Raw genomic sequence first — 112,136 nt, forward strand, 5'->3', positions numbered from 1 at the left:
TGATCGCCGAGATCCGGCGGCTCGATCCGAAGCCGGGCCTGAAGTTCGGCGCGGCGCGGGTGCAGACCGTGGTTCCCGATGTCTATGTGAGGCCGGGGCCGGACGGCGGCTGGCTGGTCGAGCTCAACAGCGACACGCTGCCGCGTGTGCTGGTCAACCAGACCTACTACACGCAGCTGTCGAAGACGATCCGCAAGGCCGACGACAAGTCGTACTTCTCCGACTGCCTGCAGAACGCGACCTGGCTGGTACGCGCGCTCGATCAGCGCGCGCGCACCATCCTGAAGGTCGCGACCGAGATCGTGCGCCAGCAGGACGGCTTCTTCACCCATGGCGTGGCGCATCTGCGGCCGCTGAATCTCAAGACGGTCGCCGATGCGATCCAGATGCACGAATCGACGGTGTCGCGCGTCACCGCCAACAAGTACATGTCGACCAGTCGCGGGCTGTTTGAGCTCAAGTACTTCTTTACCGCGTCGATCGCGGCCTCCGACGGCGGCGAGGCGCATTCCGCCGAGGCGGTGCGCCATCGCATCAAGCTGCTGATCGATGCGGAAAGTCCCGATGCCATCCTGTCCGACGATACCATCGTCGTGCAGCTGCGCGCCGACGGCATCGACATCGCGCGCCGCACCGTGGCGAAATACCGCGAGGCGATGCGCATTCCCTCGTCGGTGCAGCGCCGCCGCGAGAAGCAGTCGGTGCTCGGCGCGCGCGGTCGCAACGCGCTCGACGCCGCGGCGTCATCCTGACACGGCAGGCAGATCCGATCGGCGGTTGCAGTTGCAACGCGTTCGGCTGCGCGCGCACACGCAGCGCATCGCTCGCGAATTTCAGCCGTTGATGAAATGGACTTCAGGAGCGCGGCTCACGCCTCCGCGAGTCGCAACCGTCTTGCAACCACGGCAGACGGCAAATGATGCGCCGCCTTCATGAGCGTGACATTGCACCCGCTTGACGGCGACATCAACTGTCGAAATGCTACATTTGTGCGAAGCCTGCGCGTGGCCGGTCGCCGCGGACAAGGACGACGCACGGATGTTGTCGTAGTGATCTGCGAGGCGAACCATGACGATCAGAGTCTCGGGCAAGAGCATCAGTGTTGGCGAGGCCCTGCGTGGCCGCGTCGGCGATCGCACCGAGGAGGTTCTGAGAAAATATTTCGACGGCAACTATTCGGGTCATATCACGCTGAGCAAGGATGGCTTCGGCTTTCGCACCGACTGCTCGCTGCATCTTGATTCCGGGATCACGCTCGAAGCCGAGTCGGTGGCCGCCGATGCCTATGCCAGCGCCGACCAGGCGTTGCTCCAGATCGAGAAGCGCCTGCGGCGCTACAAGAGCCGCCTGAAGGATCGCTCCGTCCGCAAGGCCCATGCCAGCGCGGCGGTGCTGTCCGGATTCGACGCGCCGAGCTATGTGATCGAGGCGCCGGCGGAGAATGAAGACGAGATCACCGCCTTCAATCCGGTGATCATCGCCGAGAGCACGACCTCGCTGAAATCGCTGTCGGTGAGCGAGGCGGTGATGGAGCTGGACCTCACCGGCGCCCCGGTGATCGTGTTCCAGCACGGCTCCAGCGGTCGGATCAATGTGATTTACCGCCGCGCGGACGGCAATGTCGGATGGATCGATCCGCCGACGGTCAGCGCGCCACCGGCGCGCTGAAGATTATTGATTCCGCTGCTGATTTCGGTTCCCGCCGGGAACGGGAGGAGGGTCTGTACGATGACCGGAACTTCCACACCACCTCATGAGGAACGCCATTGACGCCCCGCCGGACCGTCCCTATGGTCCGGCGCCTTTGAGGGCCCAGGCACGCCCTGCACATCCCCGCACCGGGGGTGCAGCCTGCCTGGGACGAATTGCAACCCGCTGCTCAGACTAACCTGGCATAGCGTTATCCTCGGAACGTCCCATGATGATCACTGATCTGGTCGCGCCCGAGGCGATTCTCCCGGCGTTGAAGGTCAACGGCAAGAAGCAGGCCCTCCAGGAGCTCGCGGCACGCGCCGCGGCGCTCACCGGACAGAACGAACGGGCGATCTTCGAGGTGCTGTTGCAACGGGAGAAGCTCGGAACGACCGCTGTCGGCTACGGCGTCGCCATTCCACATGGCAAGCTGCCGAAGCTGGAGAAGCTGTTTGGACTGTTCGCCCGGCTGGAGCGCCCGATCGATTTCGAGGCGATGGATGGCCAGCCGGTCGACCTGATGTTTCTGCTGCTCGCGCCGGAAGGCGCCGGCGCGGATCATCTCAAGGCGCTGGCGCGCATCGCGCGGCTGCTGCGGGATCAGGAGATCGCCAAGAAGCTGCGGGCATCGAGCGATGCCCAGGCGCTGTACTCGGTGCTGGCCCTGCCGCCGGCGACCGCGGCCTGAAACCGCAGCGACGCCGTCACGCGACATCAAGTCAACCTGCCGGATCCTGCACCGGTTCCGGCCGCGCCAAGGGCGCGGCGAAACGGGCATGCGGTCGTCAGTGCACGCTGACGGCTTCGAGCTCATTGCTCCATGCATTGGCGATGGCCGCCTCGCGGCTGTCGGTCAGCATGATCGGCGTGCCGTCCGCGGAATGCAGGGTGAAGAGCTTCAGCCCCGGGGCGATGTGGGGCGCCTGCGGGAACAGGCTCGGCACATCCTCGGAGCGGATCTGCTTGACGTAGGCGATGTGGCCCGCGCCCATGGTGGCGAGCGCTTCCGGCGACACGTCTACAAGGCTGACGTTCACATTGAGTTCGGTCATGGTCTCGACTCCTTACTGATACAAGCGGTCGAGTCCGCTATCGTTCATTATTCGTGTTCATTGATAGCTATTGTCTTAACGACCCGTTCAGGTTCCGGCCTGGCGAGGTCGACCGACAGCAGCCCGTTCTTCAGATCCGCCCCCAGCACCTGCATCCCGTCCGCCAGCACGAAGGTGCGCTGGAACAGCCGCGCGGCGATGCCGCGATGGATGTATTGCCGGGTCTTGTCGTCCTGCTGGCGACCGCGGATGACGAGCTGCTTCTCCTCGACGGTGACATCGAGCTGGTCGCGGGTGAAACCCGCCACCGCCAGCGTGATGCGCAGGCGTTCAGGCTGACCGCTTTCGCGCTCGAGCCGCTCGATGTTGTAGGGAGGGTAGCCGTCCGCGCCCTTCACGACGCGATCAAGCGCACGCTCGATTTCGTCGAATCCCAGAAGGAACGGACTGGACAACGATGGAACACGAGACATCTCGCAAAGTCCTCTCGAAGCGACTTTGACGGGGCCCTGGATTGGCACCCCTGCCGGGCGGCGACCGCCGTCCGGTGAGTATCATATGTGCATCGCCAAATATCGTTCAAGGACCTGGAACCCGTCCCCACGGTCCTGAAAATATTAAGAGATTGTCATTCGCCGCCGGCCGTCGGCGCTGAACAGGTGCAGCTTGCCGCGCGGCACCACCACCCGCAGCCGGTTCCCGATGTCCGGCGCCGACTGTCCGGGAATGCGGACGATCAGCTCGCCGGTCGGCCCGGTTCCGCCGTCGGTCCGGCGGCCGTAGACGAAGATTTCCGGGCCGACCAGTTCCACGGCCTCCACCGTCAGTTCCAGCGCCAGGCCGCCGGGCGGGGTGGCGTCGCTCGACACCGCGAAATCCTCTGGCCGGACGCCGAGGATGGCGCCGCCGTCGCCTGCGCCCGCGCCGGCCAGTGCCGCGGCTTCCGCCGCCGACAGCGGCCACAGGTTCATCGGCGGGGCACCGATGAACGCAGCGACGAACGTGGTCGCCGGCGCCTTGTAGACGTCAAGCGGATGGCCGATCTGCTCGACCGCGCCGCCGTTCATCACCACCAGCATGTCGGCCAGCGTCATCGCCTCCAACTGGTCATGGGTGACGTAGATCGAGGTGGTCTTGAGCCGCCGCTGCAGCTTGCTGATCTCCACCCGCATCGCGATGCGCAGCTTGGCGTCGAGGTTGGACAGCGGCTCGTCGAACAGGAACACCTTGGGGTGGCGCACGATCGCCCGTCCCATCGCAACGCGCTGGCGCTGGCCGCCGGACAGCTGCTTGGGCTTGCGGTCGAGCATCGGCCCGATTTCGAGGATTTGCGCCGCCTCGCGTACCCGCGCGTCGATCTCGGTCTTGGTCGCGCCGCGGTTGCGCAGGCCGTAGGCCATGTTGTCGTAGACGCTCATGTGCGGATAGAGCGCGTAGTTCTGGAACACCATGGCGATGTCGCGGTCGGCGGGCTCGACGTCGTTGACCACGCGGCCGCCGATGTCGATGGTGCCGCCGGTAATGGTCTCGAGCCCGGCCACCATGCGCAGCAGGGTCGACTTGCCGCAGCCGGACGGGCCGACCAGCACGCACAGCGCGCCATCGGCGACTTCAAAGCTCACCCCCTTGATGGCGTCGACGCCACCCGGATAGGTCTTTCGCACATCACGCAGAACGACGTTGGCCATCCCCACTCCCGGTCATTTCTCGGTTTCCACGAGGCCGCGCACGAATAGCTTCTGCATCGCGACCACGATCGCGACCGGCGGCAGCATCGCCAGCACCGCGGTCGCCATCACCAGCGGCCATTCGGTCAGCGCGTCTTGGGTGGTGATCATCTTGCGGATGCCGATCACCACGGTCTGCATGTCGTCGCGCGTGGTGACCAGCAGCGGCCACAGATACTGATTCCAGCCATAGATGAACAGGATCACGAACAGCGCCGCCATGTTGGTGCGCGACAGCGGCAGCAGCGTATCCCAGAAGAAGCGCAGCGGCCCGGCGCCGTCGATGCGCGAGGCTTCCAGCAGTTCGTCCGGCACGGTCATGAAGAACTGGCGGAACAGCAGCGTCGCGGTGGCCGAGGCGATCAGCGGCAGCGTCAGGCCGGCATAGCTGTCGAGCAGCGACAGGTCGGCGGCGATCTTGTAGGTCGGATAGATGCGTACCTCGACCGGCAGCATCAAGGTGATGAAGATCACCCAGAACACGGTCTTGCGTAACGGGAAGCGGAAATACACGATGGCGTAGGCCGACAGAATCGAGATCGCGATCTTCCCGAGCGCGATCGCCATCGCCATGATGAACGAATTGATCAGCATGGTGCCGACCGGCTCGCGGGTCGAGCCGTGGGTGCCGATGAAGAGGGTGCGGTAGTAGTTCTCGAGAAAATGGCCGCCGGGCCACAGCGCGATCTGGCCATTGGCGATCGCGGTGTTGTCCTGGGTCGAGGCGACAATGGCGAGATAGACCGGAAACGCGACAATGGCGATGCCGATCCACAGGATCGCATGCGCCACCAGCCAGCGAATACCCTTGCGTTCGACCATCGCGGCCTCTCAGTAAGTGACCTTGCGCTCGACATAGCGGAACTGGACCGCCGTGAGCGCAATGACGATGAACATCAGGATGACTGACTGCGCCGCCGAGCTGCCGAGATTGCTGCCGAGCAGGCCATCGAGATAGACCTTGTAGACCAGCGTCTCGGTGGCTTTCGCCGGACCGCCGCCGGTCATGGTGTCGATGATGCCGAAGGTCTCGAAGAAGGCATAGACGGTGTTGATGACGATCAGGAAGAAGATGGTCGGCATCAGCAGCGGAAAGGTCACGGTCCAGAACCGCCGCATCGGCCGCGCGCCGTCGATCGCGGCCGCTTCCATCACGCTCTTGGGGATCGCCTGCAGTCCGGCCAGGAAGAACAGGAAGTTGTAGGAAATCTGCTTCCAGGCAGCCGCCAGCACCACCAGCAGGATCGCCTGGTTGCCATTGAGCAGCGGATTCCAGTCGACGCCGAGGGCGCGCAACGGCCTGGAGAGCACGCCGAGCGCCGGATGCAGCATGAACAGCCACAGCACGCCGGCGACCGCGGGCGCCACCGCATAGGGCCAGATCAGCAGCGTGCGATAGACGGTCACTCCGGTAAGCGGCTTGTCGGCCATCACCGCCAGCAGCAGCGCCGCCGACAGCGAGGCGGCGGCGATCGCGGCGGAGAACAGCAGCGTGCGCAGGATGGCGTTGAGATATTCGGGCTGTGTGAGGATGTCGGCGTAGTTCTCGAACGCCACGAAGGTGGTGGAGAGGCCGAAGGCGTCCTGCAGCAGGAACGATTGCCACACCGCCTGCGCCGCCGGCCAGTAGAAGAACAGCAGCACCACCGCGACCTGCGGCACCAGCAGGACGTAAGGCAGCAGGCGCGACCGGAAGACCGACTGCTTTTCCATGACGACGACTGCCCCAACCTTGATCTTGCCGTGCGGTTTATTCCTCATGGTGAGGAGCGGCCCTCTGGGCTGCGTCTCGAACCATGAGAGCCACGCGCTCGTCTTATGGCCTCATCCTTCGAGACGCCCGCTGCGCAGGCTCCTCAGGATGAGGGGTAAGCTCTTGTAACGACGTCGTCAGTCGTCGGAAGAGCTTGCCCCTCGGATCGCGCCGAAGGACAAGCTCGGTCGAACATGCCTCAGCGCGATACGGTGCGCTCGAACTGGCGCAGCATCTGGTTGCCGCGCTGCACGGCGGTGTCAAGCGCGTCCTTGGCGCTCTTCTTGCCGGCGAGCGCCGCCTCGATCTCCTCGGCCCAGACGTCGCGCAGCTGCACCATGTTGCCAAGGCGCAGGCCGCGCGAGTTCTCGGTCGGCTCCTTGTTGGTCAGCTCCTGCAGCGGGGTCTCGAGATAGGGCGCGTCCTTGTAGAAGCCGAGCTCCTTGGCCTTGGCATAGGCCGCCTTGGTGATCGGCAGGTAGCCCGACGCCTTGTGGATCGCGACCTGGCGGTCGGTGTCGGACAGGAAGGCGAGGAACTTGGCGACGCCCTTGTATTCGTCCGGCTTCTTGCCGCCCATCACCCACAGCGAGGCGCCGCCGATGATCGAGTTCTGCGGTGCGCCGGCGACGTCCGGATAGTAGGGCATCGGCGCGTTGGTCCAGTCGAACTTGGCATTGGCGCGAACCTGGCCGAAGAATGCCGACGACGTCAGGAAGATCGGGCACTCACCGGATGTGAAACGGCCCTCGGCGTTGTTGGTGCGGCCGGAATAGTCGTAGGTCTTGTCCTTCTGCAGCTCCACCAGGGTTTCCAGGTGCTTGATCTGCGCCGGTCCGTTGAACTTCAGCTCGGTGTCGAAGCCGTCGAGGCCGTTGGCCTTGGTCGCGAGCGGCAGGTTGTGCCAGGCGGACAGCTGCTCGATGTTGGCCCAGGTCACCCATGCCGTGGAGAAGCCGCAGGTGGCGAAGCCGGCCGCATGCAATTTCTTGGCGTCCTCGAACACCTCGGGCCAGGTCTTGGGAATGTCGGCGATGCCGGCCTTCTTCAGCGCGTCCTTGTTGATCCACATCACCATGGACGAGGAGTTGAACGGGAACGACAGCATCTCGCCCTTGGAGGTCGAGTAGTAGCCGGTGATCGCCGGCAGGTAGGCGCTCGGATCGAACTTTTCGCCGGATTCCTGCATCAGCTTGTAGACCGGCTTGATCGCACCGGTGGCGGCCATCATGGTGGCGGTGCCGACTTCGAACACCTGCAGGATGTGCGGCGCGGTGCCGGCGCGGAAGGCGGCAATGCCGGCGTTCATGGTGTCGGGGTAGCTGCCCTTGTAGACCGGCACCACCTTGTAGTCGCTCTGCGAGGCGTTGAATTCCTCGGCGAGCTTCACCACCACGTCGTTGTTGGCGCCGGTCAGCGCGTGCCACCACTGGATTTCCGTCGCCGCCTGCGCGGGCGACGCCAGCGCGGCAAAGGCGGAAGCAACCAAGCCGAAACCCATCCGGCGAACCGTCATCAGCCATCTCCCTGGAGCTGTCGTCATTGAAAAGAAGCGCGTTAAAGGCGCCGGACGACATGCATATGACGGCGATGGTAAAGGCGGGGTGCGCGGAAAGGAAAGTGGAAAATCGGGCATGGCGCCGCCCGCACCGGCGCGGCCGGTGAGGGGCGGTCCGTCGTGTCGGGACGCCGCCGGCCGGTGCGTGCGCTCAGCGCTTCTTCTCGCCGGGGGTGGAAACGATGCCCTGGGCCATCAGCTCGGTGATCTCGGCCGGGGAGAAGCCGAACTCGCCGAGCACCTCCGCGGCATGCTCGCCGAATTTCGGCGGTGTGCGGCGCAGCGAGGCCTTGCTGCGGTCGAAGCGGATCGGGGACGCCACGCCCTTGTACCAGTCCTTGCTGACGACGTCGCCGCGGTGGGCGACATGGGCGCCTTCCAGGGCCTTGTCGATCGACTGCACCGGGCCGGCGGGCAGGCCGGCCGACAGCAGGCGGTCGCACAGCGGCTCGGTGTCGTGCTGCCTGAACACCGCCTCGAGCTCGGCGCGCAGCGCCTCGCGGTTGGTGACGCGGTCGCGGTTGCGCGCGAAGCGCGGGTCGGTGCCGAGCTCGGGCTTGCCGATCTCCTTGCACAGCTTGCGGAAGGTGCCGTCGTTGCCGACGCCGGTGAAGATCTGGCCGTCGCGGGTGGGGAAGATCGCGTAAGGCGCGAGATTGGGATGCTCGTTGCCGGTCAGTGACGGCGGCTTGCCGTGCAGGAAATAATTCGCGGTGTGCGGGTGCATGATGGCAAGGCCGGTCTCGAACAGCGTGGTTTCGAGGAATTGGCCAAGCCCCGAGCGCTGCCGCTCCGCCAAGGCCATCAGGATGCCGACGGTGGCGAACAGCCCGGTCGAGATGTCGACCAGCGGCACGCCGATTCGCATCGGGCCGCTCTCCGGCGAGCCGGTGGCGGCGATCATGCCGGTCATGGCCTGGATGATGGCGTCATAGCCGGGGTTGCCGCCACGCGGGCCGTCGCCGCCGAAGCCGGAGATGCGGCAATGGATCAGGCGCGGAAATTTATCCCGGAGCACGTCGTTGCCGATACCCCACTTGTCGAGGGTGCCGGGCTTGAAGTTCTCGATCAGGACGTCGGCGTCCTTGAGCATGGTCATCAGCACCGCGCGGCCGCCCTCCGAGGCGAGGTCGAGGCCGATCGAGCGCTTGTTGCGGTTGATGCCGAGGAAGTAGGCGGCGTCGCCGTCGTGGAACGGAGGGCCCCATTCCCGGACCTCGTCGCCGGCAGGCGGCTCGACCTTGACGACGTCGGCGCCGTGGTCGGCGAGGACCTGGGTGCAGTAGGGGCCCCCCAGCACGCGCGTGAGATCGATCACGCGCAGTCCCGTCATTGCACCGGCAGCCTGAGACGTCATGAGCCTAATCCTTGGTGGATGAAGAACGTTTCCCGTTGGCAAGCCTTATCGTCGGCGGCCTGGGCGAGCCAGCCGCATTCCGTCATGGCCTGTTGCAAAAGTGGATACCGCCGCGGTGCCGCAATCAAGCGCTCAGGGGGCGCGAAAGGACCGCAATGGGGCCGTCAGGCGGAACGCCTGCAAATCGGCGGCTTCTGAGTGGGCGGGCGTGGAAAACGGGGGAGATCGCGCCTCAGGCGGATCGCCGGGGAATTGGTGGAGCCAGGCGGGATCGAACCGCCGACCTCTTGCATGCCATGCAAGCGCTCTCCCAGCTGAGCTATGGCCCCGGATTGTCGCGTCACCGTCAAATCAGCGGCGCGCGGCGAACCCTTTTTCACATATTTGAGATTATCTCAAGTCTCTTCATCACCAGAAACGTCACCAATGATGTCCGTGACGTCTTCATCCCCTTCTTCTTCGTCGGCGATGAAGGTCGAATCGTCGTCATCGTCGTCGTCGAGGCTGTCGTCGATCTCGATATCGTCCTCGGATTCCGGCAGAACGGCGTTGACCTTGCCGGTATTTTCCTCGGCATCGGCCTCCTCGAGCGACACCGTCTCCATTTCGGCCGCTTCCGGCGCTGCGTCGTCGGTCGTATGGACGCGGCCGGCGTCGCCGCGGGTGCGGACCGGCGCCACCGGAGCGATCGGCACGACCTCACCGGTATACGGCGAAATCACCGGGTTCTTGTTCAGATCGTAGAACTTCTTGCCTGTCGTCGGACAGATGCGTTTCGTTCCAAGCTCGGGTTTGGCCACGTCGGTGTCCTGAGGATGTCTGAGAGTCGGTGCTTCACTTGGCTAGTTGCCGCGCCGCTGTCAATAGCGGGTTTGACCTATCGGCAGGGCATGACGCGGCGGGCGGCGCGTGTTAGGAGCCGATGCAGTGAGGTTTGGCGGGGCCAACGGGTGCCGCAGCCCGGCTGCGATTCGGCCAGCGCCGCAAAACCCCACGGAAATCATGGATTTCCAGTGCCCTCCCGGTCGCGGGAGGCTTGTGCCGGCGCCTCCTCGGGCCGGCGCGGCCGCGATCGCCGGGGTGCTGGCGCAGGGACACGGGAACCACGGTCGTGACACATTCTGGCGAGCTTCGTCCGCTGCAGGCGCGCAGCAGTTCCGCCCTCTCCGGCGAGGTGCGCGTGCCCGGCGACAAGTCGATTTCGCATCGGGCGCTGATCCTCGGTGCCCTGGCGGTCGGCGAAACCCGGATCACCGGCCTGCTGGAAGGCGAGGACGTGCTCAACACCGCGAAGGCGATGCAGGCGCTCGGCGCCAGCGTCACGCGCACCGGCGAGGGCGCCTGGACGGTGCGCGGCGTCGGGGTGGGCGGCTTTGCCGCACCGGCCGCGGCGCTCGATTTCGGCAATTCCGGCACCGGTTGCCGCCTGGTGATGGGCGCGGTTGCCGGCTGCCCGATCACCGCGACGTTCGATGGTGACGCCTCCTTACGCAAGCGGCCGATGCGCCGCATCTTAGATCCCTTGGAACTGATGGGCGCGAAGGTGACGGTGGCCACCGAGGGCGGCCGGCTGCCGGTGACGCTCGCCGGCGCGCGCGATCCCCTGCCGATCGTCTATCGCTCGCCGGTGGCGTCCGCCCAGATCAAGTCGGCGGTGCTGCTGGCGGGGCTCGCCGCGCCCGGCGCGACCACGGTGATCGAGCCGGAGGCGAGCCGCGACCACACCGAGCTGATGCTGGCGCATTTCGGCGCGGCCATCGTCTCGGAAGCGGACGGCGTTCATGGCCGCAAGATCACGCTGCAGGGCCAGCCGGAGCTGACCGGCGCGCCGGTCGTGGTGCCGGCTGATCCGTCCTCGGCGGCCTTCCCGCTGGTGGCGGCGCTGGTGGTCGAGGGCTCCGACATCGTGCTCACCGACGTGATGACCAATCCCTTGCGCACTGGCCTGTTCACGACGCTGCGCGAGATGGGCGCCTCGATCGAGGAGAGCCATGTTCGCGGCGATGCCGGCGAGCCGATGGCGCGGCTGCGCGTGCGCGGCTCGAAGCTGCGCGGCGTCACCGTGCCGCCGGAGCGCGCGCCGTCGATGATCGACGAGTATCTCGTGCTGGCGGTGGCCGCGGCCTATGCCGAAGGCACCACCATCATGCGCGGCCTGCATGAGCTGCGGGTCAAGGAATCCGACCGCCTCGAAGCCACCGCCGACATGCTCAGGGTCAACGGCGTCAAGGTCGAGATCAGCGGCGACGATCTGATCGTCGAGGGGCGCGGCCATGTGCCCGGCGGCGGCCTCGTCGCCACCCACATGGACCATCGCATCGCCATGTCGGCGCTGGTGATGGGGCTCGCCGCCGACACGGCGGTCCGCATCGACGATGCCAGCTTCATTGCCACCAGCTTCCCGGACTTCGTCCCCATGATGCAGCGGCTCGGCGCGGACATCGCATGATCATCGCCATCGACGGCCCCGCAGCCTCCGGCAAGGGCACGCTCGCCCGGCTGCTCGCCGAGCACTATGGCCTGCGCCACCTCGATACCGGGGTAATCTACCGCGCCGTCGCCAAGGCCGTGCTCGACGCCGGTCTCGACCTCACCGACGAGGCCGCCGCGGTCCAGGCGGCGCGCGGGCTCGATCCGGCGACCTTCGGCGACGTGGCCCTCAAGAGCCAGGCCATGGGCAGCGCGGCATCGGTGGTTTCGGCGATCCCCAGCGTCCGTCGGGCGCTGGTCGAGTTCCAGCGGCAGTTTGCCGCCGCTCCTCCCGGCGCGGTGCTGGACGGCCGTGACATTGGAACCGTGATCTGTCCGGACGCCGAGGTGAAGATCTTTGTGGTCGCCGATCCGGTTGTCCGGGCCCGGCGGCGCACCCTCGAGGCGAGGAGCCGGGGCGAGGCCGCCGACGAGGCCGTCATCCTGGCGGACATCCTGGCGCGCGACGCGCGCGACCAGAGCCGCACTGTCGCCCCCCTGAAACCGGCCGATGATGCGCACTTGCTGGATAATTCCCAGTTGGATATAGAAGGCGGCGTCCGGGCAGCCATCGCAATCGTCGAGGCCGTCCGAGCGGGCCGGTCGCGGAGCTAGTTTTTTTGAAGCTCCCACCGTCTTTGGAGGAACGCCCGCTCCCGGTGTCGTTTATGCGATCGGGGCCCGATTGGCCCCGCAGGACAGTCCCGTCGGGCTTGTCCTGAAGGAACCGGACATCAGCTCATCGCATCGTTCGTGCAGGCCTTCTGCCGGCCCGTTTCTGCGTTTTGCAGGGCGGTCGCTGGGGCTGCGGACCCCAGCCCTTCACGGTCGGTGCGCCATCAACCCGAACGCCGGCAAGATTCCGCATCTGGAGATCAAATGGTTTCAGCTGCCGCTACCTCCTACTCCCCGTCCCGCGAGGACTTCGCCGCGATGCTCGAAGAGAGCTTCGGCGGGGGCAACCTGCAGGAAAGCTCCGTCGTCAAGGGCAAGGTCGTTGCCATTGAGAAGGACATGGCCGTCATCGACGTCGGCCTGAAGACCGAAGGCCGCGTGGCTCTTCGTGAGTTCGCCGGCCCCGGCCGCGAAAGCACCCTGAAGGTGGGTGACGAGGTCGAAGTGTTCCTCGACCGTATCGAGAACGCCCTCGGCGAAGCCGTGCTGTCGCGCGACAAGGCGCGCCGCGAAGAGAGCTGGGGCAAGCTCGAGAAGGCGTTCCAGAACAACGAGAAGGTCTCGGGCGTCATCTTCAACCAGGTCAAGGGTGGCTTCACCGTCGACCTCGACGGCGCCGTGGCCTTCCTGCCGCGCTCGCAGGTCGACATCCGTCCGATCCGCGACGTCGCTCCGCTGATGAACAACCCGCAGCCGTTCCAGATCCTCAAGATGGACCGTCGCCGCGGCAACATCGTGGTGTCGCGCCGCACCGTGCTGGAAGAGACCCGCGCCGAGCAGCGCCAGGAGCTGGTGCAGAACCTCGAAGAGGGGCAGGTCATCGACGGCGTCGTCAAGAACATCACCGATTACGGTGCGTTCGTCGACCTCGGCGGCATCGACGGCCTGCTGCACGTCACCGACATCGCGTGGCGCCGTGTCAACCACCCGACCGAGGTGCTGTCGATCGGCCAGACCGTCAAGGTCAAGATCATCAAGATCAACCACGAGACCCACCGCATCTCGCTCGGCATGAAGCAGCTGCTGGACGATCCGTGGCAGGGCATCGAGGCCAAGTACCCGCTGCAGGCGCGCTTCACCGGCCGCGTGACCAACATCACCGACTACGGTGCGTTCGTCGAGCTCGAGCCGGGCATCGAAGGCCTGATCCACGTCTCCGAGATGTCGTGGACCAAGAAGAACATGCACCCCGGCAAGATCGTGTCGACCTCCCAGGAGGTCGAGGTGCAGGTGCTCGAGGTCGATTCCTCCAAGCGCCGCATTTCGCTCGGTCTCAAGCAGACCATGCGCAACCCCTGGGAGACCTTCGTCGAGAAGTATCCGGTGGGTTCGGTGGTCGAGGGCGAGGTCAAGAACAAGACCGAGTTCGGTCTGTTCCTGGGTCTCGACGGCGACGTCGACGGCATGGTCCACCTCTCCGACCTCGACTGGAAGCTTCCGGGCGAGCAGGTCATCGACAACTTCAAGAAGGGCGACATGGTCAAGGCCGTGGTGCTCGACGTCGATGTGGAGAAGGAGCGCATCTCGCTCGGCATCAAGCAGCTCGAAGGCGACCCCTTCGCCGAGCCGGGCGATGTCAAGAAGGGCGCCGTCGTCACCTGTGAGGTGCTCGACGTCAAGGAAGGCGGCATCGACGTTCAGATCGTCGGCACCGACTTCAACACCTTCATCAAGCGCTCGGAGCTCGCGCGCGAGCGTTCGGAGCAGCGCCCCGAGCGCTTCGCCGTCGGCGAGAAGGTCGACGCCCGCGTCATCCAGTTCGACAAGAAGGCCCGCAAGGTCCAGGTGTCGATCAAGGCGCTGGAAGTCGCCGAGGAGAAGGAAGCCATCGCGCAGTACGGTTCGTCCGATTCGGGCGCCACGCTGGGCGACATCCTCGGCACCGCGCTCAAGCAGCGCGCCGACAAGTAAGCCGTATCGGCATTGCCGTACGGAAGGGGGCTCCGGCGTCGCCGGGGCCCCTTTTGTTTGTCACAGCCTGTCCGATGGCGCGGCGCGGCCGGGCGGGCCGTATCCGCCGGCCCGAAAATGCTCTAGTGAACGAGCTGGCAGGCCATGATCGTGGATACGATCATGTTTTTTTCATATTGCGTTGCAATTGAACAAATCAGGTTACGCCATCTCAAGGTCGCACGGACATGACGTGCGGCGCAGATTTCCCGGAGAGTTCCGATGACCTACGACCCCGATGTGATCGTCGACCGCCGGCGCATCCGCCGCAAGCTGACGTTCTGGCGTGTCGCGGCGACCATCGCCGCGATCGTTGCCATCGTCGCCGTGGCGGTGGTGGCGACGCCGTCCGGCCGCGATGCGCTGACCGGCGGCCACACGATCGCACGGGTCACCATCGAGGGCCTGATCCAGAGCAACCGCGACCGCATCGAGGCGCTGGAGCGGCTGGAGAAGTCGCAGGCCGCCGCGGTGATCGTGCACCTCAACTCGCCGGGCGGCACCACCTCCGGCTCCGAGCAGCTCTATGACGCGCTGGTCCGCCTCAAGGCCAAGAAGCCTGTGGTGGTGGTGGTCGATGGTCTCTGCGCGTCGGGCGCCTACATCACCGCGCTGGCGTCGGACCACATCATTGCCCAGCAGACCTCGCTGGTCGGCTCGATCGGCGTGCTATTCCAGTTCCCCAACGTTTCCGACCTGCTGAAGACCGTCGGGGTCAAGGTCGAGGAGGTGAAGTCCTCACCGCTGAAGGCTGCTCCCAACGGCTTCGAGCCGACCAGTCCCGAGGCGCGCGCCGCCCTCGACATGCTGGTCAAGGATTCCTACGCTTGGTTCCGCAACCTGGTGAAGGAGCGGCGCAAGATGGACGACGATACGCTGCAGACCGTTGCCGACGGCCGTGTCTTCACCGGCCACCAGGCGGTGGGGCTGAAGCTGGTCGACCAGCTCGGCGACGAGAAGACCGCCATCGCTTGGCTGATCGCGGAAAAGAAAATCTCCTCCGAGCTGCCGGTGCGCGATTTCAAGCTGACGCCGGGCCTCAGCGACATGACGTTCCTGCGCGCGGCGGCGGTGGTGACCCTCGACGCCGTCGGCCTCACCTCGTTCTCGCGGCGGCTCGATCAGTCGGGCGTAATCCAGGCGGTCGACCGTGCCGGGCTCGATGGCATGCTCGCGATCTGGCAACCGGGGAGTGCGCAGTGACCCCCGTGCAGGCCGGTTTGGGCGCGATGCAGCAATCACGCGGATGGCCGCGGACAGGTCATTTTCAGCGTTTGTCACGCGGTTTCATGCTGTTATGGCAGCAATTAACGTCTTGACAGCTCCGCGCATTTTCACGGAAATGGTAAATCGCACGATCCACGGATACCGGTGTCGATGATTAAATCCGAACTTGTTCAGCGTATCGCCGAGCACAATCCGCACCTTTACCAGCGGGACGTCGAGAACATCGTGAATGCGATCCTCGATGAAATCGTTGCCGCGCTGGCGCGCGGCGATCGGGTCGAGCTGCGTGGCTTCGGTGCTTTTTCGGTCAAGCACCGACCGGCGCGTGCGGGCCGCAACCCACGCACCGGCGAGCATGTGCCGGTCGACCAGAAGAGCGTACCGTTCTTCAAGACCGGCAAGGAAATGCGTGAGCGTCTCAATCGCGACATGCCGGGCGGTGCCGCGGCGGCCGCCGATGATGAAGACGAAACGGCCGATCAGGAGGACTGATCGCTCCTCTGGTGGACGGTCGGCCGTCTGCGGTGCGGACGCAACGACGGCCCGCCAGCTTCAAGAGTTCTTTCAAGAGTTCTTCCAAAAGTTCTTGCAGGACTTCCACGACGCCCAAGCTGTCTCCGAGCGGCGCCTCCGTACTCCGGCGCTACGCAACGGCACTCTCCCTTCCGCCTGCTGTTTGGTGCTACCCTCTCGCGGCACGGCGGCGAACTCAGCCTAGTGAGGGATCATGCTCCGAAAGATCGTCAACGCCCTGGTGCTGATCCCGCTCGCGGTGGTGTTCGTGGTGTTCGCCGTCGCCAACCGGCATCTGGTCACGGTGTCGTTCAATCCCTTCGATACCGCCGATCCGTCCGGAGCGATCACGCTGCCGCTGTTCGTCATCTTGATCCTGGTGGCGATCCTCGGCGTGGTCGCGGGCGGGATGGCCACCTGGTACGGCCAGCGCCATTGGCGTCGTGCGGCGCGCCGGCTCGAGGCCGATGCCCGGGCGGTTCGTCAGCAGCTTGACGACCTGCGGGCCGAGCGGGTGCAGGCGGCCCGGGCCCAGGTTCCCCAGCTCCGGGCGAACTGATCGCAGTCGGCCAAACGCCGGACATCCGGCCGTCCCAGGGGGCTGGGCCGCCGGTCATTGGGGCGAGACAAGCCCCTCGCAACGTTGTAGAACCCGCCCCGTCCACATCAAACCGTCACAGGCCTGACCGGCCCTTTCGGAACCCGTTTCCAGCGATGTCCCTGCTCGTCAAGATCTGCGGCCTGTCGACGCCCGAGACGCTCGAAGCGTCGCTCGCGGCCGGCGCGGACATGGTGGGTTTCGTGTTCTTTCCGCCGTCCCCGCGCCATGTCGGCCTTGGCCTCGCGCGCGAGCTCGGCCAGGCGGTGCGGCGGCGGGCCGTCAAGGTCGCGCTCACGGTCGATGCCGACGACGCCACGCTCGCCAATATCATCGACGCGCTCGAGCCGCAGGTACTGCAGCTCCACGGCAAGGAGAGCGTGGCGCGACTGCGCGACATCAAGCAGCGGTTCGGCCTGCCGGTGATGAAGGCGATTGCAGTCGAGACCGCGGCCGATCTCGCCGTGCTGCCGGGCTATGCTACCGCCGCCGAGCGCATCCTGTTCGACGCCCGCGCCCCGAAGGACGCCACCCGTCCCGGTGGACTCGGTCGTCCGTTCGACTGGCATCTGCTCGAGCATCTCAAGCTTGCTGTCCCATTCATGGTGTCCGGCGGCCTCGATGCCGGTAATGTCGCGGAGGCGCTGCGTGTCACCGGCGCCGGTGGCGTCGACGTGTCGTCGGGCGTCGAGCGCGCGCCGGGTGTCAAAGATATCGAGAAGATCCGGGCCTTCGTCGCTGCCGCGCGCGCCGCGGCCGGCGCTGCGCCGTCCCCTCTCACCGCGAGCCGCGCATGAACCAGCCGTTACCGAACTCCTTCCGCAGCGGGCCCGACGAGCACGGCCATTTCGGCCAGTTCGGCGGCCGCTTCGTCGCCGAAACGCTGATGCCGCTGATCCTCGACCTGGAAAAGGCCTATGCCGACGCCAAGGCCGACCCGGCGTTCCAGCGCGAGATGGACGGCTATCTCAAGGACTATGTCGGCCGGCCGTCGCCGCTGTATTTCGCCGAGCGGCTGACTGAGCATCTCGGCGGCGCGAAGATCTATTTCAAGCGCGAAGAGCTCAACCACACCGGCTCGCACAAGGTGAACAACGTGCTCGGCCAGATCATGGTCGCGCGGCGGATGGGCAAGAAGCGCATCATCGCAGAGACCGGCGCCGGCCAGCACGGCGTCGCCACCGCGACGCTGTGCGCGCGCTTCGGCCTCGAATGCGTCGTCTACATGGGCGCGGTCGATGTCGAGCGGCAGATGCCGAACGTCTTCCGCATGCAGATGCTTGGCGCCACGGTCGTTCCCGTGCAGTCCGGCTCGCGCACGCTCAAGGACGCCATGAACGAGGCGTTGCGTGACTGGGTCACCAACGTCCACGACACGTTCTATTGCATCGGCACGGTCGCCGGCCCGCACCCCTATCCGATGATGGTGCGCGACTTCCAGTCGATCATCGGCAACGAGACCAAGGCGCAGATGCGCGAGGTCGAGGGCCGTCTGCCGGATTCGCTGGTCGCCTGCATCGGCGGCGGCTCCAACGCGATGGGCCTGTTTCACCCGTTTCTCGACGATCCCTCGGTTGAGATCTTCGGCGTCGAGGCCGCCGGTCACGGCCTCACCCAGCTGCATGCGGCGTCGATCGCCGGTGGTCGCCCCGGCGTACTGCACGGCAACCGCACCTATCTGCTGATGGATGACGACGGCCAGATTCTCGAGGCACACTCGATTTCCGCCGGTCTCGACTATCCCGGCATCGGTCCCGAGCACTCCTGGCTGCATGAGACCGGCCGCGTCAACTACCTCTCCGCCACCGACGACGAGGCGCTCGCGGCCTTCCAGCTGCTGTCGAAGCTCGAAGGCATCATTCCGGCGCTCGAACCCGCCCATGCCATCGCCAAGGTGATCGAGCTCGCGCCCAAGCGCGGCAAGGATCACCTGATGGTGGTCAATCTCTCCGGCCGCGGCGACAAGGACATTCCGCAGGTCGCGGACATTCTGAAAGGCAGCAAGTGACCACCCGCATCGATCAGCGTTTCGCCGACCTGAAGCGCGAGGGTCGCGCCGCGTTCGTCACCTTCGTGATGGCGGGCGATCCCGACCTCGCCACCTCGCTCGCGATCATCAAGGCGCTGCCGAAGGCCGGCGCGGACGTGATCGAGATCGGCATGCCGTTCACCGATCCGATGGCCGACGGCCCCTCGATCCAGGCCGCAGGCCTGCGGGCGCTGAAGGCCGGCACCACGCTGAAGAAGACGCTCGATGTCGTGCGCGCGTTCCGCAAGGACGACAGCACGACGCCGCTGATCCTGATGGGCTACTACAATCCGATCTTCATCTACGGCGTTCCGGGGTTCCTGGCGGATGCCAACGCTGCCGGCGTCGACGGGTTGATCATCGTCGACCTGCCCGCCGAGGAAGACGACGAACTGTGCGTGCCGGCGCTGAATGCCGGGCTCAACTTCATCCGCCTGGCGACGCCGACCACCGACGACAAGCGCCTGCCGGCGGTGCTCGCGAACACCTCGGGCTTTGTCTATTACGTGTCGATCACCGGCATCACCGGCAGCGCCAGCGCCGACACCGCGGCGGTCAGCAAGGCCGTGGAACGGATCAAGCGCCACACCGCGCTGCCGGTCAGTGTCGGCTTCGGCATCAGGACGCCGGACGCCGCCCGTGCCATCGCACGGCATGCCGACGGCGTGGTTGTCGGTACGGCGCTGGTCGATGCGCTGCGGGGCACCCTCGACGCCGATGGCCGTGCGACGGCGAAAACCGTCGGTGCGGTCGCCGATCTGACCGCGGCGCTGGCTGCCGGCGTCCGGGACGCCCGGCAGGCGGCCGAGTAGGGCTTTTTTGCAGGTTTTGACCGGGGTCTGGCCCCTTGTGGCGCCGGTCCCGAGGCCGCACATAGACTGTGCGATGGAGTGTGCACCATGAACTGGATCACCAATGTCGTCCGCCCGAAGATCCGCAGCTTCCTGCGCCGGGAGACGCCGGAGAATCTCTGGATCAAGTGCCCGGATTCCGGGCAGCTGGTGTTCTACAAGGACGTCGAGAGCAACCAGTTCGTCATTCCCGGCTCCAACTACCACATGCGCATGGGCGCGGTGGCGCGGCTGAAGTCGGTGTTCGACAACGAGACCTGGTTCGATGTCGCGCTGCCCGAGGTCGTGGCCGATCCGCTCAAGTTCCGCGACGAGCGGCGGTATGTCGACAAGATCAAGGATGCCCGCGCCAAGACCGGGCTGAACGATTCGGTCAAGGTCGGCTTCGGCAAGCTCGAGGGCGCGCCCGCCGTGGTGGTGGTGCAGGACTTCGACTTCATGGGCGGCTCGCTCGGCATGGCGGCGGGCGAGGCCATCATCAAGGGCCTGGAGCTCGCGGTCGAGAAGCGCTCGCCCTGCATCGTGTTCGCGGCCTCCGGCGGCGCGCGCATGCAGGAAGGCATCCTGTCGCTGATGCAGCTGCCGCGCACCACGGTGGCGGTGCAGATGCTGCGCGAGGCGCGGCTGCCCTACATTGTCGTGCTCACCAATCCGACCACCGGCGGCGTCACCGCGTCCTACGCGATGCTGGGCGACGTGCACATCGCCGAGCCCGGCGCGCTGATCGGCTTCGCCGGCGCCCGCGTCATCGAGCAGACCATCCGCGAGAAACTGCCCGAGGGTTTCCAGCGCGCCGAATATCTCAAGGACCACGGCATGATCGACATGGTGGTGCATCGCCACGACATGCGCCCGACGCTGGCGCGGCTGTGCCGCCTGCTGATGAAGGCGCCGGCGGCTGGCGCCGAGCCGCCACGCCACCTGCAGGGCGCGGACACCGCCGCGGATCCCAACGCCACACCGCCGGTGTGAGCCGGCCGCCGCGGAAGGGGACCCGCGATGACTGACGGATTGCAGAGGCAGGGCGCGAATCCGCCGTCACCGCTCGACGATATTCTGGCGCGGTTGACGGCGCTCCACCCCAAGCGCATCGATCTGACGCTCGATCGCATCGCGCGGCTGCTGGCGCGGCTCGATCATCCGGAGCGCAAGCTGCCGCCGGTGATCCATGTCGCCGGCACCAACGGCAAGGGTTCGACCGTCGCCTACCTGCGCGCGATCCTGGAAGCGGCGGGCCTGCGCGTCCATGTCTATACCTCGCCGCATCTCGTGCGCATCAACGAGCGCTTCCGTCTTGGGCGCGTCGGCGGCGGCGTGCTGGTCGGGAACGACGAGCTGCGCGCCGCGCTGGCGCGGTGCGAGGAGGCCAATGACGGCGCGCCGATCACCGTGTTCGAGATGGAAACCGCGGCGGCGCTGACGCTGTTCGCGCAGCATCCGGCGGATGCGGTGGTGCTGGAGGTCGGGCTCGGCGGTCGTCTCGACGCCACCAATGTCATCGAGCGCCCGGCGGTCAGCGTCATCACCCCGGTCGGCATCGACCATCAGGATTTCCTCGGTGACACGCTGGACAAGATCGCGGCGGAGAAGGCCGGCATCATCAAGCGCGGGGTGCCGCTGGTGATCGCGGAGCAGGCGGCGGAGGCCGCAGGGGTGATCGAGGCCGTGGCCGCGCGCGCGCGCGCGCCGCTGCACGCCGCCGGCCAGCACTGGCATGTCGGCATCGAGCGCGGGCGCCTCGTCTATCAGGACGAGCGCGGCCTGCTCGATGTGTCGGCGCCGCGGCTGTTCGGCCGCCACCAGTTCGATAATGCGGGTCTTGCGATCGCCGCGCTGCGCGCCGCCGAGGTCTTCCAGATCGATCCGTCCGCGTTCGAGAGCGGCATCGCGCGCGCCGAATGGCCGGCGCGGATGCAGCGGCTCGGCACCGGGGCGCTGGTCGCCGCCGGTCCCGCCGGCGCCGAGATCTGGCTCGACGGCGGCCACAACATCGACGGCGGCCGCGTCGTCGCCGCGGCCCTCGGCGACCTCGAGGAGCGCGTGCCGCGGCCCCTCGTGGTGATCGCCGGCATGATGGGCAACAAGGACGCGCGCGGCTTCCTGTCCAATTTCGCCGGCCTCACCCGCCATATCATCGCGGTGCCGATTCCCGGCCAGTCCAACGCCATGCCGGTCGAGCGGCTGGTCGATGCGGCGCGCGACATCGGCATGCGGGTCGAGGTCGCCGGCGGCATCGAGGCGGCGCTGCGCGGTATCGCCCGCCTTGCCTATGAGGTGCCGCCGCGCATCCTCATCACCGGCTCGCTCTATCTCGCCGGCGAGGTGCTGGCGCGCAACGGCACGCCACCGAAATGATGCGCCTGTCGCCGCCGGTGTTGACGACAGGTACATGAGCATCCGGTTCGCCGCGATCGCGGACATCCATGGCAACTGCGCGGCGCTGGAGGCGGTGCTGGCGGACATCGCGGCGCAGGGCATTGCCGACATCGTCAATCTCGGCGACGTCGCCAGCGGGCCGCTGCACGCGCGTCGCACGATCGAGCTGCTGATGCAGCGAAACATCGTGACGGTGCGCGGCAATCACGACCGCTATCTCGTCGAGCAGCCGCCGGAGAAGATGGGCTCATGGGAGCGTCCGGCCTTCGCCGAGCTCGATGCCGGTCACCTCGACTGGCTGCGGGCGCTGCCGGCGTCGCTGGTGTTTCGCGATGACGTCTTCGCCTGCCACGCGACGCCCGACGACGACGAGATCTACTGGCTGGAGACAGTGCATGCCGACGGCGCCGTCGCCCTCGCGCCGCTCGACGTCGTCGTGCGCCGCGCCGGCGATGTCCCCCAGTCGTTGATGCTGTGCGGGCACAGCCATCTGCCGCGGGCGGTGCGGTTGCCCGATGGACGCATGATCGTCAATCCCGGCAGTGTCGGCTGTCCCGGCTATCGCGATATCACGCCTGTTCGGCATGTCGTTCAGACCGGCACGCCGGACGCCAGCTACGCGATCCTCGACCGGGGCGACGATGGCTGGCAGGTCACCTTCCGCCAGGTGCGCTACGATCATCGCGCCATGGCTGATCTCGCCCGACAACGTGGCCGGCCGGAATGGGCCGATGTGCTCGCCACGGGGTGGATGCCGCCTCCTCAGTCCTGATCGCAATCGGCTGCAGAACCGGTTCGGCTTGACGATATATAATATGTACGCTTATAATAAGCGCGCATATTTAGGAGGTGTCATGTTTGAAAACGGTGTCTGGCGCGTCGCGCACAGCAGAGAGACGGATGCATCGCCGGCTGCGGTGTGGCGCCTGATGAGCGATATCCTGAATTGGGGGCGCTGGAACGCCGGCATCGCGGCGATCGCCATCGACGGGTCGTTTGCGGCCGGCACCTGGTTCACCATGACGCCGCCCGGCGAAGCGCCATTGCGCTGCCGTCTCGTCGAGGTCCGCGACGGCGAAGGCTTCATCGACGAGACGCAGGTCGGCGATCTCGTCGTTGTGGTCGATCACCGCATCGTGCCGCACGGCAAGGGCGCGCGTATCACCTATGCGCTTGAAGCCCGCGGTCCCGAGGCCGCCGCGATCGGCGCCGCGGTCGCAGCCGATTTTCCCGATGTGCTCGCCAGCCTCGCGCGCCTCGCCGAGGAGGGCGCGGCATGAGCGCTTGGCTGGGGGTGGTCAGCCGCGCGCATGTCCGGCGCGGCGTCGCCGGCGGTTTCGCGCAGCTGTGCCACGGCAAGGCGCAGCCGCTGCGGCGCATGCGTGCCGGTGACTGGCTGGTGTACTACTCACCGTCCGTGGAGATGGGCGGCGCGTCCTTGCGCGCCTTCACCGCGCTCGGCCGTGTCGCCGACGACGAGGTGTTTGCCTTCGACATGGGCGGCGGCTTCGTTCCGTTCCGCCGCCGGATTCGTTATGTTGAGGCCATGGATGTGCCGATCGACACAATCAGGAATCAGCTCGCGCTCTGTGCCGCGCCGAACTGGGGCATGGCGCTGCGCCGTGGCCACCTGCCGCTCACGCCCGGCGACTTCGCGGTGATCGCCGCCGCGATGGGCGTCGATCAGCGAATGATGGAGGCGGCATGACGCGCAAGGCTGCGCCGCCGCTGCCGAGCAAGGTGTCCGGGCCGGCGGAAAGTCCCGGCTTCCTGCTGTGGAAGATCTCGAACGCCTGGCAGCGCAGGCAGCGCCAGGCGCTGCAGCCGTATGGCCTGACCCACTCGCAGTTCGTGGTGCTGGCGGCCGCCACCTGGTTCGGCGCCTCCGAGCCGCTGACCCAGGCGCGGGTTGCGCAGCTCACGGGGATCGATCCGATGACCACGTCCCAGGTGCTGCGGGCGCTCGAGACGGCCGGGCTGATCGCCCGCGGCGACCATCCCACCGATCCGCGCGCCAAGGCGATCGCAGTCACCCGCGTCGGCCGCGAGCTGGTGCGCAAGGCGGTCGTGGTGGTGGAGGCGTGCGATGCCGCGTTCTTCGCGCCGGTGGAGGCGGATACGGCGCGGCTGTTGAAATTGTTCCAGGCGCTGGCGAAGGGCGACGAAGCGGGCGGCGCCGACGACGCCTGATGATTCGCAAATCCTGAAACGTCAGCTCTTGAAACGTCAGCCCTGAAACGACAGCGGCCGGCTAAACGCCGGCCGCGGAAGCGATTGATGGTGTGACGTCCGGCTCAGACCGCGGTGTTGATCCACTGCTGCAGCTTGGCCTTCGGCGCCGCGCCGACCTGGCGCGAGGCGAGCTCGCCGCCCTTGAAGATCATCAGGGTCGGGATCGACATCACGCCGTACTTCGACGCGGTCTGCGGGTTCTCGTCGACGTTGAGCTTGACGATCTTGACCTTCTCGCCCATCGCGCCGGCGATCTCGTCGAGGGCAGGGGCGATCATGCGGCAGGGGCCGCACCACTCGGCCCAGAAATCGACCACCACCGGTCCCTGCGCCTTCAGGACCTCTGCTTCGAAATTGGCGTCCGATACCTTCCCGACCGACATGATGAGCCTCGTTGAGTGGGGGCGCGCGGGATGTCGCGCGCAACAAGAATGACTAGGGCGAACCTATGAACGCGCCCTTGCCGGGTCAAGGTCGCCAAGGATGCGGAGGAGCTCTGCGTCCAGGGCGGATGCGGGAACCTCCATGATTACAGCGACTTCCGTCCACAGCAGGGCGGCCCGGACCGGTTTGCCGGGGTGCAGGCGGGCGAGCACGGCGCGGTACAGGGCGAGCTGGCGGACATAGGCGGCCGGGATTTCGGCCAGTGTCGTGGGCGGGGCGTGATTCGTCTTGTAGTCGACGATCAGCACCTCGGCCGGCGTCACCACCAGGCGGTCGATCTGGCCGGACACCAGCGCCGGCGGCCGCCCCGGCCGGGGCAGGCGGCCGGCGATCGCGACCTCGGCCCGGCTGCCCGCGGCGAACACGGCCGCGAATCGGGCATCCTCGATCAGTGCGATCACCTGGCCGGCGAGGGCGTCGCGCTCGGGGCCGCTCCAGGCCTGCGCGTTGCGGGTGAGGTAGCGCTGTGCGGTGGCGTGCCGGTGCGCCGGCGCGATGTCCGGCAGCGATTGCAGCAGGCGATGCACCAGTGCGCCGCGCTGCAGTGCCAGCGCCCGCTCGGCGGCGGCTTCGCCGGGCACGGCGCCATGGCCGTCGGGCTCGTCGCCGCCGGACGGGCGCAGCAGCACCGAATCGATGGCGTCGCGCCCGGCACGGCCGCGCAGCCAGGACGGCAGCGCCTCGGCCGCGGACGGGCTCGCCGGAGCGGTGTCCGGCGCCGGCAGCGGCGCATCGTTGGCGCGGGTGTAGAGCCGCACCGGTCCATGCCGCGAGGCTCGCTCCGCCATCACCAGCGACGACCCGTCCAGTCCCTTGCGGATCAGGTCGTACCAGGAATGCTCGCGCACCTCGCTGCGGTTGCCCGGCATGCAGCCGCCGATGATCAATCGGTCGGCGGCGCGCGTCATCGCCACATAGAGCAGCCGCCGGTACTCGTCCTCGGTGTCGCCGGTCATCGCCGCGCGGGCGGTGGCGACGGTCTCCGGGTCGTCGGCCTTGCGGCCCGCCCACACCACCGGCGCCGCGATGCCGTCATGGGGGGACTGCAGCCGGATCAGGCTGAGGCGCTGGGTGTCGGTCGGCGACGAGGTGGTGTCGGCCAGGAACACCACCGGCGCTTCCAGGCCCTTGGCGCCGTGCACGGTCATCACCCGCACTTCGTCGCGCGAGATCTCCATGTCGCGCTTGATGTCGGTGTCGGCCGAGCGCAGCCACGCCACGAAGCCTTGCAGCGTTGCCGGCGCGCGCCGTTCATAGGTCAGCGCCAGTTCCAGAAACTCATCGAGCGCGTCGCTCGCCTCGGGGCCGAGGCGCTGCAGCATGCGGGCACGGCCGTCGTCGCCGCCGAGCAGCCAGGCATAGAACGCGAACGGGGTGTCGCTGAGCGCGCGCGCTTCATAGGCCTGCAGGCGGCGCAACGCGGTGGCGAGAATGAGGTCGCCGCCCGCCTGCCGCGTCAACGCCTCGCGCAGGCTGCCGTCGCGCTGCCAGGCGAGGCGGAACAGGTCGTCGTCGGTCAGCCCGAACAGCGGGCTCTTCAGCGCCACCGCGAGCGCGAGGTCGTCGCGCGGGAACAGCAGCGCGTCGGCGAGGTGCATCAGGTCGATGACGGCGATGTGCTCGGTCAGCTTCAGCCGGTCGGCGCCCGCCACCGGAATGCCGCCCTGCTTCAGCGCCTGGATCACCGCGCTGAAGGTCTTGCCGCGCCGCCGCACCAGGATGAGGATGTCGCCATAGCGCAGCAGCCGGCGCTTGGCGGCGATCCCAGTCGCGGTCTTCTCGGCGATCAACGCGGTGATGCGGTCGCGGATGCGCTGCGCCAGCCGCACCTCCGGGCTCGTCTCCGACACCGCGTCGAACGGCGCGCGCCAGCCTTCGAGATCCTCGCGGTCGGCGGCCTCCTGCAGTTCCCACAGTTCGATCATCGCGGGGGCCGCGTCGGCGAGCGCCATGTGCGGCGCCATGCCGTCATGGTCGGAGGTGATGCTGCGGAAGATCTCCGGCGCCTGGAAGGTGCTCTGCACCGCCTCCAGCACGCCGGCGCCGGAGCGGAACGAATAGTTGAACACCACCGGATCGAACGGCAGCTCCGCGGCCGTGAAGCGCGCGCCGAACCGGCGGCGGCGCAGGTCGAACTCGCGCGGCGCGGCGCCCTGGAACGAGAAGATCGACTGCTTCTCGTCACCCACCGCGAAGATGGTGCGGCGGATGCGGCCGCGCGCGCCGGCACCAGCGGTGAACTCGGACACGATGTGCTCGACAATGTCCCACTGCCGTGGGCTGGTGTCCTGCGCCTCGTCGATCAGCACATGGTCGACGCCCTGGTCGAGCTTGAAATGCACCCAGCCAGCCGCCGTGCGGTCGAGCATGGCGAGCGTCTTGTCGATGAGGTCGTCGTAGTCGAGGAGGCCACGCTCTTCCTTCTCGCGGCGGTAGTTCGCGGCGGCCGCGGTGGCGATCACCACCAGCGCCTGGGTCCGGTCGCGCACCGCCACGGCGCGGCGCTTCTGCAGCAACGCCTGCACCCGCGTCGCCTCGCGCTCGAGGGTCGCGGCGAGCCCGGGCAGCTCGCGACCCAGCGATTTCGTCACGAACGACTTGCGCAGGTCACCTTCGGCGGTGAAGAAAATCGCGAGATAGGTATCGGCCTGCTCAGCGCCGCCGAGCGTCAGCGCCTCGCGCAGCCGCGCCGCCTGATTTTGGTCGGTCTTGGAGCCGCCGTCGAACTGGCCGGCCACCGCTGCCCAGTCGGCGCTCGGCAGGTGCGGCCCGTCGACGATTTCGGCGTTCACTTGCGCCATGGTGTCGTCGGCGGACAGCCCCAGTGCCTGCAGCAGCTGCGCCATCGCCGCGTCCAGCGTGCCGGCCTGGTGGGTCCAGGCCTGGAAATGATCGCGGCTCAGCACCGCCTCGCGCACCACGTCGCGGAAGGTGACGTCGGCGGCGCTGGTCATCGCCGTGGCGAGGGCGCGGCCCGCAAGGCTGTCGGGGCTGGCGGCGGCGTCGAGCAGCACGCGCAGGCTGGCGCGCTCCATCAGGTCGTTCTGGTCACGGTCGTCGAGCACGCTGAAACGTGCCGGCACATTGGCCTCAAACGGAAACTGCTGCAGCAGCCGCGTGCACAGCGCGTGGATGGTCTGCACCTTGAGGCCGCCCGGCGTCTCCAGCGCGCAGGCGAACAGTTCGCGCGCGCGCTGGCGCATGGCGCGGCCCGGCTGCGCGCCGGTGCCGGCGATGGCGGCGTCGAGCGCGGCGTCGTCCAGCGTGATCCAGTGGCCGAGGGTGTCGAACACCCGTTCCGCCATGTTGGCGGCGGCGGCCTTGGTGAAGGTGATGCAGAGGATCTTTTCCGGCGCGACGTCCGCGAGCAGCAGGCGGATCACGCGCTGCACCAGCACATGGGTCTTGCCCGAGCCGGCATTCGCCGACACGAACACCGACGCCGCGGGATTGGAGGCGCGCGTCTGCTTCTCGCGCGCGTCGTTCGGAATGGTGCGGGGACCGCCGCTCACAGCTCGTCTCCCCCGTCACCCGCGGCGGACCATTCCTTGATGCGGGCGAGGTCGTCATAGTCGCCGTAGCGGTTCGCCCACATCGTCAGGTTCAGCGAGGTGTAGGCCTGCTGCTCGTCCTCGAAGGCGCGGATCAGGGCCTCCAGCTTGGTGCGTGCCTCGTTCGCGGCTTCGTCGGGCGAAATCGGCTCTTCCTTGCGCCGGTCGCGGGTCAGCTCCAGCGGCTCGGCGCGGCCCGGCGGCGTGTTGCCGCTCAGCCGCACATACATCAGTTCGCCGACCGAGGAGCCAGCGGGAATGCCCTCGAAGCCGCCCTCGCGCAGGATCGCCGATTCCAGCGTCAGCTGCGGCGACAGCCCCATGCGCACCTGCTTGCCGGTCGGTGGCGCGCCGGTCTTGTAGTCGAGCACGGCATAGTCGCCGTCATTGCGGCGGTCGATGCGGTCGGCGCGCGCCGACAGCGTAAAGGCGCGGTCGCGGCTGATGGGAATGATGATCTCGCCGCGGATTTCCGCCTTGATCGCGTCGATCAGCGTGCGTCGCTCGCGCTCCCAGCCGGCGAACCAGCTGGCGATGCGCAGGAAGCGCGGCCACCACAGCGCCCGCGCCTCGGGGCGGTCCATCAGCGGCGCGAAATGGCCCTCGCCGATCGCGCGCAAGGCCCGCACCGGATCGTCCGGCAGGCGCTCGCTGAAGGCCAGCGTGAAGTCGCCGATGGCGCCATGGATCGCCGAGCCGCGGTCGGCGGCCGACAGCGGCATGTCGACGGGATCGAGCTTGATGAGCCCGAGGATGCGGCGGGCGTAGATGGTGTAGGGGTCGCGCAGCCAGTCCTCGATCTCGGTGACCGACATCTTCATCGGCCGGCTGGCGCGCGGCGGGCGCGGCTGCGGCTGGCCGATCGGCGTCACGCTCTCGGGGCGGTCGAGCGCCATCGCCCAGGTGAGATAGCGCTCGCCCTTTGCCTTCGCGGCGCTCCAGCGCGGCGCGCCGGCCACCGCCTCGAGGCGATGCAGGAAGCGCGACGCCACCGCAGGCGAGCCGCCGACCTTGGCGGCATGGGTCAGGATCACCTCGCGCGCACCGAGCAGCTGGGCGAAGTCATGGGCGGACAGGCCGATGCGCCGCTCCGGCAGGTCGAGCCCGAGCTGATGGCGCATCGGGCGGTTGAGCCAGGGATCGATGCGCGGGTCGGGCGGCCAGGTGCCCTCGACCAGGCCACCGAGAATGACACGGTCGGTGCTGGTGAGGCGTGCTTCCAGCGGGCCGTAGATGCGTAAGCGCGCGTTCGCCGCCTGTGCCCGGCGCACGATGCGGTCGCCGAAGGTGGTCTGGAACACGTCGGGATAGTCGGCGAGCGCGAGCGTCACGCCGCTCGGCGCGCCGTCGGCGGGCAGTTCGTCGAAGGCGCGCGCCAGCGCCAGACCATCGGGGCCCTCGAACGCGAGTGGCAGGCCCAGCGCGTCGCAGGACAGTGCCACGATCGCCTGGCGATGGCCGTCGGCGATATCAGCGAGGTCGTGCGGCTTGGCGGCATCGCGCCGCTCCAGCGGCGCGAATGCCGCCTGCAGCCGGGCGATCAGATCGTCGACCGCGGCGAGCGCCGCGGCGTCGAGCCGGGTGCGCGGTTCGGAGCGGTGCAGCAGCGACGGCTCGCCGCGCGCCAGTTTCGTCAGCTCCGTGCGGAATACGGCGAGGTCGCGCCTGAGGCCCGCGGTGCCGGGCTGCGGCCGCGTGCCGCGTAACAGCGCGAGCTCGAGATGACCAATGGCCGCGGCGAAGGCGCCGGCGTCATGCCCCAGTCGCAGCAGCGGATGCTTCAGCAGCGCCAGCAACGTCGCCGGCGCGAGGCCATCGGCGGCGGCCGCGGCGACGAGGCGCGCGAACAGGCCGGCGGCGGTGTCCATCAGCGAATCGCCGCCGGAATCATCGACGTCGAGCGACCAGCGGTCGAGCGCGGCGACGACACGGCGGGCGAGCGCGCGGTCCGGCGTCACCAGCGCCACCGTGGCGTCGGGCACCTGATGGGCTTCGCGCATCGCCACCGCGATCGCCAGCGCCTCCATGTCGGCGGTCGGCGCTTCCACCACGGCAAGGTCCGCCATGCCGTCGGCGATGCGCTGCGCGATTTCCGGCCGGCTGAGCCTCTGGTGCCATTGCGCGGTGGCGTTGGAGGGCCGCAACGCTTCCGAGGTCAGCATCTCGCGGCCATGGGGTGCGTGCGGCGCCAGTTCCGTGATGTCGTCGCGGTCGATGCCGAGGCGCTCCAGCAGGCCGTGCAGCGCGAACTGCGGATGGCCGGGCGCGGGCAGCGCATCGCCGTCGCGGGACTCGCGCTTGCGGCCGCCGATCAGCGACCAGGCGTCAGCGTCGAGGTCGGTGTCGAGGCCGGGCAGCACCACGGCGCCGTGCGGCAGCGCGGCGACGACCTTGAGGAATTTCGCGGTCGCCGGCATCGAGCCGGTCGAGCCCGCAGCGATCACCGGTCCGCGGGTATGTGCGGCGAGGCGCTTCGCCTCGGCCTCGATCAGGCGGTCGCGGCGCTGTGCCGGTTCGATCTTGCCGCGCTCGGCGAGATAGCGCGGCCAGGCGTCGGCGGCGATGCGCAGGAATTTCAGCGTCTGCTGCCAGTAGACGTCGTAGGCGTCGGGCACGAGGCCCTCCAGCGCCTGCCACGGCACGCCGCGCGTCGTCATGTCGTCCATCAGCCGTGCGAGGTCGTCGGCGAGCGCGAGGGTGGAGGCAGGGCCGCCGACCACCAGCGGCGCGTCGGCAGGATTGCTCGGCCGCGTCTGCTTCGCCCAGGCCGCGATCAGCTGCGCCAGCACCAGCCGCCGTTCCAGGCCGCCGAGCGCGGGCTCGAGTTCCAGCGCCGCCGCTGGATCCTGCGCCGCCTGCGCGAACACCAGCTCGTCCTCGTCGATGTCGCCGAGCGGCAGGATGCGCGGCAGCACCACTGCGTCGGTGCCGAGCACGTCGAGGAACACTTCGCGCGCGGCGCGGCCGGCGCGGCGGGTCGGCAGGTACAGTGTGACGTCGGCAAGACGTTCCGGCGCGCTACGGGCCTCGAAGCCGTGCACCAGGCGGCCGTCGACCAGCGCCGTGATCACGGTCGGCAGGAAGGCAACGGACGCGGGAACGGTAAAGACGTGCATGGACAGCCCGATTCGGGATCACGGCTTAGCATGACACGGCGGACTGTGGAGATGGAATGACGGCGGCCGGGCGCTCAGGCCACGCTGGCGAGGAACGCTTCTTCCGCGGCGCCGACGGCTTCGGGAGTTCCAACATGCATCCAGGTGCCGTCGAGCCGGAGGCCGAACAGGCGTTCGCGTTCGTTGGCCGCATCGAACAGTTTGGTCAGCGAAAACTCGCCTTGCGGCGCACCGGCGAAGATCGCAGGCGACATGACAGCGACACCGGCATAGACGAAGGGAACCACCTGGTTCTCCTTGCGCTTGCGCAGCGCGCCGTCCGACGTCATGGCGTAGTCGCCGCTGCCGGCATAGCCGATGCTCGCCGCGGTCGGCGCCAGCAGCAGCAGGATGTCCATGCGCGCGGGATCGAACGTTTCGGCGAGGCGGGTGAGGTTGGGGCGCACGCCGTCGATCCACATGGTGTCGGCGTTGAGATGGAAGAACGGCGCGTCGCCGAGCTGCGGCAGCGCCTTGACGACACCGCCGCCGGTGCCCAGCAGGGTGCCGCGTTCATCGGAGATCACCACCTGCGGCTGCTTGCGCGAGGCGACATGGTCGATGATCTGGTCGCCGAGATAGTGGACGTTGACCACGGCCTTGTGGACGCCGGCGGCGGCCAGCTTGTCGAGCACGTGGTCGAGCAGCGGCTGGCCGGCCACCGACACCAGCGGTTTCGGCATGCGATCGGTCAGCGGTCGCATCCGCACGCCGAGGCCGGCGGCGAGGACCATGGCTGTGGTGGGTTTCACGGACATGTCGGTCACGAGGATCTTGGAATGGAAGCTTTCACATGCTGCAGACCGTGCAGCATGACGACGTCGCATAGGGTCGCGCACGAGCGTCGTGGATGACGCGGCAGCAGGCCGAAGCAATTTTTGAAGCTGTAATCGGCAAACGTGACGGATGTGCGACGAGCGGCCGCTGTCCACCGCGCGGTGATGCCACGTGGTCAGCCATCTGCTGCCTGCATGCGGCGTCCGCCACGTTTCTTCTTGTCCACCTGCTTGAGGAAGGTGACGCCGATCTGGTCACCGTTGACCCAGGACAATTCGCAGCGCCGGTAGGCCAATCCGGTCGAGGACAGCAGCAGGAAGAACTCCTTCAGGTTGAGTCCCTCCACCGAGCCTTCCACCGTGAGCTTGGCGCCGACCTCGGACACATCCTCCATAATGCAGCCACGACGCCAGGTGCCGTCGATGCCCATCATGTGCGCGGCAAAGCCGCGTTCGAACACGACACGGTCGCCATTGCGGCGTTCTGCCATCATCGCCATTGGATCGGACCCAGAGGTTTGCGTGGCAGACTAGCGGCCGAATGGCTAACGGCCGGTAAATGCCTGGAGCGTGATCAGCGGGAACCGGCTTCCCGAGAGGTCATCGCATCATGATCCAGGCTAGGCCGGCGCCGGGACGTGGGTCATGGACCAGGCGCGGAACGTGGCTAGGGCCGGATGCGCCAGGGCGCGGGTGAGGTAGGTCCAGATCCGCGGCTGGTGCTGCAGGTATTGCGGTTTGCCGTCGCGCCGGTTGAGACGGGCGAAGGTGCCGAGCAGGCGCGTGTTGCGCTGTGCCGACATCAGGGCATAGCTCTCTGCGAACGCCGCCGGATCGAATGCCGGATCGGCAGCGCGGCGGGTCTTCACATAGCGCGTCAGCAGTGCGATCTCGATCGCCTCGGGCACGTCCACCCGCGCGTCCTGCAGCAGCGACACCAGGTCGTAGGCGGGCGGCCCCAGCACGGTGTCCTGGAAGTCGATCACGCCGACCCGGTCGGTGCCCTGGCGGTCAGGCAGCCAGATCAGGTTCGGCGAATGGTAGTCGCGCAGCATCCAGGTCTTTGCCGCGAGCGCCGGGCGCGCCAGCAGCGTCCGCCACAGGGCGTCGAATTCGGCGCGCAGGGCCGTGGTCGCCGGCGCGCCGCGGTCGGGCAGATACCATTCCGGCATCAGTCCCACTTCGACCAGCATGGCGTCGATATCGAAGGTCGGGATCGCATAGTCGCGCTGCGGCGCCAGCGGCAGTGTGTCCGGCAGCGCCTGCTGATGCAATTTCGCCAGCAGGTCGGTCGCGGCCTCGTAGCGCTCGGCGATCGGGGCCGGCGGCGATCCCGTGACAAAACCTTCACGGCCGAGGTCCTCGGTGACGAGGAAGCCCGCCGCAAGGTCGGCATGGCGGATCGCCGGTGCCGATACGCCAATGGCATGCAGCCCATTGGCGATGGCGACGAACGGCTTGACGTCCTCGGCGAGATGCACCGCGGCGCTGTAGGACCTGCCGCCATAGATCGGCGCGCCGTCGGGGCGGCGCGGCGCGTTCATCAGGATGCGGCTGGCGCTGTCGTGGAACAGGCGGGCGTAGCTGCGTGTCGAGGCGTCGCCCGGCATGCGTTCGCGGCGCGCGCCGCTTTCGCCGGCAGCCTCGAGGAAGTCGCGCAGCTGTGCCAGCCGCGCCACCACCGCGGCGCCGCGGCCGTGACCGGTGAAGGTTGCCGTGCGCGCGTCCGGGCCGAGCGCGGGCACGTGGCTGAGCGCGATGTCGATGCGGTCGGCCGGCAGCAGGTCGGCGGCCCGCTCGGGCCACTCGATCAGCGTCACCACGCCGTCCGGCAGCGGCGACAGCCCGATCTCCTCCAGCTCCAACGCATCGCCGAGGCGGTAGAGATCGGCGTGCAGCACCTGAAACGGGCTGAGGTCGTAGGTCTGCAGCAGCGTGAAGGTCGGGCTCGGCACCTCCAGCGTATCGTCGCCGGCGATGTAGCGGATCAGCGCGCGTGCGGCGGCGGTCTTGCCGGCGCCGAGGTCGCCGGTGAGGGTGATGGTGTCGCCGGCGCCGATCAGCAGCGCGAGGTCCGCCATCAGCTGGGCGGTGGCCGTCTCGTCGGGAAGGGCGAGCAACAGGGTCGAGCGGTCGGTCATTCGGCGGCGGTGCGCTGCGCTGCCTGGTCGATCGGGAAATCGCAGGTGACGGAGGTGCCCTTGCCGACCGCGGAGTCCACCCGCACCCGGCCGCCATGCAGCTCGACGAACGAGCGCACCAGCGACAGGCCGAGGCCGGCGCCGCGGTGGCGCGAACCGTTGCTATGGCTTTCGAACCAGTCGAACACCTTGTCCTTGACGTCGGGGGCGATGCCGGGACCGGCGTCGCTCACGGTGAAGCTGACGCTGTCGTTGTGGCGCCGCGCGCTGATGGTGATGACGCCGTCCTGCGGCGAGAAGCCCACCGCATTGGCGAGCAGGTTGTACAGCACCTGCACCACGCGCCGTTCGTCGGCGACGAAATTGCCGATGCCCGGCGCGGCGTCGATTTCAAGCCGGATGTGATCGCGGGCGAGCCGGTCCTGGATGCCCTCGGCGGCGGAATCGATCGCCGCGCGGATGTCCACCGACCCGAGGTTCAGCGTCATCGCGCCGGCGTCGATGGTGGCGAGGTCGAGGATGTTGTTGATGATGGCGAGCAGGGCGTTGGTCGACGACGTGATGTAGCCGAGATATTCGTCCTGCTTGACGGTCAGCGGGCCGGTCGTCGGGTCGCTGAGGAAATGGGCGAAGCCGATGATCGTGGTCAGCGGCGAGCGCAGCTCATAGGAGACGTGGTGGACGAAGTCGACCTTCATCTGGTCGGCGGTCTCCAGCGCCTCGTTGCGCTCGCGCAGCGCGCGCTCGACGTTCACCGTGTCGGTGATGTCCTGGAACGTCAGCATAGTGGCGCCGTCGGGCAGCGGCATCGCCATGCAGTCGAGCACGCTGCCGTCCTTGCGCTCGAGCCTGAGGGGCACCTGCTTGCGGTTGTCGATGCCGGTGATGGCGTCGCGGATGGTGCGCCAGGTCGCGGCCTCGTCGAACAGCGGCCGGCACCACGTCTCCACCGTCTCGATGTGCGGATGTTCGTTCATCGCCTCGGGCGACAGCTTCCACATCCGCGCGAACGCCGGGTTGAACAGCTGCGCCCGGCCGTTGCTGCCGAACACCGCGACCGCCTCGGTGAGGTTGTCGAGGGTCTCGCGCTGCACCCGGATCAGGCCGTCGAACTGGCGGGCGAGCTTCAGGCTCTCGGTGACGTCGTCGAACAGGTAGGTGACGCCGCCCTCGGGATTGGGCGTGGTCACGACGCTGATGGCGCGGCCGTCGGGCAGGTACCAGACGTCCTTGGCCGGCTCGACGGCGCGGTAGGCCTCGTGCAGCTTGGCCTTCCATTGCCGGAAGTCCGGCGGCTCGGGAATCTTGCGGGTGGCGCGCAGGCGGTCGAGCACGCTGGAGTCGTCCGGCTGGGTATCGAGGAACGCCTGGTCGAGGCTCCACAGCCGGCGATAGGAATCGTTGTGGAACGCGAGGCGGCGCTGGCCGTCGAACACCGCCACTCCGGACGACAGTTGGTCGAGGGTGCGCCGATGCGCCTCCGCCATGCGCTTCAGCGTCTCGGCGAGGGTTGCTGCCTCGCTGGCATCCACCGCGACGCCGGCGCTGCCGCCGGCGACCTTGAGCGCGCGGACGTCGAAGATGCGGCGCTGGCCGCCGATCACCACCGGCAGCCGCGCCTCGAAATGGGCGCGCTCGATGAGCGCCTTCGCCATCGCCTGGCGATCGCCGCTGTCGAGCAGCTCGAGATTGCGTTCGATCGCGTCGGCGACGTTCGCGGCCTCGGTGGCCTCGGCATAGGCGGCGTTGGCGAACAGCAGCGTGCCGTCGTCGCGGCGCGACCACACCGGCCAGGGCAGCGCCGCGGCGAACGCGCGCAGCGTCGCGGTCTCCTCGTGCAGGTCGCGGTAGCGCAGGCTGGTCTCGGCGAGTTCGCGGCGCACGCCGCTGAGTTCGCGGATGCGGACGATCGCCTTGCCGGCGATGGCGCGGCCAATCGCCTCGATGGCCCGCCCGGCGCTGGTGGTGAGGTGCAGCGTGAAGCTGGTGCCGTCGGTGCACAGCGCGTCCACCGCATGGTCCATCTGCAGCGCCTGTTCAGGCGCCAGCCAGGTGCCGAAGGCGAGGATGCGTTGCGGCGCCTGCTGCGCGGCCTGGGGCAGCAGCAGCGCGAGGTCGCCGCTGATCTCCGGCCGCAGGCTGGCGGCCTGCCAGGAGATCACCACCTGCGGCTCGGTGAACAGCAGCGCGCGCAGGCTGTCGGTTTCGCTCTGCAATGCCCGGACGTCGGCGCGCAGCCGCGCTTCGACGCGGGTGGCGCGCAGCCGGGTGCGCATCAGGAGGATGGTCGCCAGAACGGAGAAGCCGAGCACGCCGGCGGCGATCGCCAGTGCCGCGATCTCCTGCTGGGTCAGGTTGAACAGGTCCTCGACCGCGCGCAGCTCGCCGGTGTCGGCCCGCGCGGCGACGGTGCTGGCGACGACCGCCAGTCCGCCGCGCACCAGCGCGGTGCCCGACATCAAGGTCCGACGTATCGCCCTGACCACGCCCGCCATGATTTGCCCCTGCCGGAATCGTGGCCATCGGTCGTAGGCGGGCGACCGACAATCCAGGATCCGGCGTCGAAATTCCAACTCCACCGCGCGTTGCACGGCGCATTCTGTGCGATTGCGCGAGCGGCGGCCGCTACGCCGTTCGCGAATCGTTTCACAATATCCTCAAGGGGACTCAGGGGGTAAGAGTCCAGACCGTGAACGTACGCAGTCTGAATCAAATTGGACGAAAAGCGCTCGCGGAACAGCGGGCCTCAGCGGCCCGTGGAACCGAAGCCGCCGCTGCCGCGTGCGGTGTCGGACAGCATCGCCGCCGGAACCAGTTCCGCCTGCACCATGGGGGCGATCACCATCTGCGCGATGCGTTCGCCGCGGCGGACCGTGAACGGTGCGTCACCGTGGTTGATCAGCAGCACGCCGATCTCGCCGCGATAGTCGGCGTCGATGGTGCCGGGTGAATTCAGCACGGTGACGCCATGCTTGGCGGCAAGGCCGGAGCGCGGCCGTATCTGGGCCTCGAAACCGTCCGGCAGCGCGATGGCGAGGCCGGTCGGGATCAGCGCTCGGACGCCGGGGGCGAGGATCACCGGTGCGGCCTCGGGCACTGCGGCCAGCAGGTCGAGGCCGGCGGCGTGGCTGGTCTGGTAGGCCGGCAACGGCAGGCCCTCGCCATGAGGAAACTGCTGCACATCGATGCGGACGGATGAGGCGATGGTCATGGGGCGGGGGATCCAATGGCGTCGGCGATGCGCGCGACCAGCGTGGTGGCGACGTCGTCCTTGGTCATGGCCGGCCAGGAGTCGATCGCGGCGCTGTCGCGCTTGAGCAGGTGAATGGTGTTGCGGTCGCCGCCCATCACGCCGCCCGCGGGCGAGACGTCGTTGGCGACGAGCCAGTCGCAGCCCTTGCGGGCGAGCTTGGCGCGGGCGTTGTCGATGAGGTGCTCGGTCTCGGCGGCAAAGCCGACCACCAGGCCCGGCCGACCCTCGGTTCGGTGCGAGATGGTGGCGAGGATGTCCGGGTTCTCGGCAAAGCTCAGCGTCGGAAGGGCGCCGGCGGTCTTCTTGATCTTCTGCTCGCCGGCGTTGGCGACGCGCCAGTCGGCGACCGCCGCGGCGAAAATCGCGACATCCGCCGGCAGTGCGCCTTCGACTTGCGCCAGCATGTCGCGCGCCGATTCGACATGGCGCATCGTGACGCCGGCCGGATCGGGCAGGTTGACCGGGCCGGACACCAGCGTGACCTGCGCGCCGGCCGCGGCGGCGGCGGCGGCGATCGCAAAGCCCTGCTTGCCGGACGAGCGGTTGGCGATATAGCGCACCGGGTCGATCGGCTCGTGGGTCGGCCCGGCGGTGACCAGGATGCGCTTGCCGGCGAGCGGCTTTGGCTGCGGCGGCCGCAGCAGCGCCAGCGCGGCGCCGGCGATCTCCAGCGGCTCGGACATGCGGCCGACGCCGGCCTCGCCCCGCTCCGCCATCTCGCCGGCATTGGGGCCGATGAGGCGCACGCCGTCGCGCTGCAACTGCGCGACATTGCGGCGGGTCGCGGCGTTGGCCCACATCAGCGGGTTCATCGCCGGCGCCAGCAGAATCGGCCGGTTGGTGGCCAGCAGGATGGCGCTGGCGAGGTCGTCGGCATGGCCGTTCGCCATCTTGGCCATCAGGTCCGCCGTCGCCGGCGCCACCAGCACCAGGTCGCAGTCGCGGGCGAGGCGGATGTGGCCGACGTCGAACTCGCTGCGCGGGTCGAACAGGTCGGTGAAGCAGGGGTCGTGCGCCAGCGCGCTGACGCTGAGTGGTGTGATGAACTGCTGGGCTGCCGCGGTCAGCACGCAGCGTACCTCGAGCGCCTGCTCCTTCAGCCGGCGGATCAGGTCGAGCGATTTATAGGCGGCAATGCCGCCGCCGATGATCAGGGTGACGCGTGGACGGCCCGTGCCGCGCTGCAACGGCGTTTCGGCGCGGGGAGCGGCGGAGGCTGGTAGTGCACCGGTGGGCTCCGGCGCGCCGCCCGCGGCCTCGCGCAGGATGACGCGGACCTCGTCCTCGACCGAGCGGCCATGGCGCGCGGCACGCAGCCTCAGCTCCGCCTTCAGCGCCTCGTCGAGCTTGCGAATTGTCAGGCTGGCCATGGCACGTCCCGTCCGGAAGCGCAGACGCTAGCAGATGATTGCAATGCAATCAATAAAATGCCTGCAATGCAGGCACGGGCTAACTGATCTTCCAGAGGATGGCGAGGAAGGTGAGGGCGATCACCCACAGTGCGCGGGTCTGCCAGCGGTTGCGCCGGGCCTGCGCCTTGCTCAGCGCGACGACCGTCTCGGGGGCCAGCACCAGGCCGTCGCGGGTCATCGCCTCGACCTGCTCCAGCGCGCTGACCGCGCGGGCAGCGATCGCCGGCAGGCCGGAGAACAGCTTGCCGAGCTGGCCGGCGCCGCTTACCGCGCCCTCGATGCGGCCGATCGGGCCGAGATTGCGCTCGATCCAGGCCCGCACCACCGGGTCGGCGGTCTTCCAGATGTCGAGCCGGGGATCGAAGCTGCGGGCGACGCCTTCCACCACCACCATGGTCTTCTGCAGCAGGATCAGCTCGGGCCGGGTTCGCATGTCGAACAGGCCGGTGACCTCGAGCAGGAGGGTGAGCAGCCGCGCCATCGAGATCTCGTCGGCGCGGCGGTTGTGGATCGGCTCGCCGATGGCGCGGATCGCCTGGGCGAAGTTCTCGATCGAGTGATGGGCCGGCACGTAGCCCGCCTCGAAGTGCACCTCGGCGACACGGCGGTAATCGCGGGTGATGAAGCCGAGCAGGATCTCGGCGAGAAAGCGCCGTTCCTTGAGGCCGAGCCGGCCCATGATGCCGAAGTCGACCGCGACCAGGCGGCCGCTGTCGTCGACGAACAGGTTGCCCGGGTGCATGTCGGCATGAAACAGGCCGTCGCGCAGCGCGTGCTGCAGGAAGCTCTGGATCACCTTGCGGCCGAGGTCGGGCAGGTCGACCTGCGCGGCCTCCAGCCGGGCGCGGTCGCTCAGCGGCAGGCCCTCGATCCATTCCATCGTCAGCACGTGATGGCTGGTGCGGTCCCAGTCCACCGTCGGCACGCGGAAGTCGGGATCGTCGCGGGTGTTCTCCGCCATTTCCGACAGCGCCGCGGCTTCCAGCCGCAGGTCCATCTCCATTGCCACCGAGCGTGCCAGCGTATCGACGATCTCGATGCTGCGCAGCCGCCGTGCTTCCGGCGACAGCGCCTCGGCAGTGCGCGCGGCGAACATCAGCGCGCCGAGGTCGCGGCGAAAGCGCTCGGCGATGTGCGGCCGCAGGATCTTGACCGCGACCGGGCGGCGGACGCCGTCCTTCTCGATTTCGGCACGGTGCACCTGGGCGATCGAGGCCGCGGCCACCGGCGGGCTGAAGCTTGCGAACGCCTGGGTCAGCGGCCGCTCCAGTGACGAGGCGACGACCGCTTCGGCTTCCTCCTGCGAGAACGCCGGCAGGCGGTCCTGCAGCCGTTCGAGGTCGCGCGCCATCGCCACGCCGACGACGTCAGGACGGGTCGCCAGCACCTGGCCGAGCTTGACATAGGTCGGGCCGAGCCGCGTCAGCGCGCGGGCGAGGCGCGGGCCGGACTGGGCGTCGCGGCGCTCGATCAGCCGTGCAAGGCGCAGCAGCAGGCGCAGCGGCGGCGGCAGCGGCTCGGGATCGACCACCGCGAAGGTGCCCTCGCGGGCCACGACGAAGGCTGCGCGGGTCAAGCGCAGCACATGGGGAATCGCGGAGATCACAAACGCCAGCCCGAATGCAGGTTCACGATGCCGCCCGACATCGCCTGATGGCTGACGCGGGCAAAGCCGGCGGCGCTGATCATGTCGGCGAACGCGGTGGGGCGCGGAAAGCGACGGATCGATTCGACGAGATAGCGGTAGGATTCGGCGTCGCCGGTCACCGCGCGGCCGATCGCCGGGATCACGTTGAACGAATACAGGTCATAGATGCGATCGAGGCCGGGCACGTCGACGGCGGAGAACTCGAGGCACAGGAAGCGCGAACCTGGCCGCAGCACGCGGTAGGCCTCGCGCAGCGCCACGTCGATGCGCGGCACGTTGCGGATGCCGAACGCGATGGTGTAGGCGTCGAAGCTGCGGTCGGCGAACGCGAGCGCTTCGGCATTGCCCTCGACGAAGGTGACGCGGTCGTCGAGGTTGAGCTTGACGGCGCGGTCGCGGCCGACCTCCAGCATGTCGGTGTTGATGTCGCACACGGTGGCGTGAAAGCCGAAACCCGCCGCCTGCGCGGCGCGGAACGAAATATCACCGGTGCCGCCGGCGACATCCAGCAGCGCGAACGGCGCATCGCCGCGCGGCGGGTTGAGCGCGGTGATCATGGCGTCCTTCCACAGCCGGTGCAGGCCCGCCGACATCAGGTCGTTCATCAGGTCGTAGCGCGCCGCGACGCTGTGGAACACGTCGTTCACCAGCGTCTGCTTGTCGCCCAGCGGCACGTCGCGGTACCCGAAATGGGTGGTTTGGTCGGGTCGGTCCATCACTGTCTGTCTCCGGCGGCGGGACCATAGCGCGCCAGGTCCGCCTGCGCTACAAGCCAGCATCGTTAACGGCCGGCCCGGTTCGCGGCAGATGTCGCCGGTCGCCGTGCGGGCCGGTTCATGTACGAGGCCGTTTCGTGACAATCAAGCTTACCCGGGTCATGATCGCGCCAGGGCCCCTCTCCAAGCGAATGTCCAACGATGCCTGAACTGCCCGAAGTCGAAACCGTCCGCCGCGGCCTGCAGCCGGTCATGGAAGGCCAGCGCATCGCCAGCGTGGAGACGCGCCGCCACAATCTGCGCTTTCCGTTCCAGAAGGATTTCGTCGGCCGGCTCGAGGGCCAGACCATCGTCGGCATGGGGCGCCGGGCCAAGCTGCTGATGGCCGAGCTGTCGTCGGGCGACGTGCTGCTGATGCACCTCGGCATGTCCGGCTCGTTCCGCGTGGTCAAGCACGCCGCCGCGACCAGCCCGGGCCATTTCCACCACGAGCGCAGCGCCGACCGCGCGCATGACCATGTCGTCTTCCACATGGCGTCGGGGGCAATCGTCACCTTCAACGACCCGCGCCGCTTCGGCTACATGAAGATCGTGCCGCACAGCGAGCTGGAAGCGGAATCCTTCCTGCGCGGCCTCGGGCCCGAGCCGCTCAGCAACTCGTTCGACGCCGCCGTGCTCGCGGCGGGCTGTGCCGGCAAGAAGACCAGCCTGAAAGCCGCGCTGCTCGACCAGCGCGTCGTTGCCGGGCTCGGCAACATCTATGTCTGCGAGGCGCTGTTTCGCGCCCATCTGTCGCCGAAGCGGCAGGCCTCGACCCTGGCGCTGCGCAGCGGCGCGCCGTCGGACCATGCCAGGCGGCTGGTGGACGCCATCCACACAGTGCTCAATCTCGCGATCGAGGCCGGCGGCTCGTCGCTGCGCGATCATCGCCAGACCACCGGCGAGCTCGGCTATTTCCAGCACTCGTTCCGCGTCTACGACCGCGAGGACGAGAAGTGTCCGACCAAGGGCTGCAAGGGCACGATCAAGCGCTTCACGCAGAACGGCCGCTCGACCTTCTGGTGCCCGACTTGCCAGAAGTGAGCGCGTCGCTCACTTGCGGATGCAGATCACCCGCAGCAGCGACGCTTTGACGTCGCCGGGCTTGTTGTCCGCCGCTGTCGGCGTGACTTTGTGCCGGGCGAGGAACTGACGCACGACCTCCGCCGGCACGAGCCTCGCCTGAACCGGCACCGGCGCGACGGCGGCCACCAGCAGGGTCTTGAGCTGCACAAGGCCGAGGAGTTTGCCGTCGGCATCGGTGACCGCCGCGCCAGCGAAGCCGGGACCAGGCGCCGGATCGAGACGCACGTCGCCGCCATCGCTGACGGGCCGGGCGGTCATGCTGGTCGCCGTGGCGCCGCCGCCCTGCGCTTGCGGGTCGGCGATGCCGCTCACGGCGACATCGGATTTCACCGCGCCGCCAAAGCTCACGGCCTTCAGTCCGCTTGCGCCATACAGCCGCAGCAGCACGAGCTGGCGCGTGGCGTCGTCGGCGATGCGCTCGGCATGGCCGTAGGGCGGCACCACGATGGTCTCGCAGGCGTCGATAGCGTTGCGGTCGGTGACAATGGCGCCGTCCGGGCTCACCACCACGCCGGTGGCATACTCCACCTTCTTGCGCGGCAGCGGCGGCGGCGGTGCGGCGTCGCCGCCGGCGAACGGCGCGAACGCGCTCGACATCGCGATCACCACCGGCTCCATGGTGCCCTCGGTGGCCTGGTCGTAGAGGATGGTCAGGCCGCGGATCTCGCTGCCCTTGATCTGGCCGCGGACATAGAATTTCTTCAGCCCCTGCAGTCCGGACAGCACGAAGAAGTCCGGCTTGACCACACTGTAGTCGATGCGGCGGCCGGCCGGCTCCTTCTTCTCGCGTTCGGCGATGGCCGCGATGGTGAGGCTGCTGTCCTTGGCGCGCCAGGTCTCGATCTGGATCTGGCCCTGCGCCGATGCCCACTTGGTGCCGGTCGGGGTGGTCGTCTGCTGCGGCACCAGCTTGGTGGGCAGGCCGAGGCGGATGCTGTTGACCGGATCGAGGCCGATCTTCCAGCCGACGCTGTCCTGCAGCGCCTTGGCGGCGGCGGTGAGGGCGCCGCGCTCTTGCGGCGTCAGCGTCCCCGTGGGCTTGCCGCCATTGTCCTTCTGGAAGGTCTTGATCGCGGTGGCGAGGCGTTCGCTGGGCTCGCCATTGATCAGGCCGTTGTAGACGCCGACCCAGGCGAGGTCGGACTGGATCGCCGCCCGCTCCTGGGCCGCCTGCGCGGCGGCGGGATCGGCCGGTTTCGGCGCCGGCGCGGGCTTTGCAGGGGCCGTGGCGCCGTCCGGCCGGACGGAGAGGGTGCGGACCGGTGTCTGCGCGGTCGCCGCGACACCAGAGAGGGCCACCATCAGCGCGGCGGCGATCATCGGCTTCATCAGGCGCCCTTCGCGATCTGTTCTAACTGGCAGGGAGGGGGTAAGTACCATATCTGCTTGGTCGGCCATAGCGCTGCAGCGGTTCAGCGTCGGCCTGCGACGCCGGCGTGACCGGGCCGCGACGGTGACCACAGACGACGAAAGGAATGTGTGAGCGTGCTCAGTGCGGAAGAGCTGGAGCGGTATGCGCGGCACATCGTGCTGCGCGAGGTCGGCGGTCCCGGACAGGCGAAGCTGAAGGCGGCGCGGGTGCTGCTGATCGGCGCCGGCGGGCTCGGTGCCCCGGCGCTGATGTATCTGGCGGCGGCCGGCGTCGGCACGCTCGGCGTGGTCGACGACGATGTGGTGTCGCTGTCCAACCTGCAGCGCCAGGTCATCCACACCACGCCGGATATCGGCCGGCCGAAGGTCGAGAGCGCCGCCGAGACCGTCCGGGCGCTCAATCCGCATGTCACGTTCCACGCCCACGCGGCGCGCCTCACCGCCGCCAACGCCCTCGACCTCATCGCCGGCTATGACATCGTCGCCGACGGCTCGGACAATTTCGCCACGCGCTATCTCGTGTCGGACGCCTGCTATCTTGCCAACAAGCCGCTGATCAGCGCCGCGCTCGGCCTGTTCGACGGCTCGCTCACCACCATCCGCGCCCATGAGCGCAATGCGAAGGGCGAGCTCAACCCGACCTATCGCTGCCTGTTTCCCGATCCGCCGCCGCCCGGCACGGTGCCGAGCTGCGAGGAGGCCGGCATTCTCGGCGCGCTCGCTGGCGTGCTCGGCGCCATGACGGCGCTGGAAGTGATCCGCGAGATCGTCGGCTTCGGCGAGGGGCTGGTCGGGCGCCTCGTGATGATCGACGCCCGCGCCATGCGGTTCGAGACGCTGCGCTATGCGCGCGATCCGGCCAATCCGCTCAACGGCGACCATCCGACCATCACGGACCTCAGCGCGCACCGCTGACAGGCGACGGCGCCGCGGCGCGTGTCAGCGCCGCGCCCGCCGGGCCTTGGCCGCCTTCACCGTGTTCTCCATCAGGCAGGCGATGGTCATCGGCCCGACGCCGCCGGGCACCGGGGTGATTGCGCCGGCGACCTTGACCGCCTCGTCGAACGCCACATCGCCGCGCACGTCATGGCCGCCGCCGGCCTTCTCGACACGGGTGGTGCCGACGTCGATGACGATGGCGCGCGGCTTGATCCAGTCGCCGCGCACGAGGCCGGGCTTGCCGACCGCGCTGACCAGGATGTCGGCGCCGCGGCAGATGAACTGGGTGTCGCGGGTGTGGATATGGGTCTGCGTCACCGTCGCCCGTTCGTCGAGCAGCAGCGCCGCCATCGGCTTGCCGACGATGTTGGAGGCGCCGATCACCACCGCATGGTAGCCCGTGAGGTCGGGCACCAGCGATGTGATCAGCTTCATGCAGCCGAGCGGCGTGCAGGGAATGAGCGCATCCGCGCCGTGCAACAGCCGTCCGGCATTGAGGGCATGCAGGCCGTCGACATCCTTGGCCGGATCGACCGCGGCCATGATGCGCAGCGTGTTGATGTGCGGCGGCAGCGGCAGCTGGACGAGGATGCCGTCGATGTCGTCGCGCGCGTTCAGCGTGGCGATGATCGCCAGCAGCTCCGCCTCGCTGACACTGTCGGGCAGGATCTCGGTCTCACCGCGCAGGCCCACCGTCTGCGCCGTCCGCACCTTGTTGCGGACATATATGGCGCTGGCCGGATCGCCGCCGACCAGCACGACAGCAAGGCCCGGGGCCTGCGGCATGGCGGCGATATCGGCGGCAACGCTGTCGAGAAGGGTTTGGGCGTGTTTGCGCCCGTCGATGATTTCCGCGGTCATGGCACCCTCGTTGGGAAGTGGTGCCCAGGCGCGCGGCAGGAAATCCCTGCGCTCCCCGATGGTCATCCATCCAAGCGCCAGTCGCGCAGAGGCCCGCCTGATAGCGGCTCGGTTCGGCCAAGGCAATGGCCGGCAGTGCATTGGTGTCGTGACAGGCCTGCGCGCGCCGCATCGCCGGGCGCTGTGGAACCGGCGCTGCCGACCGGCGGGCTTCGCCGCCTAGAAAATGAAGCCCGTGTTGATGAACTTCGATTCGTGCTTCTGCACGATCTCGTCCAGGAGCTTCTTGCTGGCGTCGGTCTGTTTCGCCGCCACCATCGAGCGGATCGAGAACGAGCGCAGCGCGTCGGTCACCGACAGCGTGCCTTCGGCTGAGTCCTTGCGGCCGGTGAACGGGAAGATGTCCGGCCCGCGCTGGCACTGGCAGTTGATGTTGACGCGGCACACCTGGTTGACCAGCGGGTCGACCAGCGTGCCGATCTCCGTGGGATCGGAGCTGAAGATGCTGACCTGCTGGCCATGCTCGGAGGTGATGACGTAGTCGAGCGCGGTCTCGATGTCGTCGAACGGCATCACGGGAACGACCGGGCCGAACTGCTCCTCGCGATAGAGCTTCATGCCCTCCTTCACCGGGTACACCACGGCGGGATAGAAGAACGTCTCGCAGTGGGCGCCGCCGCCGGGGTTGACGATGCGCGCGCCCTGCGCGAGCGCATCCTCGACGCAGGCGGTCATGTAGGCGGTCTTGCCGGGCTCGGGTAGCGGCGTGATGTTGACGCCAGCCTCCCACGGCATGCCGACCTTGAGCTTGGCGAGCTCCTCGGTGAAGCGGGCGAGGAAGCGCTCGACGATCGATGAGTGCACGATCAGCATCTTCAGCGCGGTGCAGCGCTGGCCATTGAACGACAGCGCGCCGAGCAGGCACTCTTTCACTGCGAGCTCGATGTCGGCGTCGGCGAGCACGATGGCGGCGTTCTTGGCGTCGAGGCCGAGGATGGCGCGCAGCCGGTTCGCCTTCGGATGCAGTTTCTTGAGATGGTCGGCGACCTTGCTGGAGCCGATCAGGGTCAGCGTGTTGACCTTGCCGGAGCCGAGCAGATACGGCACCACCTCGGCGCCCTGGCCGTAGACGGTGTTGATCACACCATTCGGGAACGCGCTGCGGAACGCCTCCAGCAGCGGCGCGAACAGCAGCACGCCGAATTTCGGCGGCTTGAACAGCAGCGTGTTGCCCATGATCAGCGCCGGGATCAGCGTCGCGAACGTCTCGTTGAGCGGATAGTTGTAGGGCCCCATGCACAGCACCACGCCGAGCGGCGTGCGCCGGATCTGGCCGATGGTGCCTTCCGCGATCACGAAGCGCGAGGAGTTGTTGTCGAGGTCGCGCAGCGCGTCGATGGTGGCGCGGATGTAGTCGACAGTGCGGTCGAATTCCTTCTCTGAATCGGCAAAGCTCTTGCCGATCTCCCACATCAGCAGCTTCACCACCTCGGCGCGGCGCGCCACCATTTCCTTGGTGAAAGTCTGCATGCAGGCGATGCGCTCGGCGACCGTCATGGTCGGCCAGGCGCCGCGGCCGTTGTCATAGGCCGCCACCGCCGCGGCGAGCGCCTCTTCCGCCTCGGCGATGCCGCCATGGGGAATGCTGCCGAGCGTCAACGGCGTCAGCGCACCGGAGGCGTCGCGCAGCCGCATCGGCGAGACGACCTGCTGGGTGCCGCCGGTCCAGTCCTTCAACTCGCCGTCGACCAGGGTGACGCGCTGGTGCAGCGGGCCGCTCAACCGGTGGGCCGGGGGAATGTCGGCCTCGGTGGGAAAGAGCTGGAGAAGCTGTCGGCTGTCGATCATGGGCCACCCGTTCGTCGCGCGTCGATTCGAAGCGTCCCAGCATAGCCCCGCGACAATGGGATTTTACGACACAAAGATTCGGCAGAGCGCCCCAAATGCTGGGCAGAGCAGCGCCGACCGATGCGGGACCTGTCTGGCCCGGGTCGTTGTGCAGCAGTGTCGTCGAAGCGCGCTGTCAGACGGAGGCGCTATGCCTCACAGCATCCCTGGCAGCACGCGATCCGGCGGCTTGTGGCCGTCGAGGAAGGTGCGGATGTTGATAATCACCTTCTCGCCCATCTCGACGCGGCCCTCGATGGTCGCCGAGCCCATGTGCGGCAGCAGCACCACCTTGCCGGCGCGCGCGAGCCGCATCCGCTTCGGGCTGACCGCAAGTTCATGCTCGAACACGTCGTGCGCGGCGCCGGCGATGTCGCCCTGGGGAATGCTGCCGAGGGTCACCGGTGCGCAGCGCTGGTGTAGTGGTCCGCTCAGCCGGTGTGCCGCGGGGATGTCGGCCTCCGTGGGAAAGAGCTGGAAAAGCTGCCGGCTGTCGATCATGGGCCACCCGTTCGTCGCGCGTCGATTTGAAGCGTCCCGGCATAACTGGGCGACAATGGTATTTTACGACACAAAGATTCGGTAGGCGCCCCAAAATGAGGAACGCGGAGACCGCTGTGTTTGCTGCGTTGGACAGATGATGCAACACGCCTTGGTCCTTAGCGGCGAAGTCGATCGACATTGATGCATCCAACTGGGGAGCTCTTATGCCTCGATCAAGATGGATCTTGCACTCTCAACGAGTGATTGCGAGAATATTTTTGCTCGCCTGGGGAGGATCTGTTCAATGCGAAGGAATTCTACGGCAGTCGTTGCGGCTGCTCTGATGGTGACGATTGGTACGAGCCAGCCTGCGGTATCTGCATCTGATACTGAGGAACTACGGAGAATGGTGAGGGCACTCGAGGCGAGAGTCGGCGTGCTGGAAGCGGAGAATCAGCGCTACAGGCAACAAGCGGAGAACTCGCAACGAGTGCAACGTATCGAGGTGCCCCAAAGAGCTGCAATCGCGGCAGCGAGGCCGCCATCGCAACTGCCATTGGATAGTTATACGAGCCTCAAGGCGAAGCCTCTGCTGGGTGATCCGGCGGACGACCGCTGGAGCGGCCTCTACTGGGGTGTATCGTTCGGCGGCGGCGCGACGCGTGGAGCCGTTCGATCTCAGGAAACATATATGTCGGGATCCCCGCTCAATACGCCGCCTTACAACGTCATGGGGAGCACGCTGACGAGTACCAGTGGACCGACGACCGGATATGGTGCATTGACCGACGTATTTCTTGGCTTCAACACTCGCATAACGCCGGACTTGGTTGTCGGCCTTCAGGCTGAAGGCTCGATGTCGGATTTGAATTTCAGCTCGAGTGGGCTGGCGAATTATCAGTACTTCAATAGCGCAGGGCTGACTGGCGAAACCGCGTCGAATGATTTTCGCCCCAATGTCCATCTGCGCTGGATGGCTTCGATGCTTGCGCGGGTCGGCTTTCTCGCAACGCCGGAAACGCTTGTCTACGGTATCGGTGGATGGACTGTCGGAGGCTTCAACTATCAGAATTTGATCAACACGACCTTCTATGCACCGCCAGATCAGTTCATCGCGAACGGGCCATCGGTGGGAGCAGGATTGGAAAGGAAGATCGATTCCAATTGGAGTCTTCGGGCCGAGTATCGCTACACTTATTTTCTGCCGGCCGATGTGCGGAGCAATTTCAACTTTGCCTCCAGCTTGCCTGGCGTTCAGAGCGAGACTGTTAATGGGCGTTTCGAGAACAGCATGCACGTCGGGAGGATCGGCGTAGCATACTCGATGCCGGCCGGCCGCTAAGGCCGGCTTTTCCCGGCTACCGTCTATCGCAGGGGGGCGTGCGCAGGTTCGGCTCTCGCCCCTCAGCGAAAGCTTGCGCCCCGACGGTCAGAGCATGCTGGGCAGCACGCGATCCGGCGGCTTGTGGCCGTCGAGGAAGGTGCGGATGTTGATGATCACCTTCTCGCCCATTTCGACGCGGCCCTCGATCGTCGCCGAGCCCATGTGCGGCAGCAGCACCACCTTGCCGGCGCGCGCGAGCCGCACCAGCTTCGGGCTGACCGCCGGCTCATGCTCGAACACGTCGAGGGCGGCGCCGGCGATGTCGCCGGCCTCGATCAGCTTGGTGAGAGTATCTTCGTCGATGATCTCGCCGCGCGCGGTGTTGACGATATAGGCGTCCTTGCGGATCAGCTTGAGCCGCCGCGCCGACAGCAGGTGGAACGTCGCCGGGGTGTGCGGGCAGTTCACCGAAATGATGTCCATCCGGGCGAGCATCTGGTCGAGGCTCTCCCAGTAGGTGGCGCCGAGCTCTTCCTCGATCTGCGGCGCAACCGGGCGGCGGTTGTGGTAGTGGATCTGCAGGCCGAAGGCATGGGCGCGGCGCGCCACCGCCTGGCCGATCCGCCCCATGCCGATGATGCCGAGCCGCTTGCCGCCGATGCGGTGGCCGAGCATCCAGGTCGGCGACCAGCCGGCCCAGTCCTTGCTTTCGGTCAGGATGGAAGCGCCCTCGGTGAGCCGGCGCGGCACCGCCAGGATCAGCGCCATGGTCATGTCGGCGGTGTCCTCGGTCAGCACCTTCGGCGTGTTGGTCACGGTGATGCCGAGGTTGTGCGCGGCGGTGACGTCGATGTTGTCGACGCCGTTGCCGAAATTGGCGATCAGCTTCAGCTTGCGGTCCGGCTGGTTGAGCACGGCGTCATCGACCTCGTCGGAAACGGTCGGCACCAGGATGTCCGCGGTGCGCACCGCCTCGGCGAGCTGGTCCTGGGTCATCGGCTGGTCGTCGAGATTGAGGCGGGTGTCGAACAGCTCGCGCATCCGCGTCTCGATGCTGTCCGGCAGCTTCCGCGTGACGACGACGAGAGGTTTTTTCCGGACGGTCATTGCTGTGCTTTCCACGCCTTGGGGCCCTGCGCCCGCGCCGCGGTGTGCGGGCGCAGGAATTCAGGCCGATACAGATTAAACGGCGCGTCGGATCCGTGCAGCCGGTTCAGTGCAGCAAAGTCACACGTCACGTCGCGCTGTTGCGTTTCCCTTCGCTCCCGCTGGCCTGTTGAGGCCTCGTTAACCGGGCTGTCCGAAACTGCAGGTCCGCACCGGATACCAAGCTCTCGCCGGCTCTTGTCGTGAGGGTCGTATCGGGTCCTCTCTAGCAGAAGGCCCGCCCAAGACAAGAACTCATCGGGAACCAGTAGAGGTGCGGCCGCGGCCTGCTGGGCTGGCCGGCGTCCTCCCCCGTGAGGCGCCTGTCGACGCAGCCGGCGTGGCCAGTATGGCGGTTCGGAAGCCCTGCCTGTGCCTGGCGGGTCCCACGACTTCTCACGAACCAAACCCATACTGGATTCAAAGACTTCTGGTGTCCTTTCGAAAATCGCTTTCGGAGGTGCTGGTTCAGTGAGAGCGAACGTCGAAATCGGATGCTAGGAACGGGGCAATGGCGTTGAAGTGCTATTGGAGTGTGGCGGTGCTGGCGGGCGTGTTCTGCCATGTAGGGGTGACCACAGGTCATGCCGCCAAGGACATCATGGGGCCGGTCAGCGGCCTGCCGATGCCGCGCTACGTCAGCCTGAAATCAGATCACGTCAACGTCCGCGGCGGTCCGACCAAGGACAACGACGTCAGCTGGGTCTATACCCGCGTCGGGCTACCGGTGGAGATCACCGCCGAGTTCGAGAACTGGCGGCGGGTGCGGGATTCCGAAGGCTCGGAAGGCTGGGTCTATCACTCGCTGCTGTCGGGCAAGCGCACCGCGGTGGTGACGCTGAAGTCGAAGGACGATCTCGCCCCGCTGTACGACCGTGCCGATCCCGCCAGCGCCGTGTCGGCGAAGCTGCAGGCCGGCGTGATCGCGTCGGTCAAGCGCTGCAGCGCCGGCTGGTGCCGCATCACCGGCAGCGGTTTCGACGGCTGGATCGAGCAGCAGCGGCTGTGGGGTGTCTACGCCGACGAGAAGATCGACTGAGCTGCAAGTTGCGCGCGCAGCCGCAGCGCACTGCCGCCAAACCAAAAAGGCCGCGCCCGAGGCGCGGCCTTTTGCTTGAAACGATAGCCGGTCAGCGCACCTTGCGCAGCCGCACCACCATGTCGATGCGGGCGATCTCGTAGCCTTCCGGCACGTCAGGCATCTTCTGCAGCACGAGATGCGGATCGGGAATGTCGACCAGCTCGTGGTTGCCCTCGAGATAGAAGTGGTGGTGGTCGCTGACGTTGGTGTCGAAATAGGTCTTGGTGCCATCGACGCTGACCTGGCGCAGCAGCCCGGCCTCGGTCAGCTGGTTCAGCGTGTTGTAGACGGTGGCCAGCGACACCGGCACCTTGGCCTGGATCGCCTCCTCGTAGAGCATTTCCGCGGTCAGGTGACGGTCGCCCTTGCCGAACAGCAGCCAGCCCAGCGCCATGCGCTGGCGGGTCGGGCGCAGGCCCACCGACTGCAGCATCTCGTTGACGTCGTGCCAGGGGCAGCCCGTCAGGCTCGGCGTGCGGACCGTCCCGAGGATCTCGGCGTCGCTGTGGTCATCGGTGGTGATTAAGTCACTCATTTTACTATGGAAGGCTGCTCGCTTCGGATCGCCGACTTTATGTCACCTGAATTATAGGAAAGGATGCAGCTACATGCAAGTTTCTCGCAACTGCCTCCGCCCCGCGACAAGACGCAGTGGCTTAAGGTGTTATGATACCATATTCGGAGTAGAAGCTCAAATGCCGCCATGGCCGGTTGCCGCGGCCGGACTGGGGCGATCCGCCCCTATATGATTGATCCGAAGCGGCTTTGCCCCGCCGGAAGGCCTATGATAGAGAGCCGGCGACATCATATCATTCACCATTGAAACCCAACACGGATCAGGGGGGCGAGGACGGCATGCACGATCGGCGCAGCAGTTATGAATACGAGGACCTGCTGGCGTGCGGTCGCGGCGAAATGTTCGGTCCAGGCAACGCCCAGCTGCCGCTGCCGCCGATGCTGATGTTCGATCGCATCACCGAGATCACCGTCGACGGCGGTGAGTATGGCAAGGGTCGCATCCGTGCCGAGCTCGACGTCAAGTCGGACCTCTGGTTCTTCGGCTGCCACTTCAAGGGCGACCCGGTGATGCCGGGCTGCCTCGGCCTCGACGCGCTGTGGCAGATGGTCGGCTTCTATCTCGGCTGGCTCGGCGGCGAAGGCCGCGGGCGCGCGCTCGGCATCGGCGAACTGAAGCTGGCCGGGCAGGTTCTGCCCAACGTCACGAAGGTCGTGTACAACATCGACATCAAGCGCGTGATGCGCGCCAGGTTGATGCTCGGCATTGCCGACGGCTGGCTCTCGAGCGACGGCGAGATTATCTACCGCGCCAAGGATCTGAAGGTCGGGCTGTTCCGGCAGGACGCCGTGTTGCAGCCCTGAGGGTGACTAGGCTCCGAGGCCCGTCAGCGATCGCGTCGTCTTCGCAAAACCGTCACAACGCGTCTAATCTCAATCTAGGTCGACATCGTCGATTTCTTTCAAAGTGAGGCTCCATCATGAGGCGGGTTGTGGTGACGGGGATGGGTATCGTCTCATCCATCGGAAACAACACTCAGGAAGTGCTTTCGAGCCTTCATGACGCCAGGTCCGGCATCTCGCGTGCGGACAAGTATGCCGAGCTCGGCTTTCGCTGCCAGGTGCATGGCGCGCCGACCCTCAATCCAGCCGAGGTGGTCGATCGCCGCGCGATGCGTTTCCTCGGTGATGGCGCGGCGTGGAATCATGTCGCCATGGAACAGGCGATCCGCGACGCCGGCCTCGAGGACAACGAGGTCTCCAACATCCGCACTGGTATCATCATGGGCTCCGGCGGCCCGTCGACGCGTGCCGTGGTCGAGGCTGCCGACATCACGCGCACCAAGGGCCCCAAGCGCGTCGGTCCGTTCGCCGTTCCGAAGGCGATGTCGTCGACCGCTTCGGCGACGCTCGCGACCTGGTTCAAGATCAAGGGCGTGAACTATTCGATCTCCTCGGCCTGCGCCACGTCGAACCATTGCATCGGCAACGCCTACGAGACGATCCAGATCGGCAAGCAGGACATCGTCTTCGCCGGCGGCTGCGAGGAGCTCGACTGGACGTTGTCGGTGCTGTTCGACGCGATGGGGGCAATGTCGTCGAAATACAACGACACCCCGGCCACCGCCTCGCGCGCTTATGATGTCAACCGCGACGGCTTCGTGATCGCCGGCGGAGCCGGCGTGGTGGTGCTGGAGGAACTCGAGCACGCCAAGGCGCGCGGCGCCAAGATCTACGGCGAGATCGTCGGCTATGGCGCGACCTCCGACGGCTACGACATGGTCGCGCCGTCGGGGGAAGGTGCCGAGCGCTGCATGCGCATGGCGCTGTCCACCGTCAACGTTCCCATCGACTACATCAACCCGCACGCCACCTCGACCCCGGCGGGCGATCCGCCGGAGATCAACGCGATCCGCAGCGTGTTCGGCGGCGCCGACAAATGCCCGCCGATCTCCGCCACCAAGTCGCTGACCGGCCATTCGCTGGGCGCGACCGGCGTGCAGGAGGCGATCTACTCGCTGCTGATGATGAACAACGGCTTCATCTGCGAGAGCGCCAACATCCAGGAAATCGACCCCGCGTTCGCCGACATGCCGATCGTGCGCAAGCGCATCGACAACGCCAAGATCGGCGCGGTGCTGTCCAACTCGTTCGGGTTCGGCGGCACCAACGCCACGCTGGTGTTCAAGCGGCTCGAGGCGTGAGGCGCGTCCGACGGATGCTGCGAGCTGCTCCGCGCCCGCGGAGCGCACACCATTCCACAGTCCAGGCGTCGTGGCGTCACCTGTCTGTTGCAGATGATGCGCAAGGGTGGCGCCGGCAACCTATCTCGTAACAACGGAGCGATGTGATGGCAGGCTTGATGCAAGGCAAGCGCGGACTGATCCTGGGGATCGCCAACGATCACTCGATCGCCTGGGGAATAGCCCGGACGCTGTCGGCGCACGGCGCCGAACTCGCTTTCACCTACCAGGGCGAGGCGCTGGCCCGCCGCGTCAAGCCGCTTGCCGAATCGATCGGCGTCGACACCGTGCTGCCCTGCGACGTCGAGGACATCGCCAGCGTCGATGCGGTGTTCGACGTGCTGAAGAAGAAGTGGGGCACCATCGATTTCCTGGTGCACGCCATCGGCTTCACCGACAAGAACGAGCTGCGCGGCCGCTATGTCGACACCACGCGCGACAACTTCTCCCGCACCATGGTGATCTCGTGCTTCTCGTTTACCGAGCTCGCCAAGCGCGCCGCGGAGATGATGCCGGACGGCGGCTCGATCATCACGCTGACCTTCGGCGCCTCGATGCGGGCGATGCCGAACTACAATGTGATGGGCGTGACCAAGGCGGCGCTGGAAGCCTCGGTGCGCTATCTCGCGGCTGACTTCGGGCCGCAGAACATCCGCGTCAACGCCATCTCGGCGGGGCCGGTGCGCACGCTCGCCGGCGCGGGCATCGGCGAGTCGCGCGCGATGTTCTCGTTCCAGGAAAAGCATTCGCCGCTCGGCCGCGGCGTCACCCTCGACGAGCTCGGCGGCTCGGCGCTCTATCTGCTGTCGGAACTGTCCGGCGGCGTCACCGGCGAGATCCACTACGTCGATTCCGGCTACAACATCATCCTGATGCCGAAGCCGGCCGCGCTGAAGGCCGACGAGGCGTAAGCCGTCCGGTCGGGCGGCCGTGTGTCGTTGCGCTGTGGTCGCCGGTGCTGACCGGCGACGACGGCTGGCCCCGGCTCAGTTGCCCGACAGGGCCTGCGCGCGCTGGAACGCTGGTCGCGCGGCGCAGAGATCGAGATAGCGATCGAACGCCGGCCGTGTCGGCACCATCTTGAAGCGCCGCACCGCGAAGTCGAGGCCGGATCCGATCACGACGTCGGCGGCGGAAAAATCCTCGCCGAGCAGCCACGGCCCGCTCTGCAATGCCTGGTCGAGCACGTCGAACACCTGCGTGGCGTCGCCCCAGCCAGCGGTGCTGCTGGGCACCTGGATCTTGGTGAAAATCTGGATGATCGCCGGCTCGATGCAGCTCGGCCCGAAGAACAGCCAGTAGTGGTAGCGTGCGCGGCGCGGGTCGCCGAGCGGCGGCGCGAGTTTCGCCTCCGGGTAGCGCTCGGCGACATAGGCGCAGATCGCGGCTGCCTCGCCCAGTCCCGTGTCGCCATCCTGCAGGCCCGGCACCTTGCCCATCGGATTGATGGCGAGATACGCCGGCGCCTTCTGCGCGCCGGTGGTGATGTCGGTCAGCACCCGCTCGTAGGGCTGTGCGGTCTCCTCCATCAGCCATAGCGCGGTGAAGGAGCGGCTCTTTGGCGAGTAGTACAGCTTCATGATGGCAGGTCCGGTTGATGCGGCGGCCGTGAGCGGCCAGAGGAAATGGAACGCGGCATCATGCTGCGACTTGCAGGCGAAATCCACTCGCCGGATGGCGTTGGTTGGGAAAATATGCTGCCGACCTGCCGTCAGGGTGCGCCCTGACGGAATGACCGGTGCGCTTCGCACAACAGAAATCGCCGGGCGCAAGGCCCGGCGATCGAAGAGCAGGGGTGGACGGCGGCTCCGCTGTCCGGGAGCGCCGTCCTGATGATGCGGCTTCGCTCAGGCGAGATCGAAGCGGTCGGCGTTCATCACCTTGGTCCACGCCGCCACGAAGTCCGTGACGAACTTGTCCTTGGAGTCGTCAGACGCATAGACCTCGGCAAGGGCGCGCAGCTGCGCATGCGACCCGAAGATCAGGTCGACACGGGTAGCGGTCCATTTGGCCTCACCGGTCTTGCGGTCGCGGCCCTCGTACACGCCCTCGGTTGCGGTCGGCTTCCACTGCGTCGCCATGTCGAGCAGATTGACGAAGAAGTCGTTCGTCAGGACTTCCGGCCGCTTGGTGAAGACGCCATGCGCGGATGCAGCGACATTGGCGCCGAGCACACGCAGTCCGCCGACCAGAGCCGTCATCTCGGGAGCCGTCAGCGTCAGCAACTGGGCTCGATCGACCAGCTGCTCTTCCGGTGACAGCCGCTGTGGACCCCGCGTATAGTTGCGGAAGCCGTCGTAGGTCGGCTCCAGCGCCGCGAAGGATGCGACGTCGGTCTTGTCCTGCGACGCGTCGGTGCGTCCCGGCGTGAACGGCACCTTCACGGCGTGGCCGCCGTCCCCGGCGGCCTTCTCGATCGCGGCGCTGCCGCCGAGAACGATGAGGTCGGCGAGCGACACCTTCTTGCCGCCGGCCGCGAACTCCTTCTGGATCGCCTCGAGCGTCTGCAGCACCTTCGCCAGCTGCGCCGGCTGGTTGATGTCCCAGTCCTTCTGCGGCGCGAGGCGGATGCGCGCGCCGTTGGCGCCGCCCCGCTTGTCCGAGCCGCGGAACGTCGCCGCCGAGGCCCAGGCCGTCGACACCAGTTGCGATACCGACAGGCCGGACGCCAGGATCTTCGCCTTCAGCGCGGCGATATCCTGTTCCCCGATCAGCTCATGGTCAACGGCAGGAACCGGGTCCTGCCACAGCAGCTCTTCCTTCGGCACCAGCGGGCCGAGGTAGCGGGCGATCGGGCCCATGTCGCGGTGGGTGAGCTTGAACCAGGCCCGTGCGAACGCGTCGGCGAACTGATCCGGATTCTCATAGAAGCGCCGCGAGATCTTCTCGTAGGCGGGGTCGAAGCGCAGCGCGAGGTCGGTGGTCAGCATCGACGGGGCGTGCCGCTTCGACTTGTCGTGCGCGTCCGGCACGGTGTTGGCGCCGGCGCCGCCCTTCGGCGTCCACTGGTGCGCGCCGGCCGGGCTCTTGGTCAGCTCCCAGTCGTAACCGAACAGGTTCCAGAAGAAGTTGCTGCTCCACTTCGTCGGCGTCGTCGTCCAGATCACCTCCAGGCCGCTGCCGATGGCGTCGCCGCCCTTGCCGCTGCCATACTTGCTGGACCAGCCGAGGCCCTGCTCCTCGATCGGAGCGGCTTCCGGATCGGGGCCGACCAGGGCGGTGTCGCCGGCGCCGTGGGTCTTGCCGAAGGTGTGGCCGCCGGCGATGAGGGCAACGGTCTCCTCGTCGTTCATCGCCATGCGCGCGAAGGTCTCGCGGATGTCACGCGCGGCCGCCAGCGGATCCGGGGTGCCGTTCGGTCCTTCCGGGTTGACGTAGATCAGGCCCATCTGCACGGCGGCGAGCGGGTTGGCGAGGTCGCGATCGCCGCTGTAGCGTTCGTCCGCGAGCCACTTGCCTTCGGGGCCCCAGAAGATGTCCTGCTCCGGCTCCCAGGTGTCGTCGCGGCCGCCGGCGAAACCGAATGTCTTGAAGCCCATCGATTCCAGCGCGACATTACCGGTGAGAATCAGCAGGTCGGCCCAGGAAATCTTGCGGCCGTACTTCTGCTTGATCGGCCACAGCAGCCGGCGCGCCTTGTCGAGGTTGACGTTGTCAGGCCAGCTGTTGAGCGGCGCGAAGCGCTGCTGGCCCGCTCCGGCGCCGCCGCGGCCGTCAGCGATGCGGTAAGTGCCGGCGCTGTGCCAGGCCATGCGGATGAACAGCGGTCCATAGTGGCCGAAGTCGGCCGGCCACCACTCCTGCGAGTCCGTCATCAGGGCGGTCAGGTCCTTGATCACGGCGTCGAGATCGAGACTCTTGAATTCCTTGGCGTAGTCGAATGCCTCGCCCATCGGGTTGGACAGCGCGGAATGCTGATGCAGGACCTGGAGGTCGAGCTGGTTCGGCCACCAGTCACGGTTGGTGTTGACTTGGGTGGCGCCCGAAAACGGACATTTGGTTTTGTCGTCCATGGTCGTCTCCTCTGACAGGTCTGAATGAGGCTGCCGCCAAATCTACGCAACGCAATTCATCAGGTGAAGCCAGCTTTTCTGATCGAGGCGATAAGAATTACTGATGATGTTGCGGTGACGTGTGTTGCGCGCCGAGCGTAGCCAATTTGCGTGGCGCGCAGATGGCGACAGCATGGATGGCCGCATGGCCGCCGTCAGCGATGCAGATCAAGGATGCCGGAGCCCGCCGCGCGGGGCGGGAGCGGGGCCTGCGGACGTAAAAAAGCCCGCCGTGCTCTCCGGAAGCACGACGGGCTCTTGGGCCGACACGGGCCGAATGGCCGTGACGCGCGGCGGTCTCCCGCCGCGAATCGCGTCGGCTATTCGTCGGACGCCAGCAGGACCTTCCAGATCACCGCGCCGATGGCCGCGCCGATCAGCGGCGCAACCCAGAACAGCCACAGCTGGCTCAGCGCTCCGGTCTGGGCGAACAGCGCGGCCGCGGTCGAACGCGCCGGGTTCACCGAGGTGTTGGTGACCGGGATCGAAATCAGGTGGATCAGCGTCAGGCCGAGGCCGATGGCGATCGGCGCGAAGCCGGCCGGAGCGATCTTCGAGGTCGAACCCAGGATGATGATGAGGAATGCCGCCGTCAGCACCACCTCGATCAGGAAGGCGGCGAACAGGCTGTAGTGCCCGGGCGACAGATCGCCATAGCCGTTGGAGGCGAAGCCGCCGACCTTGAAGTCCGGCGCGCCGGACGCGATCGCATAGAGCACCGCCGCAGCCACGACGCCGCCGACGACCTGCGCGATCCAGTAGGGAATGAGCTCACGCCAGTCGAAGCGGTTGGCGACCGCAAGGCCCAGCGAAACCGCCGGATTGAAATGCCCGCCCGAGATGCCGCCGACCGCATAGGCCATCGTCAGCACCGTGAGGCCGAAAGCCAGCGCGACGCCGGCGAACGCGATCCCCAACTGCGGAAAACCGGCGGCAAGAACCGCACTGCCGCACCCACCAAACACCAGCCAGAACGTTCCGAAGAACTCCGCCGCGAGCTTTCTCGTCATTGCCTTTTCCCCTGATCAACAACGCACGGTTGAATCGCGCGTCGTTAAGTAGCAAATCAGGTTTTTCAGTTCCAGCAAGGGACCGCCAGTGACTTTAAGCTCTTGATTTCCTTCGAATCGGGCCAAAGCGCGGCTTCATCGCGGATCTGCGCCGCGACCGTGTTGCAGCGCATCCATGGGGGCGAATCACCGACAAGGGAGTAATCCTGAGGCCGCATATCCACTGCCGGTCTGCCGCGGCGCGAGCGAGCCGCATCGACGTTTGAAGCGATGCCGTAGCCAGTGCGCGAGTTGATATAACTCGGTGCCTGCTGCTTCGGCTTGAACCGCGGGGATTTATCGCCACGCTTTGCAGCGGCGGAGTGGAGCCATGCCGTGAGCGATTCTTGCCAAATCATCGTGGATGTTGATGCGACCTCCGGGGATGCCGTCGAGCGGATGAATGCCGTCCGAGCGTGGCTGATATCCGAAGGGGTCATCGTTCCCGCGCTAAGCGACTCGTGTCTCGGCGGAATGGGCCATCGTCCGGGGCCTGGTTTCCGTGTGGCGATCGAGACCGACGAGCAAATGTTCCTGCAGCTTCGGACGAATGGCGTTGCGATCCGCACCGGCCGCTGCGTGTTTGATGCGGGCTGCAATGGGATCAGGCTCCAGTGCAACTGCGGGCATGCGTTCGAACCCGATGATTCGTATGTTCGTGCGGTTGGTGCGTGGGCAGGTGGCGACGATCAAGCGCGTTTTCCTTGCCATAAGTGTAATCAAGATAGGCTGCTGGCCGAATGGCGCGGACCGGTCGTTTGGGGCTTGGGCCATCTCGGCTTCGAGTTCTGGAATTGGCCGCCTCTGTCGGAGAAATTCATTGCTGCGCTACGTCACAAGCTCGGCCATCGCACGATCGTCGTGTACCGTCGTCTCTAGCCGGCTGCTTCGCGCCGCTGCTGGGCAATCGCAGCGGCGAAGGCGCCGAGCGCAGCGGTGATCTGCGGCGCGAGCTGCGGATCGCAGGCGATCGCCGCTGCATCAAAGCCCCTGGCGAGCAGGGGAAGCGTCAGGAAAGCGTTCTCGACAAGGTGTGCCGACATCGCGGTGAGCACGAGGCGCAGCGCATCCTGGGCCGTGCTCGCGCGGGGCGAGGCATTGAACAGCGCCACCGGCTTGCCCGGAAACGCCGTGCTGCCGACCAGCCAGTCGAGTGCGTTCTTGAGCGATCCGGGAATGCCGCGGGCATATTCCGGGCAGGAGATCAGAATGCCGTCGGCCTGTTCGGCCCGCGCGCGCCACGCCGCGGCGAGCTCGGGAAGGTCGTCCTCGAGGTCCGGATTGAAATGCGGCAGCTGCCCGAGGCCGGTGTAAGGCTCGATGCACATGCCCGCGGGCGCCAGGGTCCGCGCCGCCTGCAACAGCGAGGTGTTGGACGAGATGGCGCGAAGGCTGCCCGCGAGCGACAGGATGATCATCGCGATGTCCCTGGGAATGCGAATCGAGGGGGACGGCGATGTTCGCCCGCACGCCGTGCCGTGAGAAGAGGCCGCAGCGCGGGGGCAGGCGTGCGCATAGAACGTGCGCAAAAAAAAGGGCGGCTTCGCAGCCGCCCTTTTCTATTGGATGACATGAGCCGGAGCGGCGATCACTCGCCGGCGGCTTCGCGCGGCTGGCCGCCGTCGGCCTTCGGCTTGGCTTCGAGGTCCTCGCCGGTCTCCTGGTCGACGGCCTTCATCGACAGCCGCACCTTGCCGCGGTCGTCGAGGCCGAGCAGCTTGACCTTGACCTTGTCGCCTTCCTTGACGACGTCCGAGGTCTTCTGCACGCGGGCGGAGGCGAGCTGGCTGATGTGAACGAGGCCGTCGCGCGGGCCGAAGAAGTTCACGAACGCGCCGAACTCCATGACCTTGACCACGGTGCCGTCGTAGATGTGGCCGACTTCCGGATCGGAGGCGATCGACTTGATCCACTTGATCGCCGCGCGGATCGATTCGCCGTTGGCGGAAGCGACCTTCACGGTGCCGTCGTCCTCGATGTTGATCTTGGCGCCGGTCTTCTCGACGATCTCGCGGATCACCTTGCCGCCGGTGCCGATCACTTCACGGATCTTGTCGGTCGCGATCTGGAACACCTCGATGCGCGGCGCATGCTCGCCGAGCTCGGCGCGGGCCGCGGTGATCGCCTTCGACATCTCGCCGAGGATGTGGACGCGACCGTCCTTGGCCTGGCCGAGGGCGACCTTCATGATCTCCTCGGTGATGCCGGCGATCTTGATGTCCATCTGCAGCGAGGTGACGCCCTTCTCGGTGCCCGCCACCTTGAAGTCCATGTCGCCGAGGTGGTCCTCGTCGCCGAGGATGTCGGACAGCACGGCGTAGCGGCTGCCTTCCAGGATCAGGCCCATGGCGATGCCCGCGGTCGGCCGCTTCAGCGGCACGCCGGCGTCCATCAGCGCGAGCGAAGCGCCGCACACCGAGGCCATCGACGACGAGCCGTTCGACTCGGTGATCTCCGACACCACGCGCAGGGTGTAGGGGAACTCGTGATGCAGCGGCAGCACCGGATGGATCGCGCGCCACGCCAGCTTGCCGTGGCCGATCTCGCGGCGGCCGGGCGAACCCATGCGGCCGGTCTCACCCACCGAGTAGGGAGGGAAGTTGTAGTGCAGCAGGAAGGTTTCCTTGTAGGTGCCGGGCAGCGCGTCGATGTACTGCTCGTCCTCGCCGGTGCCGAGCGTGGTCACGACCAGCGCCTGGGTCTCGCCGCGGGTGAACAGCGCCGAACCGTGGGCGCGCGGCAGCACGCCGACCTGGGCGACGATGTCGCGCACGGTCTTGACGTCACGGCCGTCGATGCGCTTGCCGGTGTCGAGGATGTTCCAGCGAACGATCTTGGCCTCGAGCTCCTTGAACACGCCGGCGATGCGCAGCTTGTCGAAGCGCGGCTCGGCGCCTTCCGGGAAGAAGTGCGCCAGCACCTTCTGCTTGGCGACGTCGACGGCCTTGTAGCGCTCCTGCTTCACCGGAATGGCGTAGGCGGTGCGCAGTTCCTGCTCGACGAGGCCGAGCATTTCCTTCTCGATCTCCGAATTGTCGACCGAGGGAACGTCGCGCGGCTCCTTGGCGGCCTTCTCGGCGAGCTCGATGATCGCCTTGATCACCGGCTGGAGGTGGCGGTGGCCGAACATCACGGCGCCCAGCATCACCTCTTCCGGCAGTTCCTTGGCTTCCGACTCGACCATCAGCACGGCGTCGCCGGTGCCGGCGACGACGAGGTCGAGCTGGCTCTCCGGCATCTCGTCGAGCTGCGGGTTGAGTACGAATTCACCGTCGATGAAGGCGACGCGGGCGGCGCCGATCGGGCCCATGAACGGCACGCCCGACAGCGTCAGCGCGGCGGAGGCCGCGACCATCGCCACGATGTCCGGATCGTTCTCGAGGTCGTGCGACAGCGTGGTGACGATCACCTGGGTATCGCAGCGGTAGCCGTCGGCGAACAGCGGGCGCACCGGGCGGTCGATGAGGCGGGAGATCAGCGTCTCGCGCTCGCTCGGACGGCCCTCACGCTTGAAGTAGCCGCCCGGGATGCGGCCGGCGGCGTAGGCCTTTTCCTGGTAGTTGCAGGTCAGCGGCAGGAAGTCGATGCCTTCCTTCGGCGTCTTCGCCGACACCACGGTGGCGAGCACGATGGTCTCGCCGTAGGTCGCCAGCACCGCGCCGTCAGCCTGACGCGCGATCTTGCCGGTCTCGAGCTTGAGGGGACGGCCGCCCCAATCCAGTTCGACGGAATGTGTCTTGAACATATCTGATGTCTTTCATCGGTTCGTCGTCGGGCGGAGCGCCAAAAACACGAAAACCATGCCAAGACGGCGAGACGCTGCGGGCAACGAGGTTGCTGCATCAGCGTCCGGCGATCCTGCCATGGCTTTCATATTTTGGATGACGTCCGTCCTTCGATTTCACGGGCCCCATGCCCGTCACCGCCAGCCGCCGTATTGCGGCGGGCGGATCATGCGGACCAGTCTGCGGGACGCTCCCGAAATCCCGGTCCACATGACAAAACGCGCGCAGGTCATGCGCGCGTGGACTGTGTCTTAACGGCGGATGTTGTGCCGCTCGAGAAGCGCCTTGTAGCGCGCCTCGTCCGTCCGCTTCAGGTAGTCGAGAAGGGAACGGCGGGTCGAGACGAGCTTGAGAAGACCGCGGCGGGAATGGTTGTCCTTGCCGTGGGTCTTGAAATGCTCGGTCAGGTTGGTGATGCGCTCCGACAGGATCGCGACCTGAACCTCCGGCGAACCCGTGTCGCCGGCCTTCTTTGCACTTGCCTTGATGACTTCCGCTTTACGCTCTGCGGTAATCGACATCGTCAAACACCTTCGTTTCGGCCGGAGCTGGCTGTCAGCCCGGTCAGGTTGAACACACGCTTGGGGATGATTTCGCCATTGCCAATCTCGGCGAGGGCCAACAACCGGCCGCCGACGGTGACATAGACTGTGCCGCTCGAATTGGGCGCATCCCGTCCGCGCAACAAGACGGCTTGGCCCCGGTGGAGCCTCGCCGCATCTGCCCGTGTGACGGCCAGTGCCGGGATGTCGTCCAGCGCGGTCTCAACGGGCAAAAGCGCATCGGCGAGGTTGGCCTCGCCGGACGCGGCTCTATCGCACAAAGCCTCCAGCTGATCCAGTGGAATCATGTCGTTCTCGACGAACGGGCCGACCAGGGTGCGGCGCAGGGCGCTGATATGGCCGTAGCAGCCGAGCAGGCGGCCGAGGTCGCGGGCCAGCGCCCGGACATAGGTGCCCTTGCCGCATTCCGCCTCGAACACTGAATGGTCTCTATCTGGCTGATCCACAAGGATTAATTCATGGATCTCGACCGGGCGGGGCTTGAGTTCCACAACCTCGCCGTCGCGCGCCAGGTCATAGGCGCGCTCGCCCTGGATCTTGATCGCCGAATACTGCGGCGGAACCTGCTCGATGACGCCGGTGAAACGCGGCAGCAGCGCGCGGATCGCCTCGGCGTCCGGGCGGGCGTCGCTGGTCGCGGTCGGGCGGCCCTCGACATCGTCGGTGTCGCGTTCCTCGCCCCAGCACACCGTGAAGCGGTAGCGCTTGCGGCCGTCCATGACGAACGGCACCGTCTTGGTGGCTTCGCCGAGCGCGATCGGCAGCCCGCCCGAGGCCAGCGGATCGAGCGTGCCGGCATGGCCGGCGCGCTTGGCCTGGAACAGGCGCTTGATCACCGCGACCGCATGGGTCGAGGTCATGCCGATCGGCTTGTCGAGGATCACCCAGCCATGAACGTCACGGCGGTCCCGCTTCGGCTTGCCGCCGTGCTGGCGGCCGCGCGGCTCCTGCGACTGCGGATCGCGCGGCGCATGTGCTTCATGCGTGCCGGCATCGGCGCGCGGGCCCGAAAATTTTTTTTGCGGCGCTTCGTGCAAGCCATCCTTCAGCTCGACATCGACGGCGTCTGGCAGGGTCCCGGTCATTCTTCTTCGTCCGATTCGTCGTGGGTATCGTGGGCAATGTCTTGTTGAACCGCAGGTGTTCTCAAGAGCTTCTCTATTCGTTCCGCTTCGTCGAATCGTTCGTCAACGCGGAAGCGAATATCAGGCGCAAATTTTAGGTTAATGCGTCGCGCGATCTCGCCACGCAGGAATTTCTTGTTGTGATTGAGCGCGGCGACGACGGCATCGAGGCCACCGCCGCCGAGCGGCATCACATAGATGGTCGCGAGCTTGAGGTCCGGCGACATCCGCACCTCCGGAACAGTGATGATGTGGCCTTCGAGGGCCGGGTCGTGCACGGCACCTTGCGACAGGATCTCGGCGAGCGCGTGACGCACCAGTTCGCCGACGCGCAACTGGCGCTGCGAAGCGTCGGCACCCGAATTCCTGTTTGGGCCGCGTTGATGATGACGAGGCATTGGTTTCGTTTGCTCATGGGCTCCACGGCCCGCGGCACGCGGGAGCACCGCGTGCCGAGAGCCGTCGGAAACCTGGGTTTGCATTATCCGCCCGGAGAGCGCCGCGATGCGGCGCTCCCGAGAGCGGGGTCAAAACGGAGATCGAAAAGCAGAACTCGCAGTAAGACTTGGACTTACAGCGAGCGCTGGATCGTCTCCACGCGATAACACTCGATGACGTCGCCGGGCCGCATGTCCTGATAGTTCTCGAACGACATGCCGCATTCCTGCCCGGCAACCACTTCCTTGGCGTCATCCTTGAAGCGCTTGAGCTGGCCAAGCTTGCCTTCGTGGATGACGACGTTGTCGCGGATGAGACGCACATTGGCGCCGCGCTCCACGGTACCGTCGGTGACGCGGCAACCCGCGATCTTGCCGACCTTGGAGATGTTGAACACCTCCAGAACCTGGGCGTTGCCAAGCATGGTCTCGCGCAAGGTCGGCGCGAGCAGGCCGGACATCGCCTTCTTCACGTCATCCACGAGGTCGTAGATGATGTTGTAGTAACGGATCTCGATGCCGTCGCGCTTGGCGGCGTCGCCGGCTTCCTTGTGCGCGCGCACGTTGAAGCCGATGATTGCGGCGTTGAAGGCCTCTGCCAGCGTGACGTCGGATTCGCTGATGCCGCCGACGCCGGCATGAAGAATGCGGGCGGCGACTTCGTCGGTTCCAAGCTTCTCCAGCGAGCCGAGGATCGCTTCCAGCGAGCCCTGCACGTCGGCCTTGATCACCAGCGGGAAGTCCTTGCGGCCGGTAACCTTGAGCTGCGACATCATCTGTTCGAGCGAGCCGCGCATGCCGGTGGCGCGCGCCGCCTGCTTCTCGCGCTTCTTGTGGGCGCGGTAGTCGGTGATCTGGCGGGCGCGGGCTTCGCTCTCGACCACCGCGAGGCGGTCACCCGCTTCCGGCGGGCCGTTGAAGCCGAGCACCTCGACCGGCACCGACGGTCCGGCCTCCTGCAGGGGCGAGCCCTGGTCGGAAATCATGGCGCGGACACGGCCCATCTCGGCGCCGGCGACGATGATGTCGCCGACCCGCAGCGTGCCGCGCTGCACCAGCACCGTCGCTACCGGGCCGCGGCCGCGATCGAGCTTGGCTTCGATCACGGTACCTTCGGCCGGGCGGTCGGGGTTGGTCTTGAGGTCGAGCAGATCGGCCTGCAGCGAGATCATCTCGAGCAGCTTGTCGAGATTGGTCTTGTTCTTGGCCGACACTTCGACGTCGACGACGTCACCGCCGAACGATTCGACCTGCACCTCGTATTGCAGCAGCTCGGTGCGCACGCGCTCGGGCTTGGCGTCCGGCTTGTCGATCTTGTTGATCGCGACAATGATCGGCACGCGCGCGGCCTTGGCGTGATTGATCGCCTCGATGGTCTGCGGCATCACGCCGTCGTCGGCGGCCACCACCAGCACCACGATGTCGGTGACCTTGGCGCCGCGGGCGCGCATTGCGGTGAACGCGGCGTGGCCGGGCGTGTCGATGAAAGTGATCTTGCCGCCCTGCGGCGAGGTCACCTGGTACGCGCCGATATGCTGGGTGATGCCGCCGGCTTCGCCGCTGACCACGTTGGCGTGGCGCAGCGCGTCGAGCAGCGAGGTCTTGCCGTGGTCGACGTGGCCCATGACGGTCACGACCGGCGGGCGCGGCGTCTGATCGGACGCGTGGTCGTCGGCGACGTCGAACAGGCCTTCCTCGACGTCGGAATCGGCGACGCGCTTGACGGTATGACCCAGTTCCTCGGCGATGAGCTGGGCGGTGTCGGCGTCGATCGTGTCCGTGATCTTCACCATCTGACCCTGCTTCATCAGCATGCGGATCACATCCACGGCGCGCTCGGCCATACGGTTGGCGAGCTCCTGGATGGTGATGGCTTCGGGGATCGTGACCTCGCGGATCAGCTTTTCCTTCGGTTCGTTGGCCTGGTGGCCCTTGAGGCGCTGGGTGCGGCGGCGGAAGGATGCGACCGAGCGTTCGCGGACGTCATCGGCGTTGAACGCCGTGACGACGGTCAAGCGGCCGCGCTGCTTCTGCGGCGACGGCTTGGCGGTGGTCTTCGGCGGAACGACCGGACGTGCGCCGCCAGGGCCGCGACGGATCTGGCGCGGCGCCTCCTCCTCATCGGCCTCTGCGGCGACGGCGGGCGGGCGGCCCGTGCCCGGTACTCCGGCCGGGCGGGCGGTGCCCGGCGTGCCGGGGCGGGCGGTCGAGGGTGCGGACGGGCGTCCTGCCGGCGATGGGCTGCGGCCTGCGGGCGCGGGGCTGCGCGCCGCAGTGGCTGCGGCCGCGGGCGCGGCCGAGCGGGCCTTGGCCTCGTCTTCGCCAAAGCGCTTCTTGGCTTCGAGCTCGGCCTTGCGCTTGGCCTCGTCTTCCTGACGGCGGCGGGCGGTCTCTTCGCGGGCGCGAGCCTCGGCGGCCTCACGCTCCTGCTGCTCCTGGAACTCGCGGCTGGCGCGGCGCTTGGCCTCTTCCTCGGCGACGCGGCGTTCCTCTTCCTCGCGCAGGCGCGCGTCGGCGAGTGCCATGGCGCGGGCGCTGCGCTCGTCCTCGGTGAGGCTGCGCAGCACGACGCCCGATCCGCCGCGCTGCTGCGGGGCGGAGGAACGCGGCGCCGGCCGGCTCGGCGGCGGCGGCGGCGCGGCGGGGCGGGCCTGCTGCGGTTCGGGGGCGCGAGCGGCGGGTTCGGGGGCGCGGGCGACAGGCTCTGGCGGATCGCCGGGCATGCGGCGTTTGGTTTTTTTCTCGACCACCACCGACTTGCTGCGGCCGTGGCTGAAACTCTGGCGCACGACGCCGGTCTCTGTGCGCGGCTTCAGCGACAGAGTTTTCGAACCGACGCTCAGAGTCTTGTCGCCAGGATTTTTCGTTTCAGCCATTCAGTCAGTCCTAATCTCGTTGGGCGCTTGCGGCGCCGCGTCAGTCTTGAGGCCGTCCCGTCGGGGCGTCCTTTAACCTCGAAGTCGTGGTCGCGGCAATGGTTGTCGCTGCAGCCTTGGTCGCCCGGTGCTCCGGTGTCGCGCGAAACCGGAGGACGCTGTGGCAGCGGTCCAGGACGGTTCTGGCCGCCGGGCCCGCGCGCAGGGCTGCATGTATCACATTTGACCGCCCAAGTGCCAAATCCAATTCTGCAGAGGTCAATGCGCTCAGGATCGGAATTGGGCCGGTTTCGCCGGTATTTTGCCGGGCGATCGCGTCGAGCTTGCGGATGCCATCGGCTGCTCCGTCGGACGCGTGGAGCAGCAATGCGGCATTTCCGGCTTCCAGGGCGGCTTCCACCTTGGTGAAACCGGCCACCACCTCGCCGGCCTTGCCGGCCATGGCCAGCGCCTCGACCGCGCCGCGTGCCAGCAGGCCGTCGGTCAGGGCCGCGAGGTCGGGCGACACCCGCACCTCGCGCTTGAAGCCGCGCCCGAACACCCCGCGGCGGATGGCCTCCGCCAGCGTGTCCCGGCTCGCCGAGACCCACAGGCCGCGGCCGGGCAGCTTGCGCTTGAGGTCGGGGACGACATCGCCGCCGGGGTCGACGACGAAGCGGATCAGATCCTCGACCGGCTGTACCTGCCGCGTGACCGCGCACATCCGTTCCCTCCCGGACCGGGCGGTCCGGGGGCCGTCATCAAGATCGGCAGGGGCGGCGGCTGTCAGCATGCAGGAACATGGTCCTTAAGCCGGATGGTCTTCGGTCGCCTCGTCGGCCGTCTCGGCCGGCTTGGCGAGGTCGCTTTCGCTGATCCAGCCGGCCGCGACGCGCGCCTGCATGATCAGTGCCTCGGCATCTTCCCGCGACAGGTCGGCGGCGTCGATGAAGCCGGGATGCTTGATCGTCTCGCCGTCCTTGCGCTCGGTCCAGCCGGCGAGGTCGTCGGTGGCGCAGTCGGCGAGGTCCTCGATCGTCTTGACGCCGTTCTCGCCGAGCTTGACCAGAATCTTCAGGTTGACGCCGGGAACAGACTTCAGGGCGTCGTCGACACCGAGTTCCGTCAACTTGGCGGCGAGTTCAGCCTCCTGCTGCTCGAGGAATTCACGGGCCCGGCTCTGCAGCTCGAGGGCCGTCTCCTCGTCGAAGCCCTCAATGCCGGCGAGTTCCTTCTGATCCACCAAAGCCAGTTCCTCCACCGAAGAAAAGCCTTCCGACGCCAGCAGCTGGCCGACGACCTCGTCGACGTTCAGCGCTTCCATGAAGACCCGGGTCGAGTTCTCGAAATCGGCCTGGCGGCGTTCCGATTCCTCCTGTTCGGTGAGGATATCGATGTCCCAGCCGGTGAGCTGCGAGGCAAGGCGAACATTCTGGCCGCGCCGGCCGATCGCAAGCGACAATTGGGTATCCGGCACCACGACTTCAATACGCTCGCGGTCCTCGTCGATCACGACCTTGGCGACTTCCGCCGGCGCCAGCGCGTTGACGACGAAGGTCGCGATGTCGGGCGACCACGGGATGATGTCGATCTTCTCGCCCTGCAGCTCGTTCACCACCGCCTGCACGCGCGAGCCGCGCATGCCGACGCAGGCGCCGACCGGGTCGACCGAGGAATCGCGCGACACCACGCCGATCTTGGCGCGCGAGCCCGGATCGCGGGCCACCGCCTTGATCTCGACGATGCCGTCGTAGATTTCCGGCACTTCCTGGGCGAACAGCTTCGCCATGAACTGCGGATGGGTGCGGGACAGGAAGATCTGCGGGCCGCGGGTCTCGCGGCGCACGTCGAACAGGTAGGCGCGGACACGGTCGCCGGTGCGGAACAGTTCGCGCGGCAGCATCTCGTCGCGACGCACGATCGCTTCGCCGCGGCCGAGGTCGACGATCACGCTGCCGTATTCGACGCGCTTGACGGTGCCGTTGACGATGTCGCCGATGCGGTCCTTGAATTCCTGGTACTGGCGGTCGCGCTCGGCCTCGCGGACCTTCTGCACGATGACCTGCTTGGCGGACTGGGCGGCGATGCGGCCATACTCCAGCGGCGGCAGGGTGTCGGCGATGGTGTCGCCGATCTGCGCACCGGGGTTGGCGCGCTGGGCGTCCTTCAGCGAGATCTGGTTGGCCGGATTCTCGACCTGCTCGACCACCAGCATGTGACGCGAAAGCCGCAGCTCGCCCTTCTTGGCGTCGATTTCGGCATGGATGTCGGTCTCGCTGCCGTAGCGCGCCCGCGCCGCCTTGGCGATGGCGTCCTCCATCGCGGAGATCACGATCGTCCGGTCGATCGACTTCTCGCGTGCGACGGCATCCGCAATCTGCAGAAGTTCGAGCTTGTTGGCGCTGATCGCGGCCATGGTTAGTCTCCTTCGTGGTGCCCGTCGCGCTTGGCTTGCGCAGCGAGGCGGTGTTGCTTGGTGTTGGTCGGCTTGGCCTTCCCCTTGGCGGCGGGCCGGGCCTTTGGCTTTGAGGTCTTGGCTTTCAACTGGTCGCGCTTGGCGTGCGGCGGCGACGGTGGCTCGAGGCCGAGATCCTGGCGCAGCTCGCGCTCGGCGGCCTTGCCGCGGCGCATGGATTCGGCGACTAGCTCGTCGGTCAGCACGAGACGCGCGTCACTGATGTCTTCCATCACCAGCACGACGTCGGGATCATCATCCTTGCGCACGTCGTCGCGGCGGATCCGCACCTTGTCGCCGTCGACGCCGATGATCTGGCCGCGGAAGCGCTTGCGGCCGTCATGAGCTACCGCCATCTCGATCTTCACGAGATGGCCGGCGTGGCGCTCGAAGTCGCTGCGGCGGACCAGCGGCCGGTCGATGCCGGGAGAAGAGATTTCGAGGCGATAGGCGCGGTCAATCGGGTCGGCGACGTCGAGCACCGGCGACAGCGCCCGCGACACCGCCTCGCAGTCGTCGATCAGCATGGTGCCGTCGGGCCGCTCGGCCATCACCTGCACAGTGCAGCCGGCCTCGCCCGACACGCGGATGCGGACCAGGCGATAGCCCATGCCCTGTAGCACCGGCTCGGCAACAGCGGCGACCCGCGCCGCGACGCCAGGCTCGACCACCAGGCGGGGTTCGTCGAGCAGGTCAGCAGGGGCGGGGCGCTCGGTCGGATCGGTCATGTCCAATATCGGGTTCAAGGTTAACGCGTGGTTCAGAATCCGGTTGTTCATCAAGGCGGGATTTTCCATATCGGGAAAAACCTGCCTCACGCCCTGGGTGCGCGGCTGCGGCGGAACCGGGGCCGCCAGCCGCATCCCGTGTCCGCGGGGTGCTTCGGGTAACAAAAAAGAGCGGGTCCCCGGAGGAGCCCACTCTCAATACGCGATCGTATGAGATGTCTTGACGTGGCGGGAATATAGCCCCGTCCGGGCATCCGGGCAAGGGCGACGGTGTGGCTCGCGGCGGGTTCCATTGCGGCGATGGCGTGGAAACCGGGCGGCGGGGCTAACCCTTCGTTCATTTCAGCGCATTAGCGTAGGCCGACCCGACAGACCGGGCAGGGATACCGTTATGGCCTTGGCGACATCTGCAATTCCGGAACTCGACGCCATCGTGAAGGGCGGCGATCCGCGCCGGCAGGCCGATGTGATCCGCAAGATCTCCGACCTGTTCGCACAGGGCGCCGCGCATTTCCAGCCCAAGCATGTCGAGCTGTTCGACGGCATCCTGATCGGCCTCGTGCCGCTGGTCGAGATCGATACCCGCGCCCGTCTCGCCGAGCAGCTTGCGCCGATCGCCAACGCGCCGCCGGAGCTGGTCGGCCTGCTGGTGCACGAAGACGAGATCGCCATCGCCGGGCCGCTGCTGCGTTCCTCGCCGCTGCTCGACGAGCCGACGCTGATCGAGATCGCCGGCGCCAAGGGCCAGGGCCATCTGTTCGCCATTTCCGAGCGCGCAACGCTGTCGCCGCCGGTCACCGACGTCATCGTCAGCCGCGGCGACCGCGATGTGGTTCGCAGCGTCGCCGGCAATTCCGGCGCGCAGTTCTCCAGCCTCGGTTATTCCGGGCTGATCAGCCGCGCCGGTGACGACGGTTCGCTGGCGCTCGCGATCGGCCGCCGCCACGACATCACCCAGCTGCAGCTCAAGGAGCTGCTCGAGCATTCCGCCGACATCGTTCGCCGCCGCCTGTTCGACATGGCCTCGCCGGCGCGCAAGGTCGCGATCAACCAGGCGATGATCGGCATCGGCTCGGCGCCGGCCTCGCGCGGCGGCGCGCGCGATTTCGCCCGCGCGCAACGCGAGATCCTGACCCTCAGCTACGCGCAGGAGCTGAACGAGGCGGCGCTGATGGCGTTCGCCAAGGAGCACAAATACGAGGAGACGGTCGCCGCGCTGTCGGTCATGACCGGCGTCAGCCTCACGATCATCGATCACCTGATCCGCGGTGATCGCCACGACCCCATCCTGATCATGGGCAAGTCGCTGAGCCTGCAATGGGCCACGGTGCGGGCGCTGATCCTGGTCCGCATCGGACCGGGCCGTCCGAACCCGTCGATCCCGGAGATGGAAGAGGCGCGGCTGAACTATGAGCGGCTGGTGCCGGCGACGGCGCAGCGCGTGCTCAAGTTCTGGCAGAAGCGTCCCGGCGACAGCGCCGCCTGATCGGTCACGCCGCGGCGGCGCCGTCCGGCGCATGCCGGAAGATCAGGTAGTTGGCCTTGCGGCCCTCGCGCTCGGCCTTTCGCCCGTAACGCGTCATCGTGTAGTCCGGCCACGGCAGCCGCCAGTCGTCGGCGCGCTCGGCCGTCCAGCGGAACGCGTTGGCGCGCAGGAAATGCGCCAGCGTCCAGGCATTATAGTGATCGATGTCGCTGACGAAGCGGAACTCGCCGTGAGGCGCGAGCACCCGCGCCATCATGGCGATGGTCGTGTCCTGCACGAAGCGGCGCTTCCAGTGCCGCCGCTTCGGCCATGGATCGGGATGGATCAGGTCGATGCGGGCGAGCGAGCCGGCCGGCGCCCACGCCAGCAGTTCGGCGGCATCGCCGGCGAGCAGGCGGATGTTGCCGAGCTGGCGCGCGTCGATCTGCGCCAGGATTTTCGCCATGCCGTTGACGTAGGGCTCGACCCCGATGAAGCCGATGTCGGGAAACGCGCTGGCCTCGGCGACCAGGTGCTCGCCGCCCCCGAAGCCGATCTCGAGCCGCACCGCGCGCACCGGCGGTGCGAACAGGCTGCGCAGATCGCCGGCAGCCGGCGTGGCGAGATCGAGCGCGAGGCGCGGCAGCAGGTCCTCGATCAGATGCGCCTGGTGGTTGCGCAGCTTGTGCCCCTTGCGCCGCCCGAAGAACGAGCCTTGTGCGGGATGGGCGGTGTCGTCGGCGGCGGGAGTGTCGGGGGCGGGCATGGTGTCTGTCTGCATCACGGGGCGCGACGGCGAACGTCCGCGGGAATGAGCGGCATTTGCGAAGCGAGGCGATGGCGTTTGCGCAGCGCCCCGGGCGCGGCGGATCAGCGGCGGTCCTGCTGCTCGCGGGCGGCCATCTGCTCGACCAGGTCGACAATGGTCCGCCGCAGCTTGGGGTCCGAAATCCGGGTGAAGGCCCGCGTCAATGCCAGTCCTTCCGACGTCGCCAGGAAGTCGGACACATAGGCCGGCGACGGCGCGTCGTTCATGCCCTCGTGATGGCTCCCGCCGGTCGGGCCGCCCTCGAACAGGAACGACACCGGCACCTGCAGGATGTCAGAAATCTGCTGCAGGCGGCTGGCACCGATCCGGTTGGTGCCCTTCTCGTACTTCTGGATCTGCTGGAACGTGAGGTCGAGCGCCTCGCCGAGCTTCTCCTGACTCATGCCCAGCATGATGCGGCGCATCCGCACGCGGCTGCCGACATATTTGTCAACAGGATTGGGTGCTTTTGCCGACATCAGCACAACTCCCTATGAGCCTGCATGGCTGTCATGAACCTTGTGAAACACCCCGGCCCATTACGCCGTTGGTGTACTAACGTCAATTCTTAACTTACCGGTTGATTAAGCCCATGAATCCTCATTAGCGGCCACATCATTCCGGATTTCAGCCTGCGAGGCAAATTTCCTTTGCCAAAACAGGTAGTGCATTGGGGGTAATCCGTCTCAGCCTGTCGTCGTTCGCCGCCGCCGCCGCGTCACCCAGATGGCGGCGAGTGCCACCATGATCGCGGCGGGCAGGTCGCCGACCCGGGCGTAGAGCGGCGGGGGAAGAGCCGATGGCAGGGCGGCATCGAGCACGCCTTCGACGCCAAGGCCCAATCGCGCCACCACGCGCCCGAGCGGATCGACCACCGCCGAAATGCCGGTGTTGGCGGCGCGCACCAGCGGCAGGCCTTCCTCGATCGCCCGCATCCGCGCCTGCTGCAGGTGCTGGTAGGGGCCGGTGCTGATGCCGAACCAGCCGTCATTGGTGACGTTGACGATCCAGCTCGGCCGCTCGTTCGGCGGCACGACCTCGCCGGGGAAGATCGCCTCATAGCAGATCAGCGGCAGCACCCGCGGCGCATGCGGCAGGTCCAGCGTCTTGCGGCGCAGGCCGGGAATGTAGCCGCCCCGCAGCTTGGTGAGCTGCTGGAAGCCGAGGCTCTCCATCGCCGCCTGGAACGGCAGGTACTCGCCAAACGGCACGAGGTGAAGCTTGTCGTAGATGTCGAGGATGGTGCCGTCGTGGTCGATCACGAAGATCGAGTTGTAGGCGCGGATCGGCGCCCGCAGCGGCCCGTCGGGCGGGCGCACCGCGCCGGTGATCAGCGTCGTGCCCGGCGGCAGCAGCGCGGCGATCTCTGCCATCGCGTCCGCCTCCCGTGTCAGGAAGAACGGAAACGCCGATTCCGGCCAGATCAGCACGGTGGTGTCCTTGACGCCGGTGCTCGCGGGCCCGGTCGCACGGTCCGACAGCGCGAGGTATTTCGCCATCACCGCCTGCTTGGCGGCGTAGTTGAACTTCACGTCCTGCTGCAGGTTGGGCTGCATCAGCCGCAGCCTGACGTTCTCGACCAGGCGCACCGGCTCGCGCGCCAGCCGCAGCGTGCCGTAGGCGCCCATCGCCGCCAGCACCAGCAGCGCGGTCGCCGGTGCGATCCAGGGGCGGCTGAACCAGCGTCCCCTGGCCGGTGACGGGTCGATCAATGCCGCGGGGCTGGCGAAGATGCCGATCGCGAGAAAAGTCAGCCCCCACAGCCCGATCAGCGAGGCCGTCTGCGCCAGCGCCGGCGGCTCGCTCAGCGCGTAGCCGAACGCATTCCAGGGGAAGCCGGTGAGAATGTGGCCGCGCAGCCATTCGCTGACGGTGAGGCCGACCGCGAGCGCCAGGACGCGCGAGACGTCGCGGGTCCAGACCAGCCGCGCCAGCGCGAAGCCGAGCGCGGTGAACAGCGCAAGCCCGGCCGGCATCGCCGTCACCGCGAACGGCAGCAGCCAGCCGAAAATGTCGGCGTCGACCAGGAAGGCGTAGCCGATCCAGTACAGGCCGGCGAGGAAATAGCCGAAGCCGAACCACCAGCCGCTGAGCGCGGCGGCCGGCACTCCGCCGAGCCGCCCGGCGCCGGCGCCGTCGATCAGCCACACCAGCACCGGGAAGGTGACGAACAGCACCGGCCAGGCATTGAACGGCGCCATGGCCAGCGCCGAGGCCGCGCCGGCGACAACGGCGATCAGCGCGCGGCGCCAGCCCCAGGCAAGGATCACGGCGAGGGCGATCTTGCGTAGCTTTTCCAGTCCGTTCACGTCGATGCGGTCCCGTCGGCAGGAGGCGGTTGCGGGCTGCCCTCGGCGGGGCGCGCCGCGGTGTCCACCGCCTCGCGCCGTCGCGCGTCGCGCGGCCGCGCCGTCGTGCGGTCCTTGCGGGTGCCGATGCGCAGCCGCTTGACGCGGCGCGGGTCGGCGTCGAGCACCTCGATCTCGTAGTCGCCGGGGCCGGAGATGATCTCACCGCGCACCGGCAGGCGGCCGACCTGGGCCACCAGGTAGCCGCCGAGCGTGTCGACCTCCTCGCCGGCCTCGCCGGTGACGAAGCCCTCGCCGACCACCGACTTGACGTCCTCGAGGCTGGCGCGGGCGTCGGCGATGAAGGAGTTGTCGGGCTGGCGCACCACGGCCGGCGGCTCGTCGCTGTCGTGCTCGTCGTCGATCTCGCCGACGATCTGCTCGACGATGTCCTCGAGCGAGACGAGGCCGTCGGTGCCGCCGTATTCGTCGACCACGAGGGCGAGATGGATGCGACTTGCCTGCATCTTCGCCAGCAGGTCGTGCGCCGGCATCGACGGCGGCACGTACAGCAGCTTGCGGACGATGTTGGCATCGGCGAGCTGGGTGGCGAGGTTGACCGCGCGCAGGTCGAGGCCGGCGGGAAACGGCTTCTTGCGCTTGGCGTTGATCTGCGGGTCGACCTTGGCGCGCGCCGCGATATAGGCGAGCAGGTCGCGGATGTGGACGATGCCTTCGGGATCGTCGAGCGTGTCGTTGTAGACCACGAGGCGCGAATGCGCCGCGCTCTCGAACACCGCGATCAGCTCGGCGAGCGAGATGTCGCGCCGCACCGCGACGATGTCGGTGCGCGGCACCATGACGTCGGCGATGCGCCGCTCGCGCAGGCCGAGGATGTTGCGCAGCATGGTGCGCTCGACGGCGCTGAAGCTGGTCTCGTCCGGCGTCGAGGCGTCGAGCACGACTTGCAGGTCGGCGCGCAGCGAACCCGCCTTCCAGCCGAACAGCGTGCGCAGCGCCCGCACCAGCCAGGTTTCGGATGTCGGGCGCAGCACTTCGCCCTCGCGCACCGGCACGGGCAGGTTGCGCAGCGTCTCGGGGGCGATATCGCTCGCGTCCTGCGGCGAGCCGCCGGAAGAAGGATCCGGGATCACTTAATTCACCCCGTCTTGCGAGGCATACGGGTCGGCAATGCCGAGCCGCGCCAGAATCTCGCGCTCGAGGCCTTCCATCTCCTCGGCCTCGGCGTCGGTCTCGTGGTCGTAGCCGACGAGATGCAGGAAGCCGTGCACTGCGAGGTGGCTGAGATGGTGGTCGAACAGCTTGTGCTCGGCCTCGGCCTCACGTCGCGTGGTCTCGTAGGCGATGGCGATGTCGCCGAGCATCGCCGGTGCGCCGTCGGTGTCGCCGGGCGCCGGCGGCGCCGGGAACGACAGCACGTTGGTCGGCTTGTCGATGCCGCGAAAGTCGCGGTTCAACGTGCGGATGCCGGCGTCGTCGGTCAGCATCACCGCGACCTCGACGCCATCGGTGTCGGCGTCGGCCGCTTCCGCCGCAGCCGTGATGGCGCGCGTGATGATCGCCTCATAGGCGCGCGCGTCCTGCCAGCAGTCGGCGCTGACGACGATCTCGGTGATGGGTAGGGTCGTGCGGGACATGGCTGTTGGTCTGGCTGCGGTCGGACGGGTCTCAGGGCTTCGGCGCCGCGGCCTTCCGGGACGATCCTTCATACGCCGCGACGATCCGCGCCACCAGCTCGTGGCGGATGACGTCTTCGGCACTGAAGTGCACCTGCGCGATGCCTTCCACGCCGGCGAGCAGCCGCGAGGCCTCGGCAAGGCCGGACGGCTGGCCGTTCGGCAGGTCGACCTGGCTGGGGTCGCCGGTGATGATCATGCGGCTGTTTTCGCCAAGACGCGTCAGGAACATCTTCATCTGCATCGAGGTGGTGTTCTGCGCCTCGTCGAGGATGATCGCCGCATTGGTCAGGGTGCGGCCGCGCATGAACGCCAGCGGCGCGATCTCGATCTCGCCGCTCTGCAGCGCGCGCTCGACCACCCGTGCATCCATCAGGTCGTACAGCGCATCATAGATCGGGCGCAGGAAGGGATCGACCTTCTCGCGCATGTCGCCGGGCAGGAAACCGAGCCGCTCGCCGGCTTCCACCGCCGGGCGCGACAGGATGATGCGGTCGACCTCCTTGCGCTCGAACAGCTGCGCGGCGTGCGCCACCGCGAGCCAGGTCTTGCCGGTGCCGGCGGGGCCGATGCCGAACACCAGCTCGTTGCGCTTCAGCGCGCGGATATAGCCATCCTGCGCGGCGGTGCGGGCGCGCACCGGGCGCTTGCGCAGGTTGATCTCCTCGAACGCCGTCTTGGCGATCTTGGGATCGAAGTCGAACAGCGACCCCTGTGCGATCACGGCGCGGATCGCGCCTTCGACGTCGCCCTGGGCGAGGTCGTGGCCCTGCAGCGCCTGTTCGTACAGCGTTTCCAGCACCCGCCGCGCCGCGTCACAGGCATCGCGCGAGCCGGCGATGGTGATGTGATTGCCGCGCGAGTCGACGACGACGCCGAGGCGGCGCTCGAGCAGCGCGAGGTTCTGGCCGTAGGGGCCGACCAGCGCGGAGGCGGCCCGGTTGTCGTCGAAGGCGACGACGACCTGGGTCTCCGACGAGATGTCCGGGGTGGGGGTAATCGGTGATGTCCGAATGTCGCGGTCGAGCTTGCGGCCAGGGGCGAGGGAAGGTGAATCCGAGGCGCTCTTGGGCAAGGGCTCAGGCTCCGGTTGTCGCTGTGGCTGTGAGGGGCGGGGCGTTTCGTGCCGCGGCGGCAGGCGTCGCGATCGTGCCGAGCAGGCTGTAGCGCTCCAGGCTGTCGATGCGGACCGGCAGGACTTGTCCGATGATATCGGGCGAGGCCATCACATGGGCCGGTTGCAGGTAGGCGGTGCGGCCGACGATCTGGCCCTCGTTGCGCGCCGCGCGTTCGAACAGCACGTCGACGGTCCGGCCGACAGCGGCCTTGTTGAAGGCCGATTGCTGACTGTCGATCAGGTTCTGAAGCCGCGCCAAACGCTCGTCCATCACGGCGGTCGCAACCATCTCCTGCATGTCCGCCGCCGGCGTTCCCGGCCGTGGCGAATATTTGAACGAATATGCGCCAGCGTAACCGATTTGTGTGACCAGCGCGAGGGTGGCGCGAAAATCTTCCTCCGTCTCGCCGGGAAAACCGACGATGAAATCGGAAGAAAACGCAATGTCTTCAGAGACCGAGCGGAACCGGTCGATGACGCGGCGATAGTCATCGGCGGTATGCTTGCGGTTCATGGCGGCGAGAATGCGGTCCGACCCCGACTGTACCGGCAGATGGACGAACGGCATCACTTCGGGCAGGTCGCGATGCGCGGCGATCAGGCTGTCGTCGACGTCGCGCGGATGGCTGGTCGAGTAGCGCAGGCGGGCGATGCCCGGAATGGCGGCCAGCCGATGCAGCAGCCGGCCGAGCGACCACGTCGTGCCGTCCGGTCCGTCGCCGTGGAAGGCGTTGACGTTCTGCCCGATCAGGGTGATCTCGCGCACGCCGTTGTCGGCAAGGCGCATGACGTCGTCGATGATACGCTCAACCGGGCGCGAGGTTTCCATGCCGCGGGTATAAGGCACGACGCAGAAGGTGCAGAACTTGTCGCAGCCTTCCTGCACGGTGACGAACGACGACACGCCGCGGGCGCGGATCGCCGCCGGCTTCGGCGCGGGCAGGAAGTTGAACTTGTCGTCTTCGGGAAATTCGGTTTCGAGGGCGCGGCCCTCCTGGCGCGCGCGCGCCAGCAGTTGCGGCAGGTGGTGATAGCTCTGCGGGCCGACCACGACGTCGACGACCGGCGCGCGGCGGATGATTTCCGCGCCCTCGGCCTGTGCGACACAGCCGGCGACGGCGATCGTCACCTTGCGGCCGTGCCGCGCGGCCTCGTCCTTGGCCTCGCGCAGGCGGCCGAGCTCCGAATACACTTTCTCGGAGGCCTTCTCGCGGATGTGGCAGGTATTGAGGATGACGAGATCCGCATCGGCCGCATCGGCCGTCTCGATAAAACCTTCAGGCGCGAGCGTGTCCACCATGCGTTGCGCATCGTAGACATTCATCTGACAGCCGTATGACTTGATATGCAGCTTGCGCGGCGCGGACATCGTTTCCAGTGATTTCTTGTTCGCGATCCCGGTCGGGTCGCCTCACGCCGGCAGACCGGGCGAACGCTCTCGCCGGCGCGTCCCGGCGGGACCGCGCTGGGATATCGCCAAAAGGCGGCGAAATCCAGCTTCGGAGACTATTCGGCCGCCGTTGCGGCCGATCCGGCCCGATTCGGGCCAATTCGGGCAGGTTTTGGGGGCCGGCGGGGCTATACCCTCATCCCGGGGAGCCCGCATCGCGGGCGTCTCGAAGGATGAGGCCCGGATGTTGCGGCTCATTGGCCTCATGCCGCGCTCCTCACCGTGAGGAGACAGGACACCACGAACAAGGAATGGGTTCCGACCGCGCTCAGGAGGTCGGATCGGTGTCGTCGAGCGGAACGCAATACAGCTCGAGGCGGTGATCGACCAGGCGGTAGCCGAGCTTGCGGGCGATCTCGGCCTGCAGCTTCTCGATCTCATCGGAGGTGAATTCGATCACCTTGCCGTCGCGCAGATTGATCAGGTGGTCGTGGTGGCTGTCGGGCACCGGCTCATAGCGCGCGCGTCCCTCGCGAAAGTCGTGGCGCTCGATGATGCCGGCATCCTCGAACAGCTTCACGGTGCGATAGACGGTGGAGATCGAGATCTTGTCGTCGACGGCGACGCAGCGGCGGTACAGTTCCTCGACGTCCGGATGATCCTCCGCCTCCGCCAGCACGCGCGCGATCACGCGGCGCTGCTCGGTCATGCGCATGCCTGTCGCGGCGCAACGCTTTTCGATGTCGGTCGGAGCAGCGGCTACCGGCTTGAGGATCGTCATGAAGTCGTTCCAGATCGTTTTGGTGTGCGACATCCGGCCGGCATGGGCAGGCGGATACCAGCCCGGTGTGCGGCCGGGCTCTTGTCGTCGGCCTGTTTTGCCACCGGGCGCGGGTTACGACAAGTCGCGCTGCATCACCAGCGCGTTCAATTGTTGGCCGCTGGCATCGCGGTAATAGCGCTCGCGCCGGCCCACGGTGCGAAAGCCCATGCGTTCATAGAGGCGGCGCGCCGGCTGGTTGTTCTCCTCGACCTCGAGGAACACCTTGTGCACGCCGCGGCCGGCGAGATGGCCGAGATGGGTCTGCAGCAGCGCGCGCGACAGGCCCTTGCCACGCCGCGCGGCGGTGATCGCGATCGACAGGATCTCCGCCTCATCCAGCGCGATGCGCGACACCGAGAAGCCGATGATCTGCCGCCCTTGCCGCAGCCGGTGGGTCAGCGTGTTGCGATCGAGGATCATCTGCTCGAATTCACCGGCGCCCCAGCCGCGGTGAAATGAGGCGCCGTGCAGCTGTGCAAGCTGATGTACGTCGCCGAGCTGCGCCGTCTCCACGACGGGCGGGATCGAGCCGAACAGGTTCGCGAGAAGACGGCGCATGGTGCGGTATCGGATCGGGCAGAACGATGATGCAGGCTTATACGATGCCGGGGGTCAAGGGAACCGGGCGGGCGCGGCACTACAGGGTCGGCAGCGCGGCGGCCTGCGGCTTGGCGTCGGGCGCCCGCAGGTAGTAGGGCCGGGCGGGGGCCGCGTCGGGACTGACAGCGGCGCCGAGCCAGGCGACCCAGGCGATGTCGGGAGCGGGGCGCGCCATCACCTCCACCGGCGGCGGCGCGTCGCCGGGCCAGCGGTCGGCCACCAGCTGCGCCGCGTTGCCGACGAGGCGCGGCGCGCCGAACTGCGCGGTCTCCAGGGCGTCGGCGATCGTCGCGAGGCGCGGGCGCACCAGGGTGCCGCCGCTGCCGCTGACCACCTGCAGATAGACCTGGTCGTGGCGCGCGTCGATCACCGAGATCACCGGCGCCTCGCCGTTCTCGCTCACCGGCGCGGCGGCGAACGCCGACAGCGTGGTGACGCCGACGACCGGCTTGCTGGCCGCAAGTGCAATGCCGCGCGCCGCCGACAGGCCGACGCGCAGGCCAGTGAAGCTGCCGGGGCCCGTGGTCACCGCGATGCGGTCGAGGTCGGCAAACGGCACGCCGGCGGCGTGCATCACGCGGTCGAGCAGCGGCAGCAGCGCCTCGGCGTGGCCGCGCTTCATCGCCTGCGATTCCTGCGCGCGCAGCGCGTTGGCGTCGGTGTCGAGCACGGCGGCGGCACAAGCGTCGAGCGCGGTATCGATGGCGAGGATCAGCATGGTCTCTGGCGGCAAGGCGGATGCATTCGGCGGCAAACTGCCCGGCAAACGATGAAGGGGCAAGCGTTTCCACGCCTGCCCCTGGCAAAATCGCAGATGTCGCGGGATGGCTTACGCCATCGGGCGGACCTCGACGACATCCGGCACGAAGTGCCGCAGCAGGTTCTGGATGCCATGCTGCAGCGTGGCGGTCGACGACGGGCAGCCGGCGCACGAGCCCTTCATGTCGAGATAGACGATGCCGTCCTTGAAGCCGCGGAAAGTGATGTCGCCGCCATCATTGGCGACGGCCGGGCGCACGCGCGTTTCGATCAGCTCCTTGATGATGTCGACGGTCTCGGCGTCGGCCTCATTGAAGAACTCGTCCGCGTCCGCCTGATGCGCGCCGTCGCCGAGCAGCGGCTCGCCCGACATATAGTGTTCCATGATGGCGCCGAGCACGGCCGGCTTGAGGTGCTGCCAGTCGCTGTCGTCCTTGGTCACGGTAACGAAGTCGGCGCCGTAGAACACGCCGGTGACGCCGGGCACGGCGAACAGCCGTTCGGCGAGCGGTGAGCGGCCGGCTTCGCTGCGGTCGCGGAATTCCATGGTGCCGTCGCCGAGCACGTTGCGGCCGGGCAGGAACTTGAGGGTCGCGGGATTGGGGGTCGCTTCGGTCTGAATGAACATCGCTGTCTCCGGCACATCGCCGGTTCAAGGCCGGCGCGGCCCAAGGGTTGAGGCGGGAATGGAGGCCGTCGAGGCCTCCCGCACCTTAGCGCCGAACGCGGCGCCCGGAAACGCGGTGGCCGGCATGGCTGCGGCGCGGCAGCGCCCATGCCGCAGACATAGCCTCTTTGGCAGCTCGATCAAGGGGTTGGTGATGTCTTTGTGGCGCCGCGGTCAGGTCAGGGCGGCAATCTCGGCGGCGTCGAGGTTCCCCGGAACCAGCGTCACCGGGATCGGGAATGTGCCGGCCAGCGCCGTGACCGCGGTGATGATCGGTCCGGGGCCCTCGACGCCGGTGGCGGCGGCGAGCACCAGCAGCACGATGTCGGGGTCGGTGGCGATGACGTCGAGGATCTGCGCGCCCGCGCTGCCCTCGCGGATCACCCGCGCCGGGGTGATGCCGGCGACGTCGGCCGCCCGCGCTGCCGCGGCTTCGAGCGCTGCGTTGGCGGTCTCATGGGCTTCGGCGCGCATGATGTCGGCGACGCCGAGCCATTGCTGGTTGTGATCCTCGGTGTCGATCACCCGCAGCATCACCACGCCGCCGCTGTTGCGCAGCGCCCAGCGGCTGGCGTAGCGCACCGCGCGGTCGGCTTCGGCGGTGTCGTCGACGATCACCAGGCACTTCGGCGCGTGGCCGGCTTCGTAGGCGCGGCGCGGCGTGGTCATGCAAGCCTCGATGTTCGCCGGGATCGTCCCGGTCGCATCGAGCTTCGCGTCCGCCGCGCCGGCACGCAAGCCCCTTGCGTCGGTTGGTCTTACTTCTTGCGGATGAAGCCGACGATGTCCTTGACCGTGTTCATGGTCTGGTCGGCGATGACGCGGGCGCGGTCGGCGCCGTCCGACAGGATGCTGTCGATGTAGCTGGTGTCGCCGGTCAGGCGCTTCATCTCGGCGCCGATCGGCCCGAGCTTCTCGACAGCGAGATCGACGAGGTTCGACTTGAAGCTGGAGAACTGGCCGCCGCCGAACTCCTGCAGGATGTCGGGCTTGGGACGGCCCGACAGCGCCGCATAGATGCCGACGAGGTTGTCGGCCTCGGGGCGGTGCTCCAGTCCCTTTTCCTCGGTCGGCAGCGGTTCCGGATCGGTCTTGGCCTTGCGCACCTTCTGGGCGATGGCGTCGGCGTCGTCGCTGAGATTGATGCGCGAGTAGTCCGACGGGTCCGACTTCGACATCTTCTTGGTGCCGTCGCGCAGGCTCATCACCCGCGTCGCGGGCCCGGTGATCAGCGGCTCCGGCTGCGGGAAGAACACGCCGTCGGCAAAACCCTGCTGGCGGATCTGGTCGCCGAAGTCGTTGTTGAACTTCTGAGCGATGTCGCGCGCCAGCTCGAGATGCTGCTTCTGGTCCTCGCCCACCGGCACATGGGTGGCGCGGTAGACCAGAATGTCCGCCGCCATCAGGTTGGGGTAGGCATAGAGACCGACCGAGGCGTTCTCGCGGTCCTTGCCGGCCTTCTCCTTGAACTGGGTCATGCGGTTGAGCCAGCCGAGGCGGGCGACGCAGTTGAACACCCAGGCGAGCTCGGCATGGCCGGACACCTGGCTCTGGTTGAAGATGATGTGCGCCTTGGGGTCGATGCCGGCGGCGATGAAGGCGGCGGCGACCTCGCGCGTCGCCTTGGTCAGCTCGGCCGGGTCCTGCCACACGGTGATGGCATGCATGTCCACCACGCAGTAGATGCACTCGTGGGTCTGCTGCAGCTTCACGAAATTGACGATGGCGCCGAGGTAGTTGCCGAGATGCAGGTTGCCGGTCGGCTGCACGCCGGAGAACACCAGTTGTTTGGTCGTCATTGCTTCGTTCCTGGCCGTCGTTCGAAAGAGATCAAGGTGCTGGCCCCACGCCGAGTGCCCCCGCAACCGGCAGCGCTAGAGGCGTCCCTTGCCACGCGCGCCTCAGGCGCGCAAGTCGTCGATCGCCTGGCTCCAGCTGACGATGCCCAGCAACTCCAGCAGCAGGCCGTACAGCGCGAGCCCGACCGCGACGAGGCCGCCGAGAATGGTGAGCTGGGCCGTGAAATGGGCTTCCGCGGTGACCGGCGCCACGAACGCTTCGGCGAGCCACAGCACCGCGCCCATGATCACGGCAGCGCCGACGATCCGCGGCAGCCGCCGCCGTGCCGCGTCGTCGAGCGACAGCCCGAACGCGCCGGCGCCGCGCCACAGCAGGACGCCGGCACAGCACCAGACGCCGAGCGCGATGCTGACGGCGACACCGTTGGCGCCGAACCGCGGGCCGAGCAGCAGGCCGGCGATCACCGCGGCAGCGAGGCCGGCCAGCGTCGCCCACAGCGGAATCGCGGTGTTGTCGCGGGCGAAGAACGCCGGCGACAGGGTCTTCACCAGCACATGCGCCGGCAGCCCCAGCGCCAGCACCATCAGCGCCTGCGCGGTGGCGCGGGTATCCTCCGCGGTGAAGGCGCCGTGCTCGAACAGCACCCGCACGATCAACTCGGACAGCACGATCAGCCCCAGCGTTGCCGGCAGCACGAGGCCGACCGCGAACTCGACGCCGCGCGATTCCGTTTTCACCAGCGCCGGACGGTCGCCGTCATGCACGGCGCGGGTCAGCGACGGCACCAGCACCGTGCCCATGGCGACGCCGACCACGCCGAGCGGCAGCTCGATCAGGCGGTTGGCGAAATACAGCCACGACACCGCGGCGGGCGACGACGACGCCAGGATGGCGCCGGCGACCATCAGGAACTGGGGCCCTGCATTGGCGAACATGCCGGGCACCGCCTTGCGAAGGAAGCCGCGCATCCCGGCATCGAAGCTGACGCGCACCGGATGGGCGAGGCCTTCGCGACGGCGGCGGCGCTGGATCAGCACCAGCGTCTGCAACAGGCCGGCGAGGCCGACGGTGGCGGCCATCACGGTGGTGGCGAAGGTCGCGTCCTCGCGCTTCAGGATCAGCGTCACGGCGACGCCGATCAGCGTGATGTTGAACAGCAGCGGCGAGAACGCGCTGAGCAGGAAGCGATGCTCGGCGTTGAGCACGCCCATCATCACCGTCACCGGGCCGACGAAGGCGAAGTAGGGCAGCATCAGGCGGGCATCTGTCACGGCGCGGTCGAGCGTATCGGCGACGAAGCCCGGCGCCAGAAAGTTCATCACCAGCGGCATCAGCAGGCCGAGCAGCACGGCGATCGCGATCAGGATCACGCTCATCGTGCCCATCACGCGGCCGGCGAACGCCGCCGCCGCGACCGGCCCGCCGGCTTCGCGCGCGCGCAGATAGCCGGGCACGAGGGCTGCATTCAGCGCGCCCTCGGCGAGCAGGCGGCGGGTCACATTGATGAACTGGAAGGCGACCAGGAAGGCGTCGGCCACCGGCCCGGCGCCGAGCAGGGCCGCGATCAGCGAATCGCGCACGAAGCCGAGAAGACGCGAGGTCAGCGTTCCCGACGACACCGTGACGACGTGGCGAATCATGGCGGCAGTCTCTCAAATCCCCTGCGGCAGCGGCGCGGGGACTCTCTTCAGGCCCGGGCGCAGCGTTTCCAGCATTCGCCCGGCGCTCCGCCGGACGCAAGGGGGCGGGGCGCAAATGCCTGATTTTGGAGGAGCTTTTGCCGGACAGGGTTGCCGTCTGGTTGCAGCCGGATGCCGTCGCCGCCGCCTCCCGCCGGCCTTGCTGGCGGCCGCGAGGACGTGATAGGTCGGCGCCGTTTGCACGGACTTTCGTGCGCCACGACCAAGGCCGGCCCAGCCCCGGCGAACGGAGCGATGTCGATGACGACTGCGAAATACGATGTTCTCGGCATCGGCAATGCCATCTTCGATATTCTCGTGCGCACCGACGACGCCTTCCTGACCCGCCATGGCATGGCCAAGGGGTCGATGGCGCTGATCGACGAGGCCCAGGCCGCGGCGATCTACAGCGCCATGGGGCCGGCGACCGAAGTGTCCGGCGGCTCGGCGGCCAACACCATCACCGGCGTCGCCGCGTTCGGCGCGCGGGCGGCCTATGTCGGCAAGGTCAAGGACGATCAGATCGGCCGCATGTACAGCCACGACATCCGCGCCGCCAATGTCACCTTCACGACGCCGGTGGCGACCGACGGCCCGGCGACCGGCTGCTCCTACATCCTGGTCACGCCCGACGGCGAGCGCACCATGAACACCTATCTCGGCGCGGCGCAGAACCTGCGGCCCGCCGACATCGATCCCGAGCAGATCGCCGCGGCGTCCATCACCTATCTCGAAGGCTATCTGTGGGACCCGGCCGATGCCAAGAACGCCTTCGTCAAGGCGTCGAAGATCGCCCATGACGCCGGCCGCACCGTGGCGCTGACCTTGTCGGATGCGTTCTGCGTCCATCGCTACCGCGACGAGTTTCTCGACCTGATGCGCGGCGCGACGGTCGACCTCGTGTTCGCCAACGAGGCCGAGCTGCTGTCGCTCTACCAGTCGACCGATGTCGATGCCGCGCTGGCGCAACTGCGCAAGGACGCGGCGTTCGCGGTGGTGACGCGCAGCGAGAAGGGCTGCGTGGTGGTGACGAAGGACAAGATCACCGCGGTGCCCGCCTTCCCGATCGAGAAGGTGGTCGACACCACCGGCGCCGGCGATCTCTTTGCTGCCGGCTTCCTGTTCGGCCTCGTGCGCGGCGCGAGCCACGAGCAGGCCGGTCGTCTCGGCGCGCTCGCCGCGGCCGAGATCATCCAGCACATCGGTGCACGGCCGCAGGTGTCGCTGAAAGAACTGGCGCAGAAGCACGGCCTGCCGGTGTGACCGGCTGGCCTCGGGCTTAATCCCCTCGTCCTGAGGAGCCCGCGTCAGCGGGCGTCTCTAAGGATGAGATCGGCACATCGATGCGTATCGGCCTCATGGTTCGAGACGCGGCCAAAGGGCCGTTCCTCACCATGGGGGAAGACGTCACCATCAGGGGAGACGCGGATCGCCGTCGGACTGTCGACGTGTGCTATCAACCTTATGCAACGTCCCGGTGGCGCATGCAGTCTGACGCGCGGAGGCTGCGTCGGGGCTAAGCCACGTCCTGCCAACGAATTTTCAGCTTTTCGAGTGTGCCCTGCTGGCAGTGGGAACGCGTGAGCATCTCGTGATCCCGGCGACGCCTGATTGTGCGGCGGGTCTTGCGAAGTGACACGCAGCGCGGCCAAGATGACATGTTCGCACGAACCGCTGAGGTCTCGGTGGTGCCATGGCCGCGGTCCAGTCGACCGGAGAGAGGTTGCGATGACCGCATCCACGTCGTTGATCGCCGACCAGCTGTTCGACGCGAAGCATCTGGTTCTCGCGAGCGGCGATCGCGACGAGGTCGTCGATGGCTGCAGCAGGGCGCTACGCCCGCATGACATGTTCATCCGCGAGCGGCGTGGCAAGCTCGCCACGCGTCTGCATCATCTGCCGATCGGCCCGTTGTCGCTCAGCCGGCTGCGGTATGGCAGCGACGTCACGGTGGTGCCGAGCATGCCGCAGGAGGGCAACTTCCTGGTCACGCTGCCGCTGCAGGGCAGCGCGCGCTTTCGTTATGGCGCCGTGAGCGCCGACCTGAAAGCGGGCCGAGGCACGATCGTCGGACCGTATCAGGAATTCCAGCTCGATATCGACGGCAGCTTCGACCAGATTCTCCTGCGGCTCGACCGTCGGCGCGTCGAGGTCGCCTGCGCCAGCCTGCTGGGCGCGGACAAGGCCGCGCCGGTGCATTTCGATCTGCAGCTCTGCGACATCCCGGCATTCTGGCACAAGCTTCTCGAAGCCGCGGCCAGCCTGTCGATGTTCGGCGGGGCGCTGGCGCATCCGAAGATGTTCGGCGCGCTCGAGGAACTGATCATCGAGGCGCTGCTCGTCGCGCAGCCGAACAATTTCAGCGCGGCGATCGCTGCGGCCGCGAAGCCTGCGCCCTCGCCGCATGTGCGCAGGGCGATGGACTACATGCGGGCCCATATCGGCGAATCGATTCGCCTCGGCGACGTCGCGCGGCATTGCGGCTTGAGCCTGCGCAGCCTCCAGGCCGGATTTCAGCGCGACCTCGGCCTCTCGCCCGGGCGGTGGCTGCGCGCAGAGCGCCTCGATCGTGTTCACGCCGTGCTGGCGTCGGCGGCGCCCGGCAGCGTCGCGGTCACCGACGTCGCGCTGCAGTGGGGCTTCTTCCACCTCGGCGAGTTCGCCGCGCAGTTCAAGGACAGGTTCGGCGAAAAGCCGTCCACTGTCCTGGCCAAACGGCGATCGTGACGCCGGCAGGCTCTCGCAAAATTGCACGATTCCGATAGCGGGCTGCGCGCGTCCGCTAGCGCCGCCGCGCCGCCCTTCCGACTATCCGTCCCATGAACCCGGCCATCGCCACGTCGCGATCAGAGCAGGGTGGGGGAACGGAGGGGAATATGCTGTCGAAGGGGATTTTCACGGCGACGCTGGCCGTTGCGTTCGGCGTGGTCGCCGGGCCGGCCGTCGCGTTCGAGGCGGGCTATATCGGATCGTCGCAGAAGCCGGGCCTCGTGCTCGGTACTGCCGCGGCGACGCCGCCGGCTGGCCTTTACATGTTTGACCAGACGCTGACCTATTCGGGCTCGCTCGTCGGTCCGGGGGCGCCCGGTGCCGCGGGAGGGGACAAAGCCTCCGTTCATATCGCTGCTGCGGCCGCGGGGCTGCTGTGGGTGCCCGGCTGGACGGTGCTGGGCGCGACATACGACGCGGTGATCGTGCAGCCGTTCATGATGGTCGATGTCGGCGCGCCGGTGAGCGTCAATCCGGCAGGCATGCATAACACGTTTCTCGCGCCGATCGAACTGAGCTGGAAGCTCGGTGACAGCGGCTTCTTCGTCAAGGCGGGTTTCGGCATGTGGATGCCGACAGGTGCGACCTCCGGCGCCAACGGGCTCGGCAACATCGGCGCGCCGTGGTGGACCTTCCAGCCCAACCTCGTGGTTTCGTACTTCAAGGACGGCTGGAATCTCACGGCCAACATCTTTGAAGAGATCAATACGGCGAGCTCGGTGACAGGATACACCAGCGGCAATGTGCTGCACGCCGAATTCACTGCGACCAGGACGATCGGCAGCTGGACGTTCGGCCCGGTCGCCTACTACGTCGGGCAGGTGACCGGCGACAAGTCGAGTGCGTTTTATGGCGGCGCGATCAACGTCGATCGCTATGACATCTGGGCCGCCGGCGCGCTGGTCGGCTACAATTTCGGTCCCGCCTCGCTCAACGTCTGGGCCACGCAGGACGTCTCGGCCCGTGCGTCCGGCGGAACGCCGCGGTTCGGCGCCGACAGCGCGGCCGTCGCCAGAGGCTTCACGCTGTTCGCCAGCCTGAGCTACCGGCTGTGGGCGCCCGACGATCAGGGTGCGACCCCCACGCGTCCGTTGTTTCGCAAATAGCTGCGCCGATCTCCGGCGCTCACCGATGGTCGCGCGCGGCCACGATACCCCGCAGGCCTTGTCGCGCCTGCGGCCCGAAAATCCGCGAACAACAAGAGGAGATGTTGATGTCCTATGCGGTTGAGGATTGGGGGGCCGGCAGCGACCGGATCGTCCTGGTTCATGGCAGCCTGGCGGTGGGAGCCGCCGCATTCGCCGAACAGAAGGCGCTCGCCGACACTTTCGCGCTGTCCGTCATGACGCGCCGGGGCTATGGCGGCACGCCGCGGATCGATGCGGTCGACGTGCAGCGCGATGCAGAGGATGTCATCGCGCTGCTGGGCAACGGCGCGCATCTCGTCGGCACGTCCATGGGTGGCATCGTCGCCATGAATGCCGCCGGCCGCCGGCCCGATCTCGTCCGTTCGCTGACGGTGATCGAGCCGCCGGCATTTGCGCTCGCCTGCGACGTGCCGGCGGTGCGCCGCGTCTCGAATGCGCTGAACGCGCATTGGAAGCTCGCCGATCCCAAAGAGCTGCACGCTTTCGTGACCGGCTTCGTCGCTGCGCTCGAAATGGACATGCCGCTGCCCGATCCGCTTCCCGCGCCGGTCGCGGCCGCGGCGGTCAATCTCGTCACCGAGCGGCCCTGGCGTGTCGACGTGCCGATCGGCGCCGTGGCCGACGCATCGTTTCGCAAGCTCGTCGTGACCGGCGGCTGGAGCGAGGCCTTCGACGGCATCAGCCGGCGGCTTGCGGACCTGCTGGGCGTCGAGTGCCACTGCCTGCGTGGCGCCGGGCACGCCGTCCAGAAGGTCGGCGCGCCCTTCAACACGCTGCTGCGAAGCCACATCGCAGCGGCCTGACTTCATCCGTTCGAACCGAGGAGACCATCGATGACCATCACCACCGACGACAAGATCGCGATCCATGAACTCGCCGCGCGCACCTATATCGGGCTCGACAGCGAGGATGCAGCCGGCTTCGCCGCGGGTTTCGCCGATGACGGCGTGTTCGTTGCGCCCTATGGCGAGTTCGTGGGACCCGCCGCCGTGGAGGAGTTCATCACCCGCCACATCGCGGCCGGCAAGGAGGATGGCGTACGCCACTTCCTCACCAATCAACTCGTCGAGCCTCATGAGGAGGGCGCGCGCTATCGCTTCTATATCCTCAAGGAGAACATCGCGACGGGCCCGGTGGCGATCGCGACGGCCGGCGGCGACTGCATCGTGCGCCGGACGGCGGACGGCTGGCGCTTCAAGCGTTTCCAGCTGACCATTGATCCGGCGATGTTCGGCGAGGCCAAGCCGGTTGTGGCGCCGCCGGTCCGGAAGTAGCGCGGGGGATAATCTTCGGTGCGCTCGGCTTGTCTCCTCATTCTGAGTGTCCGACCGAAAAAGATGTCAGACTATGAGGAAATCAAGACGTTTGCGTTTCCCTCTGTCGCGGCCGGGCTTGTCCCGGCCACCTCGTTTAGGGACGCAGTGCCTTCCTTATCGGGGTCGCCGGGACGAGCCCGGCGACGACAAACACTAAGGTCGATGGGCGACGTTTTTCAGCCAGGCGCTGAGGAGCCCGTGACAGCGGGACGTCTCGAGGATTAGGCCCGCAAGCCGAGGCGCCTGGGCCTCATGGTTCGAGACGCGGCCATAGGGCCGCTCCTCACCATGAGGGGAGAGGCAGCTCTGCGGAACGCGCTTAGCCGCGCGCTCGCTTCCGCCGAGGCTGGCGTAGGCGCCGCGCCCCGTCGCGGCGGAGATCATTCGGCTGGGCTGGTTCGACGAAACCGTGCCAATGTCGTAGCATCCGTCATGCACGGTTGACCCACCGTGCTGACTGGAGGGCGCATGGCCGATCGCATTCTCGTCATTTACGGCTCCTATCGCGCCGATCGCATGGGCATTCGCCTCGCCGACTACATCGTTGCCGGCCTCAACGGGCGCGGTGCGGATGCCGAGCTCGTCGATGCCAAGGCGATCGGGCTGCCGCTGCTCGATCGGATGTACAAGGAATACGCGCCGGGCTCGGCCCCGCCCGCGATGGAGGCGCTCGCGGACAAGATCCGCACCGCCGATGCCTTCGTGTTCGTGACCGGCGAATACAACTGGGGCATGCAGCCCGGGCTCAAGAACCTGACCGATCATTTCCTCGAGGAATGGTTCTGGCGCCCCGCCGCCATCGCCAGCTATTCGGCTGGCCGCTTCTCCGGCGCGCGGGCCGGCATGATGTGGCACGGCACGCTGTCCGAGATGGGCATGGTCGTGATTTCGAGCACGCTGGCGATCGGGCCGATCGCGGAAACGCTCACGGCCGACGGCAAGCCGAGCGGTCCGGCCGGCGCTTTTCTTGATCGCGCATTCCCGCGCTTCGCCGACGATCTCGCGTGGTGGACGGAAGCCGCCCGGGCCCAGCGCGCGCGCAAGGCGCCGCCTTACTGATCGCCCCTGAGGACCAGCCCCGTCGCAGCCTCCAACTCCGCGAGCGCCTGCGCCGCATTCACCACCTTGATCGTGGTCATGCCCATCTCGCGCGCCGGCTTCAGGTTGACGCCGAGATCGTCGAGATAGACGCACCGCGCCGGGTCGACGTCCAGCGCCTCGACCATCATGCGGTAGATGCGCGGGTCGGGCTTGCGCAGGCCGATCTTGGCCGACTCGATGACATGGTCGAACAGCACCATCACTTCGGCGACATAGAGCGAGCGGCCGCTCCGGCTGCCGATGYTGTTGGCCGGCAGGTTGTTGGTGATGCATCCGGTCTTGGAGTGGGCCTTCACCCGCCGCAGCGCCTCGATCATCTCCGGGCGCAGGTCGCCCGACAGCAGCGGCAGCACGTCGGCGCCGCGGACCTCGGCGCCGAGCGCGCGCGATTCCGCCGCGAACAGCTCATCGAAGGTGGCGAGATCGATTTCGGCCCGCTCGAACTTCGCCCAGGCGTTGTCCAGGTGATTGGCCGCATTGGTGCGCCGGATGATGTCGACGGGCAGGCCGCGTTCCGCCTCGAACCGCGCAAACGCCTCGAACGGCGAGGTGGTGATCACCCCACCAAAATCCCAGATCACCGCCTCGATCATTCGTTCCCGCCGCCGTGCCGTTGAATGAACAGCGAGATTAGCCGGCGGTGCTCTGGGATGTCCATTGTTGTGCATGCGAGCGAGCATGACGCAGCTCTCGGCGGCCGCGCCGCTCCTTCCCATCGCGGGGGGAAACAGCGCGTGCCGGGCGTCTGGCTCACGCCGCGCGTTGACCGCTGCCGAGGCCATCGTAAACGCCGCGCTCGAAGCCCGCGAAAGTCTGCAGGCATTTGGCATCGGCGAATGGCAGCAGCTGCATCAGGATGACGCCGGCGACATCGCGCACCGGATCGATCCAGTAGTAGGTGTTGGCAAGGCCCGCCCAGGCGAGGCTGCCGGCGCTGCGGCCTTCGGGCGTGGTCGCGGTGTTGATCAGGAAGCTCAGGCCCCACTTCTTCGGCATGCCGGGATAGAGGTCGACGTCGTTGCTGAGCGGCGGCGCCGCCGTGGTCATCTTCGTCACCTCGAGGTCGCCGATGCTGTTCTGGCTCATCAACGCCACCGTCTCGGGCTTGAGCACCTGGTGGCCGTTGGCGCGGCCCTTGTTGAGAATCATGCGGGTGAAGGCGAGGTAGTCGCGCGCCGTGCCGTAGAGGCCGCCGCCGCCCATGTGGAATTCCGGCTCCTGCTCCAGCTCGAACGGGATCGGCACCAGGCCGTCCGGCGTGCGCGCGTGCATGCCGACGAGGCGCTCGCGCATCGCCGCGCTGATCCTGAACGCGGTATCGGTCATGCCGAGTGGCGCGAACATGTGGTCACGCAGGTAGGCGTCGAGCTTCTGGCCGCTCGCCGCCTCCACCGCCTTGCCGACGAAATCGATGTTGGTGCCATATTCCCAGCGCGTGCCGGGGTCGGCCATGATCGGCGTCTTCAGTGCGGCGTTCTTGCAGGTGGTGACGCCCGGCGTGCCGGTCTTTTCCTGATAGATGCCCATCTGCCCGTTCCAGATCTCGTAGCAGAAGCCGGCGGTATGGGTCATGAGCTGGCGCAGGGTCATCGTGCCCTTCGCCGGCCGCAACTGCGGCGTGCCGTCGGCGGCAAAGCCTTCCAGCACCTGCGGCTGCGCGAGATCGGGCAGCACCTTGCCGATCGGGCCATCGAGCGACAGCTTGCCCTGTTCGACGAGTTGCATCGCCGCGGCGGAGGTCACCGCCTTGGTCATCGATGCGATCCAGAATACGCTGTCGGTGGTCATCGGCTGTGGCTTCGACAGGTCGCGCTTGCCGAACGCGCCTTCGTAGATCACGTCGCTTCCGGTTGCGGCGGTGGCGACGACGCCGGGGATGTCGCCGCTGTCGACGGCGCGCCGCAGGACCTGGTCGATGTCCGGGGATTGGCTCATGGGGTGTGTCCTCCATCGTTGTTTGTTGTTGAGGCCGATGATCTTGGGCCCGTGCCTTGCGGACGGCAAGGCCGCCGCGTCGTTGCGCCGCGCTGTCGCAGGGCCGTCACGAATGTTGTCAGTCCCTGAGGCAGTCGCGCCGGAGAAGGCCGGCCAACGGTCGTCTGCCGAGCGAGATTGTGCCGCCGACGCAGCGGGATAGCGCGAATGCGGCGCCGCCGGACTGCGCACCGTGTGCGCCGGCCTTCCGCCTCACCGGAAAGTGCCGTGGGTATGATTGACATCGGGCCGCGGCCGGCGCGAACCTCCCCCGCCGCCTGACCCCGACCGTCGGGGCGCTGGCCATGAGTTCCAGGAGATCCTGATGACACCCGCTTCTTCCGCTGCCGTCGCGTCCACCGCCGCCTCGCTCCACGATCGTCTCAAGGATCCGACGCTGCTGCGCGACCGCTGCCTGATCGACGGCGCCTGGGTCGGCGCGCCGTCCGTCAAGGTCGACAATCCCGCCACCGGCACCACCATTGTCAGCGTGCCGCGGCTCGGCGCAAAGGAGGCGACTGAGGCGGTGGAAGCCGCCGAGCGCGCGTTCAAGGCCTGGTCGAAGACAACGGCCAAGGAGCGCGCGGTACTGCTGCGCAAGTGGTTCGAGCTGATCGCCGCCAACCGTGAGGACCTCGCGCTGATTCTGACCTCCGAGCAGGGCAAGCCGCTCACCGAGGCGCGCGGCGAGATCGACATCGGCGGAGCCTATGTCGAGTTCTACGCCGAGGAGGCGCGGCGGATCTATGGCGAGACCATTCCCTCGCCGCGCGGCGACGCGCGCCTGCTGGCGATTCGTCAGCCGATCGGCGTCGCCGGCGCCATCACGCCATGGAATTTTCCCTGCTCGATGATTACCCGCAAGGTGTCGCCGGCGCTCGCCGCGGGCTGCACCGTGGTGCTCAAGCCCGCGACCGAGACGCCGCTCACCGCGCTTGCGCTCGCGGCGCTGGCGGAGAAGGCCGGTTTCCCCAAGGGCGTGTTCAACGTGCTCACCGGCGATTCCGCCGCCATCGGCAAGGTGCTGTGCGAGCATCCGGCGGTGCGCGTGGTCGGCTTCACCGGCTCGACCGAGGTCGGCAAGATCCTCTACCGCCAGGCGGCGGTGGGGGTGAAGAAGCTCGGGCTCGAGCTCGGCGGCAATGCGCCGTTCATCGTGTTCGACGATGCCGATCTCGATGCCGCGGTCGAGGGCGCTATCGTCTCCAAGTTCCGCAACATGGGCCAGACCTGCGTCTGCGCCAACCGTCTCTACGCCCAGGACAAGATCTACGACGTGTTCGTCGAAAAACTCTCGGCGAAGGTCGCGGCGATGAAGCTCGGCGACGGCACGCAGGACGGCGTGGTGCAGGGCCCGCTGATCAACGCCGCAGCGGTGAAGAAGGTCGAGGAGCACATCGCCGACGCGGTGTCGCATGGCGCCAAGGTGATCACCGGTGGCAAGCGCTCCTCGCTCGGCGGCACCTTCTTCGAGCCGACGGTGCTCGCCAACGTGCCCGTCGATGCGCTGGTGACACGCGAGGAGACCTTCGGTCCGCTGGCGCCGGTCTATCGCTTCACGGACGAGAAGCAGGTGGTCGACATGGCCAACGCCTCGCCGTTCGGCCTCGCCTCCTACTTCTACTCCCGCGATCTCGGCCGCGTCTGGCGCGTTGCCGAGGCGCTGGAATCCGGCATGGTCGGCGTCAACACCGGCCTCATCACCACGGAAGTGGCGCCGTTCGGCGGCGTCAAGGAATCCGGCCTCGGGCGCGAAGGCTCGCACCACGGTATCGAGGAGTATGTCGAGATCAAGTACATCATGATGGCGGGCATCTGAGCCGTCACCACGGCGTCACGACAAAAGCCGCGCAGTGATGCGCGGCTTTTTGTTGTCTGATGGATTGGGCGGTGTCGCGTCCGTTGACACCAACCCTCATGGTGAGGAGCGGTCCGCAGGACCGCGTCTCGAACCATGAGGCCCGAGACATGCAGCCCGGCGCCTGGGCCTCATCCTTCGAGACGCCCGCTGCGCGGGCTCCTCAGGATGAGGAGGAAGGCGCAAGGCTCGCGATCGTGTCATGCGTGATCGGGTGCGCCCGGAATATAGCTGATGTTGATATGGCGGCAGCGGATCATGCCGCTCAAGCCGGCGCAGGGCACCATCTCGATTTCATACACTTCCGCAGGGGGCGGCAGCGGTGTCAGTCCCGGTCGAGGCGGGTGCTCTGCAACACGTCTGAGATGAAGTCCGGAAATGACATTCTGGTGGCTAAAACCGTCCAGCTTCAGGTCGATGACATCGACCATGCGAAACGTCACGACGGCCTGTTGAATAGAGTTGCGCGCGTCCGCATGGTCGGACCTTACGATCCAGCCGTGAACGACGAGCCGGCTTTCGCCTCGCCGACGTAGATCGAGCGCAACGACCTCTCCGTCCCCAAAAGCAGGAATCTGTCCGAACCATGCCAGTAGTTCGGGGCCGCCATGTACACCCTCGTACACGGCCGCGGCATTGTGGGATGGGGTCATGCGTTCATCGCGACCGGCCGCCCTCACTCCGGCAACGGAATGAATTCGTGCTCCTGCGGCACGTGCGGGAAGCGGCCCATTTTCCAGTCCTGTTTGGCCTGCTCGATGCGCTCCTTGCTGGAGGAGACGAAGTTCCACCAGATATGCCGCGGGCCTTCCAGTGCGGTGCCGCCGAGGAACATCATCCGTGTCGGCTTCAGCGCGCGCACGGTGATGCGGTCGCCGGGGCGGAACACCAGAAGGCGCGGGCCCTCGAACCTCTCGGAGGCGATCTGCACCTCGCCGTCGACCAGATAGATCGCGCGCTCCTCATGATCGGCGTCGAGCGGCGCCGCGGTGCCGGCATCGAGCGTCACCTCGACATAGAACCACGGCGACACCATTTCCACCGGCGATGTCGCGCCGAACGCCGAGCCGGCAATGACGCGGGCGCTGAGCCCGGTGTCCTGCACCACCGGCAGCCGCGTGGCGTCGAAATGCTGGAAGGTCGGGTCGATCTCCTCGCGCCCCGCCGGCAGGGCGATCCAGCTCTGCAGGCCCAGCATCTTCTGGCCGACCGCGCGCTGCACGTCCGGCGTGCGCTCGGAGTGGGCGATGCCGCGGCCGGCGGTCATCAGGTTCATGGCGCCGGGCATGATCTCCTGGATGTTGCCCTCGCTGTCGCGGTGCATGATATGGCCGTCGAACAGGTAGGTGACGGTGGCGAGGCCAATATGGGGATGCGGCCGCACGTCCATGCCCTTGCCGGCGAGGAACTGGACCGGCCCGAAATGGTCGAAGAAGATGAAGGGGCCGACCATCTGCCGCTTGCCGTGCGGCAGCGCGCGGCGCACCGCAAAGCCGTCGCCGAGGTCGCGCACCCGCGGCACCACCACGAGATCCAGCGCGTCGCAGGACTGCGGGTCACCAAGGATCGGGTCGGCGGAGGGCTGCCAGCTCATGATCGTCTCCTGCTTCAGAACGGATGGCCCGAACGATAGGCCACGCAGGCGCGGAATTCTACTGCAGAGCCAAGGCCTCTTTTGTGACCGCGGAGTGGCACGCCGGCGCCAGCGCGAGCACCCGGTAGGCGGTGGCGATCAGGCTCGCCTCGAGGTCGGTGCGCCGCAACACCTCGCGCGGCATGCGCGCGACCGAGATCAGGAGCCCGATCGCGGCATAGACCGCGAGGGTGATGTCCGCCTCCGTGCGCGCGGGGGCCAGCGCGCGCATGGCTGCGACCCAGCGTCGCGCATGAGTGCGCTGGCGCAGGCGGAAATGCCGGCGCAGATCGTCGGGCAGCGCCCGCTCGATCTCGAACACGCAGGCGAGCTGCGGATACCGCAATGACAGTTGCGCCTGCGCTCGTACCAGGGTGGCGAGCTCGTGTTCGGGAACCTGCGCCGGCGGTCCCGCCAGTTCGGCGAGGCGGTCGAGGGTCAGGTCGCACACCCCCCTGAAGATATCGACCTTGTTGGCGAAGTGCCGGTAGAGCCCCGGTCCGCTGATCCCGGCGGCCTCGCCGATGTCGTCGATCGACACCGCGTGGAAGCCGCGCTCGGAAAACAGCCGGGACGCCACATGCAAAATTTGTTCGTTGCGGCGCATCGCGGCTCCGTGTTGACGATTGACTCGATGTTAACGAGCGTTAACATCCGCCGCAATCAAAAGTGGCCGGATTCACGGCCGATCACACCACCGGGAGGGACGATCATGTTGATGACGGAGATGATCCGCCGGGGCGCGCTCTGTCACGGGCCGCGCCCGGCCGTGCTGTTCGGCGACCAGCAACTGACCTTCACCGAGGTCGACAAGCTGTCCAACCAGTTCGCCCATGCGCTGATCGCGGGCGAGGGCCTCGCCGTCGGCGGCCGCATCGGCCTGCTGCTCAACAATTCGCTCTACAGCATGCCGATAGACTTCGCCTGCGCCAAGGCGCGGCTGGTGCGCGTGCCGCTCAACTCGCGGCTGTCGGCGAACGAGCAGAAGCAGATGCTGGAGGGTGCAGGGGTCACCGTGCTGCTGCACGGTCCTGACCTTGCCGAGCGCGCGCGCGAGCTGCAGCAACTGGTCGGCGGCCTGAAGATCCGCGGCCTCGGCGGCGCGCAGGGCGACGACCTGCTGCAGCTCGCCCGGACGCAGCCAGACACATTGCCCGACCGGCGGCCCGAGCCCGACGACGTCGTGCTCGCGATCTACACCTCGGGCACCACCGGCAAGCTGAAGGCCGTGCTGCACACCCAGGCGAGCTGGGCGGCGATCAGCGAGAACGTGCTCAAAAACATGGAGATCAAGGCCGGCGACATCATGCTGCATGCCGCCTCGCTGATCCATGCCAGCGGCTGCTTCGTGCTGCCCTACTGGACGCGCGGCGGCACCGCCGCGGTGCTTTCGGGCTTTGCTCCGTCGGCCTATATCGATGCCGTCGAGCGCTGGAAGCCGACGGCGCTCAATCTCGTGCCCACCATGATCGGCATGCTGCTCGATCATCCCGGCATCGAGACCGTCGACATGGGCTCGGTGTCGACCATGCTCTATGGTGCCTCGCCGATGCCGCGGCCGACCATGCTGCGGGCGCTGAAGCTGTGGGGCCCGCGCTTCATCCAGTATTACGGCCAGACCGAGGCGCCGCTGTTCATCACCGTGCTCGACAAATCAGATCATGTCGGGCCGCACGCCGAAACGCGGCTTGCCGCCTGCGGCCGTCCCAGCATCGACTGTGAGATCCGCCTCATCGATGAGGACGGTCACGACGTTGCGCCGGGCGAGAGCGGCGAGATCGTGCTGCGCGCGCCGTTCGCCATGGCCGGCTACTACAATGCGCCCGAGCTCAACGCGCAGACCATCCTGCCCGGCCACTGGATCCGCACCCGCGACGTCGGCCGGTTCGACGACGATGGCTATCTCTATCTGGTCGACCGCACCTCGGACATGATCGTCACCGGCGGCTACAACGTCTATCCGCGCGAGGTCGAGGATGCGCTGGCGGCGCATCCGGCGGTGCGCGAGGTGGTGGTGGTCGGCCTGCCCGACGACAAGTGGGGCGAGGCGGTCGCCGCGTTCGTCGCGCTGCGTCAGGACGTTGCTGCCGAAGAGGCCGAGCTGATCGCCTTCGCCCGCGAACGGCTCGCCGGCTACAAGGTGCCGAAATCGGTGCGCTTCATCCCCGAGGTGCCGAAGAGCCCGGTCGGCAAGCTGCTGCGCCGCGCGGTGCGCGACCCGTTCTGGGCCGGCCGCGAGCGCAAGATCTGATAGGGGAGGCAGGCATGAGCAAGGTCGTCGTCGAGAAGCACGATCGCGTCACCACGGTGATCATCAACCGGCCGGAGTGCCGCAACGCGGTCGATCATGAGACTGCGCTGCTGCTGCGCGCGGCGTTCGCCGCGTTCGACAGGGATGACAGCAGCGATGTTGCCGTGCTGACTGGCGCCGGCGGCGCGTTCTGCGCCGGCTACGATCTCAAGACCGTCGCCAGCGCGCCGCTGCATGACCCGGCGGGCGAGGGGCCGATGGGGCCGTCGCGCATGCTGCTGTCGAAGCCGGTGATCGCGGCCGTCGAAGGCCATGCGGTGGCCGGCGGGCTCGAGCTGGCGCTGTGGTGCGACTTGCGCGTGGCCTCGACCACGGCGGTGTTCGGCGTGTTCTGCCGCCGCTGGGGCGTGCCGCTGATCGACGGCGGCACGGTGCGGCTGCCGCGGCTGATCGGCCACAGCCGCGCGCTGGACATGATCCTGACCGGCCGCCCGGTCGCCGCCGAGGAGGCGCAATCGTTCGGCCTCGCCAACCGCGTCGTCCCGCAGGGCACGGCGCGCGCCGCTGCCGAGCAACTGGCGGTGGAGCTGTCGCGCTTTCCGCAGGTGTGCATGCGTGCCGACCGGATGTCGAGCTTCACCCAGTGGAGCGACGACATCGCCACCGCGCTGCGCCACGAGGGCGAGGGCGGCGACGTGCCGCTGAAGGCGGAAGCCGCCAAGGGCGCGGCACGGTTTTCGTCGGGCCTCGGCCGCGGCGGCGATTTCAAGGCGATCTGAGGCGAGGCTGCGAGCGCGTCAGCCGCGGCCGAGGTGCGTCGCTTCGCTGGCCCTGCCGAAGCGCTCCAGCGACAGGATGGCATCGGCGAGGCGGGAGGCGCCGTCGTTCAGCACCGGCCGCGCGAGCTGCATGAACTTCTGCCGCATCGCTTCGGCGTCGGGGAACGAGGACGGCTCGCCCGACGGATCCGCCATCAGCCGCTCATGGGTGGTGTCGCCGCTGACCACGCTGACGCGGGCGCCGAACGGATGGCTGCGGCCCTCGAGCCGCGCGTCCTGCACCACCTCGATGCGATCGGCGAGCTTGTCGATCGCAGCATCGCCGAGCCGGCCGTAGTCGTCCCAGCCGAAGCTGCCTTGATCCAGCGCCAGCGCGCCGGTGAAGAACATCGAGAACTGGCCGCCGACAATGCTGCGCGGATGGCGCTTGGTGGCGGCGTCGCCGGTCAGCGTGATGCCGTTGCGGTGCAGGCCGATCTCGACCTTTGCGATCGTGTCGGGCGTCAGGTTGTGCTCGCGGCGCATGGCGATCAGCGCATCGATCGCCGCGTGGGTGTAACGGCAGCTCGGATACGGCTTCACGCCGATCTTCATGGTCTCATAGACGGTGCCGAGGGCCGCGGTCGCCTTCGCGGCATCCGCGTGGTCGGTGTAGCCGACCAGCAGGCCGTGCTTGCCCTCGACCGATTCGCTCGCGCCGATGAAGCTCTGCTTTGCCAGCGTCGCCGCGATCACGCCGTTCATGGCGGCGGCGCCGACCTGGTAGCGCTTGTTCCAGGCGCCGTTGACCAGGAACTGGAGCGAGCCGGCGGCCTGGCTGCCGGACACGCCGAAGGCGGCGATCAATTGCTGTTCGCTGAGGCCGAGCAGCTTGCCGGCAGCGGCGGCGGCGCCATAGGTGCCGGCGGTCGCGGTCGGATGGAAGCCGCGGGCATAGTGCGCGGTCGGGTCGAGGGCGTTGCCGAGCCGGCAGCACACCTCATAGCCGGCGACGATCGCGGTCAGCACATCGCGGCCCGACGCACCGACCATTTCGCCGACCGCGAACGCCGCCGGCACCACCGGCGCGCTCGGATGCAGCGAGGAATCCGCATGGGTGTCGTCGAAGTCGAGGGAGTGCCCGAGCGCGCCGTTGAGCAGCGCCGCGACCGCCGGCGTGTAGCCGCGCGTGTCGCCGAACACGGTGGCCTCGCCGCGGCCGTCGAGCGACAGCGCCGCCAGCATGCCGAGCAGCGACGGCGTCGAATCCGCCTCGCGCCGCGCCCGCACCGCGCTGCCGAGCAGGTCGAGCGTCAGCGCCTTGGCGCGTGCTTTCACCTCGGCGGGGATGTCGTCGAAGGTCAACCCATTGACATAGGCGGCCAGCGTTGCGGTCTCGTTCGCCATCTCTTGATCGGTCCTTCGCGCGTTTCCCTTGTAATGGTGTCGAGGGTAGGCGCGCTGCTGCGGCGGTTCAAGCCGCAGGAGTCTGCATCTCGTCCGCAGTGCCATGCGCCCGGTGGTGGCCGTGTCGCCGCTTACACGTCCCACGCCGCCGGCAGGTTGACCGGTCCACGGAATACCCAGCCGCTCCAGCGCACCTCTTCGCCACTCAAGCGAAGATTTTTCAGGCGGCGGAATAGCGTCGGCAGCGCGATGTCGCCGACCATCACCCGCGATGCCCAGATGCCGAGACAGAAGTGCGGGCCGCCGCCGAACGCGAGATGCGGCTTCTTCGGCCGGCGGATGTCGAACCGGTCGGGATCGTCGAACACCGCCTCGTCGCGGTTGGCGGAAGCGAGCACGACGCCAAGCCGCGCGCCCTCCGGCAGCAGCGTGCCGCCGAGCTCGGTGGCGCGGGTCACCTGCCGCGGATACATGCCGATCGGCGCCACCCAGCGCACCGTCTCCTCGAACGCCGCGCGCCACAGCGTCGGGTCCGCCTCCACCAGCGCGCGCTGCTCGGGGTCGGCGAGCAGCGCATAGGTGCCGACCGCGATGGCGTCGCGCGGCTCGTTGAGGCCGCCGCCGATGAACACCTTGACGTTGCCGCGGATCTCGTCCCGCGTCAGCGGGTCGGCGGCATTCAGCATGCAGGAGATCACCGACTCGTCCGGATGGGCGCGCAGGTAGGGCGTGATGTCGTCGATCGCCGCGTCGACCGCGGTGGCGGCTTCATCCGCGCGCCGCCAGATCTCCGGATCGTCGCCATAGTTGCCGGTGCCGTCGATCAGCGCCTGCGACCAGGCGCGCAGATCCGCGGCGGGGGTGTTGTAGAGGCCGAGCAGGCGGCCGAGCGCGAGCGCGGCGCAGGGCGCGGCAAAGCGGTCGAACAGGTCGGCCTGTCCCTCGGCGACGAAGCCGTCGATCAGGCGGTCGACGATGCCGTGGAACTCGGGCGTCCAGCGGTTCTTGATCGCGGGCGGCCGCAGCGCCGGCTCGCAGGCCATGCGCTCGCGGCGGTGCGCGGCGCCGTCCTTGCGCAGCAGCGTCGGTCCCATCACGCGGATCATCAGCGACTGCGTTTCGGCGGCGCTGAAAATTTCCGGCTGGCGCTCCAACTGCACGATGTCGGCGTGTCGCGTCACCAGATAGCGGTTGGCCGCCGGCACCCACGCCACCGGCGCCTCGCGGCGCAGCCGCCGATAGATCGGATAGGGATCGGCCGTCAGCGCGGCGAGCGTGATCGCCTCGCCGCTGTCACGCGGTTCGCTCAGCATGGGCGTCCTCCGGCCCACGCCATCCTGCGGCACGGGCGTCTGTCGTTGTTGCCGGGAGTGTCCGGCCGTCCCCGGCATTTGTAAAACCTGAAATTCCGTCTAACATCTTCGGAATTTCCGAATTGGACGGGAGCCGGACGCCGATGTCGTTCCAGCCGCGGTTTTCGCTGCGCCAGCTGTCGTATTTCCTGGAGCTTGCCGAATCCGCGACGCTGTCGGAGGCCGCCGTGCGGCTGAACCTCTCGCAGGGCGCGTTGTCGGAATCGCTGCGCGAGCTCGAGGCCGATCTCGGCCTGCAGCTGTTCGTGCGCCGCCGCGCGCTCGGCATCACCCTGACGCGGCCGGGGCGCGAGCTGCTGGCCCATGCGCGCAATGTGCTGGTCGCGGCGGAAGACTTCCAGGCCCGCGCCCAGGGCAAGGGCGCGGTGCTGGCCGGCCGCTTCACGGTCGGCTGCTACACCACGCTGGCGCCGTTCCTGATGCCCAAGCTGATGGCCGACTGCCGCGCCGCGCATCCACAGGTCGAGATCGAGCTGATCGAGGGCTCGGCTGAGGACATCCAGCAGCGCCTGCACGACGGCCGCTGCGATGTCGCGGTGCTCTATGATTTCGATCTCGCGGCCGACACGCTGCGCGACGATCTCTACCGCGTCGTGCCGCACGTGCTGTTGCCGCGCGGCCATCGCCTCGCGGGTCAGGCGAAGGTCGAGCTGCGCCGGCTTGCCGGCGAGCGCCTGATCCAGTTCGCGCTGCCGCCCGCCGAGCACAACACCCAGCAGATCTTTGACAATGTCGGGATCGCACCCAAGGTATGGCTGCGCACCCGCAATTTCGAGCTGGTGCGCTCGCTGGTGGCGCGCGGGCTCGGCTATTCCGTGCTGCTGCAGCGGCCGCCGGTCGAGGTCTCCTATGACGGCCATTCGGTGATCGCCTGCGGCATCGCGCGACTGACCAGCGCATTCGCCGTGGTGCTGGCCCGCAGCCCCTTCATGGCGCCATCGCAGCGGCTGGAGCTGTTTCGCGCCTTCTGCATGGCTTCGCTGGCCGCGGCGGCGCCTCATGCCACAGGGTATGCGCGGCCGGCGCCGGCCGCGAGGCGCGCCCGCCGGCGCCGCGGCTCTACGTAGCAATGCGGACTTGAGCGATGTGGCGCTTTAGACGTTGCTCGGCGTCGGAATTGGCATCGGTGAGTCGGCGGACCCGGCGACCTGCGAGAGAGGTCATGCCATGCTGCGCGTCGCTGTCGCCGCCATCGGCCTTGTTGCCAGCGCGAGTGCCGTCGCGGCGCAAGGCATGTATCCGCTCAATCCCTCCGTCACCGTCAACCAGCAGCGCACGAACCCCTACACCGTCTCGCCGAACGCGCCGACGCAGACCTATCCGCCGGGCAACACCTTCGTCAGTCCGTTCGTCAGCCCGTTCACCACGGCGGGCGCGTCCTATCCGCCGCGCAGCGGCTACGCCGGCACCGGCGCGCGCTGACACGAGCAATCCGGTGTGTCGTGCCGCCGCCGACACGCCGCCGGCATCGGGTTTCTACGTATGCCGTGCAGATCACCACGCGCCGCGCGATGACGTGCGCGAATCACTGATTCGAACAGCATGACCGCGCGCCGCACTGTCGGCCCGCGGCGCGTTACGCGAATGTACGGATACACTGCAGCAGGCGGGTATGTCGCGACGCATCGATGCGTTGCGGTTTCAGCGCAGAATGCGTTTTCCGCTATCAAACAAGGGCTGAAATCGCAGCTCTAAAAATGCATTAACCATACGCGTGGTATTGCCCGCGCATGGTGCTGGAAAATTTACCAACACGTTGGTTGCGTTGCGTCGCGGTTGGCGTGATGGTTGTTGCGCTCGCCGCCTGCTCGACGATGCCGCGCAACGGCCCCGACAGCGGCGAGATCCGGTCGCAGCAGCCGGTGTCGCTCGACAGCCTGCCTTATGCGGTCGTCAACGTATCGCCCAGCGTGGTCGCCGTGCTCAACGACAACACCGGTCGCCTCACCAACGCGTTCGCCGATCAGCGGCCACCGAACGAGATCCGGTTTGGCGTCGGCGACGTGGTCAGCGTCACCATTTTCGAGGCTGCCGCCGGCGGCCTGTTCATCCCGCTCGAGGCCGGCGTGCGGCCCGGCAATTTCATCGCCTTGCCCAACCAGCCGGTCGACGGCAAGGGCAACATCTCCGTGCCCTACGGCGGCGCGATCCGTGCTGCCGGCCGCACGCCCGGCGAGGTGCAGCAGGCGATCGTCAAGGCGCTGCGCAACCGCGCGATCGAGCCGCAGGCGGTGGTCGCGCTGGTCGATCAGCGCACGTCGCTGATCAGCGTGCTCGGCGAGGTCAATGTGCCATCGCGCTTTCCCGCCAACGCCGCCGGGGAACACCTGCTGGACGCGATCGCGCGCGCCGGAGGGCCGAAGGCGCAGGGCTACGACACCTGGGTGTCGCTGGAGCGTGACGGCAAGCGCGCCCGCGTGCCGTTCGGCGCGCTGGTCTACGAGCCGTCGAACAACATTTTCGTTCGCCCGCAGGACACCGTCTATGTCTACCGCGAGCCGCAGACTTTCGTGGCCTTCGGCGCCGCGGGGCAGCAGGGCCAGTTCAACTTCGAGGCGTGGCGGATCACGGTATCGGAGGCGGTCGCCAAGGCCGGCGGCCTCAACGATGCGATGGCCGATCCCGGCTCGATCTTCATCTATCGCGGCGAGACCCGCGAGGTCGCGGAGCGCCTCGGCGTCGACCTCAGGCGCTTCAACACGCCGATCGTGCCGGTGGTCTACAACTTCAACATGCGCGATCCGTCGATGTACTTCCTGACCACGCAGATGGCGATGCGCAACAAGGACGTGCTCTATGTCTCCAATGCCCACGCCGTCGAAGTCAGCAAGATCCTCAACTACATCCGCCTGATCACCGCGACCGTCAACGATCCCATCGTCGCCGCCTACAACGGCGTTGCCCTGCACAATCTGGTGAAGCCATGACGCTGCAGATCTCCAAGATGAGCCGCATCACCGACCGTCAGGGTCCCGCCGCGGAGACCCTGGCGCCGGACCAGATCCTGGCCTCGGCCGCCGCGTTCTGCCGGCGGCAGTATCGCATCATTCTCGGCGTGCTGGCGCTGACGCTGCTGCTGTCGATCGGCTACCTGATGGTGGTGCGCTCGACCTATGCCGCCCAGGCGACCATCCTGATCGATACCCGCCGCATCCAGCTGCAGCCGCAATCGATGTTCAGCGACGCGCCGGTGGATGCGCCGCTGGTCGAGAGCCAGGTCGAGATCATCAAGTCCGACGATATCGCGCGGTCGATCATCAAGGATATGAACCTTGCGAGCGATCCCGAGTTCGCCCGCTATGGCGGCGGGCTGCTCGGCAACGCGCAGTACTATCTCTACGGCCTGCTCGACCTCGTCAACTTCAGCGGTGCCGCCGATGGCGACGAGGCCGTCGTGCGCCGCGCGTTGCGCGAGTTCTCGAAAAACCTCAGCGCCCGGCGGGTCGGCGTCACCTATGTGATCGAGGTCAGCTACCGCTCGGCCTATCCCGAGCGGGCGGCGAAGATCGCCAACGCGGTCGCCGAGGCGTATATCGCCGATCAGCTCAATGCCAAGTACCTCGCGGCACGGCGGGCCAGCAACTGGCTGGCCGATCGCATCGCCGAGCTGCGCGGGCAGGCGACCTCGGCGGAAAAGTCGATTGCCGACTTCAAGGCGGAAAACAAGATCATCGATGCCGGCGGCCGCTCGATTGCCGAGCAGCGCGTCGCCGACCTCAACAAGGAGTTGCTGTCGGCGCGCACCCAGACCACGGAGGCGCGTGCCCGGCTCGACCGCATCGAGCAGATCATGGCCTCGGACCTGCGCGAGGCGACCGTCACCGACACGCTGCGCAGCGATGTCGTCAGCAAGCTGCGGCTGCAGTATCTCGATCTGGCCAGCCGCGAGGCCGAGCTGTCGTCACGCTACGGCGCGACGCACCAGGCGGCGGTGAAGCTGCGCAGCCAGATGCAGGAGATCAAGCGTTCGATCAATGACGAGCTGGCGCGGCTCGCCGAGACCTATCGCTCGGACCATGAGATCGCCAAGAAGCGCGAGGCCGACGTGCAGGCGGCGCTCGACGACGCGGTGGCGAAATCGCAGCTCACCGGCCAGGCCCAGGTGCGGCTCAAGGAGCTGGAGAGCAACTCGCAGACCTATCGCACGCTGTATGAGAACCTGCTCGAGCGCTACACCGAGGCGATCCAGCAGCAGACCTTCCCGATCACCGAGGCGCGGATCATCTCCAGCGCCAGCCGGCCGGTGCGGCGCAGCAGCCCATCGACGTTGCTGGTCCTGCTGGTCGGCAGCGTCAGCGGGCTGATGCTGGGGCTCGGCATCGGCATCATCCATGACATGGCCGACCGGGTCATCCGCACCCGCGGGCAGGCCGAGGCCGTGCTCGGCATGGAATGCCTGTCGATGCTGCCGGTGGTTGGCGCCGCGGAGGCTTCGATCGTGCCGGCCGCGCCGACGGGGGAGCGCATCATCGCGCCCGGCGCGTGCATGGGCTGGACGGTCATGAAGGATCCGTTCTCCGGCTATGCCGAAGGCATCCGCGCCATCAAGGGCGCGACCGACCTCAGTCCGCGGCCGGGGCATGGCCGGGTGATCGGCCTGTCCTCGACCCTGCAGGGTGAGGGCAAGTCGACCATTGCGGCATCGCTCGGGCTGTTGTGCGCCGAGGTCGGCGCGCGTGCCATCGTCGTCGATGGCGATCTGCGCAACCCGGCGCTCACCATGCAGCTCAGCCCGTCGGCCTCGGCGGGTCTGCTGCAGGTGGTGGGCGGCGTGGCGCCGCTCGACGAGGCGCTGTGGCACGAGGCCGCGAGCGGCCTCGCCTTCCTGCCGGCGGTGTTGAAGGCGCCGCTCGCCAGCTCCAGCGAGGTGCTGGCCTCGTCGGCGATGACCGGCCTGGTGGCGCGGCTCGCCGAGGCCTACGACTATGTGATCATCGACCTGCCGCCGCTGACGCCGATGCTCGATGTGCGCGCGACCGCCGGCTTCGTGCAGCTCTATGTGCTGGTGATGGAATGGGGCYGGACGCGAATCGATGCGGTCGAGGAAGCGCTGGTCGCGGCACGGGCACTCAAGGACCGCCTGCTTGGCGTGGTCCTCAACAAGGTCGATACCGCGCAGCTCGACCAGTATGAGTGGCAGGTCGGCAGCCTGCGGCGGTCGGATACGGCCGCTGAGCCGCACTGGGTGGTGCGCGATACCAGGGTGTGATCCCGGACATGCAGCCACGGGGCCCGCGACAGCAGCCCGCTCGAGCGGGGCGGCATGGCATCACGGGCGGTCGGCGGCGACCGATCCACGGAGCGCCGCCGCCGGCTTGATGAGCGCGGTGGACGGCGCGCCGGTGAGCGGGCCGAGCACCGGATGCAGGCGCAATCGCTGCAGCATCGCAAGGCACCCGCCGGCGAGGACGGCGTCGAGCGCGATCAGCAGGCCGGTCTGCTGCTGCAGGCGGAAGCTGACATAGGCGACCGGCAGGAACAGCATCGCCTCCAGCAGATGGATGCGCGCGGCGCGCTTGGTCTCGCCGCCGCCCATCAGCAGCGCCGCAAGGTAGAAGTGCAGCGAGCTCAGCAGGATCAGCAGGCTGGTGGCCGCCAGGAAGCCCGGCGCGAAGCGGATGCCGGAGCGCAGCCACAGTGCCAAAAGGCCGTTGGCGAACACCAGTGCGCCGAGGCTCGCCACCACCGCTCCGCCGAGCAGCAGCAGGCCGCTGATGCGTGCGGCGCGCCGGGCGCCGTCGCTGTCGCGTGCCGCGAGGCGTGACGCCACGACATTGGTCAGCGGGAATGTGAAGGCGATCAGCACCGCGCCGTAGGACTGCATCAGCCGCATCAGCACGCCGAGCTCGAGCACCGCATCCGGGCCGAACATGAAGCCGAACAGGCCGGTGGAAAGCTGGTAGAGAATGCCGATGCCGAGGCTGATGATGGTGAAGTCGAGGGTGCTGAGCAGCAGCAGCCGCACGGCCTGGCGATGCCAGCCGAAATGGCGCACCAGCAGGTGGCGGTTGCGCCTGGCGACGTCGATGCCATGGGCGATCGATCCCAGCAGGAAGCTGAGATTGAGCAGATAGGCCGCGAGCGCGATCGAGGGATGGCGCGGGAACACGACGAACAGCAGCACCAGCGACAGTGCGTAGCTGCCGAGCTGGAAGTAGTACAGCCGCTGCAGCTGGTGATGCCCGGCGTCGATGCCCTCGAACACCGACAGGAAGAACCACAGGCTCATCGCCAGGAACAGGCTGACGATGCTGACCTCGAACTCGGTGCGGTGATGGGCGATGGCGTCGTTGAGCGGCACGGTAGCCATGACGGCGAGAAACAGCGCGGTCGCCACCACGAACAGGCCGAGATTGATCAGCGCGGCGAGGGCCGTCGCCATCGAGATCAGCCGTGCGGTCAGCGCCGGCGAGCGATGGGCGGCGCGGGTGATGATGCTCGCCACCACCCGCCCCATGCCGACATTGGCAAAACCGATCCACGATCCGATGCTGAGCACCACCAGGAACAGGCCGAAGCGGTCCTGGCCGAGGCGCGCCAGCACGAATGGCAGGCCGATGAGGTTGAGGGCGATCGCCAGCAGCCGGACCAGCCAGGCCGCGAGGGTGGGAAGCAGGATCGATTTCATCGCGCGCGGCGTCCTTCCAGGGCGTTGTCGAGCGGCGTAGGCGCCGGTTGCGGGATGTTGATGTCTAGTGAATCACGGCGGCTTCTCGGTGGAAGAACTTCGCTGTCGGCGGCACCTTGCGGGTGCATTCGGCGGGATTGCCGGCGATCAGCGAGTACGGCTCCGCCCGGATGTGGTTGATCACGGAGCCGACCGCGACGATGCAGCACTCCGGCAGGATGACGCCCTTGGTGATCAGCGAGCCCGAGCCGATCATGGTGTAGTCGCCGATCACGATCGGCGCGCAGGTCTGGCGGCAGCGGATGATTTCGACGCCATGGGTCAGGAACTGGCTGCGCGCGCCGGCGATTCCGGCATAGCGGCCGATGGTGATGCTGTCGGTGCAGTCGATGTAGTGCTGGTGGCCGATCATGCTGCATTCGCCGACGACGAGCTCGGAGCGCCGGTTCTTGGCGCCGCTGAAGAACGGCGTGTCGATCCGGGTCGACAGTCCGCTGATCCAGTTGAAGTTGCCGATGTAGGCGTCCGCGGCCATCTGCAGCCGGTCCATTCGCCCGACATAGGTGAAGTGGCCGAGCCGGGCGCCTCTGGCAATATCCACCTCGTCGGCCAGCACGATCGACAGCCCGATGCGGGCGTCGGGATGCAGCTTGTGGCCGAGGCAGGCCTGCAGCAGCCTGCGGCGCAGCGGCCAGGGCAGGAACAAGCCGATCACCTGCAGCGCGAACCTGATCATGATGTCACCCGATCGTTGGTGTTGAAGAGCTTTGCGACTGATCGCGGTGCCGCGGGCCAGATCGGCGCGCGGCCCGGCGGGCGCAGGTGTCGCCACTGCGGCTGCCGGAACGGGATCACGTTGGCAGGCATCGGCCGCGCTGGCGGCGCCGGGCGCGGCGGCAGCGCGCGCCAGACCAGGGCGCGAGCCGCGCCGCGAACGGGCGGCCGCGCATAGCCCAGGATGAGCATGAAGAAGAACGCGCCGATGAAGCCGATGTTGAAGTTGTCGGGCTCGAAGCACTGGATCAGCAGCGTGGTGGCAAGGCCAAGGCCGCAGATCAGCCCGCGCCGCTCAGGCAGCCGCGCCCCGGTCCAGATCAGCTGGATGGTGCGCGCCAGCACCGCGAGCAGCAGCAGGCCGCCGAGCAGCATGCCGAAATCCATGAAGTAGGACAGCACGCCGCTGTGCACCGAATGCAGGTTGTAGCGGCTGGAGCGGAAGCCGTAGCCGAAGAACACGAACTTCTCCATGGCATCGAAGAACGCGTTCCAGGAATCGGAGCGGCCGGTGAACCCCGAGGACAGTCCGCGGTCGGGATCGAACAGGGCAAGGTCGTTGGTGAGGCGGTCGAACAGGCGGCCGACGTCGAGCGTCATCACCAGGCCCATCAGCACGGCCGGCGTGCCGAGCAGGACGGCGCAGAGCGCGTTGGCAAGCGGCATGCGCCGCCGCGGGTCGGCCGGCACGCCGCGCATCGTGCAGGCGAGATAGCCGGCATAGAACAGCACGGTGCCGATCATCACCGTGCGCGCGCTGACCATGTAGGTCGCGGCAAGGCATGGCAGCAGCATCACGAGGCTCACCTGCCGCGTCAGCACGCTGTGCAGCACCAGCGTCATGTAGGCATAGCGGGCGTAATGGTTGGGATGG

General features: G+C 67.5%; 101 protein-coding genes, 1 tRNA gene, 1 pseudogene and 1 riboswitch (2 of these 104 running past the window's edge). Of the genes and pseudogenes, 40 read left to right on the plus strand and 63 right to left on the minus strand.

From position 1 onward, the window contains the following. From rpoN to ptsN, 3 genes are all read left to right on the plus strand, one after another. Positions 1 to 752, plus strand: the 3' portion of a protein-coding gene (gene rpoN / locus AB4Z37_RS13335) for an RNA polymerase factor sigma-54 (protein WP_441517214.1). It extends 877 nt beyond the left edge of the window; 752 of the gene's 1,629 nt are visible here — the last part of the coding sequence; the start codon falls outside the window, past its left edge; it ends in the stop codon at positions 750 to 752. A gap of 316 nt (positions 753 to 1,068) precedes the next feature. Beyond that, positions 1,069 to 1,668: a ribosome hibernation-promoting factor, HPF/YfiA family gene (hpf, locus tag AB4Z37_RS13340; protein ID WP_441517215.1), complete on the plus strand. Its 600-nt coding sequence runs from the start codon at positions 1,069 to 1,071 to the stop codon at positions 1,666 to 1,668. A 250-nt stretch (positions 1,669 to 1,918) separates the two neighbouring features. After that, on the plus strand, positions 1,919 to 2,380 hold the full coding sequence (ptsN, locus tag AB4Z37_RS13345; RefSeq protein WP_441517216.1) for a PTS IIA-like nitrogen regulatory protein PtsN: 462 nt from the start codon (positions 1,919 to 1,921) through the stop codon (positions 2,378 to 2,380). 97 nt (positions 2,381 to 2,477) lie between these two features. Here ptsN and AB4Z37_RS13350 read toward each other — a convergent pair whose 3' ends face one another. The 9 genes from AB4Z37_RS13350 to AB4Z37_RS13390 all read right to left on the minus strand — a co-directional run bounded on the left by AB4Z37_RS13350 (position 2,478) and on the right by AB4Z37_RS13390 (position 9,939). Next, positions 2,478 to 2,744: a DUF1150 family protein gene (locus tag AB4Z37_RS13350; protein ID WP_441517217.1), complete on the minus strand. Its 267-nt coding sequence runs from the start codon at positions 2,742 to 2,744 to the stop codon at positions 2,478 to 2,480. Positions 2,745 to 2,791: 47 nt separating this feature from the next. Then, a complete protein-coding gene (locus AB4Z37_RS13355) occupies positions 2,792 to 3,217 on the minus strand; it encodes an Hsp20 family protein (RefSeq protein ID WP_211968749.1) in 426 nt (141 codons plus the stop codon). A gap of 144 nt (positions 3,218 to 3,361) precedes the next feature. After that, a complete protein-coding gene (locus AB4Z37_RS13360) occupies positions 3,362 to 4,432 on the minus strand; it encodes a sn-glycerol-3-phosphate import ATP-binding protein UgpC (protein ID WP_441517218.1) in 1,071 nt (356 codons plus the stop codon). A 12-nt stretch (positions 4,433 to 4,444) separates the two neighbouring features. After that, positions 4,445 to 5,293, minus strand: coding sequence for a sn-glycerol-3-phosphate ABC transporter permease UgpE (gene ugpE / locus AB4Z37_RS13365; protein WP_441517219.1), 849 nt, complete (start codon positions 5,291 to 5,293; stop codon positions 4,445 to 4,447). 9 nt (positions 5,294 to 5,302) lie between these two features. Then, positions 5,303 to 6,184 carry a sn-glycerol-3-phosphate ABC transporter permease UgpA gene (ugpA, locus tag AB4Z37_RS13370; protein ID WP_441517334.1) on the minus strand — a complete coding sequence of 294 codons (882 nt, stop codon included), beginning with the start codon at positions 6,182 to 6,184 and terminating at the stop codon, positions 5,303 to 5,305. Positions 6,185 to 6,423: 239 nt separating this feature from the next. After that, positions 6,424 to 7,740: a sn-glycerol-3-phosphate ABC transporter substrate-binding protein UgpB gene (gene ugpB, locus AB4Z37_RS13375; protein WP_441517220.1), complete on the minus strand. Its 1,317-nt coding sequence runs from the start codon at positions 7,738 to 7,740 to the stop codon at positions 6,424 to 6,426. Positions 7,741 to 7,933: 193 nt separating this feature from the next. Further along, positions 7,934 to 9,139 carry a CaiB/BaiF CoA transferase family protein gene (locus tag AB4Z37_RS13380; RefSeq protein ID WP_441517221.1) on the minus strand — a complete coding sequence of 402 codons (1,206 nt, stop codon included), beginning with the start codon at positions 9,137 to 9,139 and terminating at the stop codon, positions 7,934 to 7,936. A gap of 253 nt (positions 9,140 to 9,392) precedes the next feature. Continuing rightward, a tRNA-Ala gene (locus AB4Z37_RS13385) sits at positions 9,393 to 9,468 on the minus strand. 66 nt (positions 9,469 to 9,534) lie between these two features. Continuing rightward, positions 9,535 to 9,939, minus strand: a complete 405-nt coding sequence (locus tag AB4Z37_RS13390; protein ID WP_441517222.1) for a TIGR02300 family protein — start codon at positions 9,937 to 9,939, stop codon at positions 9,535 to 9,537. Between the two features lie 311 nt (positions 9,940 to 10,250). Between AB4Z37_RS13390 and aroA the strand changes: the two genes are divergently transcribed. The 15 genes from aroA (at position 10,251) to AB4Z37_RS13465 (ending at position 24,017) form a co-directional block, all read left to right on the plus strand. Continuing rightward, positions 10,251 to 11,588 (plus strand): 3-phosphoshikimate 1-carboxyvinyltransferase, encoded by a 1,338-nt coding sequence (aroA, locus tag AB4Z37_RS13395; protein ID WP_441517223.1) that lies wholly within the window; start codon positions 10,251 to 10,253, stop codon positions 11,586 to 11,588. Then, the gene (cmk, locus tag AB4Z37_RS13400; protein ID WP_441517224.1) at positions 11,585 to 12,223 is read left to right on the plus strand and encodes a (d)CMP kinase; all 639 of its coding nucleotides are present in this window, start codon (positions 11,585 to 11,587) and stop codon (positions 12,221 to 12,223) included. Before aroA ends, cmk begins: the two co-directional genes overlap by 4 nt. A gap of 264 nt (positions 12,224 to 12,487) precedes the next feature. Next, a complete protein-coding gene (rpsA, locus tag AB4Z37_RS13405) occupies positions 12,488 to 14,194 on the plus strand; it encodes a 30S ribosomal protein S1 (protein ID WP_441517225.1) in 1,707 nt (568 codons plus the stop codon). Between the two features lie 261 nt (positions 14,195 to 14,455). Then, positions 14,456 to 15,436 carry a signal peptide peptidase SppA gene (sppA, locus tag AB4Z37_RS13410; RefSeq protein ID WP_441517226.1) on the plus strand — a complete coding sequence of 327 codons (981 nt, stop codon included), beginning with the start codon at positions 14,456 to 14,458 and terminating at the stop codon, positions 15,434 to 15,436. A gap of 174 nt (positions 15,437 to 15,610) precedes the next feature. Further along, positions 15,611 to 15,952: an integration host factor subunit beta gene (locus AB4Z37_RS13415; protein ID WP_441517227.1), complete on the plus strand. Its 342-nt coding sequence runs from the start codon at positions 15,611 to 15,613 to the stop codon at positions 15,950 to 15,952. A 235-nt stretch (positions 15,953 to 16,187) separates the two neighbouring features. Beyond that, complete coding sequence (locus AB4Z37_RS13420) at positions 16,188 to 16,532, plus strand: lipopolysaccharide assembly protein LapA domain-containing protein (RefSeq protein ID WP_441517228.1); 345 nt, start codon at positions 16,188 to 16,190, stop codon at positions 16,530 to 16,532. 155 nt (positions 16,533 to 16,687) lie between these two features. Continuing rightward, a complete protein-coding gene (locus tag AB4Z37_RS13425) occupies positions 16,688 to 17,368 on the plus strand; it encodes a phosphoribosylanthranilate isomerase (protein ID WP_441517229.1) in 681 nt (226 codons plus the stop codon). Beyond that, entirely contained in the window at positions 17,365 to 18,579 is a 1,215-nt protein-coding gene (gene trpB, locus AB4Z37_RS13430) for a tryptophan synthase subunit beta (RefSeq protein WP_441517230.1), read from the plus strand. Before AB4Z37_RS13425 ends, trpB begins: the two co-directional genes overlap by 4 nt. Beyond that, positions 18,576 to 19,412, plus strand: a complete 837-nt coding sequence (gene trpA / locus AB4Z37_RS13435; RefSeq protein ID WP_441517231.1) for a tryptophan synthase subunit alpha — start codon at positions 18,576 to 18,578, stop codon at positions 19,410 to 19,412. The genes trpB and trpA overlap by 4 nt, the downstream gene beginning before the upstream one ends. An 87-nt stretch (positions 19,413 to 19,499) precedes the next feature. Further along, positions 19,500 to 20,423: an acetyl-CoA carboxylase, carboxyltransferase subunit beta gene (accD, locus tag AB4Z37_RS13440; protein ID WP_441517232.1), complete on the plus strand. Its 924-nt coding sequence runs from the start codon at positions 19,500 to 19,502 to the stop codon at positions 20,421 to 20,423. 27 nt (positions 20,424 to 20,450) lie between these two features. Next, on the plus strand, positions 20,451 to 21,806 hold the full coding sequence (locus AB4Z37_RS13445) for a bifunctional folylpolyglutamate synthase/dihydrofolate synthase (RefSeq protein WP_441517233.1): 1,356 nt from the start codon (positions 20,451 to 20,453) through the stop codon (positions 21,804 to 21,806). A gap of 40 nt (positions 21,807 to 21,846) precedes the next feature. Next, positions 21,847 to 22,599 carry a metallophosphoesterase family protein gene (locus AB4Z37_RS13450; protein WP_441517335.1) on the plus strand — a complete coding sequence of 251 codons (753 nt, stop codon included), beginning with the start codon at positions 21,847 to 21,849 and terminating at the stop codon, positions 22,597 to 22,599. An 82-nt stretch (positions 22,600 to 22,681) separates the two neighbouring features. After that, positions 22,682 to 23,107: an SRPBCC family protein gene (locus tag AB4Z37_RS13455; protein WP_441517234.1), complete on the plus strand. Its 426-nt coding sequence runs from the start codon at positions 22,682 to 22,684 to the stop codon at positions 23,105 to 23,107. Further along, positions 23,104 to 23,535, plus strand: coding sequence for an EVE domain-containing protein (locus AB4Z37_RS13460; RefSeq protein WP_441517235.1), 432 nt, complete (start codon positions 23,104 to 23,106; stop codon positions 23,533 to 23,535). The genes AB4Z37_RS13455 and AB4Z37_RS13460 overlap by 4 nt, the downstream gene beginning before the upstream one ends. Continuing rightward, complete coding sequence (locus AB4Z37_RS13465) at positions 23,532 to 24,017, plus strand: MarR family winged helix-turn-helix transcriptional regulator (RefSeq protein ID WP_441517236.1); 486 nt, start codon at positions 23,532 to 23,534, stop codon at positions 24,015 to 24,017. The genes AB4Z37_RS13460 and AB4Z37_RS13465 overlap by 4 nt, the downstream gene beginning before the upstream one ends. Positions 24,018 to 24,121: 104 nt before the next feature. Here AB4Z37_RS13465 and trxA read toward each other — a convergent pair whose 3' ends face one another. From trxA to ubiE, 11 genes are all read right to left on the minus strand, one after another. Beyond that, a complete protein-coding gene (gene trxA / locus AB4Z37_RS13470) occupies positions 24,122 to 24,442 on the minus strand; it encodes a thioredoxin (protein WP_211968770.1) in 321 nt (106 codons plus the stop codon). Between the two features lie 63 nt (positions 24,443 to 24,505). Further along, positions 24,506 to 28,015, minus strand: a complete 3,510-nt coding sequence (gene addA / locus AB4Z37_RS13475) for a double-strand break repair helicase AddA (RefSeq protein ID WP_441517237.1) — start codon at positions 28,013 to 28,015, stop codon at positions 24,506 to 24,508. Continuing rightward, a complete protein-coding gene (addB, locus tag AB4Z37_RS13480) occupies positions 28,012 to 31,170 on the minus strand; it encodes a double-strand break repair protein AddB (RefSeq protein WP_441517238.1) in 3,159 nt (1,052 codons plus the stop codon). The genes addA and addB overlap by 4 nt, the downstream gene beginning before the upstream one ends. A gap of 74 nt (positions 31,171 to 31,244) precedes the next feature. Then, positions 31,245 to 31,967: a nucleotidyltransferase family protein gene (locus AB4Z37_RS13485; protein ID WP_441517239.1), complete on the minus strand. Its 723-nt coding sequence runs from the start codon at positions 31,965 to 31,967 to the stop codon at positions 31,245 to 31,247. Positions 31,968 to 32,161: 194 nt separating this feature from the next. Then, a complete protein-coding gene (locus tag AB4Z37_RS13490) occupies positions 32,162 to 32,479 on the minus strand; it encodes a PilZ domain-containing protein (protein ID WP_441517336.1) in 318 nt (105 codons plus the stop codon). 126 nt (positions 32,480 to 32,605) lie between these two features. Beyond that, a complete protein-coding gene (gene tsaE, locus AB4Z37_RS13495; protein ID WP_441517240.1) occupies positions 32,606 to 34,126 on the minus strand; it encodes a tRNA (adenosine(37)-N6)-threonylcarbamoyltransferase complex ATPase subunit type 1 TsaE in 1,521 nt (506 codons plus the stop codon). Continuing rightward, on the minus strand, positions 34,123 to 36,621 hold the full coding sequence (locus tag AB4Z37_RS13500) for a PAS-domain containing protein (RefSeq protein WP_441517241.1): 2,499 nt from the start codon (positions 36,619 to 36,621) through the stop codon (positions 34,123 to 34,125). Before AB4Z37_RS13500 ends, tsaE begins: the two co-directional genes overlap by 4 nt. A gap of 251 nt (positions 36,622 to 36,872) precedes the next feature. Next, positions 36,873 to 37,337, minus strand: a complete 465-nt coding sequence (dut, locus tag AB4Z37_RS13505; RefSeq protein WP_441517242.1) for a dUTP diphosphatase — start codon at positions 37,335 to 37,337, stop codon at positions 36,873 to 36,875. Beyond that, a complete protein-coding gene (gene coaBC / locus AB4Z37_RS13510; RefSeq protein WP_441517243.1) occupies positions 37,334 to 38,749 on the minus strand; it encodes a bifunctional phosphopantothenoylcysteine decarboxylase/phosphopantothenate--cysteine ligase CoaBC in 1,416 nt (471 codons plus the stop codon). Before coaBC ends, dut begins: the two co-directional genes overlap by 4 nt. A 79-nt stretch (positions 38,750 to 38,828) precedes the next feature. After that, the gene (gene ubiB / locus AB4Z37_RS13515; RefSeq protein WP_441517244.1) at positions 38,829 to 40,397 is read right to left on the minus strand and encodes a 2-polyprenylphenol 6-hydroxylase; all 1,569 of its coding nucleotides are present in this window, start codon (positions 40,395 to 40,397) and stop codon (positions 38,829 to 38,831) included. Beyond that, a complete protein-coding gene (gene ubiE / locus AB4Z37_RS13520) occupies positions 40,394 to 41,155 on the minus strand; it encodes a bifunctional demethylmenaquinone methyltransferase/2-methoxy-6-polyprenyl-1,4-benzoquinol methylase UbiE (protein WP_441517245.1) in 762 nt (253 codons plus the stop codon). Before ubiE ends, ubiB begins: the two co-directional genes overlap by 4 nt. 201 nt (positions 41,156 to 41,356) lie before the next feature. Between ubiE and mutM the strand changes: the two genes are divergently transcribed. Continuing rightward, entirely contained in the window at positions 41,357 to 42,238 is an 882-nt protein-coding gene (mutM, locus tag AB4Z37_RS13525; RefSeq protein ID WP_441517246.1) for a bifunctional DNA-formamidopyrimidine glycosylase/DNA-(apurinic or apyrimidinic site) lyase, read from the plus strand. A gap of 9 nt (positions 42,239 to 42,247) precedes the next feature. On the opposite strand, the gene AB4Z37_RS13530 is transcribed toward mutM, so the two are convergent. Beyond that, positions 42,248 to 43,609, minus strand: a complete 1,362-nt coding sequence (locus AB4Z37_RS13530) for a serine protease (RefSeq protein WP_441517247.1) — start codon at positions 43,607 to 43,609, stop codon at positions 42,248 to 42,250. Positions 43,610 to 43,765: 156 nt separating this feature from the next. Here AB4Z37_RS13530 and AB4Z37_RS13535 point away from each other — a divergent pair, with 156 nt between their 5' ends. After that, positions 43,766 to 44,566: a HesA/MoeB/ThiF family protein gene (locus AB4Z37_RS13535; RefSeq protein ID WP_441517337.1), complete on the plus strand. Its 801-nt coding sequence runs from the start codon at positions 43,766 to 43,768 to the stop codon at positions 44,564 to 44,566. A gap of 24 nt (positions 44,567 to 44,590) precedes the next feature. On the opposite strand, the gene AB4Z37_RS13540 is transcribed toward AB4Z37_RS13535, so the two are convergent. From AB4Z37_RS13540 to AB4Z37_RS13550, 3 genes and pseudogenes are all read right to left on the minus strand, one after another. Further along, the gene (locus AB4Z37_RS13540; protein WP_441517248.1) at positions 44,591 to 45,451 is read right to left on the minus strand and encodes a bifunctional 5,10-methylenetetrahydrofolate dehydrogenase/5,10-methenyltetrahydrofolate cyclohydrolase; all 861 of its coding nucleotides are present in this window, start codon (positions 45,449 to 45,451) and stop codon (positions 44,591 to 44,593) included. A gap of 15 nt (positions 45,452 to 45,466) precedes the next feature. After that, positions 45,467 to 45,546: riboswitch (ZMP/ZTP riboswitch) on the minus strand. A 124-nt stretch (positions 45,547 to 45,670) separates the two neighbouring features. Then, positions 45,671 to 47,299, minus strand: a complete 1,629-nt coding sequence (locus AB4Z37_RS13545; protein ID WP_441517249.1) for an NADP-dependent glyceraldehyde-3-phosphate dehydrogenase — start codon at positions 47,297 to 47,299, stop codon at positions 45,671 to 45,673. 195 nt (positions 47,300 to 47,494) lie between these two features. Continuing rightward, positions 47,495 to 47,725 (minus strand): annotated as a pseudogene (locus AB4Z37_RS13550) (D-glycerate dehydrogenase); the annotation flags it as partial. A 502-nt stretch (positions 47,726 to 48,227) separates the two neighbouring features. On the opposite strand from AB4Z37_RS13550, the gene AB4Z37_RS13555 reads away from it, so the two are divergent. Further along, a complete protein-coding gene (locus AB4Z37_RS13555) occupies positions 48,228 to 49,163 on the plus strand; it encodes an outer membrane protein (protein WP_441517250.1) in 936 nt (311 codons plus the stop codon). 87 nt (positions 49,164 to 49,250) lie between these two features. Here AB4Z37_RS13555 and AB4Z37_RS13560 read toward each other — a convergent pair whose 3' ends face one another. Beyond that, a complete protein-coding gene (locus AB4Z37_RS13560; protein WP_441517251.1) occupies positions 49,251 to 50,252 on the minus strand; it encodes a 2-hydroxyacid dehydrogenase in 1,002 nt (333 codons plus the stop codon). 550 nt (positions 50,253 to 50,802) lie between these two features. Here AB4Z37_RS13560 and AB4Z37_RS13565 point away from each other — a divergent pair. After that, positions 50,803 to 51,330: an SH3 domain-containing protein gene (locus AB4Z37_RS13565; RefSeq protein ID WP_441517252.1), complete on the plus strand. Its 528-nt coding sequence runs from the start codon at positions 50,803 to 50,805 to the stop codon at positions 51,328 to 51,330. Between the two features lie 91 nt (positions 51,331 to 51,421). Here AB4Z37_RS13565 and irrA read toward each other — a convergent pair whose 3' ends face one another. Beyond that, a complete protein-coding gene (gene irrA / locus AB4Z37_RS13570) occupies positions 51,422 to 51,907 on the minus strand; it encodes an iron response transcriptional regulator IrrA (protein WP_441517253.1) in 486 nt (161 codons plus the stop codon). A 320-nt stretch (positions 51,908 to 52,227) separates the two neighbouring features. On the opposite strand from irrA, the gene fabA reads away from it, so the two are divergent. The 3 genes from fabA (at position 52,228) to fabI (ending at position 55,042) form a co-directional block, all read left to right on the plus strand. Then, positions 52,228 to 52,752, plus strand: a complete 525-nt coding sequence (fabA, locus tag AB4Z37_RS13575; protein ID WP_441517254.1) for a 3-hydroxyacyl-[acyl-carrier-protein] dehydratase FabA — start codon at positions 52,228 to 52,230, stop codon at positions 52,750 to 52,752. Between the two features lie 116 nt (positions 52,753 to 52,868). Then, complete coding sequence (gene fabB, locus AB4Z37_RS13580; protein WP_441517255.1) at positions 52,869 to 54,092, plus strand: beta-ketoacyl-ACP synthase I; 1,224 nt, start codon at positions 52,869 to 52,871, stop codon at positions 54,090 to 54,092. Between the two features lie 146 nt (positions 54,093 to 54,238). Beyond that, positions 54,239 to 55,042, plus strand: coding sequence for an enoyl-ACP reductase FabI (gene fabI / locus AB4Z37_RS13585; RefSeq protein ID WP_441517256.1), 804 nt, complete (start codon positions 54,239 to 54,241; stop codon positions 55,040 to 55,042). Positions 55,043 to 55,117: 75 nt separating this feature from the next. Here the strand turns inward: fabI and AB4Z37_RS13590 are convergent, their stop codons facing one another. The 4 genes from AB4Z37_RS13590 to AB4Z37_RS13605 all read right to left on the minus strand — a co-directional run bounded on the left by AB4Z37_RS13590 (position 55,118) and on the right by AB4Z37_RS13605 (position 59,672). Further along, the gene (locus AB4Z37_RS13590) at positions 55,118 to 55,714 is read right to left on the minus strand and encodes a glutathione S-transferase family protein (RefSeq protein ID WP_441517338.1); all 597 of its coding nucleotides are present in this window, start codon (positions 55,712 to 55,714) and stop codon (positions 55,118 to 55,120) included. A gap of 264 nt (positions 55,715 to 55,978) precedes the next feature. Beyond that, positions 55,979 to 58,144 carry a catalase/peroxidase HPI gene (gene katG, locus AB4Z37_RS13595; protein WP_441517257.1) on the minus strand — a complete coding sequence of 722 codons (2,166 nt, stop codon included), beginning with the start codon at positions 58,142 to 58,144 and terminating at the stop codon, positions 55,979 to 55,981. A gap of 359 nt (positions 58,145 to 58,503) precedes the next feature. Continuing rightward, the gene (aqpZ, locus tag AB4Z37_RS13600) at positions 58,504 to 59,193 is read right to left on the minus strand and encodes an aquaporin Z (protein WP_441517258.1); all 690 of its coding nucleotides are present in this window, start codon (positions 59,191 to 59,193) and stop codon (positions 58,504 to 58,506) included. A 65-nt stretch (positions 59,194 to 59,258) separates the two neighbouring features. Next, entirely contained in the window at positions 59,259 to 59,672 is a 414-nt protein-coding gene (locus tag AB4Z37_RS13605; RefSeq protein ID WP_441517259.1) for a hypothetical protein, read from the minus strand. A 64-nt stretch (positions 59,673 to 59,736) separates the two neighbouring features. Between AB4Z37_RS13605 and AB4Z37_RS13610 the strand changes: the two genes are divergently transcribed. Next, complete coding sequence (locus AB4Z37_RS13610; protein WP_441517260.1) at positions 59,737 to 60,111, plus strand: hypothetical protein; 375 nt, start codon at positions 59,737 to 59,739, stop codon at positions 60,109 to 60,111. On the opposite strand, the gene AB4Z37_RS13615 is transcribed toward AB4Z37_RS13610, so the two are convergent. The 9 genes from AB4Z37_RS13615 to rimP all read right to left on the minus strand — a co-directional run bounded on the left by AB4Z37_RS13615 (position 60,108) and on the right by rimP (position 71,179). After that, the gene (locus AB4Z37_RS13615) at positions 60,108 to 60,650 is read right to left on the minus strand and encodes an NADPH-dependent FMN reductase (RefSeq protein WP_441517261.1); all 543 of its coding nucleotides are present in this window, start codon (positions 60,648 to 60,650) and stop codon (positions 60,108 to 60,110) included. The genes AB4Z37_RS13610 and AB4Z37_RS13615 overlap by 4 nt on opposite strands. 170 nt (positions 60,651 to 60,820) lie before the next feature. Then, complete coding sequence (gene pnp / locus AB4Z37_RS13620) at positions 60,821 to 62,977, minus strand: polyribonucleotide nucleotidyltransferase (RefSeq protein ID WP_441517262.1); 2,157 nt, start codon at positions 62,975 to 62,977, stop codon at positions 60,821 to 60,823. Positions 62,978 to 63,268: 291 nt separating this feature from the next. After that, positions 63,269 to 63,538 carry a 30S ribosomal protein S15 gene (rpsO, locus tag AB4Z37_RS13625; RefSeq protein WP_441517263.1) on the minus strand — a complete coding sequence of 90 codons (270 nt, stop codon included), beginning with the start codon at positions 63,536 to 63,538 and terminating at the stop codon, positions 63,269 to 63,271. A gap of 2 nt (positions 63,539 to 63,540) precedes the next feature. Next, positions 63,541 to 64,665 (minus strand): tRNA pseudouridine(55) synthase TruB, encoded by a 1,125-nt coding sequence (gene truB, locus AB4Z37_RS13630; RefSeq protein ID WP_441517264.1) that lies wholly within the window; start codon positions 64,663 to 64,665, stop codon positions 63,541 to 63,543. Further along, on the minus strand, positions 64,662 to 65,102 hold the full coding sequence (rbfA, locus tag AB4Z37_RS13635; protein ID WP_441517265.1) for a 30S ribosome-binding factor RbfA: 441 nt from the start codon (positions 65,100 to 65,102) through the stop codon (positions 64,662 to 64,664). The genes truB and rbfA overlap by 4 nt, the downstream gene beginning before the upstream one ends. Positions 65,103 to 65,275: 173 nt before the next feature. Then, positions 65,276 to 68,017 carry a translation initiation factor IF-2 gene (infB, locus tag AB4Z37_RS13640; protein WP_441517266.1) on the minus strand — a complete coding sequence of 914 codons (2,742 nt, stop codon included), beginning with the start codon at positions 68,015 to 68,017 and terminating at the stop codon, positions 65,276 to 65,278. 40 nt (positions 68,018 to 68,057) lie between these two features. Then, positions 68,058 to 68,789 carry an RNA-binding protein gene (locus tag AB4Z37_RS13645; protein WP_441517267.1) on the minus strand — a complete coding sequence of 244 codons (732 nt, stop codon included), beginning with the start codon at positions 68,787 to 68,789 and terminating at the stop codon, positions 68,058 to 68,060. 15 nt (positions 68,790 to 68,804) lie between these two features. Then, a complete protein-coding gene (nusA, locus tag AB4Z37_RS13650; RefSeq protein ID WP_441517268.1) occupies positions 68,805 to 70,412 on the minus strand; it encodes a transcription termination factor NusA in 1,608 nt (535 codons plus the stop codon). A gap of 2 nt (positions 70,413 to 70,414) precedes the next feature. Beyond that, positions 70,415 to 71,179, minus strand: a complete 765-nt coding sequence (gene rimP / locus AB4Z37_RS13655; protein ID WP_441517339.1) for a ribosome maturation factor RimP — start codon at positions 71,177 to 71,179, stop codon at positions 70,415 to 70,417. A 391-nt stretch (positions 71,180 to 71,570) separates the two neighbouring features. Here rimP and AB4Z37_RS13660 point away from each other — a divergent pair, with 391 nt between their 5' ends. After that, entirely contained in the window at positions 71,571 to 72,665 is a 1,095-nt protein-coding gene (locus tag AB4Z37_RS13660) for a DUF2336 domain-containing protein (protein WP_441517269.1), read from the plus strand. Between the two features lie 4 nt (positions 72,666 to 72,669). Here the strand turns inward: AB4Z37_RS13660 and trmB are convergent, their stop codons facing one another. The 14 genes from trmB to murJ form a co-directional block, all read right to left on the minus strand. Further along, positions 72,670 to 73,410 carry a tRNA (guanosine(46)-N7)-methyltransferase TrmB gene (gene trmB / locus AB4Z37_RS13665; protein WP_441517270.1) on the minus strand — a complete coding sequence of 247 codons (741 nt, stop codon included), beginning with the start codon at positions 73,408 to 73,410 and terminating at the stop codon, positions 72,670 to 72,672. A gap of 104 nt (positions 73,411 to 73,514) precedes the next feature. Continuing rightward, positions 73,515 to 73,931 (minus strand): helix-turn-helix domain-containing protein, encoded by a 417-nt coding sequence (locus tag AB4Z37_RS13670; RefSeq protein ID WP_441517271.1) that lies wholly within the window; start codon positions 73,929 to 73,931, stop codon positions 73,515 to 73,517. A gap of 207 nt (positions 73,932 to 74,138) precedes the next feature. Next, positions 74,139 to 75,761, minus strand: a complete 1,623-nt coding sequence (gene lnt / locus AB4Z37_RS13675) for an apolipoprotein N-acyltransferase (RefSeq protein WP_441517272.1) — start codon at positions 75,759 to 75,761, stop codon at positions 74,139 to 74,141. After that, complete coding sequence (locus AB4Z37_RS13680) at positions 75,758 to 76,891, minus strand: hemolysin family protein (RefSeq protein WP_441517340.1); 1,134 nt, start codon at positions 76,889 to 76,891, stop codon at positions 75,758 to 75,760. Before AB4Z37_RS13680 ends, lnt begins: the two co-directional genes overlap by 4 nt. 3 nt (positions 76,892 to 76,894) lie before the next feature. Beyond that, entirely contained in the window at positions 76,895 to 77,398 is a 504-nt protein-coding gene (gene ybeY / locus AB4Z37_RS13685; RefSeq protein WP_441517273.1) for an rRNA maturation RNase YbeY, read from the minus strand. A gap of 31 nt (positions 77,399 to 77,429) precedes the next feature. Continuing rightward, on the minus strand, positions 77,430 to 78,512 hold the full coding sequence (locus AB4Z37_RS13690) for a PhoH family protein (protein ID WP_441517274.1): 1,083 nt from the start codon (positions 78,510 to 78,512) through the stop codon (positions 77,430 to 77,432). Between the two features lie 4 nt (positions 78,513 to 78,516). Further along, the gene (gene miaB, locus AB4Z37_RS13695; RefSeq protein WP_441517275.1) at positions 78,517 to 79,923 is read right to left on the minus strand and encodes a tRNA (N6-isopentenyl adenosine(37)-C2)-methylthiotransferase MiaB; all 1,407 of its coding nucleotides are present in this window, start codon (positions 79,921 to 79,923) and stop codon (positions 78,517 to 78,519) included. Between the two features lie 349 nt (positions 79,924 to 80,272). Then, entirely contained in the window at positions 80,273 to 80,725 is a 453-nt protein-coding gene (locus AB4Z37_RS13700; RefSeq protein WP_211969071.1) for a Fur family transcriptional regulator, read from the minus strand. 114 nt (positions 80,726 to 80,839) lie between these two features. Next, complete coding sequence (gene rimI / locus AB4Z37_RS13705) at positions 80,840 to 81,325, minus strand: ribosomal protein S18-alanine N-acetyltransferase (RefSeq protein WP_211968809.1); 486 nt, start codon at positions 81,323 to 81,325, stop codon at positions 80,840 to 80,842. A 79-nt stretch (positions 81,326 to 81,404) separates the two neighbouring features. Further along, positions 81,405 to 82,085: a tRNA (adenosine(37)-N6)-threonylcarbamoyltransferase complex dimerization subunit type 1 TsaB gene (tsaB, locus tag AB4Z37_RS13710; RefSeq protein ID WP_211969072.1), complete on the minus strand. Its 681-nt coding sequence runs from the start codon at positions 82,083 to 82,085 to the stop codon at positions 81,405 to 81,407. A 111-nt stretch (positions 82,086 to 82,196) separates the two neighbouring features. Further along, entirely contained in the window at positions 82,197 to 82,754 is a 558-nt protein-coding gene (locus AB4Z37_RS13715; protein WP_211968810.1) for a NifU family protein, read from the minus strand. A gap of 213 nt (positions 82,755 to 82,967) precedes the next feature. Next, positions 82,968 to 83,462 (minus strand): universal stress protein, encoded by a 495-nt coding sequence (locus tag AB4Z37_RS13720; RefSeq protein ID WP_441517276.1) that lies wholly within the window; start codon positions 83,460 to 83,462, stop codon positions 82,968 to 82,970. Positions 83,463 to 83,551: 89 nt separating this feature from the next. Next, on the minus strand, positions 83,552 to 84,592 hold the full coding sequence (gene trpS, locus AB4Z37_RS13725) for a tryptophan--tRNA ligase (RefSeq protein WP_441517277.1): 1,041 nt from the start codon (positions 84,590 to 84,592) through the stop codon (positions 83,552 to 83,554). 102 nt (positions 84,593 to 84,694) lie between these two features. Beyond that, positions 84,695 to 86,233 (minus strand): murein biosynthesis integral membrane protein MurJ, encoded by a 1,539-nt coding sequence (gene murJ / locus AB4Z37_RS13730; protein WP_441517278.1) that lies wholly within the window; start codon positions 86,231 to 86,233, stop codon positions 84,695 to 84,697. 300 nt (positions 86,234 to 86,533) lie between these two features. On the opposite strand from murJ, the gene AB4Z37_RS13735 reads away from it, so the two are divergent. The 6 genes from AB4Z37_RS13735 (at position 86,534) to AB4Z37_RS13760 (ending at position 92,564) form a co-directional block, all read left to right on the plus strand. Continuing rightward, positions 86,534 to 87,535: an adenosine kinase gene (locus tag AB4Z37_RS13735; RefSeq protein WP_441517279.1), complete on the plus strand. Its 1,002-nt coding sequence runs from the start codon at positions 86,534 to 86,536 to the stop codon at positions 87,533 to 87,535. Positions 87,536 to 88,000: 465 nt separating this feature from the next. Beyond that, positions 88,001 to 88,999: an AraC family transcriptional regulator gene (locus tag AB4Z37_RS13740; protein ID WP_441517280.1), complete on the plus strand. Its 999-nt coding sequence runs from the start codon at positions 88,001 to 88,003 to the stop codon at positions 88,997 to 88,999. A gap of 149 nt (positions 89,000 to 89,148) precedes the next feature. Next, a complete protein-coding gene (locus AB4Z37_RS13745; RefSeq protein WP_441517281.1) occupies positions 89,149 to 90,147 on the plus strand; it encodes a SphA family protein in 999 nt (332 codons plus the stop codon). Between the two features lie 107 nt (positions 90,148 to 90,254). Beyond that, positions 90,255 to 90,992, plus strand: a complete 738-nt coding sequence (locus AB4Z37_RS13750) for an alpha/beta fold hydrolase (protein ID WP_441517282.1) — start codon at positions 90,255 to 90,257, stop codon at positions 90,990 to 90,992. A 30-nt stretch (positions 90,993 to 91,022) separates the two neighbouring features. Beyond that, complete coding sequence (locus tag AB4Z37_RS13755; protein WP_441517283.1) at positions 91,023 to 91,463, plus strand: nuclear transport factor 2 family protein; 441 nt, start codon at positions 91,023 to 91,025, stop codon at positions 91,461 to 91,463. 510 nt (positions 91,464 to 91,973) lie between these two features. After that, positions 91,974 to 92,564, plus strand: coding sequence for an NADPH-dependent FMN reductase (locus AB4Z37_RS13760; RefSeq protein WP_441517284.1), 591 nt, complete (start codon positions 91,974 to 91,976; stop codon positions 92,562 to 92,564). Here AB4Z37_RS13760 and AB4Z37_RS13765 read toward each other — a convergent pair. Further along, positions 92,558 to 93,199, minus strand: a complete 642-nt coding sequence (locus AB4Z37_RS13765; RefSeq protein ID WP_441517285.1) for an HAD-IA family hydrolase — start codon at positions 93,197 to 93,199, stop codon at positions 92,558 to 92,560. The two genes, AB4Z37_RS13760 and AB4Z37_RS13765, sit on opposite strands and share 7 nt — an antisense overlap. Before the next feature lie 157 nt (positions 93,200 to 93,356). Further along, complete coding sequence (locus AB4Z37_RS13770) at positions 93,357 to 94,541, minus strand: serine hydrolase domain-containing protein (protein WP_441517286.1); 1,185 nt, start codon at positions 94,539 to 94,541, stop codon at positions 93,357 to 93,359. Positions 94,542 to 94,905: 364 nt separating this feature from the next. On the opposite strand from AB4Z37_RS13770, the gene AB4Z37_RS13775 reads away from it, so the two are divergent. Continuing rightward, positions 94,906 to 96,399 (plus strand): NAD-dependent succinate-semialdehyde dehydrogenase, encoded by a 1,494-nt coding sequence (locus AB4Z37_RS13775; RefSeq protein ID WP_441517287.1) that lies wholly within the window; start codon positions 94,906 to 94,908, stop codon positions 96,397 to 96,399. 239 nt (positions 96,400 to 96,638) lie between these two features. Here the strand turns inward: AB4Z37_RS13775 and AB4Z37_RS13780 are convergent, their stop codons facing one another. The 3 genes from AB4Z37_RS13780 to AB4Z37_RS13790 are packed head-to-tail and all read right to left on the minus strand — an operon-like array spanning position 96,639 to position 98,678. After that, on the minus strand, positions 96,639 to 97,091 hold the full coding sequence (locus AB4Z37_RS13780; protein ID WP_441517288.1) for an Imm50 family immunity protein: 453 nt from the start codon (positions 97,089 to 97,091) through the stop codon (positions 96,639 to 96,641). 23 nt (positions 97,092 to 97,114) lie between these two features. Continuing rightward, positions 97,115 to 98,032, minus strand: a complete 918-nt coding sequence (locus tag AB4Z37_RS13785; RefSeq protein WP_441517289.1) for a pirin family protein — start codon at positions 98,030 to 98,032, stop codon at positions 97,115 to 97,117. Positions 98,033 to 98,090: 58 nt separating this feature from the next. Beyond that, positions 98,091 to 98,678, minus strand: a complete 588-nt coding sequence (locus AB4Z37_RS13790; RefSeq protein WP_441517290.1) for a TetR/AcrR family transcriptional regulator — start codon at positions 98,676 to 98,678, stop codon at positions 98,091 to 98,093. Between the two features lie 105 nt (positions 98,679 to 98,783). Here AB4Z37_RS13790 and AB4Z37_RS13795 point away from each other — a divergent pair, with 105 nt between their 5' ends. Together AB4Z37_RS13795 and AB4Z37_RS13800 are read left to right on the plus strand one after the other, a co-directional pair. Further along, positions 98,784 to 100,322: a class I adenylate-forming enzyme family protein gene (locus AB4Z37_RS13795; protein ID WP_441517291.1), complete on the plus strand. Its 1,539-nt coding sequence runs from the start codon at positions 98,784 to 98,786 to the stop codon at positions 100,320 to 100,322. 14 nt (positions 100,323 to 100,336) lie between these two features. Further along, positions 100,337 to 101,101, plus strand: a complete 765-nt coding sequence (locus AB4Z37_RS13800) for a crotonase/enoyl-CoA hydratase family protein (RefSeq protein WP_441517292.1) — start codon at positions 100,337 to 100,339, stop codon at positions 101,099 to 101,101. Positions 101,102 to 101,119: 18 nt separating this feature from the next. Here AB4Z37_RS13800 and AB4Z37_RS13805 read toward each other — a convergent pair whose 3' ends face one another. Then, entirely contained in the window at positions 101,120 to 102,487 is a 1,368-nt protein-coding gene (locus AB4Z37_RS13805; RefSeq protein ID WP_441517293.1) for an MmgE/PrpD family protein, read from the minus strand. A gap of 131 nt (positions 102,488 to 102,618) precedes the next feature. After that, complete coding sequence (locus AB4Z37_RS13810; RefSeq protein WP_441517294.1) at positions 102,619 to 103,800, minus strand: cytochrome P450; 1,182 nt, start codon at positions 103,798 to 103,800, stop codon at positions 102,619 to 102,621. A gap of 143 nt (positions 103,801 to 103,943) precedes the next feature. On the opposite strand from AB4Z37_RS13810, the gene AB4Z37_RS13815 reads away from it, so the two are divergent. From AB4Z37_RS13815 to AB4Z37_RS13830, 4 genes are all read left to right on the plus strand, one after another. After that, entirely contained in the window at positions 103,944 to 104,927 is a 984-nt protein-coding gene (locus AB4Z37_RS13815) for a LysR substrate-binding domain-containing protein (protein ID WP_441517295.1), read from the plus strand. Between the two features lie 100 nt (positions 104,928 to 105,027). Next, positions 105,028 to 105,282, plus strand: a complete 255-nt coding sequence (locus AB4Z37_RS13820; protein ID WP_441517296.1) for a hypothetical protein — start codon at positions 105,028 to 105,030, stop codon at positions 105,280 to 105,282. Positions 105,283 to 105,644: 362 nt separating this feature from the next. Continuing rightward, a complete protein-coding gene (locus tag AB4Z37_RS13825; protein ID WP_441517297.1) occupies positions 105,645 to 106,787 on the plus strand; it encodes a polysaccharide biosynthesis/export family protein in 1,143 nt (380 codons plus the stop codon). Further along, positions 106,784 to 109,069, plus strand: coding sequence for a GNVR domain-containing protein (locus tag AB4Z37_RS13830; RefSeq protein WP_441517298.1), 2,286 nt, complete (start codon positions 106,784 to 106,786; stop codon positions 109,067 to 109,069). Before AB4Z37_RS13825 ends, AB4Z37_RS13830 begins: the two co-directional genes overlap by 4 nt. Before the next feature lie 60 nt (positions 109,070 to 109,129). On the opposite strand, the gene AB4Z37_RS13835 is transcribed toward AB4Z37_RS13830, so the two are convergent. The 3 genes from AB4Z37_RS13835 to AB4Z37_RS13845 form a co-directional block, all read right to left on the minus strand. Continuing rightward, positions 109,130 to 110,488 (minus strand): hypothetical protein, encoded by a 1,359-nt coding sequence (locus tag AB4Z37_RS13835; protein WP_441517299.1) that lies wholly within the window; start codon positions 110,486 to 110,488, stop codon positions 109,130 to 109,132. Positions 110,489 to 110,552: 64 nt separating this feature from the next. Then, the gene (locus AB4Z37_RS13840) at positions 110,553 to 111,224 is read right to left on the minus strand and encodes a hypothetical protein (RefSeq protein ID WP_441517300.1); all 672 of its coding nucleotides are present in this window, start codon (positions 111,222 to 111,224) and stop codon (positions 110,553 to 110,555) included. Continuing rightward, a protein-coding gene (locus AB4Z37_RS13845) for a hypothetical protein (protein ID WP_441517301.1) crosses the window boundary here: on the minus strand, positions 111,221 to 112,136 show its 3' portion. It continues 545 nt past the right edge of the window; the window shows 916 of its 1,461 coding nt (coding positions 546-1,461); the start codon falls outside the window, past its right edge — the gene reads right to left on this strand; the stop codon is at positions 111,221 to 111,223. The genes AB4Z37_RS13840 and AB4Z37_RS13845 overlap by 4 nt, the downstream gene beginning before the upstream one ends.

Origin of the sequence: Bradyrhizobium sp. 2TAF24 (assembly GCF_052115025.1) — a bacterium.
GTDB lineage: Bacteria > Pseudomonadota > Alphaproteobacteria > Rhizobiales > Xanthobacteraceae > Bradyrhizobium_A.

What these genes read in the sequence shown, in the direction of transcription:
- pnp (WP_441517262.1), bottom strand. Translation starts at nt 62,977, where the DNA reads ATGTTCAAGACACATTCCGTCGAACTGGATTGGGGCGGCCGTCCCCTC.
- AB4Z37_RS13700 (WP_211969071.1), bottom strand. Translation starts at nt 80,725, where the DNA reads ATGACGATCCTCAAGCCGGTAGCCGCTGCTCCGACCGACATCGAAAAG.
- trpB (WP_441517230.1), top strand. Translation starts at nt 17,365, where the DNA reads ATGAACCAGCCGTTACCGAACTCCTTCCGCAGCGGGCCCGACGAGCAC.
- rbfA (WP_441517265.1), bottom strand. Translation starts at nt 65,102, where the DNA reads ATGCCTCGTCATCATCAACGCGGCCCAAACAGGAATTCGGGTGCCGAC.
- AB4Z37_RS13835 (WP_441517299.1), bottom strand. Translation starts at nt 110,488, where the DNA reads ATGAAATCGATCCTGCTTCCCACCCTCGCGGCCTGGCTGGTCCGGCTG.
- AB4Z37_RS13615 (WP_441517261.1), bottom strand. Translation starts at nt 60,650, where the DNA reads ATGATCATCCTGTCGCTCGCGGGCAGCCTTCGCGCCATCTCGTCCAAC.
- AB4Z37_RS13605 (WP_441517259.1), bottom strand. Translation starts at nt 59,672, where the DNA reads ATGACCCCTTCGGATATCAGCCACGCTCGGACGGCATTCATCCGCTCG.
- AB4Z37_RS13815 (WP_441517295.1), top strand. Translation starts at nt 103,944, where the DNA reads ATGTCGTTCCAGCCGCGGTTTTCGCTGCGCCAGCTGTCGTATTTCCTG.
- AB4Z37_RS13790 (WP_441517290.1), bottom strand. Translation starts at nt 98,678, where the DNA reads ATGCGCCGCAACGAACAAATTTTGCATGTGGCGTCCCGGCTGTTTTCC.
- AB4Z37_RS13555 (WP_441517250.1), top strand. Translation starts at nt 48,228, where the DNA reads ATGGTGAGGGCACTCGAGGCGAGAGTCGGCGTGCTGGAAGCGGAGAAT.
- aqpZ (WP_441517258.1), bottom strand. Translation starts at nt 59,193, where the DNA reads ATGACGAGAAAGCTCGCGGCGGAGTTCTTCGGAACGTTCTGGCTGGTG.
- AB4Z37_RS13360 (WP_441517218.1), bottom strand. Translation starts at nt 4,432, where the DNA reads ATGGCCAACGTCGTTCTGCGTGATGTGCGAAAGACCTATCCGGGTGGC.
- AB4Z37_RS13800 (WP_441517292.1), top strand. Translation starts at nt 100,337, where the DNA reads ATGAGCAAGGTCGTCGTCGAGAAGCACGATCGCGTCACCACGGTGATC.
- AB4Z37_RS13545 (WP_441517249.1), bottom strand. Translation starts at nt 47,299, where the DNA reads ATGATCGACAGCCGACAGCTTCTCCAGCTCTTTCCCACCGAGGCCGAC.
- ugpE (WP_441517219.1), bottom strand. Translation starts at nt 5,293, where the DNA reads ATGGTCGAACGCAAGGGTATTCGCTGGCTGGTGGCGCATGCGATCCTG.
- accD (WP_441517232.1), top strand. Translation starts at nt 19,500, where the DNA reads ATGAACTGGATCACCAATGTCGTCCGCCCGAAGATCCGCAGCTTCCTG.
- trxA (WP_211968770.1), bottom strand. Translation starts at nt 24,442, where the DNA reads ATGTCGGTCGGGAAGGTATCGGACGCCAATTTCGAAGCAGAGGTCCTG.
- mutM (WP_441517246.1), top strand. Translation starts at nt 41,357, where the DNA reads ATGCCTGAACTGCCCGAAGTCGAAACCGTCCGCCGCGGCCTGCAGCCG.
- hpf (WP_441517215.1), top strand. Translation starts at nt 1,069, where the DNA reads ATGACGATCAGAGTCTCGGGCAAGAGCATCAGTGTTGGCGAGGCCCTG.
- nusA (WP_441517268.1), bottom strand. Translation starts at nt 70,412, where the DNA reads ATGGCCGCGATCAGCGCCAACAAGCTCGAACTTCTGCAGATTGCGGAT.
- AB4Z37_RS13715 (WP_211968810.1), bottom strand. Translation starts at nt 82,754, where the DNA reads ATGTTCATTCAGACCGAAGCGACCCCCAATCCCGCGACCCTCAAGTTC.
- AB4Z37_RS13810 (WP_441517294.1), bottom strand. Translation starts at nt 103,800, where the DNA reads ATGCTGAGCGAACCGCGTGACAGCGGCGAGGCGATCACGCTCGCCGCG.
- AB4Z37_RS13750 (WP_441517282.1), top strand. Translation starts at nt 90,255, where the DNA reads ATGTCCTATGCGGTTGAGGATTGGGGGGCCGGCAGCGACCGGATCGTC.
- AB4Z37_RS13350 (WP_441517217.1), bottom strand. Translation starts at nt 2,744, where the DNA reads ATGACCGAACTCAATGTGAACGTCAGCCTTGTAGACGTGTCGCCGGAA.
- coaBC (WP_441517243.1), bottom strand. Translation starts at nt 38,749, where the DNA reads ATGGCCAGCCTGACAATTCGCAAGCTCGACGAGGCGCTGAAGGCGGAG.
- rpsA (WP_441517225.1), top strand. Translation starts at nt 12,488, where the DNA reads ATGGTTTCAGCTGCCGCTACCTCCTACTCCCCGTCCCGCGAGGACTTC.
- fabB (WP_441517255.1), top strand. Translation starts at nt 52,869, where the DNA reads ATGAGGCGGGTTGTGGTGACGGGGATGGGTATCGTCTCATCCATCGGA.
- AB4Z37_RS13825 (WP_441517297.1), top strand. Translation starts at nt 105,645, where the DNA reads ATGGTTGTTGCGCTCGCCGCCTGCTCGACGATGCCGCGCAACGGCCCC.
- AB4Z37_RS13490 (WP_441517336.1), bottom strand. Translation starts at nt 32,479, where the DNA reads ATGATGGCAGAACGCCGCAATGGCGACCGTGTCGTGTTCGAACGCGGC.
- AB4Z37_RS13740 (WP_441517280.1), top strand. Translation starts at nt 88,001, where the DNA reads ATGACCGCATCCACGTCGTTGATCGCCGACCAGCTGTTCGACGCGAAG.
- AB4Z37_RS13425 (WP_441517229.1), top strand. Translation starts at nt 16,688, where the DNA reads ATGTCCCTGCTCGTCAAGATCTGCGGCCTGTCGACGCCCGAGACGCTC.
- AB4Z37_RS13820 (WP_441517296.1), top strand. Translation starts at nt 105,028, where the DNA reads ATGCTGCGCGTCGCTGTCGCCGCCATCGGCCTTGTTGCCAGCGCGAGT.
- AB4Z37_RS13500 (WP_441517241.1), bottom strand. Translation starts at nt 36,621, where the DNA reads ATGGCGGGCGTGGTCAGGGCGATACGTCGGACCTTGATGTCGGGCACC.
- katG (WP_441517257.1), bottom strand. Translation starts at nt 58,144, where the DNA reads ATGGACGACAAAACCAAATGTCCGTTTTCGGGCGCCACCCAAGTCAAC.
- AB4Z37_RS13540 (WP_441517248.1), bottom strand. Translation starts at nt 45,451, where the DNA reads ATGACCGCGGAAATCATCGACGGGCGCAAACACGCCCAAACCCTTCTC.
- tsaB (WP_211969072.1), bottom strand. Translation starts at nt 82,085, where the DNA reads ATGCTGATCCTCGCCATCGATACCGCGCTCGACGCTTGTGCCGCCGCC.
- AB4Z37_RS13775 (WP_441517287.1), top strand. Translation starts at nt 94,906, where the DNA reads ATGACACCCGCTTCTTCCGCTGCCGTCGCGTCCACCGCCGCCTCGCTC.
- AB4Z37_RS13420 (WP_441517228.1), top strand. Translation starts at nt 16,188, where the DNA reads ATGCTCCGAAAGATCGTCAACGCCCTGGTGCTGATCCCGCTCGCGGTG.
- dut (WP_441517242.1), bottom strand. Translation starts at nt 37,337, where the DNA reads ATGACCATCGCCTCATCCGTCCGCATCGATGTGCAGCAGTTTCCTCAT.
- AB4Z37_RS13465 (WP_441517236.1), top strand. Translation starts at nt 23,532, where the DNA reads ATGACGCGCAAGGCTGCGCCGCCGCTGCCGAGCAAGGTGTCCGGGCCG.
- AB4Z37_RS13380 (WP_441517221.1), bottom strand. Translation starts at nt 9,139, where the DNA reads ATGACGTCTCAGGCTGCCGGTGCAATGACGGGACTGCGCGTGATCGAT.
- AB4Z37_RS13460 (WP_441517235.1), top strand. Translation starts at nt 23,104, where the DNA reads ATGAGCGCTTGGCTGGGGGTGGTCAGCCGCGCGCATGTCCGGCGCGGC.
- AB4Z37_RS13670 (WP_441517271.1), bottom strand. Translation starts at nt 73,931, where the DNA reads ATGTCGGCAAAAGCACCCAATCCTGTTGACAAATATGTCGGCAGCCGC.
- AB4Z37_RS13755 (WP_441517283.1), top strand. Translation starts at nt 91,023, where the DNA reads ATGACCATCACCACCGACGACAAGATCGCGATCCATGAACTCGCCGCG.
- AB4Z37_RS13780 (WP_441517288.1), bottom strand. Translation starts at nt 97,091, where the DNA reads ATGACCCCATCCCACAATGCCGCGGCCGTGTACGAGGGTGTACATGGC.
- miaB (WP_441517275.1), bottom strand. Translation starts at nt 79,923, where the DNA reads ATGTCCGCGCCGCGCAAGCTGCATATCAAGTCATACGGCTGTCAGATG.
- AB4Z37_RS13720 (WP_441517276.1), bottom strand. Translation starts at nt 83,462, where the DNA reads ATGACCACGCCGCGCCGCGCCTACGAAGCCGGCCACGCGCCGAAGTGC.
- AB4Z37_RS13455 (WP_441517234.1), top strand. Translation starts at nt 22,682, where the DNA reads ATGTTTGAAAACGGTGTCTGGCGCGTCGCGCACAGCAGAGAGACGGAT.
- AB4Z37_RS13840 (WP_441517300.1), bottom strand. Translation starts at nt 111,224, where the DNA reads ATGATCAGGTTCGCGCTGCAGGTGATCGGCTTGTTCCTGCCCTGGCCG.
- ugpA (WP_441517334.1), bottom strand. Translation starts at nt 6,184, where the DNA reads ATGGAAAAGCAGTCGGTCTTCCGGTCGCGCCTGCTGCCTTACGTCCTG.
- rimI (WP_211968809.1), bottom strand. Translation starts at nt 81,325, where the DNA reads ATGCGCCGTCTTCTCGCGAACCTGTTCGGCTCGATCCCGCCCGTCGTG.
- AB4Z37_RS13770 (WP_441517286.1), bottom strand. Translation starts at nt 94,541, where the DNA reads ATGAGCCAATCCCCGGACATCGACCAGGTCCTGCGGCGCGCCGTCGAC.
- AB4Z37_RS13660 (WP_441517269.1), top strand. Translation starts at nt 71,571, where the DNA reads ATGGCCTTGGCGACATCTGCAATTCCGGAACTCGACGCCATCGTGAAG.
- sppA (WP_441517226.1), top strand. Translation starts at nt 14,456, where the DNA reads ATGACCTACGACCCCGATGTGATCGTCGACCGCCGGCGCATCCGCCGC.
- AB4Z37_RS13415 (WP_441517227.1), top strand. Translation starts at nt 15,611, where the DNA reads ATGATTAAATCCGAACTTGTTCAGCGTATCGCCGAGCACAATCCGCAC.
- infB (WP_441517266.1), bottom strand. Translation starts at nt 68,017, where the DNA reads ATGGCTGAAACGAAAAATCCTGGCGACAAGACTCTGAGCGTCGGTTCG.
- fabI (WP_441517256.1), top strand. Translation starts at nt 54,239, where the DNA reads ATGGCAGGCTTGATGCAAGGCAAGCGCGGACTGATCCTGGGGATCGCC.
- AB4Z37_RS13745 (WP_441517281.1), top strand. Translation starts at nt 89,149, where the DNA reads ATGCTGTCGAAGGGGATTTTCACGGCGACGCTGGCCGTTGCGTTCGGC.
- ybeY (WP_441517273.1), bottom strand. Translation starts at nt 77,398, where the DNA reads ATGTCCCGCACGACCCTACCCATCACCGAGATCGTCGTCAGCGCCGAC.
- ubiE (WP_441517245.1), bottom strand. Translation starts at nt 41,155, where the DNA reads ATGGACCGACCCGACCAAACCACCCATTTCGGGTACCGCGACGTGCCG.
- ugpB (WP_441517220.1), bottom strand. Translation starts at nt 7,740, where the DNA reads ATGACGGTTCGCCGGATGGGTTTCGGCTTGGTTGCTTCCGCCTTTGCC.
- murJ (WP_441517278.1), bottom strand. Translation starts at nt 86,233, where the DNA reads ATGATTCGCCACGTCGTCACGGTGTCGTCGGGAACGCTGACCTCGCGT.
- AB4Z37_RS13735 (WP_441517279.1), top strand. Translation starts at nt 86,534, where the DNA reads ATGACGACTGCGAAATACGATGTTCTCGGCATCGGCAATGCCATCTTC.
- AB4Z37_RS13795 (WP_441517291.1), top strand. Translation starts at nt 98,784, where the DNA reads ATGTTGATGACGGAGATGATCCGCCGGGGCGCGCTCTGTCACGGGCCG.
- AB4Z37_RS13760 (WP_441517284.1), top strand. Translation starts at nt 91,974, where the DNA reads ATGGCCGATCGCATTCTCGTCATTTACGGCTCCTATCGCGCCGATCGC.
- irrA (WP_441517253.1), bottom strand. Translation starts at nt 51,907, where the DNA reads ATGAGTGACTTAATCACCACCGATGACCACAGCGACGCCGAGATCCTC.
- AB4Z37_RS13445 (WP_441517233.1), top strand. Translation starts at nt 20,451, where the DNA reads ATGACTGACGGATTGCAGAGGCAGGGCGCGAATCCGCCGTCACCGCTC.
- rimP (WP_441517339.1), bottom strand. Translation starts at nt 71,179, where the DNA reads ATGACCGATCCGACCGAGCGCCCCGCCCCTGCTGACCTGCTCGACGAA.
- AB4Z37_RS13560 (WP_441517251.1), bottom strand. Translation starts at nt 50,252, where the DNA reads ATGACCGTCCGGAAAAAACCTCTCGTCGTCGTCACGCGGAAGCTGCCG.
- rpsO (WP_441517263.1), bottom strand. Translation starts at nt 63,538, where the DNA reads ATGTCGATTACCGCAGAGCGTAAAGCGGAAGTCATCAAGGCAAGTGCA.
- AB4Z37_RS13530 (WP_441517247.1), bottom strand. Translation starts at nt 43,609, where the DNA reads ATGAAGCCGATGATCGCCGCCGCGCTGATGGTGGCCCTCTCTGGTGTC.
- ptsN (WP_441517216.1), top strand. Translation starts at nt 1,919, where the DNA reads ATGATGATCACTGATCTGGTCGCGCCCGAGGCGATTCTCCCGGCGTTG.
- trpS (WP_441517277.1), bottom strand. Translation starts at nt 84,592, where the DNA reads ATGACGACCAAACAACTGGTGTTCTCCGGCGTGCAGCCGACCGGCAAC.
- AB4Z37_RS13785 (WP_441517289.1), bottom strand. Translation starts at nt 98,032, where the DNA reads ATGAGCTGGCAGCCCTCCGCCGACCCGATCCTTGGTGACCCGCAGTCC.
- AB4Z37_RS13805 (WP_441517293.1), bottom strand. Translation starts at nt 102,487, where the DNA reads ATGGCGAACGAGACCGCAACGCTGGCCGCCTATGTCAATGGGTTGACC.
- AB4Z37_RS13355 (WP_211968749.1), bottom strand. Translation starts at nt 3,217, where the DNA reads ATGTCTCGTGTTCCATCGTTGTCCAGTCCGTTCCTTCTGGGATTCGAC.
- addB (WP_441517238.1), bottom strand. Translation starts at nt 31,170, where the DNA reads ATGCACGTCTTTACCGTTCCCGCGTCCGTTGCCTTCCTGCCGACCGTG.
- fabA (WP_441517254.1), top strand. Translation starts at nt 52,228, where the DNA reads ATGCACGATCGGCGCAGCAGTTATGAATACGAGGACCTGCTGGCGTGC.
- AB4Z37_RS13645 (WP_441517267.1), bottom strand. Translation starts at nt 68,789, where the DNA reads ATGCTGACAGCCGCCGCCCCTGCCGATCTTGATGACGGCCCCCGGACC.
- cmk (WP_441517224.1), top strand. Translation starts at nt 11,585, where the DNA reads ATGATCATCGCCATCGACGGCCCCGCAGCCTCCGGCAAGGGCACGCTC.
- truB (WP_441517264.1), bottom strand. Translation starts at nt 64,665, where the DNA reads ATGACCGGGACCCTGCCAGACGCCGTCGATGTCGAGCTGAAGGATGGC.
- tsaE (WP_441517240.1), bottom strand. Translation starts at nt 34,126, where the DNA reads ATGACCGACCGCTCGACCCTGTTGCTCGCCCTTCCCGACGAGACGGCC.
- trmB (WP_441517270.1), bottom strand. Translation starts at nt 73,410, where the DNA reads ATGCCCGCCCCCGACACTCCCGCCGCCGACGACACCGCCCATCCCGCA.
- AB4Z37_RS13565 (WP_441517252.1), top strand. Translation starts at nt 50,803, where the DNA reads ATGGCGTTGAAGTGCTATTGGAGTGTGGCGGTGCTGGCGGGCGTGTTC.
- AB4Z37_RS13485 (WP_441517239.1), bottom strand. Translation starts at nt 31,967, where the DNA reads ATGTCCGTGAAACCCACCACAGCCATGGTCCTCGCCGCCGGCCTCGGC.